Here is a 114,318-nt window from a genome sequence, read left to right on the forward strand (position 1 = left end):
GCGTACAGGGCCTGGAAGGCGACCGTGTTCCAGTAGGTGAGGAGCGTCTTGCGGACGACCTCCTGGATGGTGCCGTGGCCGACGCGGCGGGCCGCCCACGGGGAGCCGCCGGCCGCCATGAACCAGCGGACGGCGTCGGCGCCGTGCCGGTCCATCAGCGGGATCGGCTCCAGGGTGTTGCCCAGGTGCTTGGACATCTTGCGGCCGTCCTCGGCGAGGATGTGGCCGAGGCAGACGACGTTCTCGTAGGACGACTGGTCGAAGACGAGGGTGCCGACCGCCATCAGCGTGTAGAACCAGCCGCGGGTCTGGTCGATGGCCTCGGAGATGAACTGCGCCGGGTAGCGGCTCTCGAACAGTTCCTTGTTCTTGTGCGGGTAGCCCCACTGCGCGAACGGCATCGAACCCGAGTCGTACCAGGCGTCGATGACCTCCGGCACGCGCACCGCTTCGAGGGAGCAGCCCTCGTGGGCGCAGGTGAAGGTGACGTCGTCGATGTACGGGCGGTGCGGGTCCAGGGCGGACTGGTCGGTACCGGTCAGTTCGGTCAGTTCGGCGCGGGAGCCGACGACCGTGAGGTGGTCGTCCTCGCAGCGCCAGATGGGCAGCGGGGTGCCCCAGTAGCGGTTGCGGGAGAGCGCCCAGTCGATGTTGTTGTCCAGCCAGTCGCCGTACCGGCCGTGCTTGACCGAGTCCGGGAACCAGTTGGTCTTCTCGTTCTCCTGGAGGAGGCGGTCCTTGACGGCGGTGGTGCGGATGTACCAGGACGGCTGCGCGTAGTACAGCAGCGCGGTGTGGCAGCGCCAGCAGTGCGGGTAGCTGTGCTCGTACGGGATGTGCTTGAAGAGCAGGCCCCGGGTGTCCAGGTCCTCCGTCAGCTTCTCGTCGGCCTTCTTGAAGAAGACGCCGCCGACCAGCGGGACGTCCTCCTCGAAGGTGCCGTCCGGGCGGACCGGGTTGACCACCGGCATGCCGTAGGAGCGGCAGACCTTGAGGTCGTCCTCGCCGAAGGCGGGGGACTGGTGGACCAGACCCGTGCCGTCCTCGGTGGTGACGTAGTCGGCGTTGACCACGTAGTGCGCGGGCTCCGGGAACTCCACCAGCTCGAACGGACGCCGGTACGTCCAGCGCTCCATCTCGGCGCCGGTGAAGGACTGCCCGGTGGTCTCCCAGCCCTCGCCGAGGGCCTTGGCGACCAGCGGCTCGGCGACGACGAGCTTCTCCTCGCCGTCGGTCGCGACGACGTAGGTGACCTCGGGGTGCGCGGCGACCGCGGTGTTGGACACCAGGGTCCAGGGGGTGGTCGTCCAGATCAGGAGCGCGGCCTCGCCGGCCAGCGGGCCCGAGGTCAGGGGGAGGCGGACGTAGACGGACGGGTCGACGACCGTCTCGTAGCCCTGCGCCAGCTCGTGGTCGGACAGGCCGGTGCCGCAGCGGGGGCACCAGGGGGCGACGCGGTGGTCCTGGACCAGCAGGCCCTTGTTGAAGATCTCCTTGAGCGACCACCAGACGGACTCGATGTACTCCGGGTCCATCGTGCGGTACGGGTCCTGGAGGTCGGCCCAGTAGCCCATGCGGGTCGTGAGCTCTTCGAACGCGTCGGTGTGGCGGGTCACCGACTCGCGGCACTTGGCGTTGAACTCGGCGATGCCGTACGCCTCGATGTCCTGCTTGCCGGAGAAGCCGAGCTCCTTCTCCACCGCCAGCTCGACCGGCAGGCCGTGGCAGTCCCAGCCGGCCTTGCGGCCCACGTGGTAGCCGCGCATGGTGCGGAAGCGGGGGAAGACGTCCTTGAAGACGCGGGCCTCGATGTGGTGGGCGCCCGGCATGCCGTTGGCGGTGGGCGGGCCCTCGTAGAACACCCACTCGGGGCGGCCCTCGGACTGCTCCAGGCTCTTGGCGAAGATCTTCTGCTCACGCCAGAAGTCGAGCACCGCGTGTTCGAGCGCGGGCAGGTCGACCTGGGCGGGCACCTGGCGGTACTGCGGCTGCGTATTCAACGAGCTTCCTCCGGCGGACGTGCTGCCTTCCGTCGGAGGGACGAGAGCCGTGCTCCCGCGGTACCACCCTCCTTGGCTCCCCGGTGCGTCGTGTGCGCCGGTGAGCCCCCTCATTGGGGTCGCGAGCCGGTTCTACTCGCCGTGACCGTCCCGTCACGGCTTTCTTCCGGCGGCTCCGGGGTGATCTTCACGTCGCGCTCGCCCCCGGGCTCACACCGTCCCCGGGTCGCTCTGGGCTGCGTACGCCGCTACTCGTCCCCATCCACGCCTTTCGCTGCGCCCAGTGTACGGCGCCGCGGGGACGGAGTCGGACCGGTTTCCGGCGCCCGGGGGAGCGGGGGCGCCGCGGGGGGCGCGTACGGCTTCCGTACGGCGGGTCGTGACCCGAATGCCGTCGTCGGGCGCCCGGCTCCCGGGCGCCCCGGCCGGGAGCCGTCCCGGCGGATTACCCGGCGGGGAGCTGGGCACAACGCATGCATGCTCACCGCGCGGCGCGCGGTGGGCGGGCGAATCGGGCGGCGTGCCCCGTTGCCGTGGGACTCGAGTCGATTTATCGTCCCAGCACGATTCGCGTGCAAGATCACAATATGTGAAGGGGCCGCGGCCATGGTGGCGAAGAAGACCGCCGTACAGCAGTCGGAGGCGACTGCGAAGAAGTCCGCTGCCAAGAAGGCGACGGCCGCCGAGAAGACGCCGCCCGGGAAGAAGACCGCCGCTGTGAAGGCCGCTGCCGAGGAGAGCCCGGGGAAGAGGACCGCGGCGAAGCAGCCGGGCGCCGCGAAGAAGACCGCGGCGAAGAAGACCGCGGCGAAGAAGGCCGCGGCGAAGAAGAGCACGGCCAAGAAAGTGGGCGCGGCCGAGGCCGCGGAGCAGACGGGAGCCACGACGGTGGTTGCGAAGAAGACCCCTGGCACGGCCACGGCGGCCAAGTCCGCCGTTCCCAAGGCCCGCGGCGCCGCGGACCCCGGCGACCTCGCCGTACGCCCCGGCGAGGAACCCTGGACCCCGGCGGAGGTCGAGGAGGCGCGCGGGGAGCTGCGGTCCGAGGCCGACCGGCTGCGCACCGAGATCGACTCCTCCGAGCGGTCGCTGCAGGGCATGATGCGGGACTCCGGGGACGGCGCGGGCGACGACGAGGCGGACACCGGCAGCAAGAACATCACGCGCGAACACGAACTGGCGCTGGCCGCCACCGCGCGCGAGGTGCTCACCCAGACCGAGCGCGCCCTGGAACGCCTGGACGCGGGCACCTACGGCCTGTGCGAGAACTGCGGCAACCCCATCGGCAAGGCGCGCATGCAGGCCTTCCCGAGGGCCACCCTGTGCGTCGAGTGCAAGCAGAGGCAGGAGCGCCGCTACTGAGCAGGTACGGGACGGAAGGCGTGCCGTACCCTCGTCCTCAGTCAGGTACCTAGGTTGAGGGACTCACGTGGCAGAGGCGGAGCGCATCATCGGTACGCCGGACACCCCGGACGCGGCCGGGGACGGACAGGAGCGGCCCGACTCCGAGCAGGAGCAGCCCCCGGAGCGCCCCCGGGGCAGGCGGCGGATCGCCGTGCTGTTCGCGGTCGCGGCGTTCGCGTACCTCCTCGACCTGGTCAGCAAGATGATCGTGGTCGCCAAGCTGGAGCACCAGGAGCCCATCGAGATCGTCGGGGACTGGCTGCGGTTCGTGGCGATCCGCAACGCGGGCGCTGCCTTCGGCTTCGGCGAGGCCTTCACCGTGCTCTTCACGGTGATCGCGGCGGCCGTGATCGTCGTGATCGCCCGCCTCGCGCGCAAGCTCCACAGCCTGCCGTGGGCCGTCGCGCTCGGCCTGCTGCTCGGCGGTGCCCTCGGCAACCTCACCGACCGGATCTTCCGCGCGCCCGGCGTCTTCCAGGGCGCGGTCGTGGACTTCATCGCGCCCAAGCACTTCGCCGTCTTCAACCTCGCCGACTCGGCGATCGTCTGCGGCGGCATCCTGATCGTGATCCTCTCCTTCCGGGGCCTCGACCCGGACGGGACCGTCCACAAGGACTGACCGTCCACAAGGACTGAGCGTCCACAAGGACTGAGCGTCCACAAGGACTGAGCGTCCACGAGGGCCGCGCGTCCACGAGGCCGAGCGCGCGGTCGGGAGTGTCCGACCCGTCCGGCATACTCGACGGGTGAGCACGATTCCCGAGATCCGTACCCTGCCCGTGCCCGACGGCCTGGAGGGCGAGCGCGTCGACGCCGCCATCTCCCGCATGTTCGGCTTCTCCCGTACCAAGGCCGCGGAGCTCGCCGCGGCGGGCAAGGTGCAGGTCGACGGATCGGTGGTCGGCAAGTCCGAGCGCGTCCACGGCGGCGCCTGGCTCGAGGTCGAGATGCCGCAGGCGCCCGCCCCGGTGCAGGTGGTCGCCGAGCCCGTCGAGGGCATGGAGATCGTGCACGACGACGACGACGTGGTCGTGATCGTCAAGCCGGTCGGGGTCGCCGCCCACCCGTCCCCGGGCTGGAGCGGCCCCACGGTCATCGGCGGACTGGCCGCCGCCGGGTACCGCGTCTCCACCTCCGGCGCCGCCGAGCGCCAGGGCATCGTGCACCGCCTCGACGTGGGCACCTCCGGCCTGATGGTGGTCGCCAAGTCCGAGCGGGCGTACACCTCGCTCAAGCGCCAGTTCAAGGAGCGCACGGTCGACAAGCGCTACCACACGCTCGTGCAGGGCCACCCCGACCCGACCAGCGGCACCATCGACGCCCCCATCGGCCGCCACCCCCAGCACGACTACAAGTGGGCCGTCACCGCCGAGGGCAAGCCCTCGGTCACCCACTACGACCTGATCGAGGCCTTCCGTGCCGCCTCCCTGCTCGACGTGAAGCTGGAGACCGGCCGCACCCACCAGATCCGCGTCCACATGGCCGCCCACCGCCACCCCTGCGTCGGCGACCTGACCTACGGCGCCGACCCCACGCTCGCCAAGCGGCTGCGCCTCACCCGCCAGTGGCTGCACGCCGTACGGCTCGGCTTCGAACACCCCGGCGACGGCCAGTGGGTCGAGTACGCCAGCGACTACCCCGAGGACCTCCAGCAGGCCCTGGACCTGGTCCGCGAGGAGACCTACGGATGAGCGCCCCGGACCGGGCGCCGTCGTACGAGGTGCGGGTCGCCGAGGACCCCGGCGACCGGGAGGCGTGCTTCGCCGTGCGCAAGGACGTCTTCGTCGCGGAGCAGAAGGTCCCCGAGGACATCGAGTACGACGCCTACGACGCCGACGCCGTGCACGTCCTGGCGGTCCGGGCGGACGGCGTGCCGCTGGGCACCGGCCGGCTGCTGCACGGCGCGGCCGCCGCGGCGAAGAACGGCGACGGCGACCCGGCCGTCGGCTCCCTGGGCCGGCTCGCGGTGACCGCGCACGCCCGCGGGCTGGGCGTCGGGGCCGCCCTGGTGCGAGCCGTCGAGGAGGCGGCACGCGCGCGTGGACTCACCGCGGTGGACCTGCACGCGCAGACCCACGCCCTGGGTTTCTACGAGCGTCTGGGGTACGAGGCGTACGGACCCGAGTTCCCCGACGCCGGGATCCCCCACCGCGCGATGCGGCGCGCCCTGTAGGCAAAGGCGCCGAACGGGCCGGCGGGGCCGGTGACGTGGCAGGCTTGAGGTCCGCCGTGTGACGCCGAGACCCCGCCGGAGCGGTGACCGTGGACCAGCTGGCCCTGTTGTTCATGCTGCTGCTCGGGGCCCTGCTGAGCGTCCCCGTCGGCGCCCGCCTCGGGCTGCCGGCGCCGGTGCTGATGACGGTCCTCGGGATCGTCCTCGCGCTGCTCGACTTCGTGCCCGACGTCGACATCCCGCCCGAGCTGATCCTGCCCGCGCTGCTGCCGCCGCTGCTGTACGCGGCCGTGCGGCGCACGTCGTGGAGACAGTTCGCGGCCAACAGACGCCCGATCTTCCTGCTGGCGGTCGCGCTGGTCTTCGTCACCATGACCTGCGTGGCCGCCGTGGCGAGCGCCATCGTGCCGGGGCTGCCGATCGCCGCCGCCTTCGCGCTGGGCGCCCTGGTGGCGCCGCCCGACCCGGTCGCGGCGACCGCTGTCGCCGGGCAGCTGGGTCTGCCGCGCCGCCTGGTCTCCATCCTGGAGGGCGAGGGGCTGTTCAACGACGTCACGGCCATCGTCCTGTACCACGTGGCCATCGCCGCGGCCGTCGGCGGCACCTTCTCGCCGTGGCGGGCCGGACTCGACCTGGTGCTGTCCGCCGTCGTCGCCGTCGCGGTCGGACTCGCGCTGGGCTGGGCCACCAACAAGCTGCTGAGCGTGCTGGGGGACGCCACCCTGCAGATCGGCCTGACGCTGCTGGTGCCGTACGGGTCCTACGTCCTGGCCGAGGAACTGCACGGCTCCGGGGTGCTCGCGGTGCTCACCACCGCGATGTTCCTCGCCGAGTACGCCTTCGACGCCGACGACGTGATGACCCGGCTCGCCGGGCACACCGTGTGGGACGTCGTCGACACACTCGTCACCGGTGTCGCGTTCGGGCTGGTCGGCCTGGAGCTGAACAACGCGATCCGCACGGCCTCCGGACGCTGGACCGAACTGCTCGGCTGGGCCGCGGCGACCACCGGAGTCGTGATCATGGTGCGGCTGGTGTGGCTGCTGCCGGCCACCTGGCTGACCAAGCGGCTGCACGCCGGACGCGACCACGACGAGGACATTCCCACGTCCTGGCGGGAGACCGTCGTCATGTGGTGGTCGGGGATGCGGGGCGTCGCCTCGGTCGCGCTGGCGCTCGCGATCCCGCTGGAGACGGACGACGGGTCCGCCTTCCCCCACCGCGAGGAGATCGTCTTCATCGCGTTCGGCGTGATCATGGTCACGCTGCTGCTGCAGGGGCTGACCCTGCCGTGGCTGGTGGGCCGGCTCGGGGTGCGGGCGGACACCGAGCGGGAGAAGGAGTACGAGAAGGAGCTGGCCGTACGGGCGGCCAGGGCGGCGAAGCGGCGGCTCAGGGAGATCGAGTCGGTCGAGGAACTGCCCGAGGAGCTGTCCGAGCAGATGCTGCGGCGGGCCTTCGACATCGGCATGCGGATCAGCCCCGACGTCGGGGACGAGGAGCGGCGCGAGGCGCAGGAGCAGCGGGCCCGCCGGCTCAAGCGGATCCGCCGCATCCAGGGCGAGATGATGAGCGCCGCGCGCCACGAGGTGCTGGCCGCACGCAGCGAACCCGGAGCCGACCCGGAGATCGTGGACCGGGTACTGCGCCACCTCGACGAGCGCAGCCTGCGCTGAGACGAGCCCGCCCCGGCGCGGGTCACAGGCTCTTCGCCGGCTGCTCCGGAAAGCGGCGGGGAGCGCTGTCGGGGGAACGGCGGGGGTGCGGGGCACCGTCGTGGGGCGGGCGCAGGGGCGCGTCCGCCGTGCTGACCCGCGGCAGGGCGTACGGGTGCTCGTCGGCGAGCCAGCGGATCATTCCCTCGCGGACCGTGACCCGGACCGTCCAGATGTCGTCCGCGTCCTTGGCCGTCACCAGGGCCCGCACTTGCATGGTGTTCGGGGTGGTGTCCGTGACGGTCAGGTTGTAGTCGCGGCCGTCCCAGGCGGGGCACTCGCGCAGGATGTCGCGCAGCCGCTCGCGCATCGGCTCCAGCGGTGCCGAGTGGTCGAGGTGCCAGAAGACCGTCCCGGTCATCTGAGGTGTGCCGCGCGACCAGTTCTCGAACGGCTTGGACGTGAAGTACGACACCGGCATGGTGATCCGGCGCTCGTCCCAGGTACGCACGGTCAGGAACGTGAGGGTGATCTCCTCGACGGTGCCCCACTCCCCGTCCACCACGACCGTGTCACCCATGCGCACCATGTCGCCGAAGGCGATCTGGAACCCGGCGAACATGTTGCTGAGCGTGGACTGCGCGGCGATGCCGGCCACGATGCCGAGCAGACCGGCCGAGGCCAGCAGCGACGCGCCCGCCGCGCGCATCGCCGGGAACGTCAGCAGCATCGCCGACACGGCGACCACGCCGACGACCGCCGAGACCACCCGCATGATCAGTGAGACCTGGGTGCGGACGCGCCGCACCCGGGCCGGGTTCCGCTGGGCGTGGGCGTGGGCGTAGCGGGAGTACGACGTCTCGACGACCGCCGCGGCGATCCGGATCACCAGCCAGGCCACCGAGCCGATCAGCACCAGCGTCAGCGTCCGGCCGACCCCCTCCCGGTGGTCGGGGAACACCTGTGCCTCGACGTACGACCCTCTCAGCAGCGCCGCGCACAGGAGGAGCTGGTACGGGACGCGGGCACGGCGCAGCAGCCCCCACAGGGGCGTCTCGGGGTGCCGTCCGTCGGCCTTGCGCAGCAAGAGGTCGGTGGCCCAGCCGATGACCAGGGTCAGCAGGACGGAGGCGCCGACCACGATCAGCGGGCGGAGTATGGTCTCCATCCCCCGAACGTAACCGCCGCGCCGCGCAGTGAACCTGTGACTTCCGTCCCGTCCCGGGTATCGCCGCGACCGCGGTGTCACACCCGGCTGGCACCATGGCCCCATGAACATCGTGCTCTTTCACTCGACCCTCGGCCCCAGGCCCGCGGTGCGGCAGGCCGCCGACCGGCTGCGCGACGCCGGTCACCAGGTCTGGACCCCGGACCTCTTCGAGGGCCGGACGTTCGACACGGTCGAGGAGGGCATGGCCCACCAGGAGGAGATCGGCAAGGAGGAGCTGCTGAAGCGGGCCGTGCTGGCCGCCGCCCCCTATTCCGAACGGGGACTGGTGTACGCCGGGTTCTCGCTCGGCGCCTCCATCGCCCAGACCCTCGCCCTCGGCGACCACCGCTCCCGCGGACTGCTGCTCCTGCACGGCACCTCGGACATCGCGGCCACCGCCTCCGTCGACGACCTGCCGGTCCAGCTGCACGTCGCCGAGCCGGACGCCTTCGAGACGGACGACTGGCTCAGCGCCTGGTATCTCCAGATGGGCCGGATCGGCGCCGATGTCGAGGTGTACAGGTACGCCGGGGCCGGCCACCTCTACACCGACCCCGGCCTGCCCGACTACGACGAGGAGGCCGCCGAGGCCACCTGGCGGGTGGCGCTCGGCTTCCTGGAGACGCTGGGCGCGGACGCGTCTCAGACCGGGGCGTAGACGCGCTCGACCCGCTGCGTGCCACTGCGGGTGCGGTACGAACGGGCCCACTCCGAGGTGGCGTCCGGGTCGGTGCGGTCGGAGACGACGTAGTAGTCCATCTGCGTCCGGTCCGCGGTGATGTCCAGCACGCCGTAACCGTGCCGGTCGGTGTCGACCCAGCGGACGTGCCGGTTCGCGGCCCGGATGACCGGTGCGGCGATCGCCGAGACCGTGCCCTCGGGGACCTTCACGATGTCGTCGAGGTTGTCGGAGGTCACCGAGGTGACGACGAACTCCGTGGCGGCCGAGGCGGACAGCGGGTACGTGGCGGCGTTGTGCGGCACGTCGTTGGCCCACGCCATGTGGATGTCGCCGGTCAGGAACACCGTGTTGCGGATGGCGTTCGCGCGCAGGTGGGCCAGCAGTTCGCGGCGGTCGTCGGTGTACCCGTCCCACTGGTCGGTGTTGAGGGCGAGGCCCTCCTTGGGCAGGCCGAGCAGTTCGGCGAGCGGCTTCAGCAGCTCGGCGGGGATCGACCCGACGGCGAACGGCGAGATCATCACCGAGTTGCCGACCAGCCGCCACGTGGTGTCGGAGGAGGCGAGCCCGGACTTCAGCCAGTCCATCTGGGCGCGGCCGGTGAGGGTGCGGTCCGGGTCGTCGACCTCGCCGTCGCCGAGCGCCACCTGCTGCGAGCGGAAGGTGCGCAGGTCCAGCAGCGACAGGTCGGCCAGCCGGCCGAAGCGCAGCCGGCGGTAGGTGGTGCCGGCGATCGCGGGGCGCACCGGCATCCACTCGAAGTAGGCCTGCTTGGCGGCGGCCTGACGCGCCGCCCAGGTGCCCTCGGCGCCCTCGGTGTGGTTCTCGGCGCCGCCCGACCAGGCGTCGTTGGCGATCTCGTGGTCGTCCCAGATCGCCACGACCGGTGCGGCGGCGTGCAGCGCCTGGAGGTCGGGGTCGGTCTTGTAACGGCCGTGCCGGACGCGGTAGTCGGCGAGCGTGAGGATCTCGTGGGCGGGCGCGTGCGGGCGTACGACGGTGTCGCGGGCGCCGTACTCGCCGGTGCCGTACTCGTAGATGTAGTCGCCCAGGTGCAGCCAGGCGTCCAGGTCACCGCGGGTCGCGAGGTGCCGGTACGACGAGAAGTGGCCGGCCTCCCAGTTGGCGCAGGAGACCACGCCGAAGCGCAGGCCCGTGACGGCCGCGTCGGGGGCCGGGGCGGTGCGGGTGCGGGCGGCGGGGGAGTCGGTGGGGCCGGCCGAGAAGCGGAACCAGTAGTCCGTGGCGGGCGCCAGGCCCCGGATGTCGGCCTTGACGGTGTGGTCGGAGGCCGCCGTCGCCGTGGTGGACCCCTTGGCGACGATGTCCGTGAACGCCTTGTCCCTGGCGACGACCCAGCTCACCTCGGTGTCCGGCCCGGCACCGGAGCCCGGTATGGACTCGGGCGTCGGGGTCACCCGGGTCCACAGCAGGACGCCGTCGGGCAGTGGATCGCCGGAGGCGACGCCGTGCAGGAAGGCGGGGGCGACGCCTGCGGCACCGGCGGGCGGCGCCGCGACGAGCGGGGCGGCCAGGACGGCGCCGGCCGCCGCGGCCTTGACGACCGTACGGCGGCTCGGGGTACGGGTGTTCGCGCTGTCGGCGGACGGCGCGGCGGTGTTCTCGGATGATCTGTGTCGACTGGTCACGACCGATCAGGTTACTGATCGGTATGCGCGCGGGCGGGCGAACTCGCAAAAGTTCGCCCGCCCGTCGGCCGTGCTTCGGTGCGGTGTCACCCCCGGCGGTGACCCCGGCGGTGACCACCGGCAGAGGTCACGCCGGGGTCACGCGGGGATCACTTGGTGACGCCCGCGTCCTTGAGGGCCTTCTGCCAATCGGCGTCGGTGCCCGGGGTCTCGATCACCTTGTCGTTGATCTTGACGGTCGGGGTCGACTGGACGTCCTCGGCCTTCTGGAAGGAATCGCTCATCTTCATCGCCCAGGCGTCGTAGGTGCCCTTCTCCACGGCGTCCTGGAACTCCTTGTTGTTCTTCAGGGCGTCGACCGTGTCCGCCACCTTGATCAGGTAGTCGTCCTTGGCGAAGTCGTCGGTCGACTCCGACGGGTGGTGCTCGGCGGAGTACAGCGCGGTCTTGTAGTCGATGAACGCCTCGGGGCTGACGTTCAGCGCGGCGCCGAGCGCGCTCAGCGCGTTCTTCGAGCCCTCGCCGCCGAGGTTCCCGTCGAGGAAGGTGCCGATCGTGAAGGAGAGCTTGTAGGTGCCGTCCTCCATGCCCTTGTTGACGGCCTCGCCGACGCCCTGCTCGAAGGAGGCGCAGCCGGGGCAGCGCGGGTCCTCGTAGAGGTGGACGACGTGGTCGCTCTTGGAGTCGCCGAGGGTGACCGTGGTGCCGTTCTTGCCGGAGGTGTTGGCCGGGGCCGTCACCTTGGCGTCGGCGGCCTTCTCCCAGCCCGAGGGCTCGTTCATCTGCATGACGGCGTAGCCGATGCCGCCGGCTATCGCCAGCACGCCGACGATGGAGCAGGCCACGACGACCTGCCGCCTGACCTTGTCGCGCTTGGCCTGACGCTCGCGCTCCTGGCGCAGGCGCTCACGGGCCGCCGTCTTGGCCGCCTGGCTGTTCCGCTTGCTCATGGTGGTGATCTCTCCGGGGACGCGCACACGGGGGTGTGCGGAATACGTATGGGGGGACTGCCGGTACTCGGTGACGGGTCACACGAAGACGACCGGGCGCGGTGGTCCGCGCCGTCCCACGGAGTGCGTGAGGATCCGCATCCGGGCGCCGGTGGTGCGGCGGGCCGGGGCCGCCGGGCGGCGCACCGCCGTCGGGGCCCGGCGTACGCTCACGGCCGCGACGGCGAGCAGCAGCGGCCGGAAGGTGGTCGCGGCCACCGCGCTCAGCAGCTGGGCCAGTGCCCGCTCGCCGCGCCGCAGCCAGGCCGCCGCCAGCAGGCCGACGCCGACGTGCGCGCCGAGCAGCAGCCAGGCGGTCGCGGGGCCGGCGCCGGTGAGCACGGTCGCCAGCCGGTCGGTCTCCGCGCCGGTCACCCGGGTCAGCGGGGCGGCGACACCGGCGTGGACGCCGGTCCCGTCGCCGCACAGCACGTCGAAGCCCACGGAGCGCAGCGGGCCGGTGACCGGGCCGCCCGTCCGTCCGTAGCAGACGTGCTGGCCGGTGGTGAAGACCGTGTCGGCGGCCAGCTCCAGCGGGATCAGCAGGGCGGCGATCCGCCCGAAGCCGCGCTCGCGCCGCCCGGCCAGGGCGTACGCGATCAGGAACACGGCGGCGGCGACCGCGGCCACGGTGGGCAGCGGCAGCGGGACCCCGGACAGCAGCACGTGCGACGCGGTGCTGAGGGTCACGACGAGTGCCGTGAACAGCGCCGCGCGTACGGCTCTGAGCGGGGTTCCGGATATGTCCATAGCGATAGCAGAGTGTGTCATGGGGCCCGGTAAGGGACCCCTAAAGGGTTCCTGTGAGAGAGCCGACGGTTACAGACCCGGAATCCGGCCGTTGCGGAACAGGTCGACGAAGGTCTGGTGGTCGGCACGCGCGCGTGCGCCGTAGCGGTGCGCGAAGTCGACCAGCAGGGGCGCGAAACCCTCCTCGTCGGCGGCGATCGCCGCGTCGATGGCCCGCTCGGTCGAGAAGGGCACCAGGGACTCACCGGACTGGTCGTCCGCCGCCGCGTGCATCGTGGCCGTGGCCCGGCCCAGGTCGGCGACGACCTCGGCGATCTCCTCCGGATCGTCGATGTCGCCCCAGTCCAGGTCGACGGCGTACGGCGACACCTCGGCGACCAGCTGGCCCGAGCCGTCCAGCTCGGTCCAGCCCAGCCACGGGTCGGCGTGTGCCTGGAGGGCGCGCTGGGAGATCACCGTGCGGTGGCCCTCGTGCTGGAAGTAGTCCCGGATGGCCTGGTCGGTGATGTGCCGGGAGACCGCCGGGGTCTGGGCCTGCTTGACGTAGATCACGACGTCGTTCTCCAGGGCGTCGCTGTTGCCCTCCAGGAGGATGTTGTACGAGGGCAGGCCGGCCGAGCCGATGCCGATGCCGCGGCGGCCGACGACGTCCTTCACGCGGTAGGAGTCCGGGCGGGCCAGGGACGACTCCGGGAGCGTCTCCAGGTAGCCGTCGAAGGCCGCGAGCACCTTGTAGCGCGTGGCGGCGTCCAGCTCGATGGAGCCGCCGCCCGGGGCGAAGCGGCGCTCGAAGTCCCGGATCTCGGTCATCGACTCCAGCAGCCCGAAGCGGGTCAGGGAGCGGGCGACGCGCAGCGCGCCCAGCAGCGGTCCCTCGGCGGTGTCCAGGGTGAACGGCGGCACCTCGTCGCTCTTGGCACCGGTGGCGAGGGCGTGGATCCGCTCGCGGTACGCGTCCGCGTACACCCGCACCAGCTCGGTGATCTGCTCGTCGCTGAACGCCTTCGCGTACCCGATCAGCGCGACGGAGGCGGCGAAGCGCTTGAGGTCCCAGGTGAAGGGGCCGACGTAGGCCTCGTCGAAGTCGTTGACGTTGAAGATCAGCCGGCCGGTGGAGTCCATGTACGTGCCGAAGTTCTCGGCGTGCAGGTCGCCGTGGATCCACACCCGCGAGGTGCGCTCGTCCAGATACGGTCCGCCGCTCTTCGGACCGAACTCCTGGTCGACGGTCACATCATGATAAAAGAGGCATGCCGTGCCGCGGTAGAAGGCGAAGGCCGAGGCCGCCATCTTCCGGAACTTCACGCGGAACGCCGCCGGATCCGCGGCCAGCAGCTGGCCGAAGGCGGTGTCGAAGACGGCGAGGATCTCCTCGCCGCGGTGCTCCTCGTTGAGCTGCGGGACCGACATGCCTGGTGCCTCCTGGTGCGGGTGGTGCGTGACGAATGGAGCGGATCTCCACTCGGACCAACGTTCGAAGAGGTGCGGGAGTGCCCGCGCCGGGGTCCGCCCCGACACGCGGGTCCGCCCCCGAAGGTACGCGGGGATGCCCCCGGAGTGTCAGTGCCGAGGCATAGACTTCGACGCTGACCCCCCGGACCGACCGCCGCCCGCCGCCGGCCCGTCACCTGCCCGTCGCCCGACCACCGCCCCTCGACGAGGCGCTTCGCGCCACAGCCCTGATTTGGAGGCCGAACGTGTCCAAGCCGCCGTTCACGCACCTGCACGTCCACACCCAGTACTCGCTGCTGGACGGTGCCGCGCGGCTGAAGGACATGTTCGACGCCTGCAATGAGATGGGCATGACGCACATCGCCATGTCCGACCACGGCAACCTGCACGGGGCGTACGACTTCTTCCATTCCGCGAAGAAGGCCGGAGTCACCCCGATCATCGGGATCGAGGCGTACGTCGCCCCCGAGTCACGCCGCAACAAGCGCAAGATCCAGTGGGGCCAGCCGCACCAGAAGCGGGACGACGTCTCCGGTTCGGGCGGTTACACCCACAAGACCATGTGGGCGACCGACAGCACCGGCCTGCACAACCTCTTCCGCCTCTCCTCCGACGCGTACGCCGAGGGCTGGCTGCAGAAGTGGCCCCGGATGGACAAGGAGACCATCTCCCAGTGGTCCGAGGGGATCGTGGCCTCCACCGGCTGCCCCTCCGGCGAGGTGCAGACCCGCCTGCGCCTCGGCCACTTCGACGAGGCCCTGAAGGCGGCCGCCGACTACCAGGACATCTTCGGCAAGGACCGGTACTTCCTGGAGCTGATGGACCACGGCATCGAGATCGAGCACCGGGTCCGCGACGGCCTGCTGGAGATCGGCCGGAAGCTCGGCATCCCGCCGCTGGTGACGAACGACTCGCACTACACCTACGCGCACGAGGCGACCGCGCACGACGCCCTGCTGTGCATCCAGACCGGCAAGAACCTCTCCGACCCGGACCGCTTCCGGTTCGACGGCACCGGCTACTACCTGAAGTCGACGGACGAGATGTACGCCATCGACTCCTCCGACGCCTGGCAGGAGGGCTGCGCCAACACGCGCCTGATCGCCGAGATGATCGACACCACCGGCATGTTCGAGAAGCGCGACCTCATGCCGAAGTTCGACATCCCCGAGGGCTTCACCGAGGTCACCTGGTTCCAGGAGGAGGTCCGCCGCGGCATGGCGCGCCGCTTCCCCGGCGGCGTCCCGGAGGACCGCCAGAAGCAGGCCGAGTACGAGATGGACGTCATCATCCAGATGGGGTTCCCGGGCTACTTCCTGGTGGTCGCCGACTTCATCATGTGGGCGAAGAACCAGGGCATCGCGGTGGGCCCCGGCCGAGGCTCCGCGGCCGGTTCGATCGTGGCGTACGCCATGGGCATCACCGACCTCGACCCGATCCCGCACGGTCTGATCTTCGAGCGGTTCCTCAACCCCGAGCGCGTCTCCATGCCCGACGTCGACATCGACTTCGACGAGCGCCGGCGCGTCGAGGTGATCAGGTACGTGACGGAGAAGTACGGCGCCGACAAGGTCGCCATGATCGGCACGTACGGCAAGATCAAGGCGAAGAACGCCATCAAGGACTCCGCGCGCGTGCTGGGCTACCCGTACGCGATGGGCGACCGGCTCACCAAGGCGATGCCCGCCGACGTCCTCGGCAAGGGCATCGACCTCAACGGCATCACGGACCCCACGCACCCGCGGTACAGCGAGGCCGGCGAGATCCGCTCGATGTACGAGAACGAGCCGGACGTGAAGAAGGTCATCGACACCGCCAAGGGCGTCGAGGGCCTGGTGCGGCAGATGGGCGTGCACGCGGCCGGCGTGATCATGTCCAGCGAGCCCATCGTCGACCACGCCCCGATCTGGGTGCGGCACACCGACGGCGTGACCATCACGCAGTGGGACTACCCGCAGTGCGAGTCGCTCGGCCTGCTGAAGATGGACTTCCTCGGCCTGCGCAACCTCACGATCATGGACGACGCCGTCAAGATGGTGAAGTCCAACAAGGGCATCGACCTCGACCTGCTGTCGCTGCCGCTGGACGACCCCAAGACCTTCGAACTGCTCCAGCGGGGCGACACGCTCGGCGTCTTCCAGTTCGACGGCGGGCCGATGCGTTCGCTGCTGCGGCTGATGAAGCCCGACAACTTCGAGGACATCTCCGCCGTCTCCGCGCTCTACCGCCCCGGCCCCATGGGCATGGACTCGCACACCAACTACGCGCTGCGCAAGAACGGTCTGCAGGAGATCACGCCGATCCACAAGGAGCTGGAGGAACCCCTCCAGGAGGTGCTGTCGGTCACCTACGGCCTGATCGTCTACCAGGAGCAGGTGCAGAAGGCCGCCCAGATCATCGCGGGCTACTCGCTCGGCGAGGCCGACATCCTCCGCCGCGTGATGGGCAAGAAGAAGCCCGACGAACTGGCGAAGAACTTCGTCCTCTTCCAGGAGGGCGCCCGCAAGAAGGGGTACAGCGACGAGGCCATCCAGGCCCTGTGGGACGTGCTGGTCCCCTTCGCCGGCTACGCCTTCAACAAGGCGCACTCGGCCGCGTACGGACTGGTCTCGTACTGGACCGCGTACCTGAAGGCGAACCACCCCGCCGAGTACATGGCCGGTCTGCTCACCTCGGTCAAGGACGACAAGGACAAGTCGGCCGTCTACCTGAACGAGTGCCGGCGCATGGGCATCAAGGTCCTCCCGCCCAACGTCAACGAGTCCATGTCGAACTTCGCCGCGCAGGGCGACGACGTGATCCTCTTCGGCCTCTCCGCCGTCCGCAACGTCGGCACCAACGTCGTCGAGTCGATCATCAGGTGCCGCAAGGCCAAGGGGAAGTACGCGTCCTTCCCCGACTACCTGGACAAAGTAGAGGCGGTCGTCTGCAACAAGCGGACGACGGAGTCGCTGATCAAGGCCGGCGCCTTCGACGAGATGGGGCACACCCGCAAGGGCCTCACCGCGCAGTACGAGCCGATGATCGACAACGTGGTCGCGGTCAAGCGCAAGGAGGCCGAGGGCCAGTTCGACCTCTTCGGCGGCATGGGCGAGGAGGCGCACGACGAGCCCGGCTTCGGACTCGACGTCGTCTTCGGCGAGGACGAGTGGGACAAGACCTACCTCCTCGCCCAGGAGCGGGAGATGCTCGGTCTCTACGTCTCCGACCACCCGCTCTTCGGTCTGGAGCACGTGCTGTCGGACAAGGCCGACGCGGGCATCTCCCAGCTCACCGGAGGTGACTTCGGCGACGGCGCGGTCGTCACCATCGGCGGCATCATCTCCGGCCTCCAGCGCAAGATGACCAAGCAGGGCAACGCCTGGGCCATCGCCACCGTCGAGGACCTGGCCGGCTCCATCGAGTGCATGTTCTTCCCGGCGACCTACCAGCTGGTGTCCACCCAACTCGTCGAGGACGCGGTGGTGTTCGTCAAGGGGCGCCTGGACAAGCGGGAGGACGTGCCGCGCCTGGTCGCCATGGAGCTGATGGTCCCCGACCTGTCCAACGCGGGCACCAACGCGCCGGTGGTCCTCACGATCCCCGCCACCCGGGTCACTCCGCCGATGGTCAGCCGGCTCGGCGAGATCCTCACCCACCACCGGGGCGACAGCGAGGTCCGGATCAAGCTCCAGGGGCCCACGAAGACGACGGTGCTGCGCCTGGACCGGCACCGGGTGAAGCCCGATCCGGCCCTCTTCGGCGACCTGAAGGTGCTGCTCGGGCCGTCCTGCCTGGCGGGCTGACGGGGGCGCCCGGGCCGTCCCGCCCGGCGGGTTGAGGGGGCCGCCCGGACCGTCCCGCCCGGTGGACCGAGCGGCCGAGGCGGCCGAAGGGGCCGAGCCTGTGAAGTGCCCAGGTGCCTGAAGCACCCGACGTGCCCGAGGGGCGCACCCGTTGCCGGGTGCGCCCCTCGGACGTGCGGGGCGCAACGGCCCGTCGTACGGGTGTCAGTTGTGGCCGAAGCGCTTCTGCCGCTTGCGGGAGGTGGCGTCGCCGGGCGTCAGCTGCGGGCCGTGCTGCTCCTCGCGGTCCATCACGGTCGACTCGGCCGCCTTCTGGGGGTGCTGTGCCTGGGGCTGCTTACGCTCACGGGTGTTCTTGTTCTTGGCCATGGTGATCTACCTCCTGAGGGGGATCTGGGGGCCAGGTCCGGGATCAGATTCACATAGGCCAACGAAGAACGCATATCGGGCAATTACCATCCGTGACCTGGATCGCCGAGGCGCGAGGCCGAACGGCTTGTGCGGAAACGCCACGCCGAAGATCGAGTTCGGGCCGTTAACCTCCGCGTGGTCGGGCAGACTCGAAGGAAGCCCGAAGCAAACCTCCCGGAAAGAGGGTGGATCGCGTGGACCGCTGCATCGTCCTGGTGGACGCCGGGTATCTGCTGGGGGCCGCCGCCAGTCTCCTCGCCGGAGAGCCCTCGCGCTCGCGCATCACCGTCGATCACGCCGCCCTCGTCCAGGGGCTCCGCGATCGCGCCGAGTCCGACACGCAGCAGCCCCTGCTGCGCATCTACTGGTTCGACGGCGCACCCGACCGGGTCCCCCAGCCCGAACACCGCCGGCTGCGCGTGATGCCCCGGGTCACCGTCCGGCTCGGCGCTCTCACACGCAGCGACGGCCGCTGGGCGCAGAAGGGCGTGGACGCCGCCATGCACGCCGAGCTGACCGAGCTGGCCCGCAACCGCGCCTGCTCCGACGTCGTCCTGGTGACCGGCGACGGCGACCTGCTGCCCGGCATGATGGCCGCCAAGGAGCACGGCGTCGCCGTCCACCTGTGGGCCGTGCAGGCCGCCGACGGCGACTACAACCAGTCCGAGGACCTGGTCGCCGAGGCCGACGAGCGACGCGTGCTGGACCGTACGTGGATCACCAAGGCCGTACGCGCCAAGGAACTCGGCGGGATCTGCGCGCCGCCGCCCGTGCCCCGCCCCGAGATCGCCGCGATCCTCTCCGCACCGCTGCCCGAGTCCGCCCTCTCCGCGGCCGCCGAACGGCCCGCCGAGGAGCCGGAGCACCCCACCGCGACCGGCGCCGCCGCCCGCAACGGCACCGCGGAGCGCGTGGCGCCCGCCAAAGGCGTCCCCACCCCCAAGGACCTCGCCGCGCTGCGCGCCCCCGGCACCCACCCCGCCCCGCACCCCCCCACCGCCACCCTGCGCTGGTCCTCGGACAAGGGCTGGGTCGACCGGTCCGCCGCCGATTCGTCCGAGGCCGTCTCGATGCCGACGCTGGCCCAGCTCACCACGGCCGAGCAGCGGTGGGCCGACCGCGAGGAGGACATCACCACGGTCGGCGGCGACCCGTACGAGGTCGGGCAGGTCTTCGCCCGCCGCTGGCTGGAGCGCCTCGGCGACCACGGACACCTGCAGAAGCTCTCCGGTATGTACCCCCGCATCCCGCACCGCGTCGACGGGGAACTGCTGCGCTACGCGGCCCGCTTCGGGCTGCTGGCCCACAAGGACGACCAGATCGACGAGCACGACCGGTACGCGATCCGGGCCGGGTTCTGGCGGGAGGTCGACGTCCGGACGGCGACCGAGCGCACCCCCGCGGCGGAGTGAGTCCCTCCGGCCTTCCTCCGGGTTCCTCCCGCCGGCTTCTCGCGGTTCCCCCGGCCGAATCGACACTTATGGGCGGACCCGAGGGCGGGGCTGAGGGACGGACCCCGTAGTCTCGTCCCTTGTGAGTACGCGCGCGGCACAGGCACTTCGACCCGGTGGCGATGCCGTGTGCGTGGTGCGCGGGCTGACCAAGACCTATCCGCCGGTCCGCGGCCGACGCGGCGTTCCCGCGACCGACGAGGTGCGGGCCACCGACGACGTGACCCTGGAGATCCGCCGCGGTGAGATCTTCGGACTGCTCGGGCCGAACGGTGCCGGCAAGTCCACCCTCGTACGCCAGCTCACCGGGCTGATGCGGCCCGACGCGGGCAGCGTGGAGATCCTCGGACACGACATCGTCCGCCACCCGGAGCGGGCCGCGCGGATCCTCGCCTACCTCGGGCAGGAGTCCAGCGCCCTGGACGAGCTGACCGTGTCGCTCGCCGCCGAGACCACCGGACGGCTGCGCGGCCTGGAGGTGCGGCAGGCACGCGCCGAGCGGGACGCCGTCCTCGACGAGCTGGGCCTGACGCCGCTCGCCGCCCGCCCGATCAAGAAGCTCTCCGGCGGGCAGCGCCGCCTGGCCTGCTTCGCCGCCGCTCTGGTGGGGGAGCGCTCGCTGCTCGTCCTGGACGAGCCGACCACCGGCATGGACCCGGTGGCCCGGCGCGCGGTGTGGGGGGCCGTCGACCGGCGGCGCGCCGAGCGGGGCACCACCGTGCTGCTCGTCACCCACAACGTCATCGAGGCCGAGACCGTCCTCGACCGGGTCGCGGTCCTCGACCGGGGACGCGTCATCGCCTGCGACACGCCCTCCGGACTCAAGGAGAAGGTCGCCGGCGAGGTCCGCGTCGACCTGGTGTGGCGCGAGACGGCACCGCTGCACGTGCCGGAGGTCGCCGCCCTGCGCGACCGCGCCGCCGAGTCGGGACGCCGCTGGACGCTGCGGCTCGCCCCCGAGGAGGCCCGCGCGGTCGTCGCGACCGTCACCGGCGGCGCCGCCTTCGCCGCCCTCGACGACTTCACCCTCGCCACGCCCAGCCTGGAGGACGTGTACCTGGCGCTGGGCGGCGCCGCGCGGCAGGGGCTGGTGAGGGCTTGAGCACCCGAACGGTGAGCACACCGGCCGCCGCGTCCGTACCCGTCAGGGCGACCGCTTCGAAGGACAGCGACCGAAGCTTCGAAGGACCCAACGAAGGGGAGCAGCGCGACGTGAGTGTCGTACCCGCCGATGTCCTGCCGGGCGGTGCCCTGGCCGCCGACGAGCAGGGCGCCGCCGGCGCGGCCGAGCTCGGCCCCAAGGCACGGCTGTGGCCCTCCCTGGTGGCCGTCTACCGGGCGCAGCTGTCCCGGGCGCGGGTCGCGCGCATCCCGCTGCTGTTCGTGGCCACCTTCCAGTCGATCGGCATCATGATCCTGATGCGCGGGGTCGTGGACGGCGGTGGCGAGGCACAGGCCGTGGTCGCCGGGTCGGCGGTGCTGGTCGTGGCCTTCGTCGCGCTGAACCTCCTCGCCCAGTACTTCGGCCAGCTGCGCGCCAGCGGCGGCCTCGACCACTACGCGACGCTGCCCGTGCCCCCGGCCGCCGTGGTGCTGGGCGCGGCGGGCGCGTACGCGTCCTTCACCGTGCCGGGGACCGTGGTGACGGCGGTGTTCGGCTGCCTGCTGTTCGGGCTGCCGATGACGCACCTGTGGGTGCTGGTGGCCGTGATCCCGCTGGCGGGCGCCGCGCTGGCCGGGCTGGGCGCGGCCCTGGGACTGCTCGCGCCCCGGCCGGAGCTCGCCACCCTCCTCGGCCAGCTGGGCATGTCCGCGGCGCTGCTGCTGGGGGTGCTGCCGGCCGAGCGGATGCCCGAGGCGGTCCGCCTGGCCCGGGACCTGCTGCCCTCCACGTACGGCGTGGAGGCCTTCGCGCGCACCTTCGGGGAACGGCCCGACTGGGCCTTCGTCCTCGGTGACCTCGCGGTGTGCGCCGTGGTCGGCGTGCTCTCGCTGGCCGTCGCCACCTGGGCGTACCGCCGGGCCGCCGTCCGGTGACGCGCCGCACAGGCGGGTTTGGCACGATGGCGGAGTGACCGCACCTCTTACTCCGCCACCGCCACCGAACGAACACTCGTCGTATCAGGGCGGGCCGGTGCCGCCGCCCGTCGGCGCGCACGCGCTGGGCACCGGGTCCGGCACCACGCGCGACCACCACGGCGAACAGGACGGCCCCGGGATGTTGAGCGAAGTGCGGCAGGCCGCCGTGACCGTGGTGGCGGTGGCGCTCTCCGGTGCGCTGCTGGGCGTGCTGTGGTGGCAGCTGGCACCCAGCGTGCCGCTGGTCGGCGGCGTGCTGGGGGACAGTTGGGCGGTCGTCCCCGAGAACCCCGAGGGTGAGCGGGTGGTCGGTGTCGACGGCGTGTTCACGCTGCTCGCGCTGGCGTTCGGCGCACTCAGCGCGGTGGTCGTCTTCCTGCTGCGGCGGCGCGGGGGCGTGCCGCTGGTGGTGGCCCTGGCCGTCGGCGGGCTGCTCGGGTCGCTGCTGGCGTGGCGGGTCGGGGTGTGGCTGGGGCCCACCCAGGACGTGATCGCCCACGCGAAGGACGTGGGCCAGGGGGTGACGTTCTCCGCACCGATGGAGCTGGGCGCGAAGGGGGCGCTGCTGGTGTGGTCGGTGGCGGCGCTGGTGGTGCATCTGTCACTGACGGGGCTGTTCGGACCCAGGGATCCGGAGCCGGACCCCTGGCCGGAGCCGCGGCAGTCCCCGCCGGGACCGACGGGGGAGAAGCCGGCGTAGGCCCCGCTGGGCGGGGCGGCGGCCGTGGTCCGCCCTGCGCCCACTCGACGCGCCACCTGAGTTCGCGGGTTCTCTGCGACGTGTTCTGCCTGATCGGCCGAGAACCGGGGCGTTCGTCGAGGGGGTGCGGGGACTACGCGCGTCCGATCGGGGCGAGGACCGCTTCCGTCAGCCTGGCCAGGTCGTCGGGGGCGAGTTCGACCTCCAGCCCGCGGCGGCCCGCCGAGACGCAGATCGTGGCGTGGCCCGAGGCGGACGCGTCCAGGACCGTCGGGAGCCTCTTGCGCTGCCCCAGGGGGGAGATGCCGCCCCGCACATAGCCCGTGGTGCGCTCGGCCAGGGCCGGGTCGGCCATCGCCGCGCGCTTGCCGCCCACCGCGGCCGCCAGCGCCTTCAGGTCCAGCTGGCCGGCCACCGGCACCACGGCGACCGTCAGCGCGCCGTCGACGTCCGCCACCAGCGTCTTGAAGACCCGCTCCGGCGAGACGCCCATCGCCTCGGCCGCCTCCTCGCCGTAGGACGGGTGGGCGGGATCGTGCTCGTACGCGTGGACCGTGTAGGCCGCTCCGGCCGCCGCGAGCGCCACCGTCGCGGGGGTGCCGCCGGTCTGTTGCTGTTTCTTCGGTTTCTTCGCCATCCGGGCCAGTACCTCAGTTGAGACTCGTGGGACCGCGCGTCAGGTCCGACGCCGGCAACGACGGCAGCGTACGGATGACGGCCGTCTCGGAGCGAAGGAGTTTCAGCTCGTCCCTCAGGCGGGAGGCGGTGTCCGGGGCCTGGAGCAGACGCTGCTTGGTCGGCGTGTCCAGCACCATCGCGGCGGCGACCAGGTAGGAGACCACACCCGGTTCGTCCGGCAGTTCGGCCCCGGACGCCAGCGACCGTTCGCGGGCCCCCGCCAGCCGCTTCTGGTACTGCCGGAAGGACCGCAGCACCCCTTCGGCCAGCGCCCCCGCCTCGTCACCGGCCTCCTCGGCCAGCGGCTCCAACTCGGCCGTCAGGAACGGGCCCGAGGCGTCCACCGAGAGCAGCCGCACCCGGTTCGTGCCGGTCGCCAGCACTTCGAAGGTGCCGTCGGCGCGCTCGCGGATCGTCGCCGCGTCCGCGACGCAGCCCACCTTGTGGAACGCCTTGACCGGATCGGGCCCGAACCCGGCCGTCGGTCCGCGTTCGAGCGTCGTCGTCGGGTCGGGCAGGCCGGGCCCGCTCCGGGCCACCTCGTAGCCGTCGCGGATCGCCACGACGGCGAACCGGCGCGGTTCGTCCTCGGGAGTCTTCAGCAATTCGCGCATCATGGCGCGATAGCGCTCCTCGAAGATGTTGAGCGGGAGCACCAGCCCCGGGAACAGGACCGAGTTCAGGGGGAAGAGGGGGAGCCGGACGGTGGTCACGACGCAGAAGCCTAATGGTCGCCGGGGCGGAAGCGACCGCCGTGCCCACTTCGCGGCCGGCGTGAACCCGTCGCCCCGGGGTCGCAGGCCACCGCCGCACGGACCTCGGCGCGTACCTGGAGGAAGCGGCCGAGCGGGTCGTCCCCGTCCCGGTCCCAGGGGAAGGACGTGACGTACGGGCCGGTCAGACGCAGTTGCTCCGCAGCGTCCTGGTGGCGCTCCAGGCGCACCAGGACGTACGTCAGGAGGTTCCGCAGCTCCGCCGGCCACGGGTCGGCCGCCGGGTGGGCGGCCGAGAGGGCGATCGCGTGGTCGGCCGCCGCGTCCAGGCGGGCCCGGGGTACGCCGGCCGCGTCGCCGCCCCCACCGCCCGCGGTCAGGCAGGTGAAGGCCGCCCTGAGCGGCAGCGCGCGTACGAGCGCCTCCTCGGGCGCGTCCTGCGCGGCCGTCTCGGCGAAGTCCAGGCACTCGGGATGCGCGCCGGGCGAGGAGGCCGCCAGGTACTCCAGGGCGGCGACATGGCAGCCGTAGTGGTGCGGGGAGCGGCGGACCGCCTCGGCCCACAGCCGCTCGAACTCGGCGTGCCCGGCGTGTGCGCCCCGAGCGGTGTCCAGGGCGGTCCGCCACGGCACCGGGTCGCCTCCGGCGGCCTCGGCGGCGGCCGTGACGGCGGGGGCGACCTGGCGCAGGAGTTCCGTGCGGGCCGGCGAGTCCCAGTGGCGGTCCACCGTCAGCCGGGCGTCGACCAGCAGGGCGTCGGGGTCACCGGGGGCGGTGGCCCGCCAGTCGTCGAGCCACTCGGAGCGTGAGCGGGCGAAGGTGGCCAGCCGGGTCGCGTAGCGGTCGCGGTGCTCCCACTCGGCGTTCTCGCGGGTGCGGGCGAGGAGGCCGGCCGCCGGGGCGTACTCGCCGCGGGCCGCCGCGACGAGGGCGGGGGCGAGGTGGTCGTCGGGGGCGTCGAGGAGCACGTCGTCGTCTGGGACGAGCCGTGACGTCCGGGTACGGGCCCGGGCCGCCGTCCGGAGGAACGCGCGCAGCATGGCCAGTACGACGGCCGACGGTTCGCGATGGTTGTGCGGTGCGGCTGTGCCTTCGGCCGTTCGTGTTCTGCCCGCCGGGCGGGGGCGTGCTGCGTCGGGCTCCGGGACGCGGGGCCGCTCCGGCGGCGGGTGTCGCGCCTCCCCACGACGGGTGAGCCGCGTTCCGCCGCGCGAGGCGGTGCCTTCCGCGCCGGGAACGCGGTCAGTTCCGGCGGAGCAGCCGCGTCGCTCCCGCCGCGACCGTGGTCGCCAGGATCCAGCCCAACAGGATCAGGGCCGTCGCCAGCCACTGCCAGCCGTCGTGCAGTCGCCAGGAGGCGGCCTGGCCCAGGTCGATGACCGGCAGCAGCAGGTCGAGAGCGAAGAGGGCGGGGTTCCAGTCCGGGTGCTCGTCGCTCTTGAGCGGCGGCGGGTCGGCGCGCGCGAAGGCGAACGAGCCGGTCGCCCACAGCACCGCCATCCACACCGCGGCCCGGCCCGGCCGGTAGCCGTAGGCGACCGTCCAGTCCTGCGCGTACCCCACCAGCTTCGCGGCTATGGGCAGGCTCTCGCGGCGCCGTCGGTGCTTGGCGAGCAGCACCTCGCGGGCGTCCTCGTCCTCGCCGCCGGCCCGCAGCACCGCGGCGAGGCGCTCGTACGGCTCCGGGTGGTACTCGGCGGTCGCGGCGCCCACCCAGCGCAGCCGCTTCGCCAGCGGGAACGGCCCCCGCGGCACCAGGTTCTCGTAGGCGAAGCCGCCCATGTGCAGCCGGCCGGGCCCCGGCCAGCTGTCCGCCCGGTCCATCAGGTTGACCACCCGCGCCCCCGACAGCACCACCCGGCCGCGCGCCGGCCGCTCGCCGAGGAACCGCAGCTCGGGCGTCTGGACCCGGCGCAGCGACAGCTCCTGCTCGTCGGTGAAGGTGAACCGGGCGTGCTCGAAGTCGACGGCGTCGCCGAACCGCCCGTCGTCCAGCCGCACCCCGCCCTCGCACTCGAACCGCTGTATCCGGGTCCCCTGCGCCGGAGTCGTGCCCCGCAGCAGCGGGCTGCCGAGCCCGGCCGGGGTCAGGTACAGCGTGCGCTCCACCGTCAGCTGCGGGGCGTTCAGCGCGTGCCGCGTGTACGGGTTGAGGAGCCGGGCGCCACGCAGGCTCAGCGAGACGCCGACCTGGGCGCTGCGCAGACTCACCTCGCCGTACGACTCCAGCATCTCGGCCTGGAGGTCCTGCCCGACGCTCAGGCCGTCCGCGGCGATCGAGCGGCCACTGCGGTCCCGGTGCACGACCGCCTGGTTGAGCAGCAGGTCGGTGCCTATCTGCGCGTCGGTGAGCCGGATGCCGGCCCGGAACCGGCAGCGCGGCAGGTGCAGGTCGCCCTCGGTCTGCAGCCGGGCCGCCTCCAGCCGCGGCACCGCGCAGTCCACCAGCCGCACGGTCGTGAAACGGGTCTCCGGCAGCAGGACCTCCCGCTCGAACCGGCAGCGCCGCAGCTCGACGTAGGGCACCACCGTGCCGCCCGCGAGGTCCATCGTGTCGCTGATCCGCACGCCCACGAGCTGCAGGGAGGAGACCCGGCCCGCGAGCGCGGGCGGACCGTCGAGAAGCAGCCAGCACACGATGCGGGCCCGCACCGTCCGCTCGGGCCCCCACGGATGCCCGCCGTGCGGGTCGTCGGCGAACGCGTCGCCGCTGCTCAGGTCGTACACGCTGCCGTTGCGGAAGGCCTGCCACATGCCGGCCTCAGTGGCCGTCAGGTCGTCCGGCAGCTCTCCGTCACGGTGGCCGGCCCCCTCGGTCACGGCGCTTCACTCCCTCCCCAGCTACTCGTCGGTCACTCACCGTTCGTACAACCGTTCATGCCCACTGAGTGACTCTCTGAACACTCATGGTGAGCACGAACTGTTCGCGGGCCGCTCGTGGCCCGGCCGGCCGTCGCGTTCTGTATCAGCCATTGATACGCGCGGACCGTGCCCGACGCGGGTCTGAGAGAATTGGTTCCGTGATCTCCCGAATCGATCTGCGCGGCGACGCCCTCCCCGAGGGCCCCGCCCTGCGCGACCTGCTGCCCCGAGCCGACTTCGACGTCTCGGCCGCCCTGGAGAAGGTGCGTCCGATCTGCGAGGACGTGCATCATCGGGGCGACGCGGCGCTGATCGACTTCGCCGAGCGGTTCGACGGCGTGCGGCTGGACCGGGTGCGGGTGCCCGCCGAGGCGCTCACCCGTGCCCTCGAAGGGCTGGACCCGGCCGTGCGCGCGGCCCTGGAGGAGTCCGTCCGCCGCGCCCGTCTCGTCCACCGCGCCCAGCGCCGGTCCACGCACACCACCCAGGTGGTGCCCGGCGGCACGGTGACCGAGAAGTGGGTGCCGGTGGACCGCGTGGGCCTGTACGCGCCCGGCGGACGCTCGGTCTACCCGTCCTCGGTGATCATGAACGTGGTGCCCGCGCAGGAAGCCGGCGTCCCGTCGATCGCGCTCGCCTCTCCCGCCCAGGCGGAGTTCGACGGCCTGCCCCACCCGACCATCCTCGCCGCCTGCGCCCTGCTCGGCGTCGACGAGGTGTACGCGGCCGGCGGCGCCACCGCCGTCGCGATGTTCGCGTACGGCACCGAGTCCTGCCCGCCGGCGAACATGGTCACCGGCCCCGGCAACATCTGGGTCGCCGCCGCCAAGCGCTACTTCACCGGGAGGATCGGCATCGACGCCGAGGCCGGTCCCACCGAGATCGCCGTCCTCGCCGACGCCACCGCCGACCCGGCGCACGTCGCCGCCGACCTGATCAGCCAGGCGGAGCACGACCCGCTCGCGGCGGCCGTCCTGGTCACCGACTCCGCCGAACTGGCCGACGCGGTGGAGCGGGAACTGGAGCCGCAGGTCGCCGCGACCAAGCACGTCGAGGACCGGATCGTCCCCGCGCTCAAGGGCGAGCAGTCCGCCATCGTCCTGGTCGACAGCGTCGACGCGGGGCTGGAGGTCGTCGACGCGTACGGCGCCGAGCACCTGGAGATCCAGACCGCCGACGCCACCGAGGTGGCCGGCCGGGTGCGCAACGCGGGCGCGATCTTCATCGGCCCCTGGGCGCCCGTCTCGCTCGGCGACTACGCCGCCGGGTCCAACCACGTCCTGCCCACCGGCGGCTGCGCCTGCCACTCCTCCGGCCTGTCCGTGCAGTCCTTCCTGCGCGGCATCCACATCGTCGACTACACGCGCGACGCGCTGGCCGAGGTCGCGCACCACGTGGTGACGCTGGCGGAGGCGGAGGACCTGCCCGCGCACGGCGCGGCGGTCAAGGCGAGGTTCGACTGGAAGGTTCCCGAGGGCAAGTGAGCGACATCCGCATCGACGATCTTCCCGTGCGGGACGAGCTGCGCGGCAAGTCCCCCTACGGCGCGCCCCAGCTCGACGTCCCCGTACGGCTGAACACCAACGAGAACCCGTACCCGCTCCCCGCGGAGCTGGTCGACCGCATCACCGAGCGGGTCCGCGAGGCCGCCCGGAACCTCAACCGCTACCCCGACCGGGACGCGGTCGAGCTGCGCACCAGGCTCGCCGAGTACCTGACCGGCACGTCCGGGCACCGCGTCGGCGTCGAGAACGTGTGGGCGGCCAACGGCTCCAACGAGGTCATCCAGCAGCTCCTGCAGACCTTCGGCGGCCCCGGCCGCACCGCCATCGGCTTCGAACCGTCGTACTCGATGCACGGCCTGATCGCCCGCGGCACCGGCACCGGGTGGATCTCCGGGCCCCGCAACGACGACTTCACGATCGACCTCGCGGCGGCCGAGAAGGCCATCGCCGAGCACCGCCCCGACGTCGTGTTCATCACCACCCCCAACAACCCCACCGGCACCGCCGTACCGCCGGAGACCGTCCACGCCCTGTACGACGCGGCCCAGGCGGCGGGGCCGTCCATGGTGGTCCTGGACGAGGCGTACATCGAGTTCAGCCACGGCGACTCCCTGCTGTCGCTGCTCGACGGCCGGCCCCACCTCGTGGTCTCCCGCACCATGTCCAAGGCGTTCGGCGCGGCCGGACTGCGCCTGGGCTACCTCGCCGCCGACCCGGCCGTCGTCGACGCCGTCCAGCTCGTCCGGCTGCCGTACCACCTCTCCGCCGTCACCCAGGCGACCGCGCTGGCCGCCCTGGAGCACACGGACACGCTGCTGAAGTACGTCGAGCGGCTGAAGACCGAGCGGGACCGGCTGGTCACCGAACTGGTCGCGGCCGGCTACGAGGTGACCGAGTCGGACGCCAACTTCGTCCAGTTCGGACGGTTCGCGGACGCCCACGAGGTCTGGCGGAAGATCCTCGACCGGGGCGTCCTGGTCCGGGACAACGGCGTGCCGGGATGGCTGCGGGTCACCGCGGGGACCCCGGCCGAGAACGACGCGTTCCTCGACGCGGTACGTGAACTGAAGAAGGAGCAGAGCGCATGAGCCGCGTAGGACGCGTGGAACGCACCACCAAGGAGACCTCGGTCCTCGTCGAGATCGACCTCGACGGCACCGGCAAGACCGACATCGCCACCGGCGTCGGCTTCTACGACCACATGCTCGACCAGCTCGGCCGGCACGGTCTGTTCGACCTGACCGTGAAGACCGACGGCGACCTGCACATCGACTCCCACCACACCATCGAGGACACCGCCCTCGCGCTGGGCGCCGCCTTCAAGCAGGCCCTCGGCGACAAGGTGGGCATCTACCGCTTCGGCAACTGCACGGTCCCGCTGGACGAGTCCCTCGCCCAGGTCACCGTCGACCTGTCCGGCCGCCCCTACCTCGTGCACACCGAGCCCGAGAAGATGGCGCCGATGATCGGCGAGTACGACACCACGATGACCCGGCACATCCTGGAGTCCTTCGTCGCCCAGGCCCAGATCGCGCTGCACGTGCACGTGCCGTACGGGCGCAACGCGCACCACATCGTGGAGTGCCAGTTCAAGGCGCTGGCCCGCGCCCTGCGCTACGCCTCGGAGCGCGACCCGCGCGCGGCCGGCATCCTGCCCTCCACGAAGGGCGCGCTGTAACCCATGAACGGTACGTCCACCGCGCTGATCGTCGTCGGCCTGTTCTTCATCGGCGGCATCATCTCCTTCGCCAAGCAGCAGATGCCCAAGGGCCTGATCGTGCTGCTCTCCATCGGCGCCGCCATGTGTCTGTTCGCGGGCGTCCTGAGGCTGGAGGTGTGGAGTTGACCGCCGCCGACAAGAAGGTCGTCGTCTTCGACTACGGCTTCGGCAACGTCCGCTCCGCCGAGCGCGCCCTCGCGCGCGCGGGAGCCGACGTCGAGATCACCCGTGACTTCGACAAGGCCATGAACGCCGACGGGCTGCTGGTTCCCGGCGTCGGCGCCTTCGCCGCCTGCATGGAGGGCCTCAGGGCCGCGCGCGGCGACTGGGTCGTCGACCGCCGGCTGGCCGGCGGACGCCCGGTGATGGGCATCTGCGTCGGCATGCAGATCCTGTTCGCGCGCGGCATCGAGCACGACGTGGAGGCCGAGGGCCTGGACGAGTGGCCCGGCACCGTCGGACCGCTCCAGGCCGACGTCGTGCCCCACATGGGCTGGAACACGGTCGAGGCACCGGCCGGCTCCCAGCTCTTCGCGGGGCTGGACGCGGACGCCCGCTTCTACTTCGTGCACTCCTACGCCGTCCACGAGTGGACGCAGGAGTCGCACAACCCGCTGATCGCCGCCCCCAAGGTCACCTGGGCCACGCACGGCAAGCCCTTCGTGGCGGCCGTGGAGAACGGCGCCCTGTGGGCCACCCAGTTCCACCCCGAGAAGTCCGGCGACGCCGGAGCCCAGCTCCTCACCAACTGGATCGAGACCCTGTAGAGATGAGCAAGCTCGAACTCCTCCCCGCCGTCGACGTCCGCGACGGCCAGGCCGTCCGCCTCGTGCACGGCGAGTCCGGCACCGAGACCTCCTACGGCTCCCCTCTGGAGGCCGCCCTCGCCTGGCAGCGCTCCGGCGCCGAGTGGCTGCACCTCGTCGACCTGGACGCCGCGTTCGGCACCGGGGACAACCGCGAGCTGATCGCGGAGGTCGCCAAGGCCATGGACATCAAGGTCGAGCTGTCCGGCGGCATCCGCGACGACGCCACCCTCGCCGCGGCGCTCGCCACCGGCTGCACCCGCGTGAACCTCGGCACGGCCGCCCTGGAGACCCCCGAGTGGGTCGCCGAGGTCATCGCCGAGCACGGCGACAAGATCGCGGTCGGTCTGGACGTACGGGGCACGACCCTGCGCGGGCGGGGCTGGACCCGTGACGGCGGCGACCTCTACGAGACGCTGGCCCGCCTCGACAAGGAGGGCTGCGCCCGGTACGTCGTCACCGACATCGCCAAGGACGGCACCCTCCAGGGCCCCAACCTGGAGCTCCTGAAGAACGTCTGCGCGGCGACCGACCGCCCGGTCGTGGCGTCGGGCGGCGTGTCGTCCCTGGACGACCTGCGCGCGATCGCCTCTCTCGTCCCGTCCGGTGTCGAGGGCGCCATCGTCGGGAAGGCCCTGTACGCGAAGGCGTTCACCCTGGAGCAAGCCTTGGAGGCTGTGTCGCGATGACATCCGAAGCCGTACGGCGCGTGCAGAGCGGAAGTCCCTGGGAAGATTCTTTCGGTTTCGCACGTGCCGTGGCGGCGGGTGATCGCGTCATCGTGGCGGGCACCACCGCCTTCAAGGGCGACCTGCTGTACGGCGACGGCGACCCGTACGAACAGACCAAGGTGGCCTTCGCCACCGCGGTCGAGGCGATCGGCGAGTTCGGACTGGGCATCGGGTCCGTGATCCGGACCCGTGTGTACCTCGCCCATTCGCGGGACGTCGACGAGGTGGGCCGCGCCCACAAGGAGCTGTTCGACGCCGTACGCCCGGTCACGACCCTGCTGGTCGTGGAGGGCTTCATGGACTCGCGGGTCCTGGTGTCGGTGGAGCTGGAAGCATTCAGAGGACAGTGAGAGGCATCGAAGGAGCCGTGGATTCATGACCCTGGCGGTCCGAGTCATCCCCTGCCTGGACGTGGACAACGGCCGGGTCGTCAAGGGCGTCAACTTCCAGAACCTGCGCGACGCGGGAGACCCCGTCGAGATGGCCAAGGTGTACGACACCGAGGGCGCCGACGAGCTGACGTTCCTGGACATCACCGCCTCGTCGGGCAACCGCGAGACGACGTACGACGTGGTGCGCCGCACCGCCGAGCAGGTGTTCATCCCGCTGACCGTCGGCGGCGGCGTGCGCACCGCCGACGACGTCGACAAACTGCTGCGGGCCGGCGCGGACAAGGTGGGCGTGAACACGGCCGCCATCGCCCGCCCCGACCTGATCCGCGAGATCGCCGAGCGCTTCGGCCGCCAGGTCCTCGTCCTGTCGGTCGACGCCCGACGCACCGAGGCGGGCACCTTCGAGGTGACGACCCACGGCGGCCGGCGCGGCACCGGCATCGACGCGGTGGAGTGGGCGCACCGCGCCGCCGAGCTGGGCGCGGGGGAGATCCTGCTGAACTCGATGGACGCGGACGGCACGAAGGACGGCTACGACCTGGAGATGATCTCGGCCGTCCGTAAGCACGTGACCGTCCCCGTCATCGCCTCCGGCGGCGCGGGCCGCCTCGCCGACTTCCCGCCGGCCGTCGAGGCGGGTGCGGACGCCGTGCTGGCGGCGTCCGTCTTCCACTTCGGCGATCTGCGGATCGGGCAGGTCAAGAGCGCACTGCGCGAGGCGGGACACCCCGTCAGGTAGGCGCGGCGGACAGAGCTGACACACGGACCTGCCCCACCCGGTAATGCGAAAGGAAAATTGCGCAACAAGCATTGCGCAATTTTCCTTTCGCGATCTAGTGTGGCGGTATGCCGAGCCAGCGGAACCACGCGATCACCGACCTGGGCACCCTCAAGGCCCTGGCCCATCCCCTCCGCTTGCAGCTCTACCGAGGGCTGTGCGTCGCACGCACGGCGACCGCCTCACAGCTCGCCGAGCAGGTCGACGAGGCCGTTTCCCTCGTCAGCTACCACCTGCGCAAACTGGCCGAGCACGGGCTGGTCGAGCAGGCCGACCCGCAGAGCGCGGACGGCCGGGAGCGCTGGTGGCAGCCCTCCTCGACGAGCGTGACCATCCGCGACGAGAACGTCCGCGACGCCCCCGAGCGGGCGGCCGCCCACCTCGCCGCCACCCGGCTCTTCCACGAGCAGCGCGCCGACATGTACCGCCGCTACCTCGACGAACGCCCCACCTGGGGCCCCGAGTGGAACTCCGCCGCCCCCGACAACGAGTCCCTGCTCCGGCTGACCCCCGCCGACCTGAGCGAACTGGGCGCGGAGCTGCTCGCCCTGGCGAAGAAGTACGACGAGCGGGGCCGGGCCGCCGAAGCAGCCGGCGACACCGAAGGGCGCGAGAACGTCGCGCTGCACGTGTACGGATTCCCGTTCCGTGGCTGACACGGGCACGTCCGTGCCGGACACACTCGCACCCCGGATCGCCGCCCCCGGCCGCGCCGCCCACCGCGACCCCAACGTCCTGCGCTGGGTCGCGGCCTACACCGCCTCCACTCTCGGCGACAGCATCTTCTTCCTCGCGCTGTCCTGGGCCGCCGTGCAGCACGGCAGCCCCGCCGAGGCCGGGATCGTCACGGCCGTGAGCGCGGTGCCGCGCGCCCTGCTCATGCTCGGCGGGGGAGTGGTCGTCGACCGGCTGGGACCGCGCAGGGTCGTCATCGGCAGCGACGCCGTACGGTGCGCGGCGGTCCTCGTGGTGGCCGCACTGCTCTTCGCGACCGACCCCGGACTGTGGCTCCTCGCCGTCCTCGCCCTCGTCTTCGGCGCGGTGGACGCCCTCTTCCTGCCCGCCGTCGGGGCGCTCCCGGCCAGGATCACGGGCAAGGACCAGCTCGCCCGCGTCCAGGGCATGCGAGGCCTCGCCATCCGCTTCTCCTCCGTCGTGGGCGCCCCCCTCGGCGGCCTCGGCGTGGCGGTCGGCGGCGCGGCGGCGGCCTTCGCCGGCGCCGGTCTGCTGATCGCCGTGTCCGTACCGCTGCTGGTCTCCGTACGGATGCGCGAGCTGCCCCCCGACGACGTGACGGCCGCTGGGGGCGGCACCGCGTGGCGGGACCTGCGGGACGGGCTCGGGTACATCCGCCGGCATCGCGTCCTCGGACCGCTGATGCTGGTCATCGCCCTCGGGGACCTCGGCTTCGTCGGCCCGCTCAACATCGGCCTGACCCTGCTCGCCGACGAACGCGGCTGGGGAGCCGCCGGAATGGGCTGGGTACTCGCCGGCTTCGGGGTGGGCGCCGGGACGGCGGCCCTGCTGCTGACCGTCCGGGGGCGCGTGCCGCACGCCGGGTACGTCGTCGCCGGCGCCCTCGTCCCCGGCGCGGCCGCGATCGGCGCGCTGGCACAGGCGCCCACCCTTCCCGTGGCCGTCGGGACGGCGCTGCTCATCGGCCTGCTCGCGGGGCTCAGCGGCGCCCTGTGCGGGGCTCTGCTCCAGACCGGGGCGGCCCCCGCCTACCTGGGGCGCGTCACCGCGGTCGGCGGAATCGTCAGCCTCGGCGTCGCCCCGCTGAGCATGCCGCTGTCCGCCGCCGCCATCGGCGTCTGGGGCACCGGCCCGGTCTTCGCCGTCAGCGCCGCGGTCTGCGGCCTCGGCGGGGTCGTCGCCCTGTGCGCGCCCGGCGTGCGGCGGGCCGAACTCCCGGGGTAGCCGCCCGGCCCGTCAGATCCCCAGCTGCTTCGTCTCGTACAGCCGGGCGATCGCGTCCTTCTCGCCCTCCAGCTCCACCTTCGCGGCGCTCTGCCGGCCGTACGCGAAGAGCAGCAGCTCGGACGGCTCGCCCGTCGCGGTCACCACCGGTGTGCCGCGGTGGGCGACGGTCGTCTGACCGTTCGGCCGGCGCAGCACCAGGCCCGTCGGGATGCCGCGGCCCATCAGACGGGCGGTGCGCTCCAGGCGCGACCACAGGCCGTCCTGGAAGACCGGGTCCAGCTCGCGCGGCGACCAGTCCGGCTGGGCACGGCGGACGTCCTCGGCGTGGACGTAGAACTCCACCGTGTTCGCCGCCTCGTCGACCTGCTTGAGCTGGAACGGCGAGAACCGCGGCGGGCCGGTGCGGATCAGCTGGACCAGTTCCTCGTACGGCTTCGCGCCGTACTCCTCCATCACCCGGTCGAGCCGGGACGCCAGCTGCTTGATCAGGGCGCCCCCGGCGGCGTCCGGCCGGCGCTCGCGCACCACCACGTGCGCGGCGAGGTCACGGGTCCGCCAGCCGTCGCACAGGGTCGGGGCGTCCGGCCCGGCCGTCTCCAACAGGTCCGCGAGCAGAAGTCGTTCACGCTTGGCGAAAGTCGACATGGAGTCAGCCTACGGCCGCCGGCCGGGTCCGCCCAATGGACAGCGCCGGAGACTGTCCGCGCCGCGCGGCACAATGGGCGCATGACCAGCAGCTCCCCCCGGCGGCCCAGCCCGCTCGCCCCGGAGATCGCCGACCGCCTCAAGCGCAGCGCCGACGGCCTCCTGCCCGCCATCGCCCAGCAGTACGACACCGGGGAGGTGCTGATGCTCGGCTGGATGGACGACGAGGCACTGCACCGCACGCTGACCACCGGGCGCTGCACCTACTGGTCGCGCAGCCGCCGCGAGTACTGGGTCAAGGGCGACACCTCCGGGCACTTCCAGTGGGTGAAGTCCGTCGCCCTGGACTGCGACGCCGACACCGTCCTGGTCAAGGTCGACCAGGTCGGTGCCGCCTGCCACACCGGCGCGCGCACCTGCTTCGACGCCGACGTCCTCCTCACGGACGGCGCGGGCGGCGCGGACGGCGTGCACGGCGACGGCGCGGGCTCCGACGCGCCCGGCGCGGATCAGTAGGGTCTGCCCCCATGGACGCCATGGACCTCGACACCTTCCGCAAGCTGGCCGCCGACCGCCGGGTGATCCCGGTCAGCCGCAAGCTCCTCGCCGACGGCGACACCCCGGTCGCGCTCTACCGCAAGCTCGCCGCCGAACGCCCCGGCACCTTCCTGCTGGAGTCCGCCGAGAACGGACGCACGGCGTTCCAATGGTCTCGGTACTCCTTCATCGGCGTCCGCAGCGCCGCCACCCTCACCGAACGGGACGGCCGGGCCCACTGGCAGGGCGCCCCGCCCGTCGGCGTCCCCACCGACGGCGACCCGCTGGCCGCCCTGCGCGCCACCGTCGAGTGCCTGCACACCCCGCGCGACCTTGCCCACGACCTGGGACTGCCGCCCTTCACCGGCGGCATGGTCGGCTACCTCGGCTACGACATCGTGCGCCGCCTGGAGAAGGTCGGCCCGGGGGAGCGCGACGACCTGGAACTCCCCGAGCTGACCATGCTGCTCACCAGCGACCTCGCCGTCATGGACCACTGGGAGGGCTCCGTCCTGCTGATCGCCAACGCGATCAACCACAACGACCTCGAAACGGGCGTCGACGAGGCCTACGCCGACGCGATCGCCCGCCTGGACGCCATGGAGGCCGACCTCACGCGCGCGGTGGCCCAGCCCCCGGCCGCGCTGCCGCCCTCCGAGCTGCCCGAGTACACCGAGCAGTGGGGCGGCCCCGACTTCCAGGACGCCGTCGAGGACATCAAGGAGCGCATCCGCGCGGGCGAGGCCTTCCAGGTCGTACCCTCCCAGCGGTTCGAGACGCCGTGCACGGCGAGCGCCCTGGACGTGTACCGGGTGCTGCGGGCCACCAACCCCTCCCCGTACATGTACCTGCTCCGCCTCGACGGCTTCGACGTCGTCGGGTCGTCCCCCGAGGCGCTGGTCAAGGTCGAGGACGGGAGCGCCATGGTGCACCCCATCGCCGGCACCCGGCCCCGCGGCGCAACCCCGCAGGAGGACCAGGCGCTCGCCGACGAGCTGCTCGCCGACCCCAAGGAGCGCGCCGAGCACCTCATGCTCGTCGACCTCGGCCGCAACGACCTGGGGCGGGTCTGCGAACCCGGCTCCGTCGAGGTCGTCGACTTCATGTCCGTCGAGCGGTACTCGCACGTCATGCACATCGTCTCGACGGTCACCGGACGGGTCGCCCCGGGCCGCACCGCCTTCGACGTCCTCACCGCGTGCTTCCCGGCCGGCACGCTCTCCGGGGCCCCCAAGCCGCGCGCCCTGCAGATCATCGACGAACTCGAACCGTCCCGGCGAGGCCTGTACGGCGGCTGCGTCGGCTACCTCGACTTCGCCGGCGACTCCGACACCGCCATCGCCATCCGCACCGCCCTGCTGCGCGACGGCACGGCCTACGTGCAGGCCGGCGCCGGCGTCGTCGCCGACTCCGACCCGGTCGCCGAGGACACCGAGTGCCGCAACAAGGCGGCTGCGGTGCTGCGGGCGGTGCACACGGCCAACCGGCTGGGGCAGCCGGGTCAGTAGGGCGGACGGCGGGAGATCCGTCCGGGACGGTGGGGCCGAGCCGGCGGGGCGGTCGGGAGATCCGTCCGGGACGGTGGGGCGATTCTCACGCCCGTCAATCCGAGCCCCGGGTAACGGTTCGCCCGGTGTTCGGGTGATAGTGGAGTACGTGACAGCCGTTCCTCACCCCCGTACCCCAGCCGCAGGACCCGCCCGGGCCGGCCGCCGGAGCCTCGCCGCCGCCCTGCTGTGCGGCGCGCTAGGCGCGGCCGTCGCCCTGCTCGCCACCCGGCAGGAGTGGTCGGAGGGCACCGCGACGGTGGCCGGCGGCGCGTTCCCCCTGACCGCCAAGGGCAGCGACGTCACGGGTGTGCCCGCGGCGCTCGCCATAGTGGGCCTCGCCGCGCTCGTCGCCGTCTTCGCCGTCCGCCGCGCGGGCCGGTTCGCCGTCGCCGCCGTCCTCGCGCTGAGCGGCGCGGGCACCGTCGCCGCGGCGCTGGCCGGCGCCTCCGACAGCTCCGCGCTGGACGACAAGGCCGCGAAGGCCGCCGGTGACACCTCCGCCACCGTGGACGCCCTCTCCCACACCGCCTGGCCGTACGTCGCGGCGGTGGGCGGAGCACTGCTCCTGCTGGCCGGGCTGCTCGCCCTGCGCTACGGCCGCCTGTGGCCCGCCATGTCCGGCCGCTACGAGCGGGACGGCACCCCGCGCCCGCGCCGCACCCCCCAGACCGTCGACCCGGACCGTCCCGAAGACCTCTGGAAGGCCCTCGACCGCGGCGAGGACCCGACCGGCGCCTGAACCCCCGAGGACCGGGCCCGTGCGCACGCGGGCACCCGTCGACGCGCCCCGGGCACCCGGGCGTCCGGCCGCCGTCACGCGCGCGCAGAGGAGCACCCCCGCTCACGGCGCGCGCGCCCGTGCGGGACAATGGGAATGAGCGTCCTGCTCAGACTTGGCACACAGCAACGAGGAGCAAGCAATGTCGGGCAGCAGCCACGGTCACACCCCGGCCGCCTGGACGGGTGTCATCATCGCCTTCATCGGTTTCTGCGTCGCGGGCGTGTTCATGGTGGCGGCCAAGCCGGTGGGCTTCTGGGCCGGCATGGCGGTCGTGCTCCTCGGCGGTGCCGTGGGCGGCGTCATGCGCATGATGGGCCTGGGACAGCCGAGGACGAACCACCCCGTGCACCAGGTCGCCGGCGAGCGCGAGCCGGCCGACGCCAAGGGCTGACCGGGCACGGCGGTCGCGGTACTTCCTGAGGGGCGGATCGGCACGGGATGCCGGGACCGCCCCTCACGTGCGCGTACGGCCCGGCGGGTGCAGAATGCGGAGCGTGGACGCCGAAACCGGGAAGCCGACGCGGAGCAGGGCCGTGACACGGGGAGCGCCCGCCCTGGCGGGCCTGGCCGTCCCGGCCGGAGTGCTCGCGGCCGTCGTCGGAGCCTTCGCGTACGTGGCGCGCGTGGACCCGGGCGAACCCGGCCACTACCCCGTCTGCCCCCTGCTGCGCTTCACGGGCCTGCACTGCCCCGGCTGCGGCGGTCTGCGCAGTGCCCACGCGTTCGTCCACGGTGACCTGCTGACCGCGCTGCACGCCAACGCGCCTGCCGTCCTCGGCTATCTGGGCTTCGCCGTGCTGTGGACCGTCTGGGTGGTGCGGGTGATCCGCGGCCGGCCCGTGCGGGTCGACCTCGGCCCGGTCCCCCTGTGGACGCTGGGGGCGTTGCTGCTGGCCTTCACAGTTGTCCGGAACCTGCCATTCGGCGGCTGGCTCCGCCCTTGACCACCCGGCGGACACCCAGGACGGGGGCACCTTCGTGCCGGGGTGAGGTACCGGCGTCAATCGGATGCGAGGTCCGTGCCACGCTCCGGATATCATCACAGTGACCACAGGTTTCGCCGTCTGAAAGGGGGCCGCTCGCGTGAGTGTGCTCGACGAGATCATCGACGGAGTCCGTGCCGACCTCGCGGAGCGGCAGACGCGCGTCAGCCTCGACGAGCTCAAGGAGCGCGCGGCCAAGGCTCGCCCCGCCAAGGACGGCGTGTCCGCGCTGCGCGGCGACGGCGTCAAGGTCATCTGCGAGGTCAAGCGCTCCAGCCCGTCCAAGGGCGCGCTGGCCGCCATCGCCGACCCGGCGGGCCTCGCCGCGGACTACGAGGCGGGCGGCGCCGCCGTCATCTCCGTCCTCACCGAGCAGCGGCGCTTCGGCGGTTCGCTGGCCGACCTGGAGGCGGTCCGCGCGCGCGTGGACATCCCCGTGCTGCGCAAGGACTTCATCGTCACCTCGTACCAGCTGTGGGAGGCCCGCGCGCACGGCGCCGACCTCGTGCTCCTGATCGTCGCGGCCCTCGAGCAGCCGGCGTTGGAGTCACTGATCGAGCGCGCGGAGTCCATCGGCCTCACCCCGCTCGTCGAGGTGCACGACGAGGACGAGGTGGAACGCGCGGTGGACGCCGGCGCCAAGATCATCGGCGTCAACGCGCGCAACCTGAAGACGCTCGAGGTCGACCGCGGCACGTTCGAGCGGGTCGCCCCGGAGATCCCCGCGCACATCGTCAAGGTCGCCGAGTCCGGCGTCCGCGGCCCGCACGACCTCATCGCCTACGCCAACGAGGGGGCCGACGCCGTCCTGGTCGGCGAGTCCCTGGTCACCGGCCGGGACCCCAAGACCGCCGTCGCCGACCTGGTCGCCGCCGGCGAACATCCGGCACTGCGCCACGGCCGCGGCTGACATCGGTAGGCTTGCTCCCGATGACTCTCCCGCTCACCCCGGCCGCCCGGGACCCGTACGCCCGCCTCGCGCGCGGCTGCCGGCCCCGAGGCTGTCGCGCGCCCGCACGCCGGGTGCACGGCCGCCGGGTGCGGTACGTCATCGGTGACGAACCCGGGCAGGTCAACGGCATGCGATGGCACCGGCGTCCCGCGAGGGGCGCGGGGCCGCACTGATCTGCGACGTCGCCGCGTGTGCGCGAGTAACCACGCGCGGCCCGCAGCGACCCGGCCGCCCCCCGCCCCACGGCGACCAGTGACCAAACACCACTTACCGTGAGGTTGACGCATGCCCAGCACCTTCTTCATCCCCGACCCGGACGGCCAAGTCCCCACCATGGACGGCTACTTCGGTGCCTTCGGTGGCAAGTTCATCCCGGAAGCCCTCGTCGCGGCGGTCGACGAGGTGGCCGTCGAGTACGACAAGGCCAAGGCCGACCCCGAGTTCGCCCGGGAGCTCGACGCCCTGCTCGTCCACTACACCGGCCGCCCGTCGTCGCTCACCGAGGTCCCCCGTTTCGCCGCGGAAGCCGGTGGCGCCCGCGTCTTCCTCAAGCGCGAGGACCTCAACCACACCGGCTCGCACAAGATCAACAACGTGCTCGGTCAGGCCCTGCTGACCAAGCGCATGGGCAAGACCCGCGTGATCGCCGAGACCGGCGCCGGCCAGCACGGCGTGGCGACGGCGACGGCCTGCGCGCTCTTCGGCCTCGACTGCACGATCTACATGGGAGAGATCGACACGCAGCGCCAGGCCCTCAACGTGGCCCGCATGCGCATGCTCGGCGCCGAGGTCATCGCCGTGAAGTCCGGCAGCCGCACCCTGAAGGACGCGATCAACGAGGCCTTCCGCGACTGGGTCGCCAACGTCGACCGCACCCACTACCTCTTCGGCACCGTCGCCGGCCCGCACCCCTTCCCGGCGATGGTGCGCGACTTCCACCGCGTCATCGGCGTCGAGGCCCGCCGCCAGATCCTGGAGCAGGCCGGACGCCTCCCCGACGCCGCGATCGCCTGCGTCGGCGGCGGCTCCAACGCCATCGGCCTCTTCCACGCCTTCATCCCCGACGCGGACGTCCGCCTCATCGGCTGCGAGCCCGCCGGACACGGCATCGAGACCGGCGAGCACGCGGCCACCCTGACCGCGGGCGAGTCCGGCATCCTGCACGGCTCACGCTCGTACGTCCTCCAGGACGACGAGGGCCAGATCACCGAGCCGTACTCCATCTCGGCCGGCCTGGACTACCCGGGCATCGGCCCCGAGCACTCCTACCTCAAGGACTCCGGCCGCGGCGAGTACCGCGCGGTCACCGACGACGCCGCCATGCGGGCGCTGCGCCTGCTGTCGCGCACCGAGGGCATCATCCCGGCCATCGAGTCCGCCCACGCGCTGGCCGGCGCCATCGAGGTCGGCAAGGAGCTGGGCGAGGACGGGCTGATCGTCGTCAACCTGTCCGGCCGCGGCGACAAGGACATGGACACCGCCGCCCGTTACTTCGGGCTGTACGACACCGACGCCGAGGTCGCCGCCGACGAGGCCGGCACCGCCGAGATCGAGGGGGACGCCAAGTGAGCGGGAACGTGCAGCTGCTGAACGACACCCTCGCCGCGGCGAAGGCCGAGGGCCGCTCCGCCCTCATCGCCTACCTCCCGGCCGGGTTCCCGACCGTGGACGGCGGCATCGCGGCGGTCAAGGCCGCGCTCGACGGCGGCGCCGACGTCGTCGAGGTGGGGCTGCCGCACAGCGACCCCGTCCTGGACGGCCCGGTCATCCAGACCGCCGACGACATCGCCCTGCGCGGCGGCGTCCGGATCGCCGACGTCATGCGGACGGTCCGGGAGGCCCACGCGGCCACCGGCAAGCCGATCCTCGTCATGACGTACTGGAACCCCATCGACCGCTACGGCGTCGAGCGCTTCACCGCCGAGCTGGCCGAGGCGGGTGGCGCCGGGTGCATCCTGCCCGACCTGCCCGTCCAGGAGTCGGCGCTGTGGAGGGAGCACGCCGAGAAGCACGGGCTCGCCACCGTCTTCGTGGTCGCGCCCAGCAGCAAGGACACGCGGCTCGCCGAGATCACCGCGGCCGGCAGCGGCTTCGTCTACGCCGCCTCCCTCATGGGCGTCACCGGCACCCGCGAGTCGGTCGGCGCGCAGGCCGAGGACCTGGTCCGCCGGACCCGCGCCACCACCGGCATCCCCGTCTGCGTCGGGCTCGGCGTCTCCAACGCCGCACAGGCCGCCGAAGTGGCGGGCTTCGCCGACGGCGTGATCGTCGGCTCGGCGTTCGTCAAGCGCATGCTCGACGCCCCCGACGACGCGGCCGGCCTGGAGGGCGTCCGCACGCTCGCCGCCGACCTGGCGAAGGGCGTGCGCGGACAGGCGTAGTCGTCCCGCCCGGCCGGAGGGACCGACAGGTATGTCATACGGGTCCCTCGTACGGGTGGACCTGGGACCGGGGAGGCGCGCTGCGCCTCCCCGGTTCGTTCTGCGGGTGTGAGCGAGAAGAACCGAGAGGGAAAGCGCACCGCCCGTCAGAAGCTGGCGGCCGAGCGAGAGAAGCAGAAGTCCAAGGACAAGCGCCGCCGCGCGCTGATCGTCGGCGCGAGCGTGGTCTGCGTCCTGGGGCTCGCGGCGGTGATCGGCGTGGTCGCCGCGAACGCGGGCAAGGACGACGGCAGCGAGTCGGCCGGTCCGGTCGTGGCGCCCTCCGGGGCGCAGGGCAAGGACAGCCTCGCGATCCCCGTCGGCAAGGAGAGCGCCAGGTCGACGCTCACCATCTGGGAGGATTTCCGCTGCCCGGCCTGCAAGGGCTTCGAGCTGGCGTACCGCGACACGATCCACGAGCTCACCGAAGCCGGGCAGCTCAAGGTCGAGTACCACCTGGCGACGATCATCGACGGCAACATGGGCGGCACCGGCTCCCGCAAGGCGGCCAACGCGGCGGCCTGCGCCCAGGACGCGGGCAAGTTCACGCCGTACCACGACGTGCTGTTCGCCAACCAGCCGGCGGAGTCCGACGACGCCTTCGCCGACGAGGACAAGCTGCTCGACCTGGGACGCAAGGTCGACGGCCTCGACACCCCCCTCTTCCAGGAGTGCGTCGAGAACGGTACGCACAACAGCTGGGTGGAGAAGTCCAACAAGGCCTTCCTCGACGGCGACTTCGGCGGCACGCCGACCGTCCTGCTGAACGGCAAGAACGTCTACCAGGACCGCTCCATGACCCCGGAGAAGCTGAAGCAGATGGTGCGGGACGCCGACAAGTAGCGCGGCGGCGGAGCGTCCGGGAGGACGCTCACTCCGTCCGCCCGTTACGGACCCGTAGCCGGGCTGCCCTCCGCGGGTCCCGTCCGACACGGTAGCGTCGACCCTGCCATGGAACTTGCCTTCATTCCCAGCCCGTCGCGCGGGGTGCTGAACCTCGGTCCCATCCCGCTGCGCGGCTACGCGTTCTGCATCATCATCGGCGTCTTCGTTGCCGTCTGGCTCGGCAACAAGCGCTGGGTCGCCCGGGGCGGGCGGCCCGGCACGGTGGCCGACATCGCGGTCTGGGCCGTTCCGTTCGGCCTGATCGGCGGCCGGCTCTACCACGTGATCACGGACTACCAGCTGTACTTCAGCGAGGGCCGTGACTGGGTCGACGCCTTCAAGATCTGGGAGGGCGGTCTCGGCATCTGGGGCGCGATCGCGTTCGGCGCGCTGGGTGCCTGGATCGGCGCCCGGCGCATGGGCGTCCCGATGCCCGCGTACGCCGACGCCGTCGCCCCCGGCATCGCCCTCGCCCAGGCCATCGGCCGCTGGGGCAACTGGTTCAACCAGGAGCTGTACGGCAAGGCCACCGACCTGCCGTGGGCCGTGGAGATCACCTCGTCGGCCGACGGCCGGGTGCCGGGCACGTACCACCCGACGTTCCTCTACGAGTCGCTGTGGTGCGTCGGCGTGGCCGTGCTCGTCATCTGGGCCGGCCGCCGCTTCGAGCTCGGCCACGGGCGGGCGTTCGCGCTGTACGTCGCCGCGTACTGCGTGGGCCGGTTCTGGATCGAGTACCTGCGCGTCGACGACGCCCACCACATCCTGGGCCTCAGGCTGAACAACTGGACCGCGCTCTTCGTGTTCCTGCTGGCCGTGGTCTACATCGTGCTCTCGGCGCGGATGCGGCCGGGACGGGAGGCCGTGGTCGAGCCGAGGGCACAGTCGTCCGCCGGTGACGCCGGGGACGACGCGAAGGACGCCGACGCCGGCTCCGAGGACGCCGAAGCCGCCACGGAGGACGCCGACGCCGGTTCCAAGGACGCCGGGGACGCCACCTCGAAGGACGAGACCGACGAGAAGGACGTTGACGACGTGAAGGACGGAGCCGACTCGGCCAAGAAGGGCTGACGGCCCGCCGCCGTACGTCGCCGAGGGCGCCCGGGACTCTCCGGGCGCCCTCGGCGTGTGTCAGGACAGGGCGGGCCGCCGGGCCAGCGACAGGGTTCGCCGGGCCGTCGCCACCACCGCCGCGTCGACGAACCGCCCGTCCGGCAGCGCCAGCGCGCCCGGCTGAGCGGTGGCCGCCTTGACGATCGTCTCCGCCTCCTCCAGCTCCCGCTCGGTGGGCAGGTACGCCCGCTCGATGATCGGCAACTGACGCGGGTGGATCGCGGCGCGCCCCAGGAAGCCCAGGGCACGGCCGTGGGCGCAGGACGCCGCCAGGCCCTCGAGGTCCCGGATGTCCGGATGCACCGTCTGGGCCGGCGGCGCCAGGCCGGCCGCCCGCGCGGCCACGACCACGCGCGAGCGCGACCAGTCCAGGCCGGCGTCGCCGCGTACGCCGAGGTCGGCGCGGAGGTCCGCCTCGCCGAGGGCGATGCCGCGCAGCGACGGATGGGCGCGGGCGACGAGGTACGCCCGCTCCACGCCGAGGGCCGACTCGATCAGGGCGTACAGCGCGGGCCCGCCGGTGGCCGCCGCGACGCCGGTGATCTGCTCGGGGGACGTCACCTTGGGCAGCCGCAGCCCGGACAGCCCGGGCAGCGCGGCCAGTGCCGCCAGGTCCGCCGCGGCGAGCGGCCCGTCCAGGGCGTTGACGCGGACGTGGACCGGCACCGGCTGCGGCTCGGTGAGCAGCTCGGCGGTGGCCTCGCGGGCGTAGGCCTTGCGGTCCGGGGCGACCGCGTCCTCCAGGTCGACCACGACGACGTCGGCACCGGCGGCCAGCGCCCCGGCGACCACCCGGGGCCGGTCCCCGGGGGCGTACAGCCAGGTCAGCGGGGGTGCGGTCATACGACGCCCTCCTCGCGCAGTTCCTTCACGTCCGCCGGGGTGAGGCCCAGCTCGGTCAGCACCTCCTCGGTGTCGGCGCCGTGCGGGCGGCCCGCCCAGCGGATCGCGCCGGGGGTCGCGGAGAGCCGGAAGAGGACGTTCTGCATGCGCAGCGGGCCCAGTTCGGGATCGTCGACGGTGGTGACGGTGTCGAGGGCCTGGTACTGCGGGTCGGCCATCACGTCCCGTACGTCCTGGACCGGGGCGACCGCCGCCTCGGCCTTCTCGAAGGCGGCGAGCACGTCGGCGCGGCTGTGCCGGGCGATCCAGTCGCCGACCGCCGCGTCGAGCACGTCGGCGTGCCGGGCCCGGTCCGCGCCCGACGCGAACCAGGGCTCGTCGATCAGCTCCGGGCGCCCCACCAGGCGCATCACGCGCTCGGCGACCGACTGGGCCGAGGTGGAGACGGCGACCCAGGTGCCGTCGGCGGTGCGGTAGGTGTTGCGCGGGGCGTTGTTCTGCGAACGGTTGCCGGTGCGCGGCTGGACGTGGCCGAGCTGGTCGTACCAGGTGGGCTGCGGGCCCAGCACGGTCAGGATCGGCTCGATGATCGCCATGTCGACGACCTGGCCCTCGCCGGTGCGCTCGCGGGCGGCCAGCGCGGTCATCACGGCGTACGCCGTGGCCAGGGCGGCGATCGAGTCGGCGAGGCCGAACGGCGGCAGCGTCGGCGGGGCGTCCGGCTCGCCGGTCATCGCGGCGAAGCCGCTCATGGCCTCGGCGAGCGTGCCGAACCCGGGGCGGCGCGCGTACGGGCCGAACTGGCCGAAGCCGGTGACGCGGGTGAGGACCAGGCGGGGGTTGACGGCGGACAGTTCGTCCCAGCCCAGGTCCCACTTCTCCAGGGTGCCCGGCCGGAAGTTCTCGATGACGACGTCCGCGGTCGCGGCGAGGCGGAGGAGCGTGGTGCGGCCGGCGGGCCTGGACAGGTTCAGGGTGATCGTGCGCTTGTTGCGGCCCAGCAGTTTCCACCACAGGCCGATGCCGTCCTTGGAGGGGCCGTGGCCCCGGGAGGGGTCGGGCCGGTCGGGGTGTTCGACCTTGACGACCTCGGCGCCGAAGTCGCCGAGCAGGGTGGCGGCGAGCGGACCCGCGAAGAGGGTGGCGAGGTCGAGGACGCGCAGACCGGTCAGCGGGGAGGCCGGGAGAGCCGGGGAGGCGGGGGCAGGGGTCACGTGGGGCTGGGGCATGGGCGGGTGGCCTCCCGGTGGGTGAGGTGGGCGAGGGTGTCGAAGCCGGTGCCGTCGAAGCCGCCGACCGAGGTGGCCAGGCGGTTCTTCAGCGGGGCCGTCCAGTGCTCGGGCAGGGCGGCGGGGGAACCGGCGAGCAGGCCGGCGACGCTGCCGGCGGTGGCGCCGTTGGAGTCGGTGTCCCAGCCGCCGGACACGGCACGGGAGACCGAGCCGGTGAAGTCGCCGTCCGCGTGCGTGAGGGCGGCGGCGATCAGGGCCGTGTTGGGGACGGCGTGGACCCAGTGGTGGGTGGGGGAGTACCGGGCGTGGAGCGCGTCCACGACCGTGTCGAAGTCGGTGTGCGTCCCGGCGAGGCGGACGGCGTGGCGGACGGCTGCCGCGAGGCGGGAGCCGGGCGGTACGACCGCGAGGCCCGCGCGCAGGCAGGCGTGGACGTCGTGGGCGCCGGTCGCGGCGGTGGCGATGACGGCCGCCGCGAACATCGCCGCGTAGACGCCGTTGGCGGTGTGGCTGAGGGTGGCGTCGCGGTGCGCCTGCGCGGCCGCGGCGGCCGGATCGCCGGGGTGGGTCCAGCCGTGCACGTCGGCGCGGATCAGGGCGCCGATCCACTCGCGGAAGGGGTTGCGGTGGCGGGCGGTGTGCGGGGGTTCGAGGCCGGTGAGGAGGTTGCGGTAGGCGAGGCGTTCGGCGGTGAAGGTGCGGCCGGCGGGGAGCTCGTCGAGCCAGAGGCGGGCGACGTCGGCGGTGGTGAAGGCCCTGCCGTGGCGTTGCAGGAGCAGCAGGCCCAGGAGGGGGTGGTTGAGGTCGTCGTCCTCGGGCATGCCGTCGATGTTCTCCGCGAGGGAGGTGGGCGCGGAGCGGCGGTTCCAGGGGTGGGCGGCGAGGAGGTCCGCGGGGACGCCCCGGGCGGTGAAGTAGGTGGTCGGGGGCCAGTTGCCGGCGGCCCGGGCGAGGAGCCGGATCCCGGTCAGGGGGAGCTTCTCGACCGGTTTGCCGAGGAGGCAGCCGGCGGCCCGGCCGAGCCAGGCGGCTTCGAGGCGGGGGCGGGACACGGTGACGGCCGAGGCGCGGGGCGCGGGCCAGTCGGGGCACAGGGCCCTGATCCGGTCCAGGTCCGTGGGCTCCGCGTCGGCCAGGGGACTCGGCAGGCCGGACAGTTCGTCCAGCAGGTCCTCCGCGAGCAGCCGAAGGCGGCGGGGGGCCGGCCGGGCGGACGCGCCCGCCCGGGCGGGGGCCTCGCAGCCGCCCGCCGCCCGCCAGCGCGCCGCGACCGACGACGCGTCCCGGCCGTCCAGCGCCGCCTGGCGCACCTCGTGGCCGACGAGGTCCTCGGGCTGGACCCAGGTCAGCCGGAGCATCCCGCACCTCCGATCGCGGTGAACGCCCGCTCGTGCGCGCGGCGCCGCGTCACGTCGCGTTCGAAGACCTCCCGGGCCACCGCGGTGAGTACCGACGCCGGTTGCCACAGGTCCAGGCGGCTCGCCTCCGCGACCGTCTTCGCCCAGTCCTCCGGGACCGGTGAGCCCAGCGCCCCGGCCAGCGCGCCCGCCATCGTGGCGATGGAGTCGCAGTCCCGGCCGTAGTTCACCGCGCCGAGGACGGCGTGCCGGTAGTCGCCGCCGGAGACGAGCAGCATGCCGAGGGCGACGGGCAGTTCCTCGATCGCGTGCAGCCGGGACGGGCGGCGGGCGCCGAGCGAGGGCGCGCGGTAGTCGGCGCCCACCGTGTCGTACGGGGCCACCGCGTCCCGCAGCGGTGCGAGCGCCGACTCGAAGTCCGTGTACCGCGAGGCCACTTCGCAGACCGCCTCGATCGCCGCCCGGGTGCCGTCCTTGGCCAGGGACAGACAGGCGGCCACCACCGACTCCGGTGTCGCGCCGGGCAGGCAGGCCGCGGCCACCGCAGCCGCGAGGACACCGGCCGCCTCCCTGCCGTACGACGACTGGTGCGCGCCCGCGACGTCCAGCGCCTCGGCGTAGGCGCCCGCCGGGTGGCCCGCGTTGACCAGGCCGACCGGGGCCATGTACATCGCGGCACCGCAGTTGACGATGTTGCCGGTGCCCGCCTCGCGCGGGTCCACGTGGCCGTAGTGGATCCTCGCCACCAGCCACTTCTCCGCCAGGAAGATCCGCTGGAGCGGGAGGGCCTCCGCCTCCAGTTCCGGAATCCAGCGCGGGGTGGTCACCAGGTCCGGGACCAGGTGCTCCGCAACCGCGTAGGCGTCGAGGTGGTCGCGGACCGTGTCGTACACCCGTACCAGCGCGTGGGTCATCAGGGTGTCGTCCGTGACGTGGCCGTCGCCCTTGTGGTACGGGGCGATGGGGCGGGCGGTGCGCCAGGCGCCGCCGTTCCAGGGGCCGACGACGCCGTGGACGCGACCGCCGTGGCGTTCGAGGATCTGCTCGGGGGAGTAGCCCTCGACCGGGCCGCCGAGCGCGTCGCCGACGGCCGCGCCGACGAGGGCGCCGGTGACGCGCTCCTCCAGGGCCGGCGTGCCGCTTTCCGCTGTTCCGGATGTCCTCATGTCGTGTCGCGTCCTCATGTCGTGTCGCGGTCTTCGCAGCCTGTGCGGCCTTCTGGTCGTTCTCGTGGTTCTCGTGGTCCTCGCCGGGACGGTTGCGTGGCGTGCAGGAGTCCGGCGAGTTCGACCAGGTCGGTGCCGGTGAGGCGGGGCAGTACGCAGCCGGGGAGCGTGCGGCAGGCCTCCCTCCAGGACGCGGGGACCGACGTGCCGCCGCCCAGCGCGCCGGTGAGGGCGCCGGCCAGTGCGGGAGCGGAGTCCGCGACCCTGGAGAGACAGGCCGCCGCCGGTACCGCCTCCGCGACGCGGCCCCGGGCGGCGGTCGCCAGGGCGAGGGCGACCGGGACGGTCTCGGCGGCGGCGATGCCGTAGCTGTAGACGTGATCGACGATCCTGTGCTCCAGCAGCGGTACGAGCGCGAAGGTGCTTTCGGTGTCCGTCGCCAGGGCCAGTGCCAGGCGGGCGTTGCGGCCGATCTCCGTCTCCTCGGGCAGTTCGGCGAGCGCGGCCGCCACACAGGTGCGTACGCCGGCGCCGTCGAGGGCGCACGCCAGTGCCGCGGCCATGGCGCGGGCGCCGTGCACGCCGTCGCCGTCCTGGGTGTAGCGGGCGTCGAACTCGGCGAGGTCGGCGGCGAGCCGCGGGGCGCCGGGGTGGGCGACGGCGAGGACGCAGGCCCGGACGCAGGCGGCGTCGTCGAAGTAGTGCGGGTTGTCGTGGCCGGTGGCGGGCGGGCGCAGGCCGGTGGCGAGGTTGCCGAGCCCGGCCCGTACCGAGATGCGGGCCCGCAGCGGCAGCACCGCCGACTCGACCTCGGGGGCGCGGTCCGCCGCCGCGGCCACCTCGCTGGCGACGGCGTTCCAGGTCAGGTCGATCGCGGCCCGCATCCGCCGCTCCCGGCTGAGGTCGCCGAGCGCGGTGTCGTCCCCGGCCCGCAGCACCGCTTCCGCCGCGAACGCGGCCCACTCGGCGTCGTCGGAGGGGCCGAGGCGGAGCGGCTCCGAGGGCTGGTTGAGGGCGATGGGGACGGGGAGGGTGGTGGTCGCGTTCTGCTCGGCGAAGGTGTCCAGCTCGCGGGTGAGGCGGCGCGTCCACTCGGGCATCCGGGCGGCCCGGTGCCGGGCGGCGGGCCAGCCGGCGGCGTCCCCCGCGGCGAGTCCGAGGAGGAGGCCCTCGATGCGGTCGGGCCCCGCCGTCGTGCGGGCCGGCGTGGCGGACCCGGGCTCGGGCCCCGGCCGGTGTCCGCTCCCGGCGGGCGCCGACCGCTCCGGCGCGCCGGGCGGGGCGACGTACGCGGTGGTGGCCGGCCCCTCACCGGCGGCACGGGACCTGCTCACGGCCGCACCCCCGCCGCCGCGTCGCCGTACGGCGGGGGCGCGGGCCTTGCGGGCCCCACGGGCTGTGGGCGCTCTGGGTGGTCTGGGTGCTCTGGGTGGCCTGGGTGCTCGTCGCCGTGCTCCGCGGACGCGCCGCCCGGTACCGGTGCGAGCCGGTCGTCGGGTGCGGGCTCCCGCCCCTGCTTCGATACCGGTCCCAGTCCGAGCGCCGGGCCGCCGGGCTCCGGTACGGGACCGTCGGCGGGCTCCGGTACGGGACCGGTGAGCCGTGCGGCGTGCCCTCCTGGGGCAGGGGCAGGGGCAGGGGCAGGGGCAGGGGCGGCGCGGGGTCGAGGTCTCTCGTCCCGTGGACCGTCCCAGGCCCGGGCGGTGCGTGAGCGGTCCTGCGGGTGCTCCGCGTCCCGCGTCAGCAGATCGGCCACCTCCAGCACGTGGTGGCCCGCCATCGCGGGCAGGCAGCTGCCGCGGGCCGGACCGATGGCCGCCGCCCACTCGGCCGGGATGGCGGCGGCGCCCCGGGAGGCGCCGGCCAGGGCGCCGGCCACCGCCGCCGTGGTGTCGGCGTCGCGGCCCATGTTGACGGCCGTCAGCACGGCGTCCGTGAAGTCGCCGTCGGCCGCCGCGTACGCGCCGAAGGCGAGGGCGACCGCCTCGGGGGCCAGGTCGGTCCACGGGTAGCCGCCGATGACCACGGCGGAGCGGACGGCGCGTTCGCCGAGGTGGGCCGCCGTCATCGCGCGGCGCAGACAGCGGGCCGTCCAGGAGTCGTCCGGGACGACGGCCAGGGCGGAGGCCACGACCGCGACGGTCGGTGCCCCCGCCATCGCCGCCGCGACACCCGCCGCCACCGCCTGGCCGCCGTAGATGCCCTCGCCGTCGTGGCTGACCGAGCCGTCGATCGCCACCAGCCGGGCCGCCTCGGCGGGCCGTCCCGCCGCGAACACTCCGTGGGGCGCGGCCCGCATGGCCAGTCCGTCGCTCCAGGCGTGGCGGTGCTGGGCGGAAACGGGGGCGGCCAGACCGCGGCGCAGGTTCTCCAGGGTGCCGCGTTCGCTGAAGCCCGCGCCCCGGAACGGGCCCTCCTCCCGGTCCGCGATCCACTCGTGCCAGGCCGTCTCGACATGGCCGGGGGTGAGCGCGGAGCCGTACCGGGCCAGCAGCAGGCCGGAGAAGATCGCGTACTCGGTGTCGTCGGTGCCGGCCGGCTTCTTGGCCACGTATCCCGTGATCCGTCCCCAGCGGGCGCGGATCTCGGAGGGCAGCATGTTCTCGGCCGGTGCCCCGAGGGCGTCCCCGACGGCCAGCCCGAGCAGCGCGCCCCGGGCCCGTTCGCGGAGTCCGACGGCGTCCCCGGGCGCGGGGGCCGGGGGAATGCAGGCGGTGGATGCCATGCGGCCTCTCCTCTCCCTTTGCTGATGTGTCCCCGGTGCGGTGCGTCGCGCAGCCTCACAGGCCTCAGCGTCACCCGGTCGACATATGTGCAGGCAAGATCACGTATGAGCGCAGGAGGGTAAAACCGCAGGTAAGCCCAGCCTTTCCTTGCTGGCGACGCGGACATCACGGGCATAGATTGGGCGTTGTCGAGAAGTAGAACGTGTCCAAACCAGCTTCCCGGGGAGCCCTCATGGCCATCATCGAGACCGAGGCGCCGCTGCACGAGGCGCACCGCGACAACCACACGCACCGCGACGTGAACGGCGGCTGGCTGCGCCCCGCCGTCTTCGGTGCGATGGACGGCCTGGTCTCCAACCTCGCCCTGATGACCGGTGTCGCGGGCGGCGCGGCCGGTCAGCAGACCGTCGTGCTGAGCGGGCTGGCCGGACTGGCCGCCGGCGCCTTCTCCATGGCCGCCGGCGAGTACACCTCCGTCGCCTCGCAGCGCGAGCTCGTCGAGGCCGAGCTGGACGTGGAGCGCCGGGAGCTGAGGAAGCATCCGGCGGACGAGGAGGCCGAGCTCGCCGCGCTCTACGAGGCCCGCGGCGTCGAGGCCGGCCTCGCCCGCGAGGTGGCCCGTCAGCTGTCCCGCGACCCCGAGCAGGCCCTGGAGATACACGCCCGCGAGGAACTGGGCATCGACCCCTCCGACCTGCCGTCGCCGCTGGTCGCGGCCGTTTCGTCGTTCGGGTCCTTCGCGCTGGGTGCCCTGCTTCCCGTCCTGCCGTTCCTGCTCGGCGCCAGTGCGCTGTGGCCCGCGGTGGTGCTCGCGCTGGCCGGGCTGTTCCTGTGCGGCGCGGTGGTCGCCAAGGTCACGGCACGCAGCTGGTGGTACAGCGGACTGCGGCAGCTCGCGCTCGGCGGCGCGGCGGCCGGTGTGACGTACGTCCTGGGCAGCCTGTTCGGGACGGCCGTAGGATAGCGCGGCTCGAACTTATGCGCCCGAACGCATAAGTAACCGTTGCGTGCGGGTTTCGAGTGTGTGATCCCCGGGCATGAGCCGTAAGCGCCGTAGGCAATGAGGCCTGCCGCACACCCGCGGAGTGAGCGACGACGCTTCCTCCGCGCCTCGGGCCGACGGACATCGATCTGTCCGCCACGGCCCCCACAGCCTCCACCGCCGGGTGCGGAACCCCCGCCGCGCCCCTCGGTGTCCGCATGTCGGAACGGATTATCCCGCTGTCCGAGAACCGCTCCATCATGTAACCTGCACCAAATTTTGCACACGCAGAGGGCCAGCGTCGTCCCTCGGCACTGCTCCCCCAGAGCCCAAGGGCCTGGGAGGTCCCCAGCCAGATGACGACGACGGGAGAGCCGATGCGTACGCCGCGCCAGCCGTCCCAGCACTCCGCGAGTGGCCAGAACCGGTCCTTCATGGATGCTCGCCCTGCCGCGCAGGGCATGTACGACCCCCGCAACGAGCACGACGCCTGCGGCGTCGGATTCGTCGCCACCCTCACCGGCGAGGCGTCCCACACCCTGGTCGACCAAGCGCTCACCGTGCTGCGCAACCTGGAGCACCGGGGAGCCACCGGCTCCGAGCCCGACTCGGGCGACGGCGCGGGCATCCTCTCCCAGGTGCCGGACGCCTTCTTCCGCGAGGTGGCCGGATTCGAACTGCCCGAGGCCGGGGCGTACGCCGTCGGCATCGCCTTCCTCCCGGTGGACGGCACCGAGGACGCCGTCTCGCGGATCGAGGCGATCGCGGCCGAGGAGGGCCTCACCGTCCTCGGCTGGCGCGAGGTCCCGGTCGCCCCGCAGATGCTCGGCGCCACCGCCCGTTCGACCATGCCGGTCTTCCGCCAGATCTTCGTGACCGACGGTACGTCGCAGGGCATCACCCTCGACCGCCACGCCTTCGCGCTGCGCAAGCGCGCCGAGCGCGAGGCCGACGTCTACTTCCCGTCGCTGTCCGCGCGGACCATCGTCTACAAGGGCATGCTGACCACCGGCCAGCTGGAGCCCTTCTTCCCGGACCTGTCCGACCGCCGCTTCGCCTCCGCGATCGCGCTCGTGCACTCCCGGTTCTCGACGAACACCTTCCCGGCCTGGCCCCTCGCCCACCCGTACCGCTTCGTCGCGCACAACGGCGAGATCAACACGGTCAAGGGCAACCGCAACTGGATGGTCGCCCGCGAGTCCCAGCTCGCCTCCGACCTGTTCGGCTCGTCCACGGACCTGGAGCGGCTCTTCCCGATCTGCACGCCGGACGCCTCGGACTCCGCCTCCTTCGACGAGGTCCTGGAGCTGCTGCACCTCGGCGGGCGTTCGCTGCCGCACTCCGTGCTGATGATGATCCCGGAGGCGTGGGAGAACCACGAGTCCATGAACATCAAGGACTCGGCCCGGCGCGCCTTCTACCAGTTCCACTCCACGATGATGGAGCCCTGGGACGGCCCCGCCTGCGTCACCTTCACCGACGGCACCCAGGTCGGCGCCGTACTCGACCGCAACGGCCTGCGCCCCGGCCGCTACTGGGTCACCGACGACGGCCTCGTCGTCCTCGGCTCCGAGGTCGGCGTCCTCGACATCGACCCCGCGAAGGTCGTCCGCAAGGGCCGCCTGCAGCCCGGCCGCATGTTCCTCGTGGACACCGCCGAGCACCGCATCATCGAGGACGACGAGATCAAGGCCCAGCTCGCGGCGGAGCAGCCGTACGCCGAGTGGATCGAGGCCGGCGAGATCGAGCTGTCCGACCTGCCCGAGCGCGAGCACATCGTGCACACCCACGCCTCGGTCACCCGCCGCCAGCAGACCTTCGGCTACACCGAGGAGGAGCTGCGCGTCATCCTCGCGCCGATGGCCAAGGCCGGCGCCGAGCCGATCGGCTCCATGGGCACCGACTCGCCGATCGCCGCGCTCTCCGACCGCCCCCGGCTGCTCTTCGACTACTTCACCCAGCTCTTCGCCCAGGTCACCAACCCGCCGCTGGACGCCATCCGCGAGGAACTGGTCACCTCCCTGCGCTCCTCGCTGGGCCCGCAGGGCAACCTGCTGGACCCGACGGCCGCCTCCTGCCGCAGCGTCCTGCTGCCGTTCCCGGTGATCGACAACGACGAGCTGGCCAAGCTCATCCACATCAACGCCGACGGCGACATGCCCGGCTTCAAGGCCGCGACCCTCTCCGGCCTCTACCGGGTGCACGGCGGCGGCGACGCGCTCGCCGCCCGCATCGAGGAGATCTGCGCCGAGACCGACGCCGCCATCGAGAACGGCGCCCGGCTGATCGTCCTGTCCGACCGCCACTCGGACGCCGAGCACGCGCCGATCCCGTCGCTGCTGCTCACCGCGGCCGTCCACCACCACCTCATCCGCACCAAGCAGCGCACCCAGGTGGGTCTGCTGGTCGAGGCCGGCGACGTCCGCGAGGTCCACCACGTCGCCCTGCTCATCGGCTACGGCGCCGCCGCGGTCAACCCGTACCTGGCGATGGAGTCGGTCGAGGACCTGGTCCGCGCGGGCACCTTCCTGCCCGGCGCCGAGCCCGAGCAGGCCATCCGCAACCTGATCCACGCCCTCGGCAAGGGCGTCCTCAAGGTCATGTCCAAGATGGGCATCTCCACCGTCGCCTCCTACCGCGGCGCCCAGGTCTTCGAGGCCGTCGGCCTGGACGAGGCCTTCGTCGAGAAGTACTTCAACGGCACCGCCACCAAGATCGGCGGCGTCGGCATCGACGTGATCGCCAAGGAGGTCGCCGCCCGGCACGCCAAGGCGTACCCGGCCAGCGGCATCGCGCCCGCCCACCGCGCCCTCGACATCGGCGGCGAGTACCAGTGGCGCCGCGAGGGCGAGCCGCACCTGTTCGACCCGGAGACGGTCTTCCGCCTCCAGCACTCCACCCGCTCCGGCACGTACGACATCTTCAAGAAGTACACCGAGCGCGTGAACGAGCAGTCCGAGCGCCTCATGACGCTGCGCGGCCTGTTCGGCTTCAAGAGCGACCGGCAGCCGGTCCCGATCGACGAGGTCGAGCCCGTCTCCGAGATCGTCAAGCGCTTCTCCACCGGCGCCATGTCGTACGGCTCCATCTCCCAGGAGGCGCACGAGACCCTCGCCATCGCCATGAACCAGCTGGGCGGCAAGTCCAACACCGGTGAGGGCGGCGAGGACCCGGAGCGCCTGTACGACCCGGCGCGCCGCTCCTCGATCAAGCAGGTCGCCTCCGGCCGCTTCGGCGTCACCTCCGAGTACCTGGTCAACGCCGACGACATCCAGATCAAGATGGCCCAGGGCGCCAAGCCCGGCGAGGGCGGCCAGCTGCCCGGCCACAAGGTGTACCCCTGGGTCGCCAAGACCCGGCACTCCACCCCCGGCGTCGGCCTGATCTCCCCGCCCCCGCACCACGACATCTACTCCATCGAGGACCTGGCCCAGCTGATCCACGACCTGAAGAACGCGAACCCGCAGGCGCGGATCCACGTCAAGCTGGTCTCCGAGGTCGGCGTCGGCACGGTCGCGGCGGGTGTGTCGAAGGCCCACGCGGACGTCGTCCTCATCTCCGGCCACGACGGCGGCACGGGCGCCTCCCCGCTGACGTCGCTCAAGCACGCGGGCGGCCCCTGGGAGCTGGGCCTCGCCGAGACCCAGCAGACCCTGCTGCTCAACGGCCTGCGCGACCGGATCGTCGTCCAGACCGACGGCCAGCTCAAGACCGGCCGCGACGTCGTCATCGCCGCGCTGCTGGGCGCCGAGGAATTCGGTTTCGCGACCGCGCCGCTCGTCGTCTCCGGCTGCGTCATGATGCGCGTCTGCCACCTGGACACCTGCCCGGTCGGCATCGCCACCCAGAACCCGGTGCTCCGCGACCGGTTCTCCGGCAAGGCCGAGTACATCGTGAACTTCTTCCGGTTCATCGCCGAAGAGGTCCGCGAGATCCTCGCCGAGCTGGGCTTCCGCTCCATCGAGGAGGCCGTCGGCCACGCCGAGACCCTCGACGTCACCCGCGCCGTCCACCACTGGAAGGCACAGGGCCTCGACCTGGAGCCGCTGTTCCACGTGCCCGCGCTGCCCGAGGGCGCGGTGCGCCACCAGACGGCCGTCCAGGACCACGGCCTGGAGAAGGCCCTCGACAACCAGCTGATCAAGCTCGCGGCGGACGCGCTCGGTGCCACGGACGCCACCGACGCCGCCCCGGTGCGCGCCCAGGTCGCCATCCGCAACATCAACCGCACGGTCGGCACCATGCTGGGCCACGAGGTCACGAAGAAGTTCGGCGGCGCGGGCCTGCCCGACGACACCGTCGACATCACCTTCACCGGCTCCGCCGGCCAGTCCTTCGGCGCCTTCGTCCCGCGCGGCATCACGCTGCGCCTGGAGGGCGACGCCAACGACTACGTCGGCAAGGGCCTCTCCGGCGGCCGGATCGTCGTCCGCCCGGACCGGGGCGCCGACCACCTCGCCGAGTACTCCACCATCGCCGGCAACACCATCGGCTACGGCGCCACCGGCGGCGAGATGTTCCTGCGCGGCAAGGTCGGCGAGCGCTTCTGCGTCCGCAACTCCGGCGCGCTGGTCGTCTCCGAGGGCGTCGGCGACCACGGCTGCGAGTACATGACCGGCGGCCACGCGGTCGTCCTCGGCGAGACCGGGCGCAACTTCGCGGCCGGCATGTCCGGCGGCATCGCCTACGTCATCGACCTGGACCGCGACAACGTGAACGCCGGCAACGTGAACGCCGTCGAGGCACTGGACGACACCGACCGCGCGTGGCTGCACGACGTCGTGCGCCGGCACCGGGAGGAGACGGGCTCGACCGTCGCCGAGAAGCTGCTCGCCGAGTGGCCCACCGCCGTGGAGCGCTTCAGCAAGATCATCCCCAGTACGTACAAGGCAGTGCTCGCCGCCAAGGACGCCGCCGAGCGAGCCGGTCTCTCCGAGACCGAGACCACCGAGAAGATGATGGAGGCGGCGACCAATGGCTGACCCCAAGGGCTTCCTGAACCACGGACGCGAGGTCGCCCGGACCCGCCCCGTCGACGAGCGCGTCAAGGACTGGAACGAGGTCTACGTCCCCGGCTCCCTGCTGCCGATCATCAGCAAGCAGGCCAGCCGCTGCATGGACTGCGGCATCCCGTTCTGCCACAACGGCTGCCCGCTCGGGAACCTGATCCCCGAGTGGAACGACTACGCCTACCGCGAGGACTGGCAGGCCGCGCAGGAGCGCCTGCACGCCACCAACAACTTCCCGGAGTTCACCGGCCGCCTGTGCCCGGCCCCGTGCGAGTCGGCGTGCGTCCTCGGCATCAACCAGCCGCCGGTCACCATCAAGAACGTCGAGGTCTCCATCATCGACAAGGCGTGGGAGACCGGGGACGTCGCCCCGCAGATCCCCGAGCGCCTGTCCGGCAAGACCGTCGCCGTCATCGGCTCCGGCCCGGCCGGCCTCGCAGCCGCCCAGCAGCTCACCCGGGCCGGCCACACCGTCGCCGTCTACGAGCGCGCCGACCGCATCGGCGGCCTGCTGCGCTACGGCATCCCCGAGTTCAAGATGGAGAAGCGGCACATCAACCGCCGCATCGAGCAGATGCGCGCGGAGGGCACCCGCTTCCGCACCGGCGTCGAGATCGGCCGCGACCTCAAGGCGACCGACCTCAAGAAGCGCTACGACGCCGTCGTCATCGCCGCCGGCGCCACCACCGCCCGCGACCTGCCGGTCCCCGGCCGCGAGCTCAAGGGCATCCACCAGGCCATGGAGTACCTGCCCCTGGCCAACAAGGTCCAGGAGGGCGACTACGTCGCCCCGCCGATCACGGCCGAGGGCAAGCACGTCGTCGTCATCGGCGGCGGCGACACCGGCGCCGACTGCGTGGGCACCGCCCACCGCCAGGGCGCGGCCTCCGTCACCCAGCTGGAGATCATGCCCCGGCCGGGCGAGGAGCGGGACGCGGTGCGCCAGCCGTGGCCGACCTTCCCGATGCTCTACAAGGTCACCAGCGCCCACGAGGAGGGCGGCGAGCGGGTCTACGCCGTCTCCACCACCCACTTCGAGGGCGACGAGGACGGCAACGTCCAGTGGCTGCACATGAGCGAGGTCGAGTTCGTCGACGGCAAGCTCACCCCGAAGCCGGGCACCGAGCGCAAGATCCCGGCCCAGCTGGTCACCCTCGCCATGGGCTTCACCGGCACCGACCGGGAGAACGGACTGGTCGACCAGTTCGGCCTGGAGCTCGACGCACGGGGTAACATCGCCCGGGACGCCGACTTCCAGACCAACGTGCCGGGTGTGTTCGTCGCCGGCGACGCCGGCCGCGGCCAGTCGCTCATCGTCTGGGCGATCGCCGAGGGCCGCTCCGCCGCCCGCGGCGCCGACCGCTTCCTGACCGGGGCCAGCGAACTGCCGGCCCCGATCCGCCCGACGGACCGCGCCCTCGCGGTCTGACGGACGGAACAACCGAAGAACGTCCCGCACAAAGGCGTGCGGAACATGATGGCGCCTGCCCTGTCCCCGACCGGACAAAGGGGCAGGCGCCGTCGCATGCGCGCCTACGGCAGCCGGTACGTCTGCCCGTACATCTCCCACACCAGCGGCGTGTCGAGCTTCATGTTCCCGGCCTCCAGGAACCGCCGCTGCGCCGTGTCGACGCGGGAGGTGTCGATCCCCGGACGCCGGGCCCGCATGGCGTCGCGGCGGACGTCCAGGAAGGCGTCCAGGTAGGTCTTCTCGACGCCGCCCTGCCCCGGCGTCTTCGCCTTGCCCATGGCCTGCTCGCGCAGCCCGTAGAAGCCGTCGGCGCTCGTGTCCGGGCCGTGGAAGACCATCGCGTCGAAGTACACGAACTGGCCCAGCGTGCCCAGGCCGTCCAGCTTGGCCAGGCGGACCGCCGGCTCGAAGTAGACCCGGTCGCGCTCCTCCTCCTGCGCCGCACGGAACGCCGGCAGCTCCGCCTCGGCCTGCCAGGCGGCCGTGAAACCGGGGTCGAGGCCCTCGTGCGAGTCGCTGCCGTCCACCTCGCGCAGGGCGGGCAGGTACGCCGCCAGACCGTTGCCCGGGTGGGCCTCGGTGTAGCGCTCGACCAGCGTGAGCAGGTCGTGCGTGCCGGTGCAGAAGCCGATGATGCCCGCCGTGTAGCCGCACCCGTCGCCGAGGTCCTCGATGACGCCGTAGGAGGTGCGCCACTTCGTGGTCGAGTTCTCGGCGCTGGACACCAGCTGCTGGGCCAGCTCCTTCTTCGCGGGGGCGGCGAGCCCCGGCGGCAGGTCGGCGATCAGCGCGTCGTCCGCCGCCCGCTCCTGCTCCGCCCGGCTCTTCGCGTCCTCGCGGGACGACTGGGCGGTGGACACGGGCGGCGCCACCGGGGCGTCGGCCGAGTCCGTCGGCATCACGAAGTACACCCCCGTGGCGATCACGGGAACGGCCGCGAGGAGCAGCACACCGGCACGTTTCATCGGGGAATACCTCTCATAGGGAAATGCCTCCACCTGTCAGTTGCGACACCTTGACCGCCGCCGTCACCGCCAGCAGCACCACCAGCCCGGCGCACGCTCCCGCCTGCACCGCCACCCGGCGCCCGTCCCGGGGCGCGTACGCGAAGGCCAGGGCCGGCACGCCGCCCGCCAGCAGGCCGCCGAGATGACCCTGCCAGGAGGTGAACCCGGCGGACACCACCAGCCACAACAGCAGGAGGGCCATGAAACGGTTGACCGAGGCCATGTCCGCGCCCAGACGGCGGTGCAGGACGTAGTACGCGGCCCCCACACCGAAGATCGCGCCCGAGGCGCCGACCGAGGACTGCCCGGAGTCACCCAGCACCAGTTGCAGGACGGAACCACCGAGCGCCGACAGCAGGTACAGGACCACGAAGCGGACCCGGCCGAGCATCAGCTCCACCACCCGCCCCAGCTGCCACAGAGCGACCATGTTCATGGTGAGGTGCAGGATCCCGAAGGTGCCCTCGAACGGCGACAGGTGGAGGAAGGCACTGGTCAGCATCCGCTCCCATTCGCCGGCGGCGACGCCCTCCGCCCGGAAAAGCCCGAAGTAGGCACCTTCGTAGACGTAGTGCCCGCCGTCCGGGCCGACCAGCCGCGCACCGACCATCGAGAACCGGTCCACGATCTCCGGCCGCACCACCTCCGCCAGGTACACGAGGAGGTTGAGCCCGAACAGGACGTACGTCACCACGGGCGTCGCCGAGACCCGGCCGCCCGCGAGGGTCCGGGCCTGCCGGACCGACCGCGCCCCCTCCCGCACGCACTCGGGGCAGTGGTGGCCGACGGACGCCTCCCGCATGCAGTCCGGGCAGATGTGGCGCTCGCAGCGGGTGCAGCGGACATGGCACTCCACCGCGGGATGGCGGTAGCAGGTGGTGACGGTGGACTCGGAATCCACGGCCGGCTCCTCGGGACGGACGGACGGTGAGCCGGTGGGGACGGCGGCGAACAAAATAGCGAATGCCTGTGGACGAGCTGAGAGGCGGGGTGCGCCGTGCCGTAACCTCGGCAGCCAGATGTCGTAAGTCCCAGGAGCGACGGGGGAGTCCGCATGGCCGCGATCAGTCTCACCAAGGTGCGGGAGACCGCGCCCGCACTGGTCGATCCGTACCGGAGCGCCGGGGTGTCGCTGGCCAAGCACGGACTGGAGGGGACCCGGGCGGCCGTCTACCTCGTCGTCGACTACTCCGGCTCCATGAAGCCGTACTACAAGGACGGCAGCGTGCAGGCGCTCGCCGACCAGGTCCTCGGACTGTCCGCGCACCTCGACGACGACGGCACCGTGCCGGTCGTGTTCTTCTCCACCGACGTCGACGCCGTCACCGAGATCGCCCTCGCCGACCACGAGGGGCGGATCGAGCGGATCGCGGCCGGCCTCGGGCACATGGGCAAGACCAGCTACCACCTGGCCATGGACGCCGTCATCGACCACTACCTCGACAGCGGCGCCCGCCACCCCGCCCTGGTCGTCTTCCAGACCGACGGCGGCCCGATCAACCGGCTCGCCGCGGAGCGGTACCTGTGCAAGGCGGCGACGCTCCCCCTGTTCTGGCAGTTCGTCGGCTTCGGCGACCCGGACAGCCGCCAGTTCGAGTACCTGCGCAGACTCGACGAACTGGCGGTGCCGGACAAGCGGGTCGTCGACAACGCCGGGTTCTTCCACGCGGGCCGCGACCCGCGGAAGGTGACCGACGCCGAGCTGTACGACCACCTGGTGGGCGAGTTCCCCACGTGGCTGGTGGCCGCACGCGCGCAGGGCATCGTACGGCCCTAGGCCGTACCGCCCGGGAGCGCCGGAAGGACGCCGGAGGAACGCCGCGGGGACGCCTCAGGGACACCGCAGGGCGCGCAGGGGCGCGGAGGGCGCGCAGGGGCCGCCGGAGGGACGGCCGGTGCGGGGGACCAGCCCGTTCACGTGTCGCACTCCAGCACCGTCCGGCACAGCCCGCACCGCGCCCGCACCCGCCCCCGCACCGGCACCCTGATTTGCTGATGACAGGTCGGACAGGAGAACGACACCCGCAGCGGCCCCCGCCCGACCGGCGTGAAGGAGTACGGCCCGTCCACCGCAAGGTCCGCGGCGGCACGCGGGTCCTGGGCGTGGCGACGGTCCCGGGCATAGCGGCGGCGGCCCGCCCAGCCCGCCGCGGACAGCGGCGGCTGCTGCTCGTCCCGGCGGGCCCGGGCCATGCCCTTGACGTACGCCGTGTACGCCTGCGGACTGGTGAACCACACCGCGGGGTCCTCACCGAACACCAGCGCCCGCTTGGCCAGGACGTAGCCGAACTCCTCCGGCGTCAGGTACCCGAGCTTCTGCGACGACGCCGAGTCCTCCCGGTAGGCGTCCAGCAGCAGCCAGCCGGCGCCCAGGTACGTCGTCGCCGTGTCGGTGAGGATCTCGTTGTCCCGCGTGCCGGCGAAGGACAGACCGAGACGGTGCAGGTACACGTGCATCACCTCGTGCGCGAGGGCCGCGCCGATGTCCCGGCGATGCGTACGGAACCGGTCGTTCAACTCGATGAAGTACTCCGGGCCCGCCGCGAGCTCGACACTCGCCGCATGCGTCATCTCCCGGAAGGACACGATCATCCGCGCATCCGGGAGACGGTAGTGACGCACCAGCTCGTGCGCCACCCGCTGCGCACCCAGATACAGGTCGTCGGTGTCGCAGAACGCCACGTCGGCCGGGGCCACACTGGCCGAGAACGTCCGCACGGTGTCGTACGACAACCGCCTGTACAACGCGGTGACGGCGGCCCGCACCGTCTCCAGATGCGGGTAACCGTGCTCGACCGGTCCGCCGTTCGCCACGCCTGAACCCCCAAGACGCTCCTGAACCCGTCTCCCACTGTACGGCCGGCCCCGCACGGCCACCGGTGCCGTCCGGCGGAAACCGTTCGCCCCCGGCCCCGGCCCACGGCACAGGCGGCGACCGTGACCGGCGAACAGCACACCGTCGCCGCCTCCTCCCCGCACGCGGGCGGCGCGGACACCGACCTGGAACAGCGGCTCACGGCAGCCCGGCCGGGGGAGCCGGCTCGTGCGCGCGGCCGCACAGTCCGGGAGCGGGGCCGCATCGGGGGCGCCCCCAGGCGGGCACGACGACGTCTACGTCCACAAGCGCGTCGGCACCGGCGGGCTTCCCGGGGCCTGAGACGGTCTGCGACGGCCCGGGATCCGCCCTTAGGGTGAGCACCCATGACCACCAGCAACACCGGCACCGGTGCCGTCGACCCCGCCGTCCGCGAGGAACTGGCCCGGCTGCGGGACAGCATCGACAACATCGACGCGGCCGTCGTCCACATGCTCGCCGAGCGCTTCAAATGCACCCAGCAGGTCGGCCACCTCAAGGCCCGGCACCAACTCCCGCCCGCCGACCCGGCCCGCGAGGCGAAACAGATCGCCCGGCTGCGCGCCCTCGCAGAGAGCGCCAAACTCGACCCGGCGTTCGCCGAGAAGTTCCTGAACTTCATCATCGCCGAGGTGATCCACCACCACGAACGCATCGCGGAGAACAACGGCAACGGCAGCGACCCGGCCCCCGCCTCCGACTGACCCCGCCGGCCCCGCGCCCCCGCCCACGGGGGCGCGCGCCGGGGAGCGCCCCGGCCACCCCGCCGGCCCGGACAAAATCCGCGTACCGATCCGCCTCTGTGCCCTGCCGACCGCATCAGGCAGCATGGCGTGCATGTCCGTACTGACGCGCGACGAAGCGCAGACCCGAGCCCGGCTCCTCGACGTCCACCACTACACGATCGACCTCGATCTGACCCGTGGCGACGACACCTTCGACTCCCGCACCGTCATCCGCTTCACCGTCCACGGCGAACCGGACACCACGGACACCACGGACACCTTCGTCGAGGTCAAGCCCGCCGAGCTGCGCACCGTCACCCTGGACGGACACCCCCTCGACCCCGGCGCCCTCGACGAGAACCGGCTCCCCCTGAAGAACCTCGCCCCCGGCGACCACGAACTGCGCGTCGACGCCGCCATGCGCTACTCCCGCACCGGCGAGGGCATGCACCGCTTCACCGACCCCGCCGACGGCGAGACCTACGTCTACACCCAGCTCTTCCTGGACGACGTCCAGCGCGTCTTCGCCGCCTTCGACCAGCCCGACCTCAAAGCCGTCTTCGACCTCACCGTCACCGCACCCCAGGGCTGGACCGTCCTCGCCAACGGCATCACCGAACACACCGGCGACGGCCACTGGAAGGCCGCCACCACCCCACCCATCTCCACCTACCTCGTCGCCGTCGCCGCCGGCCCCTGGCACTCCGTACGCACCGAACACCGCGGCCTCCCCTTCGGCCTCCACTGCCGCCGCTCCCTCGCCCCCCACCTCGACGCCGACACCGACGAACTCCTCGAAGTCACCCGCGGCTGCTTCGACCGCTACCACGAGAAGTTCACCGAGCCCTACCCCTTCGACTCCTACGACCAGGCGTTCGTCCCCGAATTCAACGCCGGCGCCATGGAGAACCCCGGACTGGTCACCTTCCGCGACGAATTCGTCTTCCGCTCCGCCGTCACCGACACCCAGCGACAGACCCGCGCCATGGTCATCGCCCACGAGATGGCCCACATGTGGTTCGGCGACCTCGTCACCCTCCGCTGGTGGGACGACATCTGGCTCAACGAGTCCTTCGCCGAGTACATGGGCTACCAGACCACCGCCGAAGCCACCCGCTTCACCGACACCTGGACCGACTTCGGCGTCACCCGCAAACCCTGGGGCTACGACGCCGACCAACGCCCCTCCACCCACCCCGTCGCCCCCGAGAACGTCCAGGACACCGCCTCCGCCCTCCTCAACTTCGACGGCATCTCCTACGCCAAGGGCGCCTCCGCCCTGCGCCAACTCGTCCACTGGCTCGGCGAGAAGGACTTCCTGGCCGGCATCAACACCCACGTCGAACGGCACAAGTTCGCCAACGCCACCCTCGCCGACTTCATCGACTCCCTCGCCGCCGCCACCGACCGAGACGTCCACGCCTGGGCCGACGCCTGGCTGCGCACCACCGGCGTCGACACCCTCACCCCCCACGTCACCGGCGACAACGGCACCCGAACACTCGAAGTCGGCCGCAAGGGCGAGCGCCCCCACCGCATCGCCGCCGGCCTCTACGACCGCGACCTCACCGACGAAGGCCGGCTCACCCTGCGCACCAGCCTCGACCTGGACCTCCCCCAGGCCGGACCCCGGCCCATCGGCAAGCTCCCCGCACTCGTCGTCCTCAACGACGGCGACCTGAGCTACGCCAAGATCCGCTTCGACGCCGACTCCTTCCGAACCCTCCGCGAAGGCCTGTCCGGCCTGCCCGACCCCCTCACCCGGGCCGTCGTCTGGAACGCCCTCAGGGACGCCGTCCGCGACGGCGAACTCCCCACCGGCACCTACCTGGACATCGCCCGCGCCCACCTCCCCCACGAGACCGACCTCGCCCTCGTCGACGGCGTCCTCACCTTCGCCACCACCCAGGTCGCCGACCGCTACGTCGCCCCCGGCCGGCGGCCCGCCGCCCTGACCACCCTCACCGACCTGTGCCGCGACCTCATCCGCCGCACCGAGGACGGCGACCACCCCGGACTGCGCCTCATCGCCGTACGCCACCGCATCGCCACCGCCGCCCACCCCGACACCATCGCCGCCTGGCTCGCCGACGGCACCGTCCCCGGCGGCCCCGAACTCGACCCCGAACTCCGCTGGCGCATCCTCACCCGCCTCGCCGTCCTCGGCGCCACCGACGAGAGGGCCATCGCCGCCGAACTCCGCCGCGACCCCAGCGACACCGGCCAGGAAGGCGCCGCCCACTGCCGCGCCGCCCTGCCCCACCCCGACGCCAAAAGCCGCGCCTGGCAGGCCATGTTCACCACCGACGACCTCTCCAACTACCTCTTCACCGCCACCGCCAAGGGCTTCTGGCAGCCCGAACAAGCCGACCTCCTCCACGACTACGTGCCGCGCTACTACACCGAAGCCGTCTCCGTCGCCGCCCGCCGCGGCCCCGCCATCGCCGAAGCCGCCGGCCGCTGGGCCTTCCCCGCCCACGCCGTCGACACCGACAACCTGCGCCTCGGCCAGGAATGCCTCAACGACGCCCACCCCATCCCCGCCCTGCGCCGCAAGCTCACCGACCAACTCGACGACCTCGCCCGCGCCCTGCGAGTACGGGAGACCGACACCCACTGACCCCGGACACGCACTGACCCCGGACACGGCCGGCCCACCCCCGCGGGCCGGCCCCCCGCATACCCCTTTCGGGTTGCGATCTTGAGCTGTACGGGCGTACACGCGCATCCCCGTCCAAGCTGGAACTCCCCGCACCACGCCCGGAGGACAGCCCATGGGCACGCCGCCGCCCCTCGCCTCGGGCCCCCACGGCCCCGACGCCCTACGCCCCCTGCTCGACACCGTGCTCGACGCACTGCACGCCGGCACCACAGCACGCGGAGGCCCGCTGCCCGCAGGCGGCCCCGACACCGTCACCACCCGCATGACCGACGCCGCCGGCGACCTCCTCCCCGAGCACGGCGACCCCGACGCCCTGCGCGCCCTGGTCACCGCACTCGCCCACGGCGCCGCCGACCCCGCCCACCCCCTGTGCACCGCCCACCTGCACGGCCCACCCCTCGCCGTCGCCACCGCCGCCGACCTCGCCGCCAGCGCCCTCAACCCCTCCCTCGACTCCTGGGACCAGGCACCCGCCGCCTCCGCCCTCGAAGCCCTCGTCACCCGCACCCTCGCCCGGGAAACCGGCGCCACCGACGCCCTCGTCACCACCGGCGGCACCGAATCCAACCAGCTCGCCACCCTGCTCGCCCGCGAAGCCCACGGCCCCGGCCTGCGACTCATCCACGGAGCCAACGCCCACCACTCCGTGCCCCGCGCCACCTGGCTGCTCGGACTGCCCGAACCCGCCGTCGTCCCCGCCCCCGCCGGCACCCTCGACCCCGCAGCCCTCGACGAAGCCCTCACCCAGATCCCGGGACCGCACCTCGTCGTCGCCACCGCCGGCACCACCGACGCCGGCCTCATCGACCCCCTCCCCGAAATCGCCGACCGCTGCCACGCACACGGCGCCCGCCTCCACATCGACGCCGCCTACGGCGCCGGCCTCCTCTTCAGCAACCGGCACCGCCCCAAACTCGCCGGACTCGAAGCCGCCCACACCGTCACCCTCGACCTGCACAAACTCGGCTGGCAGCCCATCGCCGCCGGCCTCCTCACCGTCAAGAACCCCGACGACCTCAGCGCCCTCCACCACCACACCCACTACCTCAACGCCGACGACGACACCCACGCCGGAATCCCCGACCTCCTCGGCCGCTCCCCACGCACCAGCCGCCGCCCCGACATCCTCAAAATCGCCGCCACCCTCAAAACCCTCGGCCGCACCGGACTCGGCACCCTCGTCGACGACGTCTGCACCCTCGCCCAGGAACTCGCCACCCTCATCCACCACCACCCCCGCTTCGAACTCCACGCCCCACCCACCATCAGCACAGTCCTCTTCCGGCCCACCCACACCACCGACGACACCGTCGCCGCCCTGCGCCGCACCCTCCTCACCACCGGCAACGCAGTCCTCGGCCGCGCCCACGCCGACGGCCGGCTCTGGCTCAAGGCCACCCTCCTCAACCCCCACACCACACCCGACGACCTCGCCACCCTCCTCACCCTCGTAGAAAGACACACCCCCCGATGAACACCCCCGCACACCGCACCCCCGACACCCCCCGCGACCTCGTCGGCGTCGGCATCGGCCCCTTCAACCTCTCCCTCGCCGCCCTCGCCGACCCCCTCACCGGCCTCGACACCGTCTTCTACGACCAGCGCCGCACCTTCCACTGGCACCCCGGCCTCCTCATCGACGGCGCACGCATCCAGGTCCCCTTCCTCGCCGACCTCGTCACCCTCGCCGACCCCGCCAACCCCTGGACCTTCCTCAACCACCTCAAAGCCCGAGAACGCCTCTTCCCCTTCTACTTCGCCGAACGCTTCCACATCCAACGCACCGAATACGACACCTACTGCCGCTGGGTCGCCGACAACCTCCCCGCCCTCCGCTTCCACCACCAGGTCGACGCCGTCCGCTGGAACCCCGAACGCCACCTCTTCGAAGTCGACTACACCCGACTCGACGCCGACGGAGAAGCCGACGCCGTCGGCCGCACCTACACGAAGAACGTCGTCCTCGGCATCGGCACCGAACCGCACGTCCCCGACCCCCTCAAACCCCTCACCGACGCCCCCGGCGTCCCCGTCGTCCACGCCGCCGACTACCTCCAGCACCGCGACACCCTGCTCACCGCCGGACACATCACCGTCATCGGCACCGGCCAGTCCGGCGCCGAAATCTTCCTCGACCTCCTCCGCCACCGCCCCACCGGACACGAACAACTCCACTGGCTCGGCCGCACCGAGGCCTTCGCGCCCATGGAGTACTCCAAACTCGGCCTGGAACACTTCACCCCCGACTACACCCGCTACTTCCACGCCCTGAGCGAACCCGTCCGCGACCGCCTCGTCGCCACCCAGTGGCAACTCCACAAAGGCATCGACGCCGACACCACCGCCGCCATCCACGACGAGCTCTACCGCCGCACCCTCGACGGCGGCTGGCCCGACACCGTCCTCACCCCCGGCGTCCACGTCCGCACCGCCGGCCGCATCACCACCACCCAGATCGAACTCCACCTCGAACACGCCCAGCAGAAAACCCGCTCCCGCCTCACCACCAACGCCGTCGTCCTCGCCACCGGCTACCGCGAGCGCCCCCTCAACCGCCTCCTCGCGGGCCTCGACGCCTACATGCGGCGCGACAACCACGAACGCCCCCGCATCGACGAACGCTTCCGCCTCCTCCTCGACCCCTCCGTCACCGGACACGTCTACGTCCAGAACGCCGAAACCCACACCCACGGCGTCGGCACCCCCGACCTCGGCCTCGCCGCCTGGCGCAGCGCCACCATCCTCAACGACGTCACCGGACGGCACCCCTACCCGCTCCCCAGCCGCACCGCCTTCACCACCTTCGGCCTGGAAGGAGCACAGCCCCAGATCCCCTCCGCACGCGACCACCGGGCACTCACCCCGCTGGTGGAGGGAATCTGAGGCCGCTCCTCACCCACGCCGGAATCAGAACACCGGCGCACCGTCCCGCGTCAGCTTCCAGCCCACCGACGCGAAGTCCGCCGGGTCCAGCACACCCCTCGCCGTGACCCACTCCGCGATCCGCGTACGGATCTCCGTCGACTCCGCCCACACCTCCTGGGCCGACGCCACATGCGGGAACGCACCACCACCGTTGGCCCGGTAGTTGTTCACCGCCAGCACGAACCGCGCGTCGTCAGCCAACGGCGCACCCCCGTGCGCCAGGTTCCTGATCCGCGAACCGGGCGCCTGCGCGATGTCGACCTCGTACGTCAGCCCCGACACGTAGTCGTAGTTGTAGTCCGGACGGCCGTCCGCGTTGGTCAGCTGCTCCACATCCACCGGCGCACCGTCCGCCGTCCGCACGTAGTACTCCGCCGAGTACTCCAGGTACGCCCGCAACTGGGCGCCCGTCATCAACTTCGCCACCAGCGTGTTGTCGTACACGTACAGACTCGACAGATCCCGGATCGTCACGTCACCGGCCGGAATCTCGGACGTCCGCGAGAACGGCGAAGCCTGCGCCAGAACCGGCAGCGAAGCGTACTCCGTACCCGCCAGCGCCTCCTTGACGACGTCCTCCTGCACCTTCGTGATCAGGTCGATGATCGGCGCGTCCTTGTAACGCGCCTCCACCGTCGTCAACGTCTCGGTCGCCGTACCGACCACCTGATTGACGTACGCCACGACCTTCGCGTGCTCGTCCGAGAGCAACCCGGTGATCTCCGGATCGTCCTCGACCGTGCTGGAATCACGCAGCGACGCCCTCACCGACTCCACGTGCCAACGACCCCGCTCGAAGACCAGCTCGAAGTCGAACAGCGTCAGCCGCTCGGCGTAACACAGCGGCTCCGACAGCACGACCGTCTTCCCGGTCTCCTCGTTGACGACCTTCAGCTCCGCGATCTCCTGGTGCGCGTGCCCCACGAGGATCGCGTCGATGCCCGGCACCAGCCTCGCCACGTTCGCCGCCGCGTTCTCCACGTACGGAAGCTGGTCACCGTACGACGACGTGCCCGACGACCCCGAGTGCGCCGACACCACCACCACGTCCGCGCCCATCGAACGCAGCTTCGGCACCCACTTGGCCGCCTGCTCCTCCAGACCCGGGAACGCCAGCTTCCCCTGGACGTACGCCTTGTCCCAGATCGCGATCCCCGGATTCGTCAGCCCCAGCACCGCCACCTTCACCGGCGGCGCGCCCTTCACCCGGAACGTCTTCATGAAGTACGGCGGGAAGGCCGGCCTCAGCGTCTTCGCGTCCACCGCGTTCGCACCGAGCAGCGGGAAGTCGCACTGCTCCTCGAACCTGCGCAGCGTCTCGATGCCGTAGTTGAACTCATGGTTCCCGAGCGCCACCGCGTCGTACCCGATCGCGTTCATCGCCTGCGCCATCGGGTGCACCGGACCGCCCTCGGCGGTGATCGGATCGACCTTCGCGTAGTAGTACGTCAGCGGGGTGCCCTGGATGGTGTCGCCCGCGTCCAGCAGCAGCGTGTTGCGGCGGCCCTTCTCCGCACGGACCTGGTTCACCAGCGTGGAGACACGGGCCAGCCCTTGCGCGTTGCCCGCCGCGTCCGCGTACTCGGCGTCCTTGAAGTAGTCCCAGTTGAAGACGTGCCCGTGCAGATCGGTGGTGCCCAGCACCGTCAGCGCGTACCGCTTCGGCTTCTTACGACCGCCCCCGTGCGCGGGCGCCGCCCCGGCCGCCGGAGCCGCCGCCGCGCCGGCCAGCGCGACACCCGCCCCCGTCACGGCGGACCTGCTCAGGAACTTCCGGCGGTGCAACGCCATGGCTGACTCTCCTCGGTGACCCGCGATCATGTGACAACGCGCGTAGATTCCGTCCTGAGCACAGCACCTGTCAAGAGCCGCAGCCGGATGAAATGCTCATCGGAGCAGCGCCACGCACAATTCAACACTTGTCAATAACCCTTTACTCAAAGGTTGTTGAGTGGACATGCGCGGCCAATTCGCTACCCGCCGGTAAGTCATAGGCTCGACCCATGCGCCGAGCAAAGATCGTCTGCACACTTGGGCCCGCCACCGACTCGTACGACCAGATCAAACACCTGGTCGACGCCGGAATGGACATCGCCCGCTTCAACTTCAGCCACGGCACCCACGCCGAACACGAAGAGCGATACCACCGCGTCCGAAAAGCCTCCGACGAGACCGGCCGCAGCGTCGGCACCCTCGCCGACCTTCAAGGCCCGAAGATCCGGCTCGGCCACTTCACCGAAGGCCCCGTACTCCTCGAACGCGGCGACACCTTCACCATCACCGTCGAAGAAGGCATCGCCGGCGACCGCCACACCTGCGGCACCACCTACCCCGGCCTCGCCGCCGACGTCACCCCCGGCGAACGCATCCTCGTCGACGACGGCAAAGTCTGCCTCGAAGTCACCGGCATCGACGGACCCCGAGTCCGAACGACGGTCATCGAAGGCGGCATGGTCTCCGACCACAAAGGCCTCAACCTCCCCGGCGCCGCCGTCTCCGTCCCCGCCCTCTCCAAGAAGGACGAGGACGACCTCCGCTGGGCCCTCCGCAACGGCTTCGACGTCATCGCCCTGTCCTTCGTCCGCAGCGGACGAGACGCCCTCGACGTCCACCGCATCATGGACGAGGAAGGCCGCCGCCTCCCCGTCATCGCCAAGATCGAAAAACCCCAGGCCGTCGAGAACATCGACGACATCGTCGCCGCCTTCGACGGCATCATGGTCGCCCGGGGCGACCTCGGCGTCGAAATGCCCCTCGAACAGGTCCCCATCGTCCAGAAGCGCGCCATCAAACTCGCCAAACGCAACGCCAAGCCGGTCATCGTCGCCACCCAGATGCTCGACTCCATGATCGACAACGCCCGCCCCACCCGCGCCGAGGCCTCCGACGTCGCCAACGCCGTCATCGACGGCACCGACGCGGTCATGCTCTCCGGCGAAACCAGCGTCGGCAAACACCCGATCGAAACAGTGCGCACCATGGCCCGCATCGTCGAAGCAGCCGAGGAGGACATCCTCGCCAAGGGCCTGCCCCCACTGACCGACCGCAACAAACCCCGCACCCAGGGCGGCGCCGTCGCCCGCGCGGCAGCCGAGATCGGCGACTTCCTCGGCGCGAAATTCCTCGTCGCCTTCACCCAGTCCGGCGACACCGTCCGCCGCCTCTCCCGCTACCGCTCACCCATCCCGCTGCTCGCCTTCACCCCCGAACCGGCGACGCGCTCACAGCTGAGCCTGACCTGGGGCGTGGAGACCTTCCTCGGTCCCCACGCGGACTCCACGGACGCGATGGTCGACCAGGTGGACGAACTGCTCACCCGGTACGGACGCTGCGAGAAGGGCGACGTCGTGGTCATCACGGCCGGCTCGCCACCCGGGGTGTCGGGCACGACCAACCTGGTGCGGGTGCACCACATCGGGGAGGACGACAGTCCCCAGTAGCCCGGTCGTCAGTACTTGGGCCCGACGTGGGCGTCCATGAGGGCTACGGAGGCTTTGCGGGCTACGGAGATGTTGAAGGGATCGCTGCCCCGAGCGAGGGTCGTCCAGGCGACGCCGGCCTTGTCGAGGGTGTCCGTGAACAGCTTCCGGATGTCGTCCGATTTGTTGGTGAAGAAGTACCGGGGGTACTCGTAGCGCTTGCGCTCGCCGCCGACGAGCCGGGTGGTCCAGTTGGTGATCCGGCAGCCGTCGGAGTGGATCAGGCCCCGGATGAACTCCCAGGGGTGGACGTCGACGATCTCCTGCTGCCAGGGTTCGAGGGCGATGCTGCGGTTGTGCTTCTTTCCGGGCCCGTGCTGGGGGAAGAGGCAGTGCAGGTGCTTCGAGTAGACCTTCACGTTGTGGCAGCCGGTTCTGCGGACACGGCAGACCGAGTTGTCGGGGAAGACCGCACGCATGGCCTGCTCGCAGTCGTCCATGAGCCCGGGCCATGAATCGGCGCAAGCGATCATGAGGTTGGGCACGCGGTGTTCGGAGTAGTGGCTGATATGGCCATCACCGAGGTAGAGACCCAGTAGGTAGCCGTAGGCGGGCTCGTCCAGTTCCCGTCCATGACACCTGGGGCAGCTCGGATCATGCTTGCCAGGGCATTCGCCACGCTTGGCCCGGTCCCGGTGCTTCCAGTAGCTGATCGTGCCCGCCGGGATGTTCAGAGCTCGTGCAACGTCCGCGTTCTTCGCGCCGCCGCGCAGCAGTGTGAGGGCCTTCTGTCGCACGTCAGTGCTGTGGAAATTCATGCAATCACGGTGCGTCACTGCGGGGCCCGATGTGCAGCAAAAAGCGGAGAATCACGAGAACGTGATCCTCCGCTTTTTGCTGTCTGTGCCGGGTACGGGACTCGAACCCGTATGTCCTTTCGAACAGATGTGTTTGAGACATCCGCGTATGCCAGTTCCGCCAACCCGGCCGGTCAGCCTTCAGGAGTGTACCGGTTCACCCTAGGCCGCCGCAGCTAGGTAGGCTCTTGTCAGCAGTACCGCCTGCCCCGGAACAAGGAGCGCCCACGTGACCGCCCCCGAGTCGCCCCAGCCCGCCGACGTGCCCGAAGACGAGAAGTCACACGTGCCTCCGCTGACGACCCGTGTCGTCATCGCCGAGGACGAGGCGCTCATCCGGCTGGATCTGAAAGAGATGCTGGAGGAGGAGGGGTACTCCGTCGTCGGTGAGGCCGGTGACGGTGAGCAGGCCGTGGAGCTGGCCCGGGAGCACAAGCCGGACCTGGTGATCCTCGATGTGAAGATGCCCAAGCTGGACGGGATCTCCGCGGCGGAGAAGATCGCCGAGGAGAGCATCGCGCCGGTGCTGATGCTGACCGCGTTCTCGCAGCGCGACCTGGTGGAGCGGGCGCGGGACGCGGGTGCGATGGCGTATCTCGTGAAGCCGTTCAGCAAGAGTGATGTCGTTCCGGCGATCGAGATGGCCGTGTCGCGGTTCACGGAGCTGAAGGCGTTGGAGAAGGAGGTCGCGGATCTCAGTCTGCGGCTGGAGACGCGGAAGCTGGTGGACCGGGCGAAGTCGGTGCTGCAGACGGAGTACGGGCTGACGGAGCCGGCGGCGTTCCGGTGGATCCAGAAGACGTCGATGGACCGGCGGATGTCGATGCAGCAGGTGGCCGAGGCGGTCATTCAGGATGCCGAGGAGAAGAAGGCGTCCAAGGGCTGAGCAGGACCCGATGACGAAGGTGGCCCGCGTCCCCGGCAGGGGGCGCGGGCCTCTTCTGTGTGTGCTGGTTCAGTCTTCGCCGAGGTAGGCCTTGCGGACGGACTCGTCGTGGAGGAGGTCTTGTCCGCTGCCGGTCAGGACGATGTTGCCGACTTCCATGACGTGGCCGTGGTCGGCCAGGGAGAGGGCGGCTTGGGCGTTCTGTTCGACGAGCAGGATGGTGGTGCCTTGGGATTTCAGTTCGGCGATGGTCGACATGATCTTCTGCATCATGATGGGGGAGAGGCCCATGGAGGGTTCGTCGAGCATGAGCAGTTTGGGCTGGGACATCAGGGCGCGGCCCATGGCGAGCATCTGCTGTTCGCCGCCGGAGAGGGTGCCTGCGGCTTGTTTTCTGCGTTCGCCGAGGATGGGGAAGAGGTCGTAGGCGCGTTGGATGTCTTTTTCGATGCCGGGTTTGTCGGTACGGAGGAAGGCGCCGAGGCGGAGGTTGTCCTCGATGGTCATGCGGGGGAAGATGTGCCGGCCTTCGGGGGAGTGGGCGAGTCCGAGGGAGACGATCTGGTGTGCCGGGGTCTTCTTGAGTGACTTGCCGCCGAATTTGATCTGGCCGCCGACTGGTTTGAGGAGGCCGGAGAGGGTGCGCAGGGTGGTGGTCTTGCCGGCGCCGTTGGTGCCGATGAGGGTGACCACTTCTCCGGCGTCGACTGTGAAGGAGATGCCTTTGACGGCTTCGATCTTGCCGTAGGCGACGCGGAGGTCTTCGACCTCGAGGAGTGCGGTCATCGGTCGTTCTCCTTGCCGGCCGCGGTGTCCGTGGTGGTGTCGGCCTGGGCGTGGGCTTCGGCGGCTTCCACCTCGGCGGCCTCGGCGGCGCCGGGGTCGTGGGCGAGGGGTTCGCCGAGGTAGGCGGCGATGACGCGTTCGTCGCCCTGGACGGTGGCGCTGTCGCCTTCGACGAGTTTCTCGCCTTGGACGAGGACGGCGACGCGGTCGCAGAGGTTGAAGATGAAGCGCATGTCGTGCTCGATGACGAGGATGGCGATGCCCATGTCGCGGATGGCGAAGACGAGCTCTTCGGTGGCCCGGGTCTCCTGGGGGTTCATGCCGGCTGTCGGTTCGTCGAGGAGTAGCAGTCCGGGTTCGCTGGCGAGGGCGCGGGCGATTTCGAGTTTGCGTTGTTCGCCGTAGGGGAGGTTGCGTGCGAGGTGGTCGGCTTTGGCGGCGAGTCCTATGAACTCGAGGAGTTCTGTGGCGCGTTCGCGGCTGGCTGCTTCGGCTCTGTGGAAGCCCGGGCCGCGCAGGACGGCTGACCAGAAGCCTTCTTTGGTCCGGGTGTGGCGGCCGACGAGGACGTTCTCCAGGACGGTCATGTTGCCGAAGAGGCGGATGTTCTGGAAGGTGCGGGCGATGCCGGCGGCGGTGACTTTGAAGGACTTGGCGGGCAGGACCTTGTCCTTGTAGCGGACTTCGCCCTCGGTGGGGATGTAGAGGCCCGTGAGGCAGTTGAAGAAGGTGGTTTTGCCGGCGCCGTTGGGTCCGATGAGGCCGACGATTTCGCCGCTGTTGACGGTGAGGTCGACGTTGTTGACGGCGGTGAGGCCGCCGAAGCGCATGGTGACGCCGCGTGCGTCGAGGACGGGGGTGCCGGGGGTGGGTGTGCCCGGGGTGTCCTTGGTGGTGGTGTCGGTGGTCATGGTGGTCAGGCCCCTGTCTTGCTCAGGACTGTGGGCGCTTCGGCCTCTTCGTGGAATTCCAGTTGGCGGCGTCGGTTGGGGATGAGGCCTTCCGGGCGGAAGCGCATCAGCAGTACGAGCGCGAGTCCGAAGGCGAGGAGTTGGTAGTCGCCGAGGAACTGGAGCTTGTTGGGGATGAGGAAGAGCAGGGCGGCGCCGATGAGGGGGCCGGCGATGGTGCCCATGCCGCCGAGGACGACTGCGGCGAGAAGGAAGGCGGAGTTGGGTGGGGTGGTGCCGGCGAAGAGGTACTGCTCGGGGGTGACGGTGTAGGTGACGTGTGCTTGGACGGTGCCGGCGAGGCCGGCGAGGGTGGCGCCGACGGCGAAGGCGATGAGTTTGACGCGGAAGCCGTTGATGCCCATGGCGAGGGCGGCGGTTTCGTCTTCGCGGATGGCGACCCAGGCGCGGCCGATGCGGGAGTCGCCGCTGCGTCGGAAGACGAGGACGACGACGGCCGTGATGACGAGCATCAGGAAGAAGTAGTTGGCGAACCGGCCGATGGTGAAGCCGGCGATGTCGTGCTGGGTGCCGAGGTCGAAGCCGAGGATTTTGAGGTCGGGGATGGCGGAGATGCCGTTGGAGCCGTTGGTGAGGTCGGGTCCTGAGGTGCCGTCGAGGTTGTTGGCGGTGATGCGGAAGATCTCGCCGAAGCCGAGGGTGACGATGGCGAGGTAGTCGCCGCGTAGGCGCAGGGTGGGGGCGCCGATGAGGACGCCGAAGACGAGGGAGGCGGCGGCACCGACGAGGACGGCGGCCCAGAAGGGGAAGTGGACGCCGAAGGGGGAGCTCTGCGATCCGGAGACGAGGGAGGCGGCGTAGGCGCCGACGCCGAGGAAGGCGACGTAGCCGAGGTCGAGGAGGCCGGCGAGGCCGACGACGATGTTCAGGCCGAGGGCGACGGTGGCGAAGATGAGGATGTAGACGCCGAGGGTGGCGTACTGGTCGTCGGTCTGGGTGAAGGGGAAGCAGGCCGCCGCGATGAACGCGCCGCAGATGGTGATGTTCTGGTGCCGGGCGGTGATCTGGGTGATCTGGGTGATCAGGCCGGACTTGTTGAGGGCGGCGAAGCCGAAGCCGGCGGTGATGAGGAAGCCGACGAAGAGTTCGTCGTACTCGGTGCCGATGCCGTAGGTGAAGACGAGCAGCGCGACTGCGAGGACGGCGGCGATGATGAGGATTTCGGCGTACGAGGGCAGTGTGCGGACGCGGCGGGGGGCGTCGGCGGTGAAGGCTGCCCTGATGGTCTGCCAGTTCTGGGCGGTGGTGTGCTTGAACTGTTCCCAGCCGGTGCTGTCGGAGTCGAACGGGTCGGGTTCGGGGCGTTCGAAGGGGAGGGCGAGGGCGCCGAGGACGCTGATGAGGGTGACGGCGGCTGCGACGTATCCGCCGGGCTCCAGGTTGACCAGGCCGCCGAGTTGGGCGCTGATCGCGATGAGGGTGTACCAGGTGGTGGTGAAGGTGGCGAGGGCGGCGAGTCTGATGGCTGGGTCGGCGCCGGCGGGTGCGAGCCAGCGCAGTCCTTTGACGCCGTAGGAGGCGAGGCCGAGGAGGGTGGTGAGGGCGCCGCCGATGAGTACGAGGACCTGGAGGCCGCCGGGGTAGCCGTAGACGGTGAGGTCGCCGGGGAACTCGGCGGTCCAGGTCCAGGCGAGGAAGGTGGAGACGATGGTGAGGAGGCCGCCGCCGGTGGCGAGGGCGCGGCCGATGTGTGGGGGTATGCGGACGAGGCCGGTGGGGGTGCCCGTGGTGGGGGTGCCGGCGGTCTTCGGTGTGGTGGTCTGTGTGGTCATCGGTGTCACGCCCTGTCCGCAACGCGTTCGCCGAGCAGGCCTTGTGGCCTGAGCAGCAGCACGAGGATGAGGAGGATGAAGGCCCAGACGTCCGCCCAGGACTGGCTGCCGAACTGGCCCAGTCCGGGGACGTCGGCGATGTAGGCGGTGGCGAGGGTTTCGGCGACGCCGAGGACTATGCCGCCGATCATGGCGCCGTAGATGTTGCCGATGCCGCCGAGGACGGCCGCGGTGAAGGCCTTGAGTCCCAGGATGAAGCCCATCTTGAAGTCGACCTGGCCGTATTTGAGGCCGAAGGCGACGCCTCCGATGGCGGCGAAGACGGCGCCGAGGGCGAAGGCGACCACGATGATGCGGTCGGTGTTGATGCCCATGAGTTTGGCGGTGTCGGGGTCCTGGGCGGTGGCCTGCATGCCGCGTCCGGTGCGGGTCTTCATCACGAAGTAGGCGAGGATGGCCATGCTGATGGGTGCGGCGGTGAACAGGAAGATGTCGCCGGTCTGGATGGTGACGTTGCCGATGTGGAAGGGGCCGCCGTCGATCTGGGGGAAGGTGCGGGCGGATTTGGCGTCGGGGTACCAGGCCCAGATCGCCTGCTGGAGGGCGAGGGAGAGGCCGATGGCGGTGATGAGGGGGGCGAGTCGGGGGGCGCCGCGCAGTGGGCGGTAGGCGAATCGTTCCGCTCCGACGGCGACGGCCACCGAGACGATCACCGCGCCGATGAGCATCAGGGGGAGGGCGATCATCATGGAGGTGCCGTCGGGCAGGATGTAGATGTAGACCGTGAGCGCGCCGAAGGCGCCGGTCATGAAGATCTCGCCGTGGGCGAAGTTGATGAGCTGGACGATGCCGTAGACCATTGTGTAGCCGATGGCGACCAGCCCGTACATGGATCCCAGTAGCAGGCCGTTGACCAGCTGCTGCGGCAGTTCGTTCACCGCATGTCCTCCGAGACTTTCGGTCGTTCGACGGATGTGACCGGATGCGAGTGCGCGCGGGGCGCCTGTGGAACAGCGCCCCGCGCGGCTGGTGGGCTGTGGTACGGGTCGGTCAGCCGGTGTAGGTGCCGGACTTGACGGCCTTGAAGGCTCCGTTCTCGACGGAGTAGACGGTGAGCTGCTTGTTGGTGGCGTCACCGAATTCGTCGAAGGAGACCTTGCCGGTCACGCCGTCGAAGGAGACGTTCTGCATGGCCTCGGTGACCTTGGCGCGGGCGTCGGAGGGGAGCTTTCCGTCGTTGTCCTCGACGACCTTCTTGACGGCCTCGATGATCGCCCAGGCGGAGTCGTAGGAGTAGCCGCCGTAGGCCGCGAAGTCCTCCTTGTAGCCGGCCGCCTTGTAGTCGGCGACGAATTTCTTGGCGGAGGGGAGTTCTTCGACGGGTGCGCCGACGGAGGTGGCGAGGTCGCCGGTGCTGGCGGCGCCGGCCAGTTTGATGAAGGTGTCGTCCTTGATGCCGTCGCCGCCCACGAGCGGAATCTTGGCGCCGGCCTCCTTGATCTGTTTGCTCAGCGGGCCGGCCTGCGGGTATTCACCGCCGTAGTAGACGACGTCGGCGCCGGAGTTCTTCACCTTGGTGGCGACCGAGGAGAAGTCCTTGGTGTCGGGGTTGATGTGCTCGGTGCCGACCACCTTGCCGCCGAGCTTCTTGAACTCCTCGGTGAAGGTGGCGGCGAGGCCGGCGCCGTAGGTCTTCTTGTCGTCGATGACGAAGACGTTCTTCTTCTTGGCGTCGTTGTAGACGTACTGCGCGGCGAACGGGCCCTGGATGGCGTCGGTGGTCGCGGTGCGGAAGTACGACTTGTACTGGCGGACCTTGTTGGTGCGCCAGTCCGGGCCCTGGGTGAGGGACGGGCCGGTGTTGGCGGGGGAGACCTCGACGAGTTTGGCGGTGTCGAAGACCTTCTGCATGGACTCGCCGACCGAGGAGTTCAGCGGGCCGACGACGCCGAGGACGTCGTCGTTGGCGACGAGCTGGGTGGCGTTCTGCTGGCCTACGGAGGGCTGGCCCTGGTCGTCGAGGGCCTCGATCTTGAAGGTGATGCCCTCGACGTACTTGTCCTTGTTGGCCGTCTTCGCGGCGAGGTCCGCCGAGTTCTTGATGCCGAGGCCCAGCGCGGACAGGTCGCCGGTGAGCGGGGCGTCGACGCCGATGACGACGGTGGTGCCACCTCCGCCGCCGTTGCCGGAGTCCGAGCCGCCGTCGTCGTCGCGCGAGCCGCAGGCGGTGAGGGTGAGGGCCCCTGCCGCGAGAGCGGCGGTGATGGCGATGAACGAACGTTGACGCACGATCAGTCCTTTCCCTGGCACGGCCGCTTCCCCGTGGAGGCGGTCGAGTCGAGCGCTGGGCCGAAGTGACAATCGGACTGCGCGGTGACTGGCCGTGACTCTAAGCGTGTGTGGGGAAGGTGGAGGAGGGTCTGACTCAGGCTGTGACGCTCTTGTTATGACACGGGGTAATGCAGAGCGGTACTGGCTGAGAAGAAGGGCGGAATTCAGGCCGATTCGCCCTGTCCGCATGATGAGAACCCGCAGGACCGCAGGGCGGTGTTCAGGTGTCTGGGGTGTTTTGGTGATTACCTGGAATCGTTGCCGCAGGTGTCCTCGATGGCCTGCGAGAGGTGCTGCGCATAGCGTTGCCCCAGGATGAAACTGTGGGCTTCTATTGCGTGCGTATTACGCAGTGTTACATCGAGAAAAGGGAGTCCGGGATTCCGCGGTGATTCCTCGCATTCCGTCACCCGGAGCGTGATGATGATCATGCGGGCGGAAAGAGTCTTTGTCCGGAAAGGAGCGGCGGGCGACGACGTCATCGAGAGGCCGGCGTAGGGCTGGGTCAGCCGCGTCACGGTGACGGGTGGTCCCGACCGCACGCTCAGCCGCACCGCGAAGCTGAAACTGCCGGGCTCGGCGTTGCCGGGGCCGGGCACCGCGTCCAGGTAGTCGAGGTCGACCGCCTGGGAGGGGGGTGGCGGTGGGGGCGGCGGCGGTTGCCGCGGCCGGTCGGCGTACAGGTAGCCGCCGCCTGCCAGGAGGGCGAGTGCCGCGGCGGCGGTGAGGACGGTCCGGCGGTGGCGGTCGTAGTGCCGGGCGAGAGGTCCGCGCGGCCGGCCGCGGCGTGCGGGGGTGCCCGGGGCGTCCCAGGCGTGAGTGCCGTCGCCCGGCTCGAGGGGACCGGTGCCGCTCACCGCTGCCACGGGCCGTCGCTCGGACCGCCGTCGCGGTACTGCTCGCCGCACGCCGCACGCACCCGGTGCCCGGTCAGCTCCTCGGCTGCCCGCATGCCTCGGTCGCGTTCCGTGGCCCGAGCGGCGGCCATGACCTCCCGGAGGATGTCGTACTGCCGGCCGGACAGCCCCATCGACTGGTAGTCGCCGTAGGGCTCGCCGCCGTGCAGCATCTCGCGTGCCCAGTGGCCGACCGCGCTCGTGCACAACTCCGCCGGGGACGGGGTTCGTCGGTCCGCCACCGCAGTGGCTGTCCCGGTGGCGGCGCCGGAACCGGTCTCAGCGGTGGAGGAGTTGGCGCAGGCGGTCGTCAGGGCGGCGGTCGTCAGCGTCAGAGCGAGCGCGACCAGGGCGGGCACGAGCCGTGCGGGCCGGTGTCGTCCGGGCGCGAGCCGTGCGGGTGTGCACCGGAATCGCCGAGCCGCCGCCCCCGGCCAGGGGGCCTCTCCCCGTCCCATGCCCCGACGCTAGAGCGCCGGGTGGCCGGCGGCAATGCCGTGGCCGCGAAGCGATGGGACGGGCGGCCGGGGGATGCGTCCGGGTGAGGCCGCTGGGGCGGCCGGGGCGGCCGGGGCCGGTCCGCGTCCGGTGCTGCGCCGCTCAGCCCGTCGCGCCCGCCCGTGCTCCGTCGCCGGGGCCGACGTCCCGCAGCAGGCAGGTCAGCCGGGCGGTGCACACGCGCCGGTCCTGCTCGTCGCTGATCACGATCTCGTACGTCGCCGTCGACCGGCCCCGGTGCACCGGTGTGGCCACGCCGGTGACCAGACCGGAGCGGGCCCCGCGGTGGTGGGTGCAGTTCAGGTCGACACCGACGGCGATCTTGGAGCTGCCGCCGTGCAGCATCGAGCCGACCGACCCGAGCGTCTCGGCCAGCACGGCGGAGGCGCCGCCGTGCAGCAGCCCGTACGGCTGGGTGTTGCCCTCCACCGGCATGGTGCCGACGACGCGGTCGGACGACGCCTCGAGGATCTGGACGCCCATACGCGTCCCGAGGTGCCCGGCGGAGAAGAGCGCGGGCAGGTCGACGCCGAGCGCGGCGTACTCGTCGATGACCTCCTGCGGGAACTGCACCTGCTGCTGCTCGCCCATGGGCCGGCTCCGTTTCGTCGCTCCGTCTGTCCGATCCGCCGGCCGGCCCGGTGGGACCCGCCGACTCGACTGAGCAAACGCTCAGTCGGTCGCCGATTGTTCCAGACGGACGACGACGGACTTGCTGGCCGGGGTGTTACTGGTGTCCGCGGTGGCGTCCAGCGGCACCAGGACGTTGGTCTCCGGGTAGTACGCCGCCGCGCAGCCCCGGGCGGTCGGATAGTGCACGACGCGGAAACCGGGCGCCCGCCGCTCCACCCCGTCCTGCCACTCGCTGACCAGGTCGACGTACGAGCCGTCCCGCACGTCCAGCCGCCGGGCGTCCTCCGGGTTGACCAGGACGACCCGGCGGCCGTTCCTGATGCCCCGGTAGCGGTCGTCCAGGCCGTAGATCGTGGTGTTGTACTGGTCGTGCGAGCGCAGCGTCTGGAGCAGCAGCCGTCCCTCGGGCAGTTCGGGGTACTCGATCGGCGCGGCGGTGAAGTTGGCCTTGCCGGTGGCCGTCGGGAAGCGGCGTTCGTCGCGCGGGGCGTGGGGGAGGGCGAAGCCTCCGGGGTGCGCCACGCGCGCGTTGAAGTCCTCGAAGCCGGGGATCACGCGCGCGATGCGGTCGCGGATCGTCGCGTAGTCCTGCTCGAACTCCTCCCAGGGTGTGCGGCTGCTCTCGCCCAGCACGCGGCGTGCCAGCCGGCACACGATCGCCGGCTCGGACAGCAGACGTGTGCTCGCGGGCTCCAGCCGGCCGCGGGAGGCGTGCACCATGCCCATGGAGTCCTCGACGGTGACGAACTGCTCACCGCTGCTCTGGAGATCGCGCTCGGTGCGGCCCAGGGTCGGGAGGATGAGCGCTCGTGCGCCGGTGACCGCGTGCGAGCGGTTCAGTTTCGTCGACACGTGCACGGTGAGGCGGGCGCGGCGCATGGCCGCCTCGGTGACCTCCGTGTCGGGGGACGCGGAGACGAAGTTGCCGCCCATGGCGAAGAAGACCTTCGCCTCGCCGTCGCGCAGCGCGCGGATGGCCCGTACGACGTCGTAGCCGTGTTCGCGCGGCGGGGCGAAGCCGAACTCCCGCTCCAGGGCGTCCAGGAAGGCGGGCGCGGGGCGTTCGAAGATGCCCATCGTGCGGTCGCCCTGCACGTTGGAGTGGCCGCGCACCGGGCAGACGCCCGCGCCCGGGCGGCCGATGTTGCCGCGCAGGAGGAGGAAGTTCACGACCTCGCGGATGGTGGGTACGGAGTGCTTGTGCTGGGTCAGGCCCATCGCCCAGCACACGATGGTGCGCTTCGAGGCGAGCACCATGCGCAGGGCCTCCTCGATCTCCGCGCGGGTGAGACCGGTCGCGGTGAGCGTCTCGTCCCAGTCGGCGGCGCGGGCGGCCTCGGCGAACTCCTCGAAGCCGTGGGTGTGTTCCTCGACGAAGGTCTTGTCGACCGCGCCCTCGGTGTCGAGGATCAGCTTGTTGAGGAGCCGGAACAGGGCCTGGTCGCCGCCGAGGCGGATCTGCAGGAACAGGTCGGTGAGGGCGGCGCCCGTGGTGAGTCCCTTGGGGGTCTGCGGGTTCTTGAAGCGCTCCAGGCCGGCCTCGGGCAGCGGGTTGACGCTGATGATCTTCGCGCCGTTCGCCTTGGCGCGTTCCAGGGCGGAGAGCATGCGCGGGTGGTTGGTGCCCGGGTTCTGGCCGGCCACGACGATCAGGTCGGCCTTGTACAGGTCCTCCAGCAGGACGCTGCCCTTGCCGATGCCGATGGTCTCGCCGAGGGCCGAGCCGGACGACTCGTGGCACATGTTGGAGCAGTCCGGCAGGTTGTTGGTGCCGAGCTCGCGTGCGAAGAGCTGGTAGAGGAACGCGGCCTCGTTGCTGGTGCGTCCGGAGGTGTAGAAGACGGCCTCGTCGGGCGAGTTCAGGGCGGCGATCTCCTCCGCGACGATGTCGAAGGCGCGCTCCCAGGTGACCGGCTCGTAGTGCTCGCCGCCCTCCGGGAGGTACACCGGGTGGGTGAGCCGGCCCTGCTGGCCCAGCCAGTAGCCGCTGCGGGTGGCGAGGTCGGTGACGGAGTGCGCGGCGAAGAACTCCGGGGTGACCCGGCGCAGGGTGGCCTCCTCGGCCACGGCCTTCGCGCCGTTCTCGCAGAACTCGGCCTTGTGCCGGTGGTCCGGCTCCGGCCAGGCGCAGCCCGGGCAGTCGAAGCCGTCCTTCTGGTTGACGCTCAGCAGGGTCAGCGCGGTCCGCTTCACGCCCATCTGCCGCTGTGCCATCCGCAGGGTGTGGCCGATGGCCGGGATGCCCGCCGCCGCGTGCTGCGGGCCTGTGACCTGCGGCGCGTCCTGAACCGGATCACCTTTGGGCGGCTTGGTGGCCATCGCGCGCTCCTTCGCCTACACGTGTGAGGTACGTCTCCGATCCTCGCACGCCCCGCCGGCATCGCCGGTGGCCGGGCGTGCGGAAGAGCGGGAGAGGGTGCCCGCCCGGGAGCGGTGCGTGCGACGGGCGGTGACGGTGGGTGGCGCGGGTGGCGCGGGTGGCGGTGGGCGGAGGCGCCGGCCGGTGGTTCGGCAGGTCACGGGCGTGGGAGCGTGCGGGCGGGGCCGAGTGTCAGTGGTACGTGGCAGGATCGGGGTCGTGGCGAAGACAGCATCGAAGAAGACCGACAGCACATCCGGCGGCCGTCCGCGGCTGATGCTCATGGACGGGCACTCGCTGGCGTATCGCGCGTTCTTCGCGCTGCCCGCGGAGAACTTCACGACCGCGACGGGCCAGCCGACCAACGCGATCTACGGTTTCGCGTCGATGCTGGCCAACACGCTGCGTGACGAGGCGCCCACGCACTTCGCGGTGGCGTTCGACGTCTCCCGCAAGACCTGGCGGTCCGAGGAGTTCACGGAGTACAAGGCGAACCGCTCCAAGACCCCGGACGAGTTCAAGGGCCAGGTCGAGCTGATCGGTGAGCTCCTCGACGCGATGCGCGTCTCCCGGTTCGCCGTCGAGGGCTTCGAGGCGGACGACGTGATCGCCACGCTCGCCACCCAGGCCGAGGCCGAGGGCTTCGACGTGCTGATCGTCACCGGTGACCGGGACTCGTTCCAGCTGGTCAGCGAGCACACCACGGTCCTGTATCCGACCAAGGGCGTCTCCGAGCTGACCCGGTTCACGCCGGAGAAGGTCTTCGAGAAGTACGGACTGACCCCCGCGCAGTACCCCGACTTCGCGGCGCTGCGCGGTGACCCGTCCGACAACCTGCCGGGCATCCCGGGTGTCGGTGAGAAGACGGCCGCCAAGTGGATCAACCAGTTCGGTTCGTTCGCGGAGCTGGTCGAGCGCGTCGACGAGGTCAAGGGCAAGGCCGGGCAGAACCTCCGCGACCACCTGGAGTCCGTCAAGCTCAACCGCCGGCTCACCGAGCTGGAGCGGCGGGTCGAGCTGCCGAAGACCGTCACCGACCTGGAGCGTTCCGCGTACGACCGCAAGGGCGTCGCGGTGATCCTGGACACCCTGGAGATCCGCAACCCGTCCCTGCGGGAGCGGCTCTACGCCGTCGACCCCGGCGCCGAGGAGGCCGAGGAGACACCGGTGGTGGCGGACGGCGTGGAGCTGGACGGCACGGTGCTGGGCACGGGTGAGCTGGCCGGCTGGCTCGCCGAGCACGGCACGCGGCCCCTCGGCGTCGCCATGGTCGACACCTGGGCGCTGGGCACCGGCTCGGTCACCGAGGTCGCGCTCGCCGCGCCCGACGGGAAGGCCGCCTGGTTCGACCCGTCCGAGCTGGACGAGACCGACGAGAGGGCGTTCGCGGCCTGGCTGTCCGACGCCGACCGGCCGAAGGTCCTCCACAACGCCAAGGGTGCGATGCGCGTCTTCGCCGAGCACGGCTGGAGCGTCGCCGGGGTGGGCATGGACACCGCGCTCGCCGCCTATCTGGTCAAGCCGGGCCGCCGCTCCTTCGACCTGGACGCGCTGTCCCTGGAGTACCTGCACCGCGAGCTGGCCCCCGCCGCCGCGGCCGACGGCCAGCTGGCCTTCGGCGCGGACGAGGGCGCCGAGGCCGAGGCGCTGATGGTGCAGGCCCGCGCGATCCTCGACCTGGGCGAGGCCTTCGAGGGCCGGCTGGCCGACGTCGGTGCCGCGGACCTGCTGCGCGACATGGAGCTGCCCACGTCCGAGCTGCTGGCCCGCATGGAGCGGCACGGCATCGCGGCCGACCGGGCCCATCTGGAGGCCATGGAGCAGATGTTCGCGGGCGCCGTGCAGCAGGCGGTGAAGGAGGCGCACGCGGCGGCCGGGCGCGAGTTCAACCTGGGCTCGCCCAAGCAGCTCCAGGAGGTGCTCTTCGGCGAGCTGAACCTCCCCAAGACCAAGAAGACCAAGACCGGCTACACCACCGACGCCGACGCCCTGGCCTGGCTGGCGGCCCAGACCGACAACGAACTGCCGGTGATCATGCTCCGTCACCGTGAGCAGGCGAAGCTGCGCGTCACGGTCGAGGGCCTGATCAAGACGATCGCCGCGGACGGCCGCATCCACACCACGTTCAACCAGACGGTCGCCGCGACCGGCCGCCTCTCGTCCACGGACCCGAACCTGCAGAACATCCCGGTCCGTACGGACGAGGGCCGCGCGATCCGCCGCGGCTTCGTCGTCGGCGAGGGCTTCGAGTCCCTGATGACGGCCGACTACAGCCAGATCGAGCTGCGTGTGATGGCCCACCTCTCCGAGGACGCGGGGCTGATCGAGGCCTTCACCTCCGGCGAGGACCTGCACACCACCGCCGCCGCGCAGGTCTTCTCCGTCGAGCAGTCCGCCGTCGACGCGGAGATGCGCCGCAAGATCAAGGCCATGTCGTACGGCCTGGCGTACGGTCTGTCGGCCTTCGGCCTCTCCCAGCAGCTCAACATCGAGGCCGCCGAGGCCCGTGGCCTGATGGACGCCTACTTCGAGCGGTTCGGCGGCGTACGGGACTACCTGCGCCGGGTCGTCGACGAGGCGCGGGCGACGGGTTACACGGCGACACTCTTCGGCCGCCGCCGCTACCTGCCCGACCTCAACAGCGACAACCGCCAGCGCCGCGAGGCGGCCGAGCGCATGGCGTTGAACGCCCCGATCCAGGGCACGGCGGCCGACATCGTCAAGATCGCCATGCTCAACGTGGACAAGGCGCTGCGCGAGGCCGGCCTGGGTTCCCGCATGCTGCTCCAGGTCCACGACGAAATCGTCCTGGAGATCGCCCCCGGCGAGCGGGCGGCGGCGGAGGAGCTCGTCCGCCGTGAAATGGCGGACGCGGTGCGGCTCAGGGTGCCCCTGGGCGTCTCGGTGGGCGCGGGCCCGGACTGGGAGTCCGCGGCGCACTAGCCTCCGGCGGCCGGCGGTATCGGGGCGGGAGCGGGGCGGGACCGGCACCTCCCCCGGGCCGGAGCACGGGGTCCTGGGCGGTGCGGACTCCGGCGGTGGCGGCGAGCGCCGGACCGGCGTCCTGCTCCTGGCCGGCGTCTGCTCCTGGCCGGGGTGGGGCGGGTGACTCGCTCGCACAGCCCCGCCCGCCCCGCCGGGCACGTCACTCAGGTGGCCCCCGCAAAAACGCCCCCGCGCCGGGCGCCCGTGAGGATGCGGGCATGGGTATACGCATGCTCCACCACCGGACGACACCGGCACGGGCACGCACAGACGGACCCGCCCGCGAGCCGTTCCCGCGGGTCCCGGTCGTCGCGCCGGGCGCGAGTACCGGCCGCATCCCCGCCACGGTCACGACGGCCCTGCGCCGCACCGCGGCCGGCCTGCGCCGCGGACTCGCCCACCGGGCCCCGGCCACCGCGCCCCCGCGCGGGACGCCCGCCGGGAGCCTGTGGGCCGACCTGGCCCGCGGCTACCTGGCGCTCGCCCTCACACTGCTGCCGCGGTCACGCCCCGCACACACCTTCACCGTGTTCGTCGCGACCGCCGACACCCTCAGCGCGCGACCCGGCGGTCCGGCTCCGTACCGACGCCTTCCGGGCTTCCGGGGACCGGAGCCCGGCGCCACGCCCTGACCCCCACGGCGTACAGCAGAAGTCCCGGGACGAGCCCCGCGCCCGCCCCGAAGCACACCGTCGGGATCAGCTCCCAGGGCTTCGCGACGGCTCCCCAGTGGTCCCACCACCGGGTCGCCCGCTGCACCGCCCCGGCCACCGCGCAGCCGCCCAGCACCGCCCAGGCCCACCACCGGTCCCCTGCCGAGAGGCGCGGGACACCCAGCGGCTCGTCCCGCGGCGCGCGGCGCAGTGCCCGTATCAGGAACACGGCGATGACGACCGCCGCCACCGCGGAACCGCCGTACTGGAGGTACCAGTAGAGCGGTGACCCCGCGATCTCCCGGTCCAGGGCCGGGAACACCCGCGTCCCCCAGCGGTCGTGGTGTGTGAACGCGTCCCACACCACGTGCGTCAGCGCCCCCAGAACCGCCGACACGTACCACCGCACCCCCAGGGACGGCCGCACGCGCGCGCGTGGCGTCCCGCAGCGCAGCAGCGCGGCGGCGCGTTGCTGCCGGGCCCGCGGCAGCAGGGCCACCAGCGGTTCGCGGATCAGCAGCCACAGCCCCACCAGCGCCCAGGCGATGACCACGTCGATGGTGAAGACGCCAGGAAAGGAGTGCGTGACATCCCCGAACTCCATCGCTCCGGACAGGAAACTCGCCGCGTAGTAGGTCATGTCGGGCGAGAAGGACCCCGCCACCAGCACGGCCGGCACCAGCCGCCCCCGGCCGTCCCCGTCGCCCCGCACGGCGGGCAGCACGGCGGCCGCATGACTGAGGGTGAAGGGCAACGAAACTCCTCTTATGGCCAACCGGTGAATATCGGGCACGAACGGGTGCCCGGGCAAAGCAAGTTGTCGTAGGGTCGCCTGCGGCACCGTACTGGTCGGACAGACGAACATCACGCTCGGAAAGTTGCGGTGCGACCACCGCCACCGACCGGTCGTCACAGCAGGGCGGGTACGACGGCGGGACAGTCGAAGGTCGACAGGGACAGACGCGCAGGCGTCCACGGGAGGGGTTCACTCTATGGCGGCGCAGTTCGACAGGAGGCTCCGCAAGGCGGCGGTCACCACCACCGTCGCGGCGGTCGCGGTCGCGGCCCTGTCCGGGTCCCAGGCGCCCAACGTGACGGCCGACGCCCACGGCAGACAGACCACCGCCGACAACGCGCCGGCAGCCGACACGCCCCCCACGGAGAGCGCCACCGGCAACTCGCCGTACTACACGGACCTGCCGCCGCTCAACAGCCCGAGCCCCGCACCGACCATCGGCACCCCCGCCTCCCGGACACCGTCCGAGGCGGGCATCCCCGCCACCGTCCTCGACGCCTACAAGAAGGCCGAGTCGGCGCTGCGCCGGTCCAAGCCCGGCTGCAACCTGCCGTGGCAACTCCTCGCCGCCATCGGCAAGGTGGAATCGGGCCAGGCCCGCGGCGGTCGGGTCAACGCCGACGGCACCACGACCAGCCCCATCATCGGCCCCCAGCTCGACGGCAACGGCTTCGCGCTCATCAAGGACACCGACAACGGCGTCTACGACGGCAACAGCGTCTACGACAACGCCGTCGGCCCCATGCAGTTCATCCCGTCCACCTGGGCCTGGGCCGGCCGTGACGGCAACGCCGACGGCAAGAAGGACCCCAACAACATCTACGACGCCGCGCTCGCCGCCGGCCACTACCTGTGCCGCTTCGGCTGGGACCTGTCCACCCAGGCCGACCTCGACCGCGCGATCCTCAGCTACAACAACTCGCAGGACTACCTGCGTACGGTCCTGTCCTGGCTGGAGCACTACCGCAAGGGCACCCACGAGATCCCGGACGGCACCGGCACCCTGCCCGTGGGCCGCAGCGACGACGACAAGGACGTGACCGGGCCCAGCCCCTCGCCCGGCGCGGCCGGCGCGACCACCGGCCCCCAGGCCCCGGGCACGACGACGCCCAGCCCCGAGAAGCCGGTCACGTCCACCGGGCCCACCGGGCCTTCGGACCCCGGCACCGGCTCCCCGGGCTCAGGTCCGTCCGACCCGTCCGACCCGTCCGACCCGTCCGACCCGTCCGACCCGGACACACCGTCCGAGACCCCGACCCCCACCGACACGGTGCACCACCTGGAGAACGCCGGCACCGCGGGGCTCACCGCCACGGCGGGCGACACGTTCGCCGAGAAGATCAGCACCCGAGCCGAGACCAAGGGCGGAAAGGCCGTCGGCAAGGTGCGGATCCGCTTCACCGTCGTGGGCGACACGGACGCCACCTTCACCGGCGGTGAGAAGGTCGCCGCGGTCATCACCAACGCCTCCGGCGTGGCCGTCGCGCCCTCGCTGGTGGCGGGTGAGAAGACCGGCGGGTTCACCGTCCGTGCCACCGTCGTGGGCCGCACCGTCGGTCTCGACTACAAGGCCACCGTCACCGAGCGCGTCGCCGACACCCTCGCGCGCACCGGCGGCACCGCCCTGACGTGCACGCCGGGCGGCGAGTTCGCCGACCGGGTCGAGGTGAGGGCCACGCACAGGGGCGCCGCCGCGGACAAGGTCGCCGTCACCGCCATGCTCATCAAGTCGGCGCAAGACCCGGTGGAGAACGACAAGGGCCCCTCCTTCAAGGACGCCGACGGCAAGGCCGTCCGCACCCTGACCGGCCTGAAGACCGACACCAAGGGCCTGCTGACGCTGCCGAAGCTGTACGCGGACGACACCAGCGGCACGTTCGTGCTGCGCCTGACCACCGCGGGCGGCGCCACGCTCGACGTCCAGCTTGAGGTGGCCGAGGCGGAGCCGACGCCGAGCCCGTCCCCCGAATCGCCGGACGCCTCGCCCAGCCCCACCGAGCCGTCGACGGAGCCGTCGACGGAGCCGGAAGCGTAGGCGCGGCACCCGCGCGAACGACCGAGGGGCGCCCCCGCCGAGGGGCGCCCCTCGGCGCGTCGTCACCCGTTCACTTCGCGAGCCGGGCCCTGGTGTGCCGCGTCGGCTCCGCCGTGGCAGGGTCCTCGGGCCACGGATGCTTCGGATACCGGCCGCGCAGCTCCGCCCGTACGCCCTTGTAGCCGTCCTTCCAGAAGGAGGCCAGGTCGGCGGTGACCGCGGCCGGGCGGCCGGCGGGGGAGAGGAGATGGACGAGGAGCGGCACCCCGGCGATCTCCGGCGAGTGCTGGAGACCGAACATCTCCTGCAACTTCACCGCGAGGACCGGCTGCCGGGGGTCCCCGTAGTCGATCCGGATCCTCGAGCCACTGGGCACCACGATCCGCTCCGGGGCGAGTCCGTCGAGCCGCGCCGCTTCCCCACCGGCCCAGGGCAGCAGCCGCGCCAGCGCCTGCCCGGCGTCGATCCGCGCCAGGTCGGCCCGCCGGCGGGCCCGGCCCAGCTCGGGTTCCAGCCACTCGTCCACGCGCGCGTGCAGCGCGTCGTCGCCGACGTCGGGCCAGGGGTCGCCGAGCCGCAGCCGCAGAAAGGCGAGCCGCTTGCGCAGCACGTCGGCCTCGGCCGACCAGCGCAGCAACCCGAGCCCCTCCTGCCGCAGCCCCTCCAGCAGCGCGCGCCGTACGAGCCCCGGGTCGGCGCCGGTCAGCGGCCGCACCGCGAGGTCCACCGCCCCGAGCCGTTCGACCCGCCGGGCCACGACGTCGCCGCCGCCCCAGTGCACCTCGTCCCGCTCCTCCAGCAGCGCCCCCGCCGCGTGCCGGGCCGTCGCCTCGTCGACGACCGCCCCGAGCTGCACGCGCGCGTGCCCCTTCCCCACGGGCCGGTCGGCCACGGCGACGGCGATCCACGGCGCGCCCCGCAGCGCCGACGCCTCCGGCAGCTCGGCCCGGGTGCCGGAGACCATCAGGTACGAACCGCCGTCCTTCCTGGCCACCCGCTCGGGAAAGGCCAGAGCGGCCACCAGCCCGGCGAGAGCGTCCTCCGTGAGGCCCCGCGTCCGCCGGCCGTCCCCCTCTTCCTCCACGGCGCCCCGCAGCCGCCGTACCTCGCTCCGCCACCGCGTCCCATAGGCGTCACCCGCACGCCGGGCGGCCCTCAGCGCGGACGCGAGGTCGTCCCCGTACTCCCGCGGCGGTTCCTCACTGAGCAGGGCGACCACCTCGACGACCGCACGCGACGCGCCCGCGTCGAGCAGCGCCCGCCCCAGCCGCGGATGCAGGCCCAGGCGGGCCAGTCGTACGCCTCGCGTGGTGGCGCGGCCGGCGGAGTCCACCGCGCCCACGGCCGTCAGCACCGACCGGGCCGCCGCCATCGCCCCGCCCGGCGGCGGATCGAGCAGCGCCAGCCCGGACGCGTCGGGATCGCCCCAGCAGGCCGCCTGCAACGCGAACGCCGTCAGGTCGGCCACCTTGATCTCCGGCGCCGGGAACCGCGGCAGACGGGCGTCCTCCGCCTCCGCCCAGCAGCGGTACACCGCACCCGGAGCCTCGCGCCCCGCCCGCCCGGCCCGCTGCCGCGCCGCCGCCCGCGAGGCGCGTACCGTCGTCAGCGCGCTCAGTCCGCGCGCGTGGTCCACCCGCGGCTCCCGCGCCAGCCCCGCGTCCACGACCACCCGCACGCCCGGAACCGTCAGCGACGACTCGGCCACCGAGGTCGCCAGCACCACCCGGCGCCGCGCCCCGGGAACCAGCACCGCGTCCTGCACGGCCGCCGGCGCCCGCCCGTGCACCTGGAGCACGTCGACACCCCCGAGGCCCCCGAGCTGTCCGGCGACCCGGGCGATCTCCCCGACGCCCGGCAGGAAGCACAGCACGTCCCCGTCCCGCTCGGCCAGCGCCCGCCGCACCACCGACGCCACGTGCGCGAGCAGCGCCGGGTCCACCCGCATTCCGTGCGGCGGCCTCACCGGACGCACCGGCGGGGCCCACACCACCTCCACGGGGTACGACACGCCCCGCGCCTCGACGACCGGCGCCCCGCCCAGGAGCCGGGCCCAGCCCTCGGCGTCGGTCGTGGCCGACGCCGCCACCAGCCGCAGCTCCGGCCGCAGCGCCTGACGCACGTCCCACAGGAACGCCGCCGTCGTGTCCGCGTCCAGATGCCGCTCGTGGCACTCGTCGAGCACCACCACGTCGACGCCCGTCAGCTCCTGGTCCCGCTGGAGCCGCTGCAACAGCACACCGGTCGTGACGACCTCCACGCGCGTGTGCCGTCCGACGACCCGTTCGCCGCGCACGGTGTACCCGACGCTCGCGCCGGGCTTCTCACCCAGCAGCCACGCCATCCGCCGGGCCGCCGCCCGCGCCGCGATCCGCCGCGGCTCGGCCACGACCACACGCCGCTCCGGCCCCTCGCCCAGCAAGCCGGCCAACGCGAGCGGCACCAGTGTCGTCTTGCCGGTGCCGGGCGGCGCGACCAGCACCGCGGTGCCGTGCCCCTCCAGGGCGTCGTGCAGAGCGGGCAGGGCACCGCGTACGGGCAGGGCGTCCAGGGCGTCGTAACGGATCACGCCCCCAGTGTCGTACGCCGGGAGAACACCGGTCACGCGCGTGCGCACGCGAGCGGGCGTGGGTTCAGTCGCGCTCGCACACGAAGATCGCCGTCCCCGGGATGAGATGCCCGCGCAGCGGTGACCAGCCGCCCCATTCGGAGGTGTTCCACTCCGGCCACTCCGGCTCCACCAGATCCACCAGCCGGAACCCCGAGGTGACGACGTCCCGGACGCGGTCGCCGAGCGTCCTGTGGTGCTCGACGTACACCGCGCGGCCCTCGTCGTCCTGCTCGACGTACGGCGTGCGGTCGAAGTAGGAAGCGGACACCGACAGCCCCTCCGGGCCCGGCTCGTCCGGGAACGCCCAGCGCAGCGGGTGCGTGACGGAGAAGACGAAGCGGCCCCCGGGCCGCAGCACCCGGCGCACCTCCCGCAGCACCAGCCGCGGGTCGGCGACGAAGGGCAGCGCCCCGTACGCCGAGCAGGCCAGGTCGAAGGAGCCGTCCGCGAAGGGCAGCGCGGACGCGTCGGCGCAGACCAGGGGGAAGGCGCCGCCGATCCGCAGGGCGTGCTGGAGCTGGCGGTGGGAGAGGTCGAGGGCCACCGGCCGGGCACCCTGGACGGTCAGCCAGCGCGAGCACTGGGCGGCGCCGGCACCGATCTCCAGGACGTCCTTGCCCTTCAGGTCCTCCGGAGGGCCGAGCAGCTCGGCCTCCACCTCGTCCAGCCCCTCGGGACACCACACGAAGCGGTCGTCGCCGAGGAACGTGCCGTGCTCGACCTGGTACTCGTCCGCGTTCCGGTCCCACCAGCCGCGGTTGGCGCGGGAGCTCTCCGTGACACCGGCGGCACGCCGGGTGGCCTCCGGTTCAGCTGCTGCGGCGTCGGACGCTTCGGGCTCTTGGATGACCTGCTCCCTCGTATTGTTCTGCCGGCTCTTCTGCGCCGCCCGTCCCGCGTGTCAGGCAAGGAACGTCCGGGGTCGCGTGGGCCTCGGGAGACGGCTTTTGTGCCGGGTATGCGACGATCCGCCCCGGGTGTGCGGCTTCGCGCATTGACCCTGCCCGGCTGCCCCCGTATGCTACAAGTTGCGCTGCGGGCCTGCGCACCTCAGACGTAGCAGGTCGCGCTCGCATCTGTTGTATGTCCCCTCGGTTCTCGAGGTGTCATCCCCGGTTTCGGTGACACTTCCTTGGCTGTCCGGCTTCTGCAGAGCGAAACGGGCTCCCGGCGTAAGCAGTACCTACGACTTCAATGTCCGTACCGGAGCCCTTTCCCACATGACGAGCAGCACCGAGACCACCGCCACCACCCCGCAGGTTGCGGTCAACGACATCGGTAACGAGGAAGCTTTCCTCGCCGCGATCGACGAAACGATCAAGTACTTCAACGACGGCGACATCGTCGACGGCGTCATCGTGAAGGTCGACCGGGACGAGGTCCTGCTCGACATCGGTTACAAGACCGAAGGTGTCATCCCGAGCCGCGAGCTCTCGATCAAGCACGACGTCGACCCCAACGAGGTCGTCGCCGTCGGTGACGAGATCGAGGCCCTTGTTCTCCAGAAGGAGGACAAGGAAGGCCGCCTGATCCTCTCGAAGAAGCGCGCCCAGTACGAGCGGGCCTGGGGCACCATCGAGAAGATCAAGGAAGAGGACGGCATCGTCACCGGTACCGTCATCGAGGTCGTCAAGGGTGGTCTCATCCTCGACATCGGCCTCCGCGGCTTCCTCCCGGCCTCCCTGGTCGAGATGCGCCGTGTCCGCGACCTCCAGCCCTACGTGGGCAAGGAGCTCGAGGCGAAGATCATCGAGCTGGACAAGAACCGCAACAACGTGGTCCTGTCCCGCCGTGCCTGGCTGGAGCAGACCCAGTCCGAGGTCCGCCAGACCTTCCTCACCACCCTCCAGAAGGGTCAGGTGCGGTCCGGCGTCGTCTCCTCGATCGTCAACTTCGGTGCCTTCGTGGACCTGGGTGGCGTCGACGGTCTGGTCCACGTCTCCGAGCTGTCCTGGAAGCACATCGACCACCCCTCCGAGGTCGTCGAGGTCGGCCAGGAGGTCACCGTCGAGGTCCTCGACGTCGACATGGACCGCGAGCGTGTCTCCCTGTCGCTGAAGGCGACCCAGGAAGACCCGTGGCAGCAGTTCGCCCGCACCCACCAGATCGGCCAGGTCGTGCCCGGCAAGGTCACGAAGCTGGTGCCGTTCGGTGCGTTCGTCCGCGTGGACGAGGGCATCGAGGGTCTGGTCCACATCTCCGAGCTGGCCGAGCGCCACGTGGAGATCCCGGAGCAGGTCGTCCAGGTCAACGACGAGATCTTCGTCAAGGTCATCGACATCGACCTCGAGCGTCGCCGCATCAGCCTCTCGCTGAAGCAGGCCAACGAGGCCTTCGGTGCCGACCCGTCGGCGGTCGAGTTCGACCCGACCCTGTACGGCATGGCCGCGTCCTACGACGACCAGGGCAACTACATCTACCCCGAGGGCTTCGACCCCGAGACCAACGACTGGCTCGAGGGCTACGAGACCCAGCGCGAGGCGTGGGAGACCCAGTACGCCGAGGCGCAGCAGCGCTTCGAGCAGCACCAGGCGCAGGTCATCAAGTCCCGCGAGGCGGACGAGAAGGCCGCTGCCGAGGGTGTCGACACCGCGGGTGCGGCTCCGGCTGCGTCCGGTGGTGGCGGCGGCGGCTCGTACTCCTCCGAGGGCGGCGACAACTCCGGCGCCCTGGCGTCGGACGAGGCGCTGGCCGCGCTGCGCGAGAAGCTGGCCGGCGGCCAGAGCTGAACGCAGGCTGAGCAACGGCTCACCATCGAGCGGTAGCTCGTGAACCGAAGGCCCGCACCCTTCCCGGGGTGCGGGCCTTCGGCGTGTCCACCCGCTCGCACCCTCCGCCCGTTCGGCGCGCGGACGGGGAATGCCCGGGCCCGGCCCCTTGTTGTTCCGTACGGACACCAGGAGGGGAGCGGTCACGGTGCTTGATCCGCAGGGTTTGTACGCATGGGAGCCGAAGGGCTTGGCCGTCGTCGACATGGCACTCGCCCAGGAGTCGGCGGGACTCGTCATGCTCTACCACTTCGACGGATACATCGACGCCGGCGAGACCGGCGACCAGATCGTCGACCAGGTCCTCGACTCGCTGCCCCACCAGGTCGTCGCACGCTTCGACCACGACCGGCTCGTGGACTACCGGGCGCGCCGGCCGCTGCTGACCTTCAAGCAGGACTCCTGGACGGACTACGAGGAACCCACCATCGAGGTGCGGGTCGTCCAGGACGCCACCGGAGCGCCCTTCCTGCTGCTGTCGGGCCCCGAGCCGGACGTCGAGTGGGAGCGCTTCGCCGCGGCCGTACAGCAGATCGTCGAGCGGCTCGGCGTCCGTCTCGCGGTCAGCTTCCACGGCATCCCCATGGGCGTCCCGCACACCCGCCCCGTCGGCATCACCCCGCACGGCAACCGCACCGACCTGGTACCGGGCCACCGCAGCCCCTTCGAGGAGGCGCAGGTCCCCGGCAGCGCCGAGGCGCTCGTCGAGTACCGGCTCATGCAGGCCGGCCACGAGGTCCTGGGCGTCGCCGCGCACGTGCCGCACTACATCGCCCGCTCCCCGTACCCGGACGCGGCGCTGACCGCCCTGGAGGCGATCACCGCGGCGACCGGCCTGGTCCTGCCGGGCATCGCGCACTCCCTGCGCACGGACGCCCACCGCACCCAGACGGAGATCGACCGGCAGGTCCAGCAGGGCGACGAGGAACTCACCGCCCTCGTCCAGGGCCTGGAGCACCAGTACGACGCCGCCGCGGGCGCCGAGACCCGCGGCAACATGCTCGCCGAGCCCGTCGAGATCCCGTCGGCGGACGAGATCGGCCGCGAGTTCGAACGATTCCTGGCGGAGCGGGAGGGCGAGGGCTGACACCGCCCCGCAGGCCGGCGGGACGGGTCGGCGCCGGCAGGCCCTAAGCTTCCGCTCATGCTGAAGGTGGGCCTGACCGGCGGAATCGGCGCCGGCAAGAGCGAGGTGTCACGGCTGCTCGTCGAGCACGGCGCCGTACTGATCGACGCGGACCGGATCGCGCGCGAGGTCGTCGCGCCGGGGACACCCGGGCTCGCGGCGGTCGTGGAGGCGTTCGGCGAGGACGTCCTCGCCGGGGACGGCAGCCTGGACCGGCCGAAACTCGGCTCGATCGTGTTCGCCGACCCGGAGAAGCTGGCCTCGCTGAACTCGATCGTGCACCCCCTGGTCGGCGCCCGCTCCCGCGCCCTCGAGGAGGCCGCCTCCGCCGACGCCGTCGTCGTCCACGACGTCCCCCTGCTCACGGAGAACGGCCTCGCACCGCAGTACGACGTCGTGGTCGTCGTGGACGCCGACCCCGCCACCCAGCTCGACCGACTCGTACGGCTGCGCGGCATGACCGAGCAGGACGCACGCGCGCGGATGGCCGCCCAGGCGACGCGCGAGCAGCGGCGGGAGATCGCGGACGTGGTCATCGACAACGACGTGCCCCTGGACGAGCTGCGGGTGCGCGTGGAAGAGGTGTGGGCCGAACTGACCCGCCGAGCGCACGCACCGCGCTGAGCGGCGCGGCCGGCCCGGAGGCTCACTCCGGCCAGGGGCTCACTCCGCCGGCTCCGGCAGCTCCGCGGCTCCCGGGCGGCCTGGCGCTTCCGGTCGCCCCTGGCCGCCGCTGCCGCCCCGGCGGTCCCGGCGGCCCCGGCGGCCCCGGCGGCCCCAGGAATAGCGGTCCCCGCGCGGGCGTTGATCCCCTTCAGTGAGGGAAGGACTCTGCCGTGCCCGAGACCAGCGGTTCGACCGGACGTACCCCGGAGACGGACGTCATCGACTTCCGCGCCGCCGAGCAACTGCTTGCGGCGCGGGACCCCCAAGGCGCGGTGAAGCTGCTCGACGGGGTCATCGCCGCACATCCCGAGAGCACTGCCGCCCGGCTGCTGCGCGCGCGTGCCTTCTTCGCGGCGGCGCAACTGAGACCGGCCGAGCTGGAGTTCACGATCGTCCTGGAGCGGGAGCCGGACAACGCGTTCGCGCACTTTGCACTCGCCCGCACCTATGAGCGCCGTGGCTGCCACGACCAGGCCCGGCGCCACTTCCGGCTGGCGGCGGCTCTGGACCCGAATCCGGAGTATCTGGAGCAGGCGCGGTTCGACTCCTGACGGTCAGCTCTTCGGAGGCCTGTACGTGGGCGGGTACGGCGGGATGTCCGGGCCGGGCTGGTAGTGGGGGCCCTGGCGGAGGTGGCGGAGAATCACGGCCAGGTCGACCGTGGCGACGAGCCACAGCACTCCGCACGCGAGCGCCCATCCCAGCCGCCCGGTGAGCGCGAAGGCGGCCGTGCCGAAGATCGCCCAGGCCATGCCCCACACGCTCAGCCAGAAGCGCGCCCGCAGCGCACTGCGCGCGGTGGTCGGTTCACTGCCGGTACGCATCGGATCGCCACTCCTGTGGACAACATACTCCGGGAGACGACGAGCGGGGAAGGACGAGCGGGGAAGCGACCGTGCCACCGGACGGCACGGCTGGTTTCCGTTCTGACGGCAGGTCTCCGCCCCATGGACCGGCCACCGTGGCGGCGGGTCTCCGTTCCGCGGAACCGGCCACCGTTCTGCCGGCGGGCCCCGTTGATCGTCCCGGCCCGGGCGGACCGGTGCGTGTTCACTCGATCGGGTGAGGCGGTGCCGGGTGGGAACGGGCGTGCGAGGGCGGTCCGTTGGACGGGCATGGAATGGGAAATGCGAGAGGGACACCAGAGGACGGGACCCGGAGCCATCACCCCGGACGGCTGCGCGGTCGAGCTCTATGCGCGGCTTCCCGCCGGAGCCGAGCCGGACATCGTCGCCGCCGCCGTACCCGCGGGCGCGAGCATCCTTGAGCTGGGCAGTGGGGTGGGGCGCGTGACCCATCCGCTGCTGGAGCGAGGGTTCGCCGTCACCGCTGTGGACGAGTCCGCCGAGATGCTGGAGCGCGTGCGCGGGGCGCGGACGATACGCAGCCCGATCGAGGACCTCGACCTGGGCGAGAGTTTCGACGTGGTGATGCTGGCGTCGTTCCTCGTGCACACCGGCGACGTCGAGGTGAGACGGGGGCTGCTGCGCACCTGTGCCCGGCATGTCGCCCAGGACGGCTGTGTACTGATCCAACGGGAGGGCGAGGATTACCACACGAACCTGCCGCGTGAACGGGTCGACCCCAGCGGCTTCACCGTGCGGATCGTGTCGTCGGAGCCGGTCGGGGACGGCGTCAACTCGGTGCGGGCGGAGTACGAGTTCCCGGACTCGGTCTGGACACAGACCTTCCGGGCCCGGCCGCTGACCACGGAACAGTTCGAGGAGGCACTTCGGGAGGCGGGGCTCGGGGTGGACCGGTGTCTGACCGACGACGGGACCTGGGTGAGGGCGGTTCGCGTGCCCGGGGCAGCGGGCCGGCGGTGAGTTCCGGGCCGGTGAGCGGTCCGATTCCCGGACGGCATCAGCCCTGACAGGGTCACGCACCGCTCGGCTCGGCTCCACGCTGATCTGATCAGGGCTTGGTCTCGGCGTCTCTCCGGGCGCGGCTCAGGCCTTCCAGTCCGCGCAGGCGTTCCAGCTCGCGGCGGTCGCGCTTGGTCGGGCGGCCGGCGCCGCGGTCGCGGATGCCGGCCGGAGCGACGGCCTCGCGGGGCGGGGGCGGCGGGGAGTTGTCGATGTAGCACTGCGCGGCGACCGGAGCACCGACGCGCTTGCGGATCAGCCGCTTCACGACGACGACGCGTTCCCTGCCCTCCTGCCGCAGGCGCACCTCGTCGCCGACACGCAGTGAGTACGCGGGCTTCACACGCTCGCCGTTCACCCGGACATGGCCGCCCCGGCAGGCGGTCGAGCCGAGGGAGCGGGTCTTGATGAGGCGGACGGCCCAGATCCAGCTGTCCACGCGGACGCTCTCGCCGCTCTGCGGCCCGGCCGCCTCGGCGGCGGCGATCGCGGCGGCGGTCTTCGGGTCCGGGAACTGGGCGGCGGCGCCGTCGCCGCCCGGGTCGGGCTGCTGCGCGGTGGCCTTCGCGCCGACCGTGCCGTCGGTCCTTCCGTCGGCCGTCGCCCCGGCCGTCGCCCCGTGCGTCGTCCCGGTGGCGCCCTGCGGGGCGGCCGCCCCGCCGTTCCTGTCCTCGTCATGTTCGGAAGCCATGGCTCGACCTTAATCGCCCGGCCCGCGAGAGGGGCCCCTGTTCCGGCGGGCCCGGCCTCGTCGCGGCGCCAGGCCCAGTGGGCTGTCGCGGCGTAGAGCGCGCAGTCTCTGAGCCGTCGGAGCGCGGGCGCGGCACCTGTGCGCGCGGAGCCGAGGCGGTCGGTCGGTGCCCCGCTGCACCGGGACCAGCGCCTGCCCGGTTGTTCAGTGACCTGTTCCGTCCCACTGAACGACCCGCGGCCGCCGCCCGGGGCAGGCGGCGACGCCGACAGCGCGCGGTGACCACCCGGAGCGGTGGAGGACGTCACAGGGTTCCCGCCCCGCCCTGCCGCGGGCGGTCCGGCGGCCCGGCGGCTCGGTGGCCTCGCGTCCCGACGTGTTCGCGGGCACGGTTTTACGGTGGAAGCATGGACACCAGCGGGGACACGAGCGGCCTCTTGGTACTCGACCAGCGGATCGCGGGGTGCCGGGCCTGTCCGCGGCTGGTCGACTGGCGGGAGGAGGTGGCCCGTACCAAACGGGCGGCCTTCGCCGACTGGACGTACTGGGGCAGGCCGGTGCCGGGCTTCGGGCCGCCGGACGCGCGTCTGCTGATCGTCGGACTCGCCCCGGCGGCCCACGGCGGCAACCGCACCGGCCGGATGTTCACCGGCGACCGTTCCGGAGACGTGCTGTACCAGGCGCTGTACGACGTGGGCCTCGCGTCCCAGCCCACCGCCGTCCGCGCCGACGACGGTCTCGAACTGTACGGCGTGCGCATCACCTCGCCCGTGCACTGCGCCCCGCCCGCCAACAAGCCCACCCCCGCCGAGCGCGACACCTGCCGTTCCTGGCTCGTCCAGGAGCTGGGCCTGCTGCGGCCGACGCTGCGGGCCGTGGTGGTCCTCGGTGCCTTCGGCTGGCAGGCGGCGCTGCCCGCGTTCGCCGAGGCGGGCTGGCCGGTGCCCCGCCCCCGTCCCGCCTTCGCGCACGGCGGGCACGTCACACTGGACGCCCCCGACGGGCCCGGCCTGCACCTCTTCGGCTGCTTCCACGTCAGTCAGCGCAACACGTTCACCGGCCGGCTCACCCCCGGGATGCTCCGGGAGGTGCTGCGTACGGCGGCCGAGGCGGCGGGGCTGCCCACTCGCTGACGGGGCTGCCCGCCCGATGACGGGGCTGCCCGCCCGGTAAAGAGGATGAGCAATCCCGGGCCGACGGCGCTACGGTGCCCCGATGGGCCTGTATCCGGAGACCGAACCGTACGACCACGGCATGCTCGACGTCGGAGACGGCAACCGCGTCCACTGGGAGACCTGCGGCAACCCGCACGGCAAGCCCGCGCTGGTGCTCCACGGTGGGCCGGGATCCCGCACGAGCCCGAACCTCAGACGGTACTTCGACCCGGCCGCCTACCGGATCGTGCTCCTCGACCAGCGCGGCGCCGGACGGTCGGTCCCCCGGGCGAGCGAGTACGACACCGACATGAGCGTCAACACGACCGCCCACCTCATGGCGGACCTGGAGCGGTTGCGCGCCCACCTGGGCATCGAACGCTGGCTGGTGTGGGGCGTGTCCTGGGGGTCGGTACTGGGACTGCGGTACGCGCAGACCCACCCGGGTGTGGTGTCCGAACTGGTGCTGACCGGGGTCGCGACCGGCTCCAACGCCGAAGTGGCCCTCATGACCCGAGGGCTGGGGAAAATCTTCCCCGAGGCCCACGAGCGGTTCCTCGCCGAACTGCCCGCGGACGAACGCGACGGCAACCCGGCCGCCGCGTACAACCGGCTGCTGGAGTCGCCCGACGCCGAAGTCCGGGCCCGGGCCGCCCGCGCCTGGACCGACTGGGAGACGGCGGTGATCCCCGCGCCGCCACGCTCGGTCGCCCGGTTCGAGGACCCGGAGTTCCGCATGGGCTTCGCACGTACGGTCACGCACTACTGGGGCAACGACCACTTCCTCGGCGACGGCGACGGCGACGGCGAGGGCGTGGTCCTCAGGGACGCGCACCTGCTGAAGGGCATCCCCGGCACCCTGGTGCAGGGCAGCCTCGACTTCGGCAACCTCCTGGGCGTCGTCTGGCGGCTCCACCACGCCTGGCCGGACAGCGAACTGGTGATCGTGGACGAGGCCGGGCACGACGCCGGAGCGATCGGCGACGACGTACTGGTGGCGGCGACGGACCGGTACGCACGCGCGGGCGCCTGACGGGCCGTGGGGCGCGTCCGGCCCGCCCGGCCCCCGATCCGCGCCCTACGGCCGCCACACGTACCGCACGTCCGGCTCCCGTTCCTCGTTCCCGGCGCCGTCCGTCCACTCCACGGCCGTGAACCCGTGCCGTTCGTAGAAGCGGTGTGCGGGTGCGTTGACCTGGAAGGTCCACAGCGAAAGACCGTCCGGCCTGCGTTCCTTGGCCAGTGCGACGAACCGGTCCCCGATCCCGCGCCCGCGCCAGTCCGGCGCGAGATACAACTGCGACAGCTCCCCCTCCTCCAGCACCATCACGCCGACGACGTCACGGCCGGCGGCCTCCGCCACCCATGTCTCGCGCAGCGGGACCAGCACGTGACGGAAGTAGTCCTGAACCTCGTCGTCGGTGCGGGGCCGGACCACGGTGGGCAGCGAGGCGGTGAAGGAACGCAGCCAGACGCCGGCCGCCGCTCGGGCGTCGGCGCCGTCCGCCCGCCGCAGGACGACCGGTTCGCCTCCCTCCCGGCTCACGGACGTATCTCCTCCGGCACGACCGCGGTCGCCGTGATCTCCACCAGCTGCCCCGGATACCCGAGGCAGTTCACCCCGAGCAGCGTCGAGGAGTGCGGGCCGGTACTGAGCCCGGACGCCTCGACGACGTCCCAGACGGCGGACAGGTCGGCGGTCTCACCGCTCACCACGTACACATCGGTCGAGAGCACGTGCCTCAGCTCGCTCCCGACCGCGCGCAACTGCTCGGTGAGGTTCGCGAGCACCTGCTCGGCCTGACGGACCGGGTCGCCCTCCCCGACCAGCTGCCCCTCCGCGTCGAGTGGAACCGAGCCGGCCAGGAAGGCGAGCTTCGTCCCGGCCTCGACGACGGAGGCGTGGGAGTAGGTGGGCGGCGGAAACAGGCCGGGCACGGTGACGCGCTGGATCACGTGGGCTCCTGAGACGGTGCGGAGATCGGGCGATCTCCCGATCGTCCGATCTCCGGACCGCCTCCGCATCCGAATTTCCCCTCGCGGCCCGCGACCGGGACGCCTAGGATTCCGGCGTCCGTCACGCCGCCCCACCGCCAGGAGCCCGGAGCAGTGCCCACCCTCACGGACCAGGCCTTCCTCGCCACGACAGCCGACCGGCTCGCCGCCCTCCCCTCCGTCCGGGCGGTCACCCTCGGCGGCTCCCGGGCCCAGGGCACCCACGGGCCCGACAGCGACTGGGACCTGGCCGTCTACTACCGGGGAGCCTTCGACCCGGACGACGTCCGCGCCCTCGGCTGGGCCGGGGAGGTCTCCGCCCTCGGCGCCTGGGGCGGCGGCGTCTTCAACGGCGGCGCCTGGCTGACGATCGACGAACGCCGGGTGGACCTGCACTACCGCGACCTCGACGTGGTCGAGCACGAGGTGGCGGAGGCGGAGGAAGGACGCTTCGACATCGAGCCGCTGATGTTCCACCTGGCGGGCATCCCGACGTACCTGGTCGTCGCGGAGCTGGCGATCAACGAGGTGCTGCGCGGTGAACTGCCCCGCCCCGCCTACCCGCAGGCCCTCCGTACCACCGCCCCCGAGCGCTGGTACGGAGCGGCCACCGCCACCCTCGCCTACGCCGAGGCAGGCCACGCCCCCAAGGGCGCCCTCACCCAGGTCGCCGGCGCGATCGCCCTCGCCGCGACCCAGACGGCGCACGCGGTACTGGCGGCGCGCGGGGAGTGGGTCACCAACGAGAAGGGGATGGTCGAGCGGGCCGGGCTGGGCGGGATCGACGGGCTGCTGACGGACCTGACACCCCGGCCGGACGCCCTGGCGCGGTCGGTGACACGAGCCGGGACGCTGCTCCGCGAGGCCATGGACCAAGACGAACCCACGTACTCGACGTGCCTCAACGGCAGTGCTCGAAGGGCGCGTTGAGTTACGGTGGAACATCGTTGCGGCCGGGAGTGCGCGGGTCTCCCGGTGGATCGGACTCTCGGGGGCTTCGATGGATCCATATCTCCTCACCCTGGCCGGCACCGCGGGTACGTCCCTGGTGACGTTGCTTGTCGCCGAAGGCTGGCAGCAGACGCGGGACGGGGTGGTGGCCGTCTGGCAGCGTTTCCGTCCGGAGGCCGCCGAGGAAGTCGCGCGGGAGTTGGAAGCGTCCCGGACGGCCGCGCTCGACGCGGGTGGGGGCGAGGACGACGGATCCGGTCCCACCGGGCGGCTGGAGGGCCAGTGGGTCGGAAGGTTCGCCGCGCTGCTCGGTGAGCATCCGGAGGCCGCCGACGAGCTGCGGGACCTGGTGGAAGGCTGGCAGCGGGCGGCGGGCGGCCAGGAGATCCGCGGCGACGTGCACGTGGAGGGACACGCCGAGGGCCACGGTCGCGTCTACCAGGCGGCCCGGGACCAGCACATCATCGAGCGATGAGCCCGCGGGACGACCGGGAGGCGCTCGGCCGCGCGGAGATCCGGGGCAGTGCCTCGGGCAACGGGCAGGTGTACCAGTCCGGCGCGGACCAGTACGTGACCCACTTCCACATCGGCGAGGTCCGTGGCCGGACCGCCCACGATGCCCGTCAGCGGGCCGATGTGGTGGTCCAGGTGCTGACCCGTGCGGTCGGGGAGTGGGCGGCGCGCTGCCAGGAGCTCGAGGAGAAGGCCCGGAAGGCCAGGACCGAAGGGCGCGCCGAGGCGTACGCCGAGTTCGCGGAGAGACTGAAGGACGCCGAGCTGCGCGTCATGCGGGCCCAGCGGACGGTGCGGCAGGCCGAAGAGGAACGCGCGAGGGCCGAGGCGCTGTTGACCCAGGCCCAGCAGGCACGGGCACACCGGCGTCTGGAGGACGCCGCGCGGGACCAGGGTGAGCTCTTCGGCGATTCTTCCTCCCGGCTGTCGCGGGACGACCAGGAGACGGAGCAGTTCTCCGCGATCATGGAGAGGGCGGAGGCGGAACTCGGGGCCGTACGCGAGGAGCTGCGACAGCTCGGGGAAGAGGCCGGCCGTGGCGAAGGCCATGCGGTCGGGCCGCAGGTCATTCAGGGACAGCGGGTGCGTCCGCCCGGGACCTACGAGGAGTGGGAAGTCGCCCCTGCTCCCGCCCCTGCCCCCGTCCCGGGCCGGCAGGTCGGATACCCGGCCGGTTCCCCGTACGACTACGTACCTGCGGAGTCACTCGACCCGCCCCGCTGGTTCCTGATCGCTCCGGCGTGGGTGCTCTGCGCGCTCCCGCCGTGCATCGCCATGGTCGCCGTCACGGCGGTCCGGGCCGCCTTCGAGTCGGACGCGAGCCTTCTGGGCGTGGTGCCGTTCACCGTCGTCATGGCGCTGCTGAGCGGGGTGGGGTTCTCTCTCGCCCTGTTGGCGGTGACAGTCGTGACGCTCGAGTATCTGGACCGGGCCTCGGAACTCGACGTGACCCACTACTCGTTCATCGCCAGTCTGGTGGGGTCCGCGGTCTTTTTCGTGGTCGCGTTCTTCACGCCTCTCAGCTGGCCGGGGCCCCTGGGCGGGTGGGGGCGGGGTATCGCGTCCTGGGTGGGCGTGGCGTAGACGCGGGTGGCTCCGGCGGGGCTGCGCACTCCGCTCTGCGCGTCTGCGCGTCCACGTGTCTGCGCGCGCGGGCGCAGTCGTCACGGCAGTCCGACAGAGGGACGCCCGGCGTCGTTCCTGCCCGACCGGAGGTGGCGTCCCGGCCCGGGCGCCGAGTGCGCGGAGCCGCCGGGCCGGCCCCGCGCCACGGCTCACCGTCACACCACCCGGACTTGCCCGTTTTCCCCGCGCCTCGCAAACCGACCGGACGCCGGACCGTACGTTGGCGGGATGACGCCTTCTTCCCATGAGAAGCCGAAGCCCACTGGCCCCCGTGAGGAGCGGAAGCCCTCTGGTCCCCGTGAGGAGCGGAAGCCCTCTGGTCCCCGTGAACAGCCCGCCGACCTCGTGATCACCGGCTGCACCGTTCTCGTGCACGACGACCGGGAACGGATCGGCTTCGAGGAAGACGCGGCCATCGTCGTACGGGACGGAGTCGTCGATTCCGTGACGGGCGCCGCCGTCGTGGAGAGTCTGCCCGCCGCTGATCGGATCGACGCACGCGGTCAGGTCGCCCTGCCCGGGCTGATCAACTGCCACACGCACGCGCCGATGGTGGCCCTGCGCGGACTCGCCGAGGACCTGCCCACCGAGGAGTGGTTCAACGACGTCGTCTGGCCCGTCGAGTCCAACCTCACCGAACGGGACGTGGAGCTGGGCGCCCGGCTCGCCTGCGCCGAGATGATCCGCGCGGGCGTGACGACGTTCGCGGACCACTACTTCGCCATGGACGCGGTTGCCGCCGTGGTCGCCGAGTGCGGGATGCGGGCGCTGCTGGGGCAGGCGTACTTCTCCTCCCAGGGGCCGGAAGGCAGGGAGGCGTCGCTGGAGTTCGCCATGCGGTACCGGGGCTCTGCGGACGGCCGGATCACGACCGCCCTCGCCCCGCACGCCCCCTACACGGTGACCGACACCGACCTCGCCGCCACCGCGGAACTCGCCAGCGACCACGGCCTGCCCGTGCACCTCCACGCCGCCGAGAACCGCGGCCAGACCGAGACCAGCCTCGCCCGGCACGGCGTCACCCCGATCCAGGCCTTGGAGCGCACCGGCATCCTCGACACCGACGTTCTCATCGCACACGGCACCGGCATCGTGGAGGCGGATCTCCCACTCCTCGCGCGCGCGAGCGGCCGTACGGCGGTGGCGACCGCGCCCCGCGGGTACCTCAAGTTCGCCTGGCCCACCACCACACCGGTGCGCGCCCTGCGCGACATCGGCGTGCCCGTGGGACTCGCCACGGACGGCGCCGCCTCCAACAACTCCCTCGACGTGTGGGAGTCGATGGCGCTCACGTCCCTGATCCAGAAGTCCACCGAGGGCGACCCGCGGTGGCTGACCTCCCGTCAGGCGCTGCACCACGCCACGCTGCAGAGCGCCGACGCGGTCGGGCTCGGCGACACCGTCGGCCGCATCGCACCGGGGCGGCGGGCCGACCTCGTCCTCGTCGACCTCACCGGGCCGCACACCCAGCCCGTGCACGACCTCGCCGCCACCCTCGTGCACAGCGCGCGGTCCGCGGACGTGCGCACGACGATCGTCGACGGGCGCGTCCTCATGCGGGACCGTCGGCTGCTGACCCTCGACGTCCCCGCGGTGGTCCGGGAACTGGGGGAGCGGCTGCCGGCCCTGACCGAGCGCGGCCACGGCCGGCGCGTCCAGGAGTACGACACCTGAGCTCCGTACGACACCTGTGCTCCGTACGACACCTGTGCTCCGTACGGGACTTGGTCCGTGAGGAACTGAATACCGCACGGAACTGACTACCGTACGGAACCGAACACCGAGGTCAGCCGCTTCCCCGCGGCCTGCCGAAAAGAATCTTGCCGAGCCGCGATGAGTTCTGCTCCGCCCGTCGGTCACCACCCCGGACCGTTGTGTCACGCACAGGAGGAGCTGGACCCATGTCGCTGCCCGAGATCGTCACCCGCGCGGACTGGCGCGCGGCGCGTGAGGCCTTACTGGTCAAGGAGAAGGCGGCCACCCGCGCGCGTGACGCGCTCAACGCCGAGCGTCGCGGGCTGCCCATGGTGGAGGTCGACAAGGAGTACGTGTTCGAGGGCGGCGACGGCAAGGGCACGCTGCTCGACCTCTTCGAGGGGCGCGACCAGCTCGTCGTCCACCACTTCATGTTCGCGCCGGAGTGGGACGCCGGCTGCCGCAGCTGTTCGGCGTTCCTGGACCAGGTAGGGCACCTCGCGCACCTGAGGGCCCGCGGTACGACGTTCGCGGCCGTCTCCCGGGCGCCGTACCCGAGGATCCTGCCGTTCAAGGCACGGATGGGCTGGACGCTGCCCTGGTACTCGTCCTACGTCAGCGACTTCAACGCCGACTTCGAGGTGACCTTCGAGCACGAGGGCGAGCTCGTCGAGCGGCCCGGCCTCAGCTGTTTCCTGCGCGACCGCGACCGGGTCTTCCACACCTACTCGACGTACGAACGAGGCCTCGACGGACTCGGCTCGACCACCAGCCTGCTCGACCTGACCGCGCTCGGCAGGCAGGAGCAGTGGGAGAAACCCGAGGGGCGCGCGTCGGCCCTCGGCGCGCCGGCGGGAAGCGAGAGAGTCCGCTACCACGACGAGTACGAAGACTGACACGCTCCGTAGCGAAAGGGCCCGAACGGCTGAGGAGCCTCTCACACTTTGCGGTGAACGGGTGTCAATGACGTCTCAGTACCGTCACCGCGCGAGGCGTTCGCTCCATGGTTGGCGTCTGGCTCTACGAGTACAGCGCTACATGGAGGTGCGGGGTGAACGGGCGAACGGTGCTCGAACGCTTTCCTGCCGGTGGACCGCGAGGATCCTGGCCGGCGGAGGAGTTCGCGAACGCGCGGCGTCTGGAGGGGCTGCCCGCCGAGGTCGTCATGGACCTCGCCACGGACATGTTCCTGGTCATCGTCCGCGGTGACGCCGCAGGCGGCTCGGCCGTCTGAGCGTGCGGCGGCGCCTACGCGCTGACCGGTCGTGACCATGTGGGCGTCGTGTTCGTCACCCGGCACAGGGCGAGGTAGAGCGGTATGGGCGGGGTGTAGGGGACCGTGCTGTCCGGGCGGTGGATGAGGCCGGGAACGTACGGTGCGTCGGGAAGGAGCGCGCCGGTGGCGTACCGCGCGGGAACGGGCCACTCCAGGGCGTAGTCGGAGTCGGACGGGACGATCCACCACCAGTGGGCCTCGTCGGCGTAGACGCAGCCCACGCGCGGCAGCCGAGGGAGCACCAGAGGACCGAAACGGGCGGGCACCGTCACGGCGTCGCAGCCCAGCGGAGCCGTCATGCCGTCCGGCACGGGCAGCTGCCGGGGGGTCCCGGAGAGCGCCCCGGGGGTGTCCAGCCCGCGCTGGAGGCGGACCAGGGTGTCCAGGCCGAGCGGACGGACTCCGGACGCGGCCCTCATAGCCATTCGGTCTCCGTTCCGCGGTGCGCGCGGAGGCGGCGTCCCTCCGCCTCGCCGTCGATACCCGTGCCGCCGGCGGGGCCGGGTTTCGGGCGGGCGCCCCAGCCCAGGTCGTCGCGGGGCTCCGACGGACCGGGCGGCCCGTCGGCCCGGCGTGGCAGCTCGGCCCAGACCAGCAGACCGGGGCCGTGCTCCTGGGCGCCCCAGGCGTCGCACAGGGCGTCGACGAGAAGCAGTCCCCTGCCGTGCTCGTCGTCGGGCTGCTGATCGGCCGACGGGTGGGGCTGACCGGGGGAGCAGCCCTCGTCGCGTACGGCTATGCGGACCAACTCGGCCCCGTCGTGCAGCTCGCACACTATGTGTCTGCTCGCGGTGTGCACGATCGCGTTGGTCACCAGCTCGGAGACCACCAGGGCCGCGGTGTCGCAGGTGTCCTCGCACACCGACCAGCCGTTCAGCCGTGCGCGCGTCAGGCGTCTGGCCTGCGCGGGGGAGCCCGGATGTGCGGCCAGCTCGAAGCGGAACCGGCGCTCGGCGGCGGCGGCCCCCGAAGGGCCGGCTCCCATGGTGGCACCGAGGCCCAGGGAGCCCGCGGCGGCGTCTGTTCCTAAGGGCGCGGACGGAATCACGCTTGCCACTATCGCCCCGGCGTGAACACTTGGCAAGTGTCACTCTGAAAAATGCAGAGTGCTGTGTGACGGTCTGGACGGTCGTGGCACACTGCTCGCAACAGCACGTCGAGCGGCGCCACTTCGGATCACCGAGAGCCCGACCAGGCTCTCGAACGGAACTTCGAATGGCGCCGCCGGGCTGTCCGCACATGGACGCGCGGGACTCTTTCGGGACTCTTCAGGAGGTGGGCGGTGAGCGAGCCGCGGTCCGCGCCGACGGTCGGTCAGGTTGTCCTCGGCAGGCGCCTGCTGGACCTGCGGGAACGAGCCGGCCTCAAGCGCGAGGAAGCCGCGCGCATCCTGCGCGTCGCCCCCGCCACGGTCCGCCGGATGGAGATGGCCGAGGTCGCACTCAAGATCCCCTATCTCCAGCTCCTGCTGAAGGCCTACGGCATCGGCGACGAGGAGGCCGACGCCTTCGTCCAGCTGGCCGAGGACGCCAACAAGCCCGGATGGTGGCAGCGCTTCCACGACATCCTGCCGGGCTGGTTCTCCATGTACGTCAGCCTGGAGGGCGCGGCCTCCCTCATCCGTGCCTACGAGCCCCACTTCGTCCCCGGAGTGCTGCAGACCGAGGACTACGCGCGCGGGGTGCTCCGCTCGGGAGCCATCGGGCAGACCCGGCCCGACGACATCGAACGCCACGTCGACCTGCGCATGCGGCGCCAGGAACTGCTCACCCGTGAGGACGCGCCCAGGCTGTGGGTCGTGATGGACGAGACCGTCCTGCGCCGCCCCGTCGGGGGCCCCGAGGTGATGCGCGCCCAGATCGACAGACTGCTGGAGGCCACGGAGCTGCCCCATGTGACGCTGCAGGTCGCCCCGTTCTCCAGCGGGCCGCACCCGGGCACGTACGGGCCCTTCGTGCTGTTCCGATTCGCCATGCCGGAGCTGCCGGACATGGTCTACAGCGAGTACCTGACCGGCGCCGTCTACCTCGACGCGCGCGCCGAGGTGGCGACCCATCTCGAGGTCATGGACCGCATGGCGGCGCAGGCCGCCACGGCACATCGCACGAAGGAGATCCTCCGGGATCTCCGCAAGGAGCTGTGAATGAATCGCATCAAACCCCAGCGCTCGCCGCGGACCCGCAGCGAGCGGATCCACCACGAGGGGATCTACGGCGAAGGGGTCCACAGCGAAGGGATCTACAACGGCATGCCCGCCCGTGAGCTGGGCAGCGAGGGCTGGCACAAGCCGTGGAGCGGCGGAAACGGGGGCAACTGCCTGGAGGCGATGAAGCTCGCCGACGGCCGGATAGCCGTACGGCAGTCGACCGACCCCGACGGGCCGGCGCTGATCTACACCTCCGCCGAGATGACGGCCTTCATCGAGGGAGCGAAGGCGGGAGAGGCGGATTTCCTGCTCACCTGAAACGTGCGCCCTGTTGATGTTTGCTTCCTAAACTGTTTGGCACTGAGTTGATCATCCGCCGCCATCGCCCGCCGCCGTCGCCTGTGACCGTCATCCGTAGCCGACGCCCTTCGCCGTCACCCTTCGCCGTCACCGTTCTCGTCACCGTTCGCCAGGAAAACTCACCACCTTGGAGCTCGTCATGACCGGGCAGCACCGCGCCGAGATCGACACGAGTAGGCCGCACCCCGCACGGATGTACGACTGGTACCTCGGCGGCAAGGACAACTACCCGGTCGACGAGGCCATGGGCCGGCAGATGCTCACGCTCGACCCGAGGGTGCCGGTGATGGCCAGGGTGAACCGCGCCTTCATGCACCGGGCCACCCGCTGGCTCACCGGTCAGGGCATACGGCAGTTCCTGGACGTCGGAACCGGCATCCCCACCGAGCCCAACCTCCACCAGGTCGCACAGGAGACCGCGTCCGACGCCCGCGTCGTCTACTGCGACAACGACCCCATCGTGCTGGCCCACGCGGCGGCCCTGCTGCGCGGCACGCCCGAGGGGGCGACCGAGTACCTCCAGGCCGATGTCCGGGATCCGGATGCCATTCTGGACGGCGCCAGGAAGATCCTGGACTTCGACCGGCCCATCGCGCTGTCCCTGATCGCGCTGCTGCACTTCGTCTCCGACGAGGACGGCGCGCACGACCTGGTCGGCCGGCTGCTGTCGGCGCTGCCCTCCGGCAGTCACCTGGTGATGACCCACGCGACGGCCGACTTCACGCCCGAGGAGTCGCGGGCGGCCACCGAGAAGCTCAGAGCCGCCGGTGTCACCCTGGCCCTGCGCTCACGCGACGAGTTCGCCCGCTTCTTCACCGGCCTCGACCTGGTCGAGCCCGGCGTCGCGGTGCCCCACCTGTGGCACCCGGAACTGGGCGAGCCGGTTGCCGGGCAAGAGGACGGGGTCATCCCGGGGTACGGGGCAGTGGCCCGTAAACCGTGACCCGCGGGTTGTGAGCGGCAGGTCGTGACCGGCAGGCTGCAACCCCGCTGGTCGGCCCGCGGAGGAGCGGTGCGTGTGCCTGAACGGCCCGCGCGGGAGCGGCGGCGCGCTCAAGCCGTCATCGGCCGGTCGTACGGGCCGACCGGCGCCGGCAGCCGTGTACTGCCGCCGGACAGGTGACGGTCGACGGCCGCCGCCACCGCCCGCCCCTCCGCGATCGCCCACACGACGAGCGACGGCCCACGTGCCGCGTCCCCCGCGGCGAAACAGCCCGGGACATGGGTCGCGAAGCCCGGGTCCCGGGCGATCGTGCCCCGGGGCTCCAGCGCCAGCCCCAGTTGGTCGATGAGCCCGTCGTCCCGGTCGGGGCCCGAAAAGCCGAGGGCGAGGAGGACGAGGTCGGCCGGGAGCGACCGCTCGGTGCCGGGCAGCGGACGGCGCCCGGCGTCCACTCCCACCAGGTGCAGCGACCGGACGTGCCTCTCCGCGTCACCGGTGAAACGCAGCGTGTTCGCCGCGAACAGTCGTGCGTCCGCGTCCGCGGCCGGCGCGGACCGCAGTTCACGTGCCTCCTCGTGCGCTGCCGACAGCCGGTACAGCCGCGGATACGTCGGCCAGGGCTCGGTCGCCTCGTCGCGCTCCGAGCCCGGTCGCGCGTAGATGTCCAGCTGGGTCACGGACGCGGCCCCCTCCCGGACCGCGGTACCGAGGCAGTCCGCTCCCGTGTCACCGCCGCCGACGATGACGACGTGCCTCCCGGCGGCGGACAGCGGGGAGCGCTCCAGATCCCCCTCGCACACCCGGTTCGCCAGCGGCAGGTACTCCATCGCCTGATGGATACCGGCCAGCTCCCGACCGGGCACGGCCAGCTCGCGCCACGTCGTCGCCCCGGTGGCGATCACCACCGCGTCGTAGCGGGCCCGCAGTTCGCCGGCGGCGACGTCCCGCCCGACCGTCGTCGACGTACGGAACGTCGTCCCCTCGGCCCGCATCTGGTCGATGCGCCGCTCCAGGTGCCGCTTCTCCATCTTGAACTCGGGGATGCCGTACCGCAGCAGCCCACCGATCCGGTCGTCCCGCTCGTAGACGGCGACCGTGTGCCCGGCCCGGGTCAGCTGCTGCGCCGCCGCGAGCCCGGTGGGCCCCGACCCGATCACCGCCACCGTCCGCCCGGACAGCCGGTCCGGCGGGCGCGGCGGTGCGAAGCCCTGCTCCCAGGCTTCGTCGGCGATCGC

The 114,318-nt window shown here is 71.9% G+C and carries 102 protein-coding genes, 1 tRNA gene and 1 pseudogene (2 of these 104 running past the window's edge); 61 read left to right on the forward strand and 43 right to left on the reverse strand.

What is annotated here, in order from left to right:
- On the reverse strand, positions 1–2,000 hold the 5' portion of the coding sequence (gene ileS, locus ACP4IX_RS11630; RefSeq protein WP_426555432.1) for an isoleucine--tRNA ligase. The gene continues 1,147 nt to the left of window position 1, outside the view; only the first 2,000 of its 3,147 coding nucleotides appear in the window; the start codon lies at positions 1,998–2,000; its stop codon lies off the left edge, out of view.
- Between the two features lie 606 nt (positions 2,001–2,606).
- Between ileS and ACP4IX_RS11635 the strand changes: the two genes are divergently transcribed.
- The 5 genes from ACP4IX_RS11635 to ACP4IX_RS11655 all read left to right on the forward strand — a co-directional run bounded on the left by ACP4IX_RS11635 (position 2,607) and on the right by ACP4IX_RS11655 (position 7,253).
- On the forward strand, positions 2,607–3,362 hold the full coding sequence (locus tag ACP4IX_RS11635; RefSeq protein ID WP_426555433.1) for a TraR/DksA family transcriptional regulator: 756 nt from the start codon (positions 2,607–2,609) through the stop codon (positions 3,360–3,362).
- A 67-nt stretch (positions 3,363–3,429) separates the two neighbouring features.
- Complete coding sequence (gene lspA, locus ACP4IX_RS11640) at positions 3,430–4,023, forward strand: signal peptidase II (protein ID WP_426522919.1); 594 nt, start codon at positions 3,430–3,432, stop codon at positions 4,021–4,023.
- Positions 4,024–4,150: 127 nt separating this feature from the next.
- Positions 4,151–5,095 carry an RluA family pseudouridine synthase gene (locus tag ACP4IX_RS11645; RefSeq protein WP_426522918.1) on the forward strand — a complete coding sequence of 315 codons (945 nt, stop codon included), beginning with the start codon at positions 4,151–4,153 and terminating at the stop codon, positions 5,093–5,095.
- Complete coding sequence (locus ACP4IX_RS11650) at positions 5,092–5,577, forward strand: GNAT family N-acetyltransferase (protein ID WP_426522917.1); 486 nt, start codon at positions 5,092–5,094, stop codon at positions 5,575–5,577. The genes ACP4IX_RS11645 and ACP4IX_RS11650 overlap by 4 nt, the downstream gene beginning before the upstream one ends.
- Positions 5,578–5,666: 89 nt before the next feature.
- Positions 5,667–7,253, forward strand: coding sequence for a Na+/H+ antiporter (locus tag ACP4IX_RS11655; protein ID WP_426555434.1), 1,587 nt, complete (start codon positions 5,667–5,669; stop codon positions 7,251–7,253).
- A 22-nt stretch (positions 7,254–7,275) separates the two neighbouring features.
- On the opposite strand, the gene ACP4IX_RS11660 is transcribed toward ACP4IX_RS11655, so the two are convergent.
- Complete coding sequence (locus tag ACP4IX_RS11660; protein ID WP_426522915.1) at positions 7,276–8,400, reverse strand: mechanosensitive ion channel family protein; 1,125 nt, start codon at positions 8,398–8,400, stop codon at positions 7,276–7,278.
- A gap of 103 nt (positions 8,401–8,503) precedes the next feature.
- Between ACP4IX_RS11660 and ACP4IX_RS11665 the strand changes: the two genes are divergently transcribed.
- Positions 8,504–9,100, forward strand: a complete 597-nt coding sequence (locus tag ACP4IX_RS11665) for a dienelactone hydrolase family protein (RefSeq protein ID WP_426555435.1) — start codon at positions 8,504–8,506, stop codon at positions 9,098–9,100.
- On the opposite strand, the gene ACP4IX_RS11670 is transcribed toward ACP4IX_RS11665, so the two are convergent.
- The 4 genes from ACP4IX_RS11670 to ACP4IX_RS11685 all read right to left on the reverse strand — a co-directional run bounded on the left by ACP4IX_RS11670 (position 9,085) and on the right by ACP4IX_RS11685 (position 13,919).
- On the reverse strand, positions 9,085–10,770 hold the full coding sequence (locus ACP4IX_RS11670) for an alkaline phosphatase D family protein (RefSeq protein WP_426555436.1): 1,686 nt from the start codon (positions 10,768–10,770) through the stop codon (positions 9,085–9,087). The two genes, ACP4IX_RS11665 and ACP4IX_RS11670, sit on opposite strands and share 16 nt — an antisense overlap.
- Positions 10,771–10,919: 149 nt before the next feature.
- A complete protein-coding gene (locus ACP4IX_RS11675; RefSeq protein WP_426555437.1) occupies positions 10,920–11,720 on the reverse strand; it encodes a DsbA family protein in 801 nt (266 codons plus the stop codon).
- A gap of 78 nt (positions 11,721–11,798) precedes the next feature.
- Positions 11,799–12,509 carry a hypothetical protein gene (locus ACP4IX_RS11680; RefSeq protein WP_426555438.1) on the reverse strand — a complete coding sequence of 237 codons (711 nt, stop codon included), beginning with the start codon at positions 12,507–12,509 and terminating at the stop codon, positions 11,799–11,801.
- A 69-nt stretch (positions 12,510–12,578) separates the two neighbouring features.
- Positions 12,579–13,919, reverse strand: coding sequence for a DUF2252 domain-containing protein (locus ACP4IX_RS11685; RefSeq protein WP_426522910.1), 1,341 nt, complete (start codon positions 13,917–13,919; stop codon positions 12,579–12,581).
- 287 nt (positions 13,920–14,206) lie between these two features.
- On the opposite strand from ACP4IX_RS11685, the gene dnaE reads away from it, so the two are divergent.
- A complete protein-coding gene (gene dnaE, locus ACP4IX_RS11690; RefSeq protein ID WP_426522909.1) occupies positions 14,207–17,746 on the forward strand; it encodes a DNA polymerase III subunit alpha in 3,540 nt (1,179 codons plus the stop codon).
- A 204-nt stretch (positions 17,747–17,950) separates the two neighbouring features.
- Here the strand turns inward: dnaE and ACP4IX_RS11695 are convergent, their stop codons facing one another.
- The gene (locus ACP4IX_RS11695; protein WP_426522908.1) at positions 17,951–18,115 is read right to left on the reverse strand and encodes a hypothetical protein; all 165 of its coding nucleotides are present in this window, start codon (positions 18,113–18,115) and stop codon (positions 17,951–17,953) included.
- Positions 18,116–18,351: 236 nt separating this feature from the next.
- On the opposite strand from ACP4IX_RS11695, the gene ACP4IX_RS11700 reads away from it, so the two are divergent.
- The 4 genes from ACP4IX_RS11700 to ACP4IX_RS11715 all read left to right on the forward strand — a co-directional run bounded on the left by ACP4IX_RS11700 (position 18,352) and on the right by ACP4IX_RS11715 (position 22,387).
- Positions 18,352–19,569, forward strand: coding sequence for an NYN domain-containing protein (locus ACP4IX_RS11700; RefSeq protein WP_426522907.1), 1,218 nt, complete (start codon positions 18,352–18,354; stop codon positions 19,567–19,569).
- Positions 19,570–19,735: 166 nt separating this feature from the next.
- Positions 19,736–20,710: an ABC transporter ATP-binding protein gene (locus ACP4IX_RS11705; RefSeq protein ID WP_426522964.1), complete on the forward strand. Its 975-nt coding sequence runs from the start codon at positions 19,736–19,738 to the stop codon at positions 20,708–20,710.
- 110 nt (positions 20,711–20,820) lie between these two features.
- Entirely contained in the window at positions 20,821–21,645 is an 825-nt protein-coding gene (locus ACP4IX_RS11710; protein WP_426522906.1) for an ABC transporter permease, read from the forward strand.
- 34 nt (positions 21,646–21,679) lie between these two features.
- Positions 21,680–22,387, forward strand: a complete 708-nt coding sequence (locus tag ACP4IX_RS11715) for an AAA family ATPase (protein WP_426555439.1) — start codon at positions 21,680–21,682, stop codon at positions 22,385–22,387.
- Positions 22,388–22,520: 133 nt separating this feature from the next.
- On the opposite strand, the gene ybaK is transcribed toward ACP4IX_RS11715, so the two are convergent.
- The 4 genes from ybaK to ACP4IX_RS11735 all read right to left on the reverse strand — a co-directional run bounded on the left by ybaK (position 22,521) and on the right by ACP4IX_RS11735 (position 26,598).
- Entirely contained in the window at positions 22,521–23,024 is a 504-nt protein-coding gene (gene ybaK / locus ACP4IX_RS11720; protein WP_426555440.1) for a Cys-tRNA(Pro) deacylase, read from the reverse strand.
- A gap of 13 nt (positions 23,025–23,037) precedes the next feature.
- On the reverse strand, positions 23,038–23,778 hold the full coding sequence (locus tag ACP4IX_RS11725) for an LON peptidase substrate-binding domain-containing protein (protein ID WP_426522903.1): 741 nt from the start codon (positions 23,776–23,778) through the stop codon (positions 23,038–23,040).
- 11 nt (positions 23,779–23,789) lie between these two features.
- Positions 23,790–24,818 (reverse strand): hypothetical protein, encoded by a 1,029-nt coding sequence (locus ACP4IX_RS11730; RefSeq protein WP_426555441.1) that lies wholly within the window; start codon positions 24,816–24,818, stop codon positions 23,790–23,792.
- 202 nt (positions 24,819–25,020) lie between these two features.
- The gene (locus tag ACP4IX_RS11735) at positions 25,021–26,598 is read right to left on the reverse strand and encodes an oxidoreductase (protein ID WP_426522901.1); all 1,578 of its coding nucleotides are present in this window, start codon (positions 26,596–26,598) and stop codon (positions 25,021–25,023) included.
- Positions 26,599–26,798: 200 nt separating this feature from the next.
- Between ACP4IX_RS11735 and hisD the strand changes: the two genes are divergently transcribed.
- From hisD to ACP4IX_RS11785, 10 genes are all read left to right on the forward strand, one after another.
- Positions 26,799–28,124 carry a histidinol dehydrogenase gene (hisD, locus tag ACP4IX_RS11740; protein WP_426555442.1) on the forward strand — a complete coding sequence of 442 codons (1,326 nt, stop codon included), beginning with the start codon at positions 26,799–26,801 and terminating at the stop codon, positions 28,122–28,124.
- A complete protein-coding gene (locus ACP4IX_RS11745) occupies positions 28,121–29,233 on the forward strand; it encodes a histidinol-phosphate transaminase (protein WP_426522899.1) in 1,113 nt (370 codons plus the stop codon). The genes hisD and ACP4IX_RS11745 overlap by 4 nt, the downstream gene beginning before the upstream one ends.
- Entirely contained in the window at positions 29,230–29,823 is a 594-nt protein-coding gene (gene hisB / locus ACP4IX_RS11750; RefSeq protein ID WP_019328035.1) for an imidazoleglycerol-phosphate dehydratase HisB, read from the forward strand. Before ACP4IX_RS11745 ends, hisB begins: the two co-directional genes overlap by 4 nt.
- 3 nt (positions 29,824–29,826) lie before the next feature.
- Positions 29,827–29,991: a hypothetical protein gene (locus ACP4IX_RS11755; protein WP_179350155.1), complete on the forward strand. Its 165-nt coding sequence runs from the start codon at positions 29,827–29,829 to the stop codon at positions 29,989–29,991.
- Positions 29,982–30,632, forward strand: a complete 651-nt coding sequence (hisH, locus tag ACP4IX_RS11760) for an imidazole glycerol phosphate synthase subunit HisH (protein WP_426555443.1) — start codon at positions 29,982–29,984, stop codon at positions 30,630–30,632. Before ACP4IX_RS11755 ends, hisH begins: the two co-directional genes overlap by 10 nt.
- Positions 30,633–30,634: 2 nt before the next feature.
- Positions 30,635–31,360: a bifunctional 1-(5-phosphoribosyl)-5-((5-phosphoribosylamino)methylideneamino)imidazole-4-carboxamide isomerase/phosphoribosylanthranilate isomerase PriA gene (gene priA, locus ACP4IX_RS11765; RefSeq protein ID WP_426522897.1), complete on the forward strand. Its 726-nt coding sequence runs from the start codon at positions 30,635–30,637 to the stop codon at positions 31,358–31,360.
- Positions 31,357–31,752 (forward strand): RidA family protein, encoded by a 396-nt coding sequence (locus ACP4IX_RS11770; RefSeq protein WP_426555444.1) that lies wholly within the window; start codon positions 31,357–31,359, stop codon positions 31,750–31,752. The genes priA and ACP4IX_RS11770 overlap by 4 nt, the downstream gene beginning before the upstream one ends.
- Positions 31,753–31,777: 25 nt before the next feature.
- Complete coding sequence (hisF, locus tag ACP4IX_RS11775) at positions 31,778–32,533, forward strand: imidazole glycerol phosphate synthase subunit HisF (RefSeq protein ID WP_426522895.1); 756 nt, start codon at positions 31,778–31,780, stop codon at positions 32,531–32,533.
- 107 nt (positions 32,534–32,640) lie between these two features.
- On the forward strand, positions 32,641–33,228 hold the full coding sequence (locus ACP4IX_RS11780) for an ArsR/SmtB family transcription factor (protein WP_426555445.1): 588 nt from the start codon (positions 32,641–32,643) through the stop codon (positions 33,226–33,228).
- 13 nt (positions 33,229–33,241) lie between these two features.
- Positions 33,242–34,492, forward strand: coding sequence for an MFS transporter (locus ACP4IX_RS11785; RefSeq protein ID WP_426555485.1), 1,251 nt, complete (start codon positions 33,242–33,244; stop codon positions 34,490–34,492).
- A 12-nt stretch (positions 34,493–34,504) separates the two neighbouring features.
- Here ACP4IX_RS11785 and ACP4IX_RS11790 read toward each other — a convergent pair whose 3' ends face one another.
- Positions 34,505–35,140: a TIGR03085 family metal-binding protein gene (locus tag ACP4IX_RS11790; protein WP_426522893.1), complete on the reverse strand. Its 636-nt coding sequence runs from the start codon at positions 35,138–35,140 to the stop codon at positions 34,505–34,507.
- 81 nt (positions 35,141–35,221) lie between these two features.
- On the opposite strand from ACP4IX_RS11790, the gene hisI reads away from it, so the two are divergent.
- The 11 genes from hisI to lgt all read left to right on the forward strand — a co-directional run bounded on the left by hisI (position 35,222) and on the right by lgt (position 44,319).
- Positions 35,222–35,656: a phosphoribosyl-AMP cyclohydrolase gene (gene hisI / locus ACP4IX_RS11795; protein ID WP_426555446.1), complete on the forward strand. Its 435-nt coding sequence runs from the start codon at positions 35,222–35,224 to the stop codon at positions 35,654–35,656.
- A gap of 20 nt (positions 35,657–35,676) precedes the next feature.
- Positions 35,677–37,185 (forward strand): anthranilate synthase component I, encoded by a 1,509-nt coding sequence (locus ACP4IX_RS11800; protein WP_426555486.1) that lies wholly within the window; start codon positions 35,677–35,679, stop codon positions 37,183–37,185.
- A 139-nt stretch (positions 37,186–37,324) separates the two neighbouring features.
- On the forward strand, positions 37,325–37,966 hold the full coding sequence (locus ACP4IX_RS11805) for a TIGR02234 family membrane protein (protein ID WP_426522891.1): 642 nt from the start codon (positions 37,325–37,327) through the stop codon (positions 37,964–37,966).
- 181 nt (positions 37,967–38,147) lie between these two features.
- On the forward strand, positions 38,148–38,399 hold the full coding sequence (locus ACP4IX_RS11810; protein ID WP_426522890.1) for an HGxxPAAW family protein: 252 nt from the start codon (positions 38,148–38,150) through the stop codon (positions 38,397–38,399).
- A gap of 94 nt (positions 38,400–38,493) precedes the next feature.
- A complete protein-coding gene (locus tag ACP4IX_RS11815; RefSeq protein ID WP_426522889.1) occupies positions 38,494–38,952 on the forward strand; it encodes a DUF2752 domain-containing protein in 459 nt (152 codons plus the stop codon).
- 139 nt (positions 38,953–39,091) lie between these two features.
- A complete protein-coding gene (gene trpC / locus ACP4IX_RS11820) occupies positions 39,092–39,901 on the forward strand; it encodes an indole-3-glycerol phosphate synthase TrpC (protein WP_426522888.1) in 810 nt (269 codons plus the stop codon).
- A gap of 20 nt (positions 39,902–39,921) precedes the next feature.
- Entirely contained in the window at positions 39,922–40,116 is a 195-nt protein-coding gene (trpM, locus tag ACP4IX_RS11825; protein ID WP_426522887.1) for a tryptophan biosynthesis modulator TrpM, read from the forward strand.
- Positions 40,117–40,228: 112 nt separating this feature from the next.
- Positions 40,229–41,512: a tryptophan synthase subunit beta gene (trpB, locus tag ACP4IX_RS11830; protein WP_426555447.1), complete on the forward strand. Its 1,284-nt coding sequence runs from the start codon at positions 40,229–40,231 to the stop codon at positions 41,510–41,512.
- The gene (trpA, locus tag ACP4IX_RS11835) at positions 41,509–42,324 is read left to right on the forward strand and encodes a tryptophan synthase subunit alpha (RefSeq protein WP_426522885.1); all 816 of its coding nucleotides are present in this window, start codon (positions 41,509–41,511) and stop codon (positions 42,322–42,324) included. The genes trpB and trpA overlap by 4 nt, the downstream gene beginning before the upstream one ends.
- 108 nt (positions 42,325–42,432) lie before the next feature.
- Positions 42,433–43,206 (forward strand): DsbA family protein, encoded by a 774-nt coding sequence (locus ACP4IX_RS11840; protein WP_426555448.1) that lies wholly within the window; start codon positions 42,433–42,435, stop codon positions 43,204–43,206.
- Between the two features lie 108 nt (positions 43,207–43,314).
- Positions 43,315–44,319, forward strand: a complete 1,005-nt coding sequence (gene lgt, locus ACP4IX_RS11845) for a prolipoprotein diacylglyceryl transferase (RefSeq protein ID WP_426555449.1) — start codon at positions 43,315–43,317, stop codon at positions 44,317–44,319.
- A gap of 60 nt (positions 44,320–44,379) precedes the next feature.
- Here the strand turns inward: lgt and ACP4IX_RS11850 are convergent, their stop codons facing one another.
- The 6 genes and pseudogenes from ACP4IX_RS11850 to ACP4IX_RS11875 all read right to left on the reverse strand — a co-directional run.
- Complete coding sequence (locus tag ACP4IX_RS11850) at positions 44,380–45,204, reverse strand: HpcH/HpaI aldolase/citrate lyase family protein (protein WP_426522882.1); 825 nt, start codon at positions 45,202–45,204, stop codon at positions 44,380–44,382.
- Entirely contained in the window at positions 45,201–46,433 is a 1,233-nt protein-coding gene (locus tag ACP4IX_RS11855; protein WP_426555450.1) for a CaiB/BaiF CoA transferase family protein, read from the reverse strand. Before ACP4IX_RS11855 ends, ACP4IX_RS11850 begins: the two co-directional genes overlap by 4 nt.
- The gene (locus ACP4IX_RS11860; protein ID WP_426555451.1) at positions 46,415–47,794 is read right to left on the reverse strand and encodes an ADP-ribosylglycohydrolase family protein; all 1,380 of its coding nucleotides are present in this window, start codon (positions 47,792–47,794) and stop codon (positions 46,415–46,417) included. Before ACP4IX_RS11860 ends, ACP4IX_RS11855 begins: the two co-directional genes overlap by 19 nt.
- Positions 47,782–48,960 (reverse strand): ADP-ribosylglycohydrolase family protein, encoded by a 1,179-nt coding sequence (locus ACP4IX_RS11865; RefSeq protein WP_426522879.1) that lies wholly within the window; start codon positions 48,958–48,960, stop codon positions 47,782–47,784. The genes ACP4IX_RS11860 and ACP4IX_RS11865 overlap by 13 nt, the downstream gene beginning before the upstream one ends.
- A gap of 14 nt (positions 48,961–48,974) precedes the next feature.
- On the reverse strand, positions 48,975–50,294 hold the full coding sequence (locus tag ACP4IX_RS11870; RefSeq protein WP_426555452.1) for an ADP-ribosylglycohydrolase family protein: 1,320 nt from the start codon (positions 50,292–50,294) through the stop codon (positions 48,975–48,977).
- A gap of 407 nt (positions 50,295–50,701) precedes the next feature.
- Positions 50,702–51,685 (reverse strand): annotated as a pseudogene (locus ACP4IX_RS11875) (ADP-ribosylglycohydrolase family protein); the annotation flags it as partial.
- 233 nt (positions 51,686–51,918) lie between these two features.
- On the opposite strand from ACP4IX_RS11875, the gene ACP4IX_RS11880 reads away from it, so the two are divergent.
- The 3 genes from ACP4IX_RS11880 to ACP4IX_RS11890 all read left to right on the forward strand — a co-directional run bounded on the left by ACP4IX_RS11880 (position 51,919) and on the right by ACP4IX_RS11890 (position 59,106).
- Entirely contained in the window at positions 51,919–52,650 is a 732-nt protein-coding gene (locus ACP4IX_RS11880) for a VIT1/CCC1 transporter family protein (protein ID WP_426522877.1), read from the forward strand.
- 452 nt (positions 52,651–53,102) lie between these two features.
- Positions 53,103–57,650, forward strand: coding sequence for a glutamate synthase large subunit (gene gltB, locus ACP4IX_RS11885; RefSeq protein WP_426555487.1), 4,548 nt, complete (start codon positions 53,103–53,105; stop codon positions 57,648–57,650).
- Positions 57,643–59,106, forward strand: a complete 1,464-nt coding sequence (locus tag ACP4IX_RS11890) for a glutamate synthase subunit beta (RefSeq protein ID WP_426522876.1) — start codon at positions 57,643–57,645, stop codon at positions 59,104–59,106. The genes gltB and ACP4IX_RS11890 overlap by 8 nt, the downstream gene beginning before the upstream one ends.
- Positions 59,107–59,210: 104 nt before the next feature.
- Here the strand turns inward: ACP4IX_RS11890 and ACP4IX_RS11895 are convergent, their stop codons facing one another.
- Together ACP4IX_RS11895 and ACP4IX_RS11900 are read right to left on the reverse strand one after the other, a co-directional pair.
- On the reverse strand, positions 59,211–60,113 hold the full coding sequence (locus tag ACP4IX_RS11895; protein ID WP_426522875.1) for a chitosanase: 903 nt from the start codon (positions 60,111–60,113) through the stop codon (positions 59,211–59,213).
- Positions 60,114–60,126: 13 nt separating this feature from the next.
- Positions 60,127–61,056, reverse strand: coding sequence for a rhomboid family intramembrane serine protease (locus ACP4IX_RS11900; RefSeq protein ID WP_426555453.1), 930 nt, complete (start codon positions 61,054–61,056; stop codon positions 60,127–60,129).
- 153 nt (positions 61,057–61,209) lie between these two features.
- Here ACP4IX_RS11900 and ACP4IX_RS11905 point away from each other — a divergent pair, with 153 nt between their 5' ends.
- Entirely contained in the window at positions 61,210–61,932 is a 723-nt protein-coding gene (locus tag ACP4IX_RS11905; RefSeq protein WP_426522873.1) for a vWA domain-containing protein, read from the forward strand.
- A 137-nt stretch (positions 61,933–62,069) separates the two neighbouring features.
- Here the strand turns inward: ACP4IX_RS11905 and ACP4IX_RS11910 are convergent, their stop codons facing one another.
- Entirely contained in the window at positions 62,070–62,969 is a 900-nt protein-coding gene (locus tag ACP4IX_RS11910) for a hypothetical protein (protein ID WP_426555454.1), read from the reverse strand.
- Between the two features lie 387 nt (positions 62,970–63,356).
- On the opposite strand from ACP4IX_RS11910, the gene ACP4IX_RS11915 reads away from it, so the two are divergent.
- The 4 genes from ACP4IX_RS11915 to ACP4IX_RS11930 all read left to right on the forward strand — a co-directional run bounded on the left by ACP4IX_RS11915 (position 63,357) and on the right by ACP4IX_RS11930 (position 69,279).
- Complete coding sequence (locus tag ACP4IX_RS11915; RefSeq protein ID WP_426526188.1) at positions 63,357–63,713, forward strand: chorismate mutase; 357 nt, start codon at positions 63,357–63,359, stop codon at positions 63,711–63,713.
- 133 nt (positions 63,714–63,846) lie between these two features.
- The gene (gene pepN / locus ACP4IX_RS11920; protein ID WP_426555455.1) at positions 63,847–66,354 is read left to right on the forward strand and encodes an aminopeptidase N; all 2,508 of its coding nucleotides are present in this window, start codon (positions 63,847–63,849) and stop codon (positions 66,352–66,354) included.
- A 154-nt stretch (positions 66,355–66,508) separates the two neighbouring features.
- Positions 66,509–67,870, forward strand: a complete 1,362-nt coding sequence (locus ACP4IX_RS11925; protein WP_426555456.1) for a pyridoxal phosphate-dependent decarboxylase family protein — start codon at positions 66,509–66,511, stop codon at positions 67,868–67,870.
- Positions 67,867–69,279, forward strand: a complete 1,413-nt coding sequence (locus ACP4IX_RS11930) for a lysine N(6)-hydroxylase/L-ornithine N(5)-oxygenase family protein (protein ID WP_426555457.1) — start codon at positions 67,867–67,869, stop codon at positions 69,277–69,279. Before ACP4IX_RS11925 ends, ACP4IX_RS11930 begins: the two co-directional genes overlap by 4 nt.
- Positions 69,280–69,303: 24 nt before the next feature.
- Here the strand turns inward: ACP4IX_RS11930 and ACP4IX_RS11935 are convergent, their stop codons facing one another.
- Positions 69,304–71,112: a bifunctional metallophosphatase/5'-nucleotidase gene (locus ACP4IX_RS11935; RefSeq protein ID WP_426555458.1), complete on the reverse strand. Its 1,809-nt coding sequence runs from the start codon at positions 71,110–71,112 to the stop codon at positions 69,304–69,306.
- Positions 71,113–71,324: 212 nt separating this feature from the next.
- On the opposite strand from ACP4IX_RS11935, the gene pyk reads away from it, so the two are divergent.
- A complete protein-coding gene (gene pyk / locus ACP4IX_RS11940) occupies positions 71,325–72,761 on the forward strand; it encodes a pyruvate kinase (RefSeq protein ID WP_426555459.1) in 1,437 nt (478 codons plus the stop codon).
- A gap of 8 nt (positions 72,762–72,769) precedes the next feature.
- Here pyk and ACP4IX_RS11945 read toward each other — a convergent pair whose 3' ends face one another.
- On the reverse strand, positions 72,770–73,558 hold the full coding sequence (locus ACP4IX_RS11945) for a helix-turn-helix domain-containing protein (protein WP_426526176.1): 789 nt from the start codon (positions 73,556–73,558) through the stop codon (positions 72,770–72,772).
- A gap of 86 nt (positions 73,559–73,644) precedes the next feature.
- A tRNA-Leu gene (locus ACP4IX_RS11950) sits at positions 73,645–73,728 on the reverse strand.
- Positions 73,729–73,826: 98 nt separating this feature from the next.
- On the opposite strand from ACP4IX_RS11950, the gene ACP4IX_RS11955 reads away from it, so the two are divergent.
- On the forward strand, positions 73,827–74,483 hold the full coding sequence (locus ACP4IX_RS11955; protein WP_426526174.1) for an ANTAR domain-containing response regulator: 657 nt from the start codon (positions 73,827–73,829) through the stop codon (positions 74,481–74,483).
- A gap of 69 nt (positions 74,484–74,552) precedes the next feature.
- Here ACP4IX_RS11955 and ACP4IX_RS11960 read toward each other — a convergent pair whose 3' ends face one another.
- The 9 genes from ACP4IX_RS11960 to ACP4IX_RS12000 form a co-directional block, all read right to left on the reverse strand.
- Entirely contained in the window at positions 74,553–75,269 is a 717-nt protein-coding gene (locus tag ACP4IX_RS11960; RefSeq protein WP_426526172.1) for an ABC transporter ATP-binding protein, read from the reverse strand.
- Complete coding sequence (locus ACP4IX_RS11965; protein WP_426526170.1) at positions 75,266–76,180, reverse strand: ABC transporter ATP-binding protein; 915 nt, start codon at positions 76,178–76,180, stop codon at positions 75,266–75,268. The genes ACP4IX_RS11960 and ACP4IX_RS11965 overlap by 4 nt, the downstream gene beginning before the upstream one ends.
- Positions 76,181–76,185: 5 nt before the next feature.
- Entirely contained in the window at positions 76,186–78,012 is a 1,827-nt protein-coding gene (locus ACP4IX_RS11970; protein ID WP_426555460.1) for a branched-chain amino acid ABC transporter permease, read from the reverse strand.
- A 5-nt stretch (positions 78,013–78,017) separates the two neighbouring features.
- A complete protein-coding gene (locus ACP4IX_RS11975) occupies positions 78,018–78,950 on the reverse strand; it encodes a branched-chain amino acid ABC transporter permease (RefSeq protein WP_426555461.1) in 933 nt (310 codons plus the stop codon).
- Positions 78,951–79,062: 112 nt separating this feature from the next.
- Positions 79,063–80,301 carry a branched-chain amino acid ABC transporter substrate-binding protein gene (locus ACP4IX_RS11980; RefSeq protein ID WP_426526163.1) on the reverse strand — a complete coding sequence of 413 codons (1,239 nt, stop codon included), beginning with the start codon at positions 80,299–80,301 and terminating at the stop codon, positions 79,063–79,065.
- Between the two features lie 287 nt (positions 80,302–80,588).
- A complete protein-coding gene (locus ACP4IX_RS11985) occupies positions 80,589–81,200 on the reverse strand; it encodes a Tat pathway signal sequence domain protein (RefSeq protein WP_426555488.1) in 612 nt (203 codons plus the stop codon).
- The gene (locus ACP4IX_RS11990) at positions 81,197–81,697 is read right to left on the reverse strand and encodes a hypothetical protein (RefSeq protein ID WP_426555462.1); all 501 of its coding nucleotides are present in this window, start codon (positions 81,695–81,697) and stop codon (positions 81,197–81,199) included. Before ACP4IX_RS11990 ends, ACP4IX_RS11985 begins: the two co-directional genes overlap by 4 nt.
- Before the next feature lie 142 nt (positions 81,698–81,839).
- Entirely contained in the window at positions 81,840–82,328 is a 489-nt protein-coding gene (locus ACP4IX_RS11995; protein WP_426526160.1) for a hotdog fold thioesterase, read from the reverse strand.
- An 81-nt stretch (positions 82,329–82,409) separates the two neighbouring features.
- Entirely contained in the window at positions 82,410–84,689 is a 2,280-nt protein-coding gene (locus ACP4IX_RS12000; RefSeq protein WP_426555463.1) for an FdhF/YdeP family oxidoreductase, read from the reverse strand.
- A gap of 259 nt (positions 84,690–84,948) precedes the next feature.
- Here ACP4IX_RS12000 and polA point away from each other — a divergent pair, with 259 nt between their 5' ends.
- Positions 84,949–87,672 (forward strand): DNA polymerase I, encoded by a 2,724-nt coding sequence (polA, locus tag ACP4IX_RS12005; RefSeq protein WP_426555464.1) that lies wholly within the window; start codon positions 84,949–84,951, stop codon positions 87,670–87,672.
- A gap of 260 nt (positions 87,673–87,932) precedes the next feature.
- The gene (locus ACP4IX_RS12010; protein WP_426526154.1) at positions 87,933–88,346 is read left to right on the forward strand and encodes a hypothetical protein; all 414 of its coding nucleotides are present in this window, start codon (positions 87,933–87,935) and stop codon (positions 88,344–88,346) included.
- Here the strand turns inward: ACP4IX_RS12010 and ACP4IX_RS12015 are convergent.
- Positions 88,267–89,121, reverse strand: a complete 855-nt coding sequence (locus ACP4IX_RS12015; RefSeq protein WP_426555465.1) for a DUF4184 family protein — start codon at positions 89,119–89,121, stop codon at positions 88,267–88,269. The two genes, ACP4IX_RS12010 and ACP4IX_RS12015, sit on opposite strands and share 80 nt — an antisense overlap.
- A 238-nt stretch (positions 89,122–89,359) precedes the next feature.
- Here ACP4IX_RS12015 and ACP4IX_RS12020 point away from each other — a divergent pair, with 238 nt between their 5' ends.
- Positions 89,360–91,198, forward strand: a complete 1,839-nt coding sequence (locus ACP4IX_RS12020) for a lytic transglycosylase domain-containing protein (protein ID WP_426555466.1) — start codon at positions 89,360–89,362, stop codon at positions 91,196–91,198.
- 70 nt (positions 91,199–91,268) lie between these two features.
- On the opposite strand, the gene hrpB is transcribed toward ACP4IX_RS12020, so the two are convergent.
- Together hrpB and ACP4IX_RS12030 are read right to left on the reverse strand one after the other, a co-directional pair.
- A complete protein-coding gene (gene hrpB, locus ACP4IX_RS12025) occupies positions 91,269–93,767 on the reverse strand; it encodes an ATP-dependent helicase HrpB (protein ID WP_426555467.1) in 2,499 nt (832 codons plus the stop codon).
- A 64-nt stretch (positions 93,768–93,831) separates the two neighbouring features.
- Positions 93,832–94,656 (reverse strand): class I SAM-dependent methyltransferase, encoded by an 825-nt coding sequence (locus ACP4IX_RS12030; protein ID WP_426526192.1) that lies wholly within the window; start codon positions 94,654–94,656, stop codon positions 93,832–93,834.
- 373 nt (positions 94,657–95,029) lie between these two features.
- Here ACP4IX_RS12030 and rpsA point away from each other — a divergent pair, with 373 nt between their 5' ends.
- The 4 genes from rpsA (at position 95,030) to ACP4IX_RS12050 (ending at position 98,920) form a co-directional block, all read left to right on the forward strand.
- Positions 95,030–96,538, forward strand: coding sequence for a 30S ribosomal protein S1 (gene rpsA / locus ACP4IX_RS12035; RefSeq protein ID WP_373902114.1), 1,509 nt, complete (start codon positions 95,030–95,032; stop codon positions 96,536–96,538).
- A gap of 187 nt (positions 96,539–96,725) precedes the next feature.
- Complete coding sequence (locus tag ACP4IX_RS12040; RefSeq protein ID WP_426526146.1) at positions 96,726–97,664, forward strand: PAC2 family protein; 939 nt, start codon at positions 96,726–96,728, stop codon at positions 97,662–97,664.
- A gap of 57 nt (positions 97,665–97,721) precedes the next feature.
- Positions 97,722–98,327, forward strand: coding sequence for a dephospho-CoA kinase (gene coaE / locus ACP4IX_RS12045; protein WP_426526144.1), 606 nt, complete (start codon positions 97,722–97,724; stop codon positions 98,325–98,327).
- 212 nt (positions 98,328–98,539) lie between these two features.
- Positions 98,540–98,920, forward strand: coding sequence for a tetratricopeptide repeat protein (locus ACP4IX_RS12050; RefSeq protein ID WP_426526142.1), 381 nt, complete (start codon positions 98,540–98,542; stop codon positions 98,918–98,920).
- Positions 98,921–98,923: 3 nt separating this feature from the next.
- On the opposite strand, the gene ACP4IX_RS12055 is transcribed toward ACP4IX_RS12050, so the two are convergent.
- Positions 98,924–99,193 carry a DUF6343 family protein gene (locus ACP4IX_RS12055; RefSeq protein ID WP_426555468.1) on the reverse strand — a complete coding sequence of 90 codons (270 nt, stop codon included), beginning with the start codon at positions 99,191–99,193 and terminating at the stop codon, positions 98,924–98,926.
- A gap of 303 nt (positions 99,194–99,496) precedes the next feature.
- Between ACP4IX_RS12055 and ACP4IX_RS12060 the strand changes: the two genes are divergently transcribed.
- Positions 99,497–100,195, forward strand: coding sequence for a class I SAM-dependent methyltransferase (locus ACP4IX_RS12060; protein WP_426555469.1), 699 nt, complete (start codon positions 99,497–99,499; stop codon positions 100,193–100,195).
- Between the two features lie 88 nt (positions 100,196–100,283).
- Here the strand turns inward: ACP4IX_RS12060 and ACP4IX_RS12065 are convergent, their stop codons facing one another.
- Positions 100,284–100,925: an RNA-binding S4 domain-containing protein gene (locus tag ACP4IX_RS12065; RefSeq protein ID WP_426525070.1), complete on the reverse strand. Its 642-nt coding sequence runs from the start codon at positions 100,923–100,925 to the stop codon at positions 100,284–100,286.
- Positions 100,926–101,332: 407 nt separating this feature from the next.
- On the opposite strand from ACP4IX_RS12065, the gene ACP4IX_RS12070 reads away from it, so the two are divergent.
- Complete coding sequence (locus ACP4IX_RS12070) at positions 101,333–102,058, forward strand: uracil-DNA glycosylase (protein WP_426555470.1); 726 nt, start codon at positions 101,333–101,335, stop codon at positions 102,056–102,058.
- 82 nt (positions 102,059–102,140) lie between these two features.
- A complete protein-coding gene (gene pip / locus ACP4IX_RS12075) occupies positions 102,141–103,112 on the forward strand; it encodes a prolyl aminopeptidase (protein WP_426555471.1) in 972 nt (323 codons plus the stop codon).
- Positions 103,113–103,157: 45 nt separating this feature from the next.
- On the opposite strand, the gene ACP4IX_RS12080 is transcribed toward pip, so the two are convergent.
- Both ACP4IX_RS12080 and ACP4IX_RS12085 read right to left on the reverse strand, forming a co-directional pair.
- On the reverse strand, positions 103,158–103,625 hold the full coding sequence (locus tag ACP4IX_RS12080) for an N-acetyltransferase family protein (RefSeq protein ID WP_426555472.1): 468 nt from the start codon (positions 103,623–103,625) through the stop codon (positions 103,158–103,160).
- Positions 103,622–104,035, reverse strand: coding sequence for a RidA family protein (locus ACP4IX_RS12085; protein WP_426525062.1), 414 nt, complete (start codon positions 104,033–104,035; stop codon positions 103,622–103,624). Before ACP4IX_RS12085 ends, ACP4IX_RS12080 begins: the two co-directional genes overlap by 4 nt.
- Positions 104,036–104,188: 153 nt before the next feature.
- Between ACP4IX_RS12085 and ACP4IX_RS12090 the strand changes: the two genes are divergently transcribed.
- The 6 genes from ACP4IX_RS12090 (at position 104,189) to ACP4IX_RS12115 (ending at position 109,592) form a co-directional block, all read left to right on the forward strand.
- On the forward strand, positions 104,189–105,004 hold the full coding sequence (locus tag ACP4IX_RS12090; RefSeq protein WP_426555473.1) for a nucleotidyltransferase domain-containing protein: 816 nt from the start codon (positions 104,189–104,191) through the stop codon (positions 105,002–105,004).
- 70 nt (positions 105,005–105,074) lie between these two features.
- Entirely contained in the window at positions 105,075–105,500 is a 426-nt protein-coding gene (locus tag ACP4IX_RS12095) for a hypothetical protein (protein WP_426555474.1), read from the forward strand.
- Positions 105,497–106,621, forward strand: a complete 1,125-nt coding sequence (locus tag ACP4IX_RS12100; protein ID WP_426525056.1) for a hypothetical protein — start codon at positions 105,497–105,499, stop codon at positions 106,619–106,621. Before ACP4IX_RS12095 ends, ACP4IX_RS12100 begins: the two co-directional genes overlap by 4 nt.
- Before the next feature lie 270 nt (positions 106,622–106,891).
- Positions 106,892–108,337 carry an amidohydrolase gene (locus ACP4IX_RS12105; protein WP_426555475.1) on the forward strand — a complete coding sequence of 482 codons (1,446 nt, stop codon included), beginning with the start codon at positions 106,892–106,894 and terminating at the stop codon, positions 108,335–108,337.
- Positions 108,338–108,564: 227 nt separating this feature from the next.
- Positions 108,565–109,254 (forward strand): DUF899 domain-containing protein, encoded by a 690-nt coding sequence (locus tag ACP4IX_RS12110; protein ID WP_426555476.1) that lies wholly within the window; start codon positions 108,565–108,567, stop codon positions 109,252–109,254.
- A 155-nt stretch (positions 109,255–109,409) separates the two neighbouring features.
- A complete protein-coding gene (locus tag ACP4IX_RS12115) occupies positions 109,410–109,592 on the forward strand; it encodes a hypothetical protein (RefSeq protein ID WP_426525050.1) in 183 nt (60 codons plus the stop codon).
- A 14-nt stretch (positions 109,593–109,606) separates the two neighbouring features.
- On the opposite strand, the gene ACP4IX_RS12120 is transcribed toward ACP4IX_RS12115, so the two are convergent.
- Together ACP4IX_RS12120 and ACP4IX_RS12125 are read right to left on the reverse strand one after the other, a co-directional pair.
- A complete protein-coding gene (locus ACP4IX_RS12120) occupies positions 109,607–110,059 on the reverse strand; it encodes a hypothetical protein (RefSeq protein ID WP_426525048.1) in 453 nt (150 codons plus the stop codon).
- Positions 110,050–110,691, reverse strand: coding sequence for an ATP-binding protein (locus ACP4IX_RS12125; RefSeq protein ID WP_426555477.1), 642 nt, complete (start codon positions 110,689–110,691; stop codon positions 110,050–110,052). The genes ACP4IX_RS12120 and ACP4IX_RS12125 overlap by 10 nt, the downstream gene beginning before the upstream one ends.
- Positions 110,692–110,916: 225 nt before the next feature.
- Here ACP4IX_RS12125 and ACP4IX_RS12130 point away from each other — a divergent pair, with 225 nt between their 5' ends.
- The 3 genes from ACP4IX_RS12130 (at position 110,917) to ACP4IX_RS12140 (ending at position 113,083) form a co-directional block, all read left to right on the forward strand.
- Entirely contained in the window at positions 110,917–111,777 is an 861-nt protein-coding gene (locus ACP4IX_RS12130) for a helix-turn-helix domain-containing protein (protein WP_426525044.1), read from the forward strand.
- Complete coding sequence (locus tag ACP4IX_RS12135) at positions 111,778–112,098, forward strand: DUF397 domain-containing protein (protein WP_426525042.1); 321 nt, start codon at positions 111,778–111,780, stop codon at positions 112,096–112,098.
- Positions 112,099–112,279: 181 nt separating this feature from the next.
- A complete protein-coding gene (locus ACP4IX_RS12140) occupies positions 112,280–113,083 on the forward strand; it encodes an SAM-dependent methyltransferase (protein ID WP_426525040.1) in 804 nt (267 codons plus the stop codon).
- Positions 113,084–113,193: 110 nt separating this feature from the next.
- Here ACP4IX_RS12140 and ACP4IX_RS12145 read toward each other — a convergent pair whose 3' ends face one another.
- Positions 113,194–114,318, reverse strand: the 3' portion of a protein-coding gene (locus ACP4IX_RS12145; RefSeq protein ID WP_426555478.1) for a glutamate synthase subunit beta. The gene runs 366 nt beyond the window's last position; 1,125 of the gene's 1,491 nt are visible here — the last part of the coding sequence; its start codon lies beyond the right edge, outside the window; it ends in the stop codon at positions 113,194–113,196.

Source organism: Streptomyces sp. WG5, from assembly GCF_049974565.1.
Classification (GTDB): Bacteria; Actinomycetota; Actinomycetes; order Streptomycetales; family Streptomycetaceae; genus Streptomyces.

Coding starts and splice junctions, on each gene's coding strand:
- ACP4IX_RS11635 (WP_426555433.1), top strand. CDS start 2,607: ATGGTGGCGAAGAAGACCGCCGTACAGCAGTCGGAGGCGACTGCGAAG.
- ACP4IX_RS11650 (WP_426522917.1), top strand. CDS start 5,092: ATGAGCGCCCCGGACCGGGCGCCGTCGTACGAGGTGCGGGTCGCCGAG.
- ACP4IX_RS11660 (WP_426522915.1), bottom strand. CDS start 8,400: ATGGAGACCATACTCCGCCCGCTGATCGTGGTCGGCGCCTCCGTCCTG.
- ACP4IX_RS11665 (WP_426555435.1), top strand. CDS start 8,504: ATGAACATCGTGCTCTTTCACTCGACCCTCGGCCCCAGGCCCGCGGTG.
- ACP4IX_RS11675 (WP_426555437.1), bottom strand. CDS start 11,720: ATGAGCAAGCGGAACAGCCAGGCGGCCAAGACGGCGGCCCGTGAGCGC.
- ACP4IX_RS11680 (WP_426555438.1), bottom strand. CDS start 12,509: ATGGACATATCCGGAACCCCGCTCAGAGCCGTACGCGCGGCGCTGTTC.
- ACP4IX_RS11685 (WP_426522910.1), bottom strand. CDS start 13,919: ATGTCGGTCCCGCAGCTCAACGAGGAGCACCGCGGCGAGGAGATCCTC.
- ACP4IX_RS11695 (WP_426522908.1), bottom strand. CDS start 18,115: ATGGCCAAGAACAAGAACACCCGTGAGCGTAAGCAGCCCCAGGCACAG.
- ybaK (WP_426555440.1), bottom strand. CDS start 23,024: ATGGCGAAGAAACCGAAGAAACAGCAACAGACCGGCGGCACCCCCGCG.
- ACP4IX_RS11730 (WP_426555441.1), bottom strand. CDS start 24,818: ATGCTGCGCGCGTTCCTCCGGACGGCGGCCCGGGCCCGTACCCGGACG.
- hisB (WP_019328035.1), top strand. CDS start 29,230: ATGAGCCGCGTAGGACGCGTGGAACGCACCACCAAGGAGACCTCGGTC.
- ACP4IX_RS11755 (WP_179350155.1), top strand. CDS start 29,827: ATGAACGGTACGTCCACCGCGCTGATCGTCGTCGGCCTGTTCTTCATC.
- priA (WP_426522897.1), top strand. CDS start 30,635: ATGAGCAAGCTCGAACTCCTCCCCGCCGTCGACGTCCGCGACGGCCAG.
- ACP4IX_RS11770 (WP_426555444.1), top strand. CDS start 31,357: ATGACATCCGAAGCCGTACGGCGCGTGCAGAGCGGAAGTCCCTGGGAA.
- hisF (WP_426522895.1), top strand. CDS start 31,778: ATGACCCTGGCGGTCCGAGTCATCCCCTGCCTGGACGTGGACAACGGC.
- ACP4IX_RS11780 (WP_426555445.1), top strand. CDS start 32,641: ATGCCGAGCCAGCGGAACCACGCGATCACCGACCTGGGCACCCTCAAG.
- ACP4IX_RS11790 (WP_426522893.1), bottom strand. CDS start 35,140: ATGTCGACTTTCGCCAAGCGTGAACGACTTCTGCTCGCGGACCTGTTG.
- hisI (WP_426555446.1), top strand. CDS start 35,222: ATGACCAGCAGCTCCCCCCGGCGGCCCAGCCCGCTCGCCCCGGAGATC.
- ACP4IX_RS11800 (WP_426555486.1), top strand. CDS start 35,677: ATGGACCTCGACACCTTCCGCAAGCTGGCCGCCGACCGCCGGGTGATC.
- ACP4IX_RS11810 (WP_426522890.1), top strand. CDS start 38,148: ATGTCGGGCAGCAGCCACGGTCACACCCCGGCCGCCTGGACGGGTGTC.
- ACP4IX_RS11815 (WP_426522889.1), top strand. CDS start 38,494: ATGCGGAGCGTGGACGCCGAAACCGGGAAGCCGACGCGGAGCAGGGCC.
- trpM (WP_426522887.1), top strand. CDS start 39,922: ATGACTCTCCCGCTCACCCCGGCCGCCCGGGACCCGTACGCCCGCCTC.
- trpB (WP_426555447.1), top strand. CDS start 40,229: ATGCCCAGCACCTTCTTCATCCCCGACCCGGACGGCCAAGTCCCCACC.
- lgt (WP_426555449.1), top strand. CDS start 43,315: ATGGAACTTGCCTTCATTCCCAGCCCGTCGCGCGGGGTGCTGAACCTC.
- ACP4IX_RS11850 (WP_426522882.1), bottom strand. CDS start 45,204: ATGACCGCACCCCCGCTGACCTGGCTGTACGCCCCCGGGGACCGGCCC.
- ACP4IX_RS11855 (WP_426555450.1), bottom strand. CDS start 46,433: ATGCCCCAGCCCCACGTGACCCCTGCCCCCGCCTCCCCGGCTCTCCCG.
- ACP4IX_RS11860 (WP_426555451.1), bottom strand. CDS start 47,794: ATGCTCCGGCTGACCTGGGTCCAGCCCGAGGACCTCGTCGGCCACGAG.
- ACP4IX_RS11865 (WP_426522879.1), bottom strand. CDS start 48,960: ATGAGGACATCCGGAACAGCGGAAAGCGGCACGCCGGCCCTGGAGGAG.
- ACP4IX_RS11880 (WP_426522877.1), top strand. CDS start 51,919: ATGGCCATCATCGAGACCGAGGCGCCGCTGCACGAGGCGCACCGCGAC.
- gltB (WP_426555487.1), top strand. CDS start 53,103: ATGGATGCTCGCCCTGCCGCGCAGGGCATGTACGACCCCCGCAACGAG.
- ACP4IX_RS11890 (WP_426522876.1), top strand. CDS start 57,643: ATGGCTGACCCCAAGGGCTTCCTGAACCACGGACGCGAGGTCGCCCGG.
- ACP4IX_RS11895 (WP_426522875.1), bottom strand. CDS start 60,113: ATGAAACGTGCCGGTGTGCTGCTCCTCGCGGCCGTTCCCGTGATCGCC.
- ACP4IX_RS11905 (WP_426522873.1), top strand. CDS start 61,210: ATGGCCGCGATCAGTCTCACCAAGGTGCGGGAGACCGCGCCCGCACTG.
- ACP4IX_RS11915 (WP_426526188.1), top strand. CDS start 63,357: ATGACCACCAGCAACACCGGCACCGGTGCCGTCGACCCCGCCGTCCGC.
- pepN (WP_426555455.1), top strand. CDS start 63,847: ATGTCCGTACTGACGCGCGACGAAGCGCAGACCCGAGCCCGGCTCCTC.
- ACP4IX_RS11925 (WP_426555456.1), top strand. CDS start 66,509: ATGGGCACGCCGCCGCCCCTCGCCTCGGGCCCCCACGGCCCCGACGCC.
- ACP4IX_RS11930 (WP_426555457.1), top strand. CDS start 67,867: ATGAACACCCCCGCACACCGCACCCCCGACACCCCCCGCGACCTCGTC.
- ACP4IX_RS11935 (WP_426555458.1), bottom strand. CDS start 71,112: ATGGCGTTGCACCGCCGGAAGTTCCTGAGCAGGTCCGCCGTGACGGGG.
- pyk (WP_426555459.1), top strand. CDS start 71,325: ATGCGCCGAGCAAAGATCGTCTGCACACTTGGGCCCGCCACCGACTCG.
- ACP4IX_RS11945 (WP_426526176.1), bottom strand. CDS start 73,558: ATGAATTTCCACAGCACTGACGTGCGACAGAAGGCCCTCACACTGCTG.
- ACP4IX_RS11960 (WP_426526172.1), bottom strand. CDS start 75,269: ATGACCGCACTCCTCGAGGTCGAAGACCTCCGCGTCGCCTACGGCAAG.
- ACP4IX_RS11965 (WP_426526170.1), bottom strand. CDS start 76,180: ATGACCACCGACACCACCACCAAGGACACCCCGGGCACACCCACCCCC.
- ACP4IX_RS11970 (WP_426555460.1), bottom strand. CDS start 78,012: ATGACCACACAGACCACCACACCGAAGACCGCCGGCACCCCCACCACG.
- ACP4IX_RS11990 (WP_426555462.1), bottom strand. CDS start 81,697: ATGGGACGGGGAGAGGCCCCCTGGCCGGGGGCGGCGGCTCGGCGATTC.
- ACP4IX_RS11995 (WP_426526160.1), bottom strand. CDS start 82,328: ATGGGCGAGCAGCAGCAGGTGCAGTTCCCGCAGGAGGTCATCGACGAG.
- ACP4IX_RS12000 (WP_426555463.1), bottom strand. CDS start 84,689: ATGGCCACCAAGCCGCCCAAAGGTGATCCGGTTCAGGACGCGCCGCAG.
- ACP4IX_RS12010 (WP_426526154.1), top strand. CDS start 87,933: ATGGGTATACGCATGCTCCACCACCGGACGACACCGGCACGGGCACGC.
- ACP4IX_RS12020 (WP_426555466.1), top strand. CDS start 89,360: ATGGCGGCGCAGTTCGACAGGAGGCTCCGCAAGGCGGCGGTCACCACC.
- rpsA (WP_373902114.1), top strand. CDS start 95,030: ATGACGAGCAGCACCGAGACCACCGCCACCACCCCGCAGGTTGCGGTC.
- coaE (WP_426526144.1), top strand. CDS start 97,722: ATGCTGAAGGTGGGCCTGACCGGCGGAATCGGCGCCGGCAAGAGCGAG.
- ACP4IX_RS12055 (WP_426555468.1), bottom strand. CDS start 99,193: ATGCGTACCGGCAGTGAACCGACCACCGCGCGCAGTGCGCTGCGGGCG.
- ACP4IX_RS12060 (WP_426555469.1), top strand. CDS start 99,497: ATGCGAGAGGGACACCAGAGGACGGGACCCGGAGCCATCACCCCGGAC.
- ACP4IX_RS12065 (WP_426525070.1), bottom strand. CDS start 100,925: ATGGCTTCCGAACATGACGAGGACAGGAACGGCGGGGCGGCCGCCCCG.
- ACP4IX_RS12070 (WP_426555470.1), top strand. CDS start 101,333: ATGGACACCAGCGGGGACACGAGCGGCCTCTTGGTACTCGACCAGCGG.
- pip (WP_426555471.1), top strand. CDS start 102,141: ATGGGCCTGTATCCGGAGACCGAACCGTACGACCACGGCATGCTCGAC.
- ACP4IX_RS12095 (WP_426555474.1), top strand. CDS start 105,075: ATGGATCCATATCTCCTCACCCTGGCCGGCACCGCGGGTACGTCCCTG.
- ACP4IX_RS12100 (WP_426525056.1), top strand. CDS start 105,497: ATGAGCCCGCGGGACGACCGGGAGGCGCTCGGCCGCGCGGAGATCCGG.
- ACP4IX_RS12105 (WP_426555475.1), top strand. CDS start 106,892: ATGACGCCTTCTTCCCATGAGAAGCCGAAGCCCACTGGCCCCCGTGAG.
- ACP4IX_RS12110 (WP_426555476.1), top strand. CDS start 108,565: ATGTCGCTGCCCGAGATCGTCACCCGCGCGGACTGGCGCGCGGCGCGT.
- ACP4IX_RS12120 (WP_426525048.1), bottom strand. CDS start 110,059: ATGGCTATGAGGGCCGCGTCCGGAGTCCGTCCGCTCGGCCTGGACACC.
- ACP4IX_RS12135 (WP_426525042.1), top strand. CDS start 111,778: ATGAATCGCATCAAACCCCAGCGCTCGCCGCGGACCCGCAGCGAGCGG.
- ACP4IX_RS12140 (WP_426525040.1), top strand. CDS start 112,280: ATGACCGGGCAGCACCGCGCCGAGATCGACACGAGTAGGCCGCACCCC.